This window comes from Seleniivibrio sp. (assembly GCF_021209385.1).
Classification (GTDB): domain Bacteria; phylum Chrysiogenota; class Deferribacteres; order Deferribacterales; family Geovibrionaceae; genus Seleniivibrio.
On the sequence record NZ_JAJOIL010000009.1, the window covers coordinates 1 to 115,343 of the forward strand.

Here is a 115,343-nt window from a genome sequence, read left to right on the forward strand (position 1 = left end):
CCGTGATAAATGATGAAAATCAGCTTTCGGCTGCGATATAAACCGGAAAAAGAAATAACAAGATACAAAAACAAAAAACGCCGCACTTCTCACGAAATACGGCGTTTGTCATCAGTCTGAGGCGACCTTACGGTCGCCTTTTTTATTTCTTTGAAAACATATAGCTTTTAAGCGCCCCCCAGTTCAGATAAATATGAAACAGTGTGATCAATGCCATCAGTATTGAGCCGTATTCATGCGTTCTTTTCAGAACAAGTCCGAAACTGATGGTTCTGACTGCCGCTTCCACTTCGCGGGGTTTTGGACCGCCGTGGGGCATTAAAAAGATAACCAACCCTGTCACGGCAGATAAGGCGAACAGGGCAAAAGTAATAATGGAAATAGTGTTTCTGTATTTTCGCATATTTCCCCTCCACGGGATAATATGCAAACAGGGTGCCATCTTATTTATGCTTATTTAACAGCTATTTAAATTATGGTATATATGCTTATATTTCACACATGAGTGAAATTTTTGCACACTTTTTATTTACGTTTGCCAAGCTCTCTGGATTTTTCAGCGGCGGCTTCCACAGCGTTCATAACTGTTGCCCTCATAGCGCCTTTTTCAAGTTCGTGCAGACCGCAGATAGTTGTTCCGCCGGGTGAAGTAACACCGTCTTTAAGCTCTCCGGGGTGCTTTTTGGTTTCAATGACCATCTTAGCTGCACCCATTACGGTCTGTGCGGCAAGAAGAGTTGCATCGGCACGCATAAGTCCCATTTTTACACCGGCATCGCTGAGTGCCTCAATGAACTGATAAACATATGCGGGGCCGCTGCCTGAAAGTCCTGTAACGGCATCTATTTTTGATTCTTCAACTATTATGCAGCTTCCTACCGCATCCAGCATGGACTTAACAGTGGCAAGATCGTTATCGGTTGCCGCTTTACCGCCGCATATAGCCGCCGCACCGCTGAGAACCAGAGCCGGAGTGTTAGGCATAACGCGCACGATACGGGTATCCTCGCCAAGAAAACTTTCTATATACTCGGTGGTTATCCCCGCTGCGATGGAAACGATGAGCTTATCGCGCACCCTGCCCTTAAGCTGACGAAGGACAACGGATATTATCTGCGGTTTAACAGCGAGAACTATTATATCTGCAAAATCGGCAACTTTTTTGTTGTCTTTGGCTACGCCGTCAATTCCGTATACAGTGCGGATGACCTCCAGTCTGTCAACGCTGGAATCACTGACTGCAAATTCCGTTTTAAGATCTGATGCAAGAAGCCCTTTTATCATAGCCTCCGCCATGTTTCCGGCTCCGATAAAACCTATTTTCAGAGTTTCAGTCATTTTTCGCTCCTGTCTTTCAGCCAAACGGCAATATTTGCAAACATCTCATCTCTATGCTGATTCAGGTGGGATGTCAATATATGAGTTTGCCCGTCTTTATTTGGAAATTCAACATACAATTTATCTTTTGATCCGGCACGCAAGAAAAAGTTCTTCGTCGCTCTTGCACTGACTATCATGTCTCCTGGAAACTGAAAACCAAGAAGAGGTATTCTGAAATCAGCTGTTAACTCGGCAACATATCCTGTGAAACGGTAAAGTTCTGCAACGCCTTTCATCGGCCAGTTGTGGTAAAATATATCCGAATACTGCATGTCAAAACCTATCTTCGGCATAACAGGTATAAATTTACTGATTACTGGCGTCAGAAAAGTCATCGGAGACTTTATTTTTATGCACGGAGCAAGCAGTATGGCTCCGTCAAGCCTGTTCAGATGTGCCGTCATAAGGGATACAAGCCCGCCCATGGATGAGCCGGCGATAAATACCTTTCTGCAGTTTTTCCTGAGTATGAACAATCCGTATTTAACCGAATCGTACCAGTCTTCGTATGTGGTCATATTGAGGTAGTGATAATCCGATGCGTGTCCGGCGAGACGCACGTTATATGTGCTGAATCCCTGACCGGTCAGATATTCTTCCAGCGGCTGCATCTCCAGCGGGCTTGAAGTAAACCCGTGAACAAGAAGAACTCCGATATCCCCTCTCTTCTCAAAACTGGGATAATTGGCTTTCAGGGCAACGTTTTCTGATTCTGCGCGTTTAAAATCCAGATCGTGCAGTTCAATATCTTCGACCTCCGAAAGGTCTTTAAAAGGTTTCAGTTCAATCATCAGTATATACTGCCATCCATATCGCTGTAGAGTCTGTCAAAGAATTCTTTTCTGTTCTGATCATATCTGGGCGCAAAATGGAAAAACCGTACTTTTTCCGCGCCGCTCTCTCTGAAAATCTTCTTTGAAAGGGTCATGGTGAGGTGTTTTTTAATATCTGCGTGTTCGGCATCCTCTTCCAGAAAAACACACTCTATAAGCAGAACGGATGTGTCTTTCGCAAGAGCGACAGCTTTTTCGTAATTCTCTTCGCTGGGTGCAATATCAGTTATAAAAGTGACGGATTTCGGCTTAACATGTTCAATGAACCTGTCTTTAGCCTCTCTTATGGTCATTCTGACCGTACCATCCTTGCTTTCCGCCTCAATTTCACCTTCCAGCTGATCGGCAAGCACCCTTCTTTTCAGTTCTCCTATCCATCTGCCGGATAAAAAACCGTCATCCAGAGCATCTTTTTTGACTGCGACCATCTCCCTTTCCGTAACCCTGTAGCCGACGGACGGCACCCGATGGTCGAAAATATCAAAATCCAGCCGGAAACCGTCACCAAGAATAATATCATCATGCTTAACTGAGCCTTTGACCATTTCAAAGCCGTCAGCGGCAGAGAAAACAGCGGTTTCGTACTCTTTCTTCTCAGAATTAAGCTCTACGACCTCATAGCTGACCGGATAGCTCTTTATCAGGTTCCATGTGTATGCGTCTATCTTTCCGCGAACGTTCTTTATTATGCCCTGCGGACCGAAAACGCGAAAACGTTTGCCGGAAAGAAGTGTTCCGCGGAGGATTCTGTCGAACCCGTAGAAATGGTCTATATGTGTGTGGCTTATGAATATTTCAGATATTGCAAGAACTTCGGAATTTGTCAGTCCGCCGAGCTTACCGCAATCAAAAAGAAAACCTTCCGTCTTGTATACGTTGCGAACAAAAAATGACGTATCCTCGAAAGGCGAATTAACCTGTTTTATATCAAAATTATGCTTCATTAATGATGAATCCAAGTATTTTTACAGCATTATCTTCAGCTCTGCCAGTGGTCTCTATCTCAAAATCTGCGCCAATGTCCTGCGCAGTCTTTTTCTGGCTCTCATATATCTCAATACGCCCGTCGGTGACGCATATTCTGTTCTTGCGTTTTTCCAGTCGGGACATTATCTCATCTTCCGATGCGAAAAACCGTATTTTCAGAAAATCTCCATTATATGAGAGTTTTATTCTGTCCAGATATTCCGTTTTGCTGAAACTGCCGTCGATAACACTCATGCGTCCGAGTTTTCTGCTGGATTCAGCCATCATGCCAAGTTCTTCATAGAGTTTCAGGGAGTTCTCTTTGGAATAGATATCAACACCGAAATCAACGTGAACCTTGCTTTCCGGGTCAATACCGTGCATAACTTTGCGCACTACGTCTGTGTTTATATGCCTGACAGGGAAAATCTCACTGAAAACTTTTGCATTCCTCGTTTTACCGGACGCCATAAGCCCATAAAATATAAAGCTTTTTGTCTCGAACATATTTGCCGCGTAAAGAGCCGCCATGTTCATAAGCTTGGTAACGTCGTCTTTACTCTTTTTATAATGTTCCCAGTTTTCGTCCTTTGAACTGAGCAGGAAACATGTCACTTTTGCGCGGACATATGCTCTGTAGCAGCGATAAAAATTCAGCAGTTTTCTTGAGTCTTCATCATTGTAAACTTTGAAAAAACCTTCAAGAAGTCCGTCTGAAAATTCAGTTTTTCCCATTTGGTCAACTTCCATGCTGAGGAACCCTATTTCCGACATAACGTCATTGAATCTGAATCGCTGGTTGAATTCGATGCAGTCGATAAGACCAAAGTCATCTCCGTCCATATAGATATGCTCAAGGCGCAAATCACCATGTCCGTCAACAACATAACCGTCTTTGAGTCTGCGGTCGAAAAGTTCCTTGTTCTCGTCCAGAAATTTCATGGTCTGCTTTTTTATGAAATCAAACTGGGAGCCGTTTATAAGATTACCTTTGTAACCTTCTGTCTGTGCAAAGTTTTCTTCACAGTTGAAGCGAACAATGTCATAACTGCCGTTAGCTTCCGCCGCATACGGGTCTGTTTTTATATTTTTAAAAAGTTTTGCGATATTCTCGCCTATTTTAACCGCATCTTCGGTACCAACCTCGCCGTTTGCGACTTTTGCGGAAAGAAACGCGTTGTCATTGATACGTTTCATCTTAACACAGTAGTCTATGGTGAGAAGCGAGCTATCATATTTAACAAGGTCGAATGATTTCTCTTTGCGGACTATTTTCAGAACATCCAGATAGATATCTTTACAAAAGCGTTCGTTCAGCTCTTTTTCCAATATACACATGGCTTTGCGCTTCTTTTTAGAGCTGAAATCAAGGAAGCCGAAATCCACCGACTTTTTAACTTTATAAACGTAATCGTCTTTCAGAAACACATAGGAAATGTGAGTTTCCACAATCCTGTCCGGTTTGATAAGCTCTTTCATAACAGTTACTACCGGAGTTTCGGTGATTTCCATCTATTTCCCCCTGTATGATTTCAGTTTTTTTATTTCATCTTTATAATCTTCTTCAACTGGTGTTTCCAGTATGCCCAGAACATCGTTAAATCTATTGTCATTAACAACTTTTTTGAAAAATTCTTCACCGATTTCGCCGTCGGCGATAAGCTCGTGTCTATCCAGTCTGGAACCGAGCGGTTTTTTGCTGTCGTTAAGGTGAAACACCTTTATCTTATCCCCGAAAACACGGAAAAATTCATCAAAAACTTCGTCGTATGCACCGACTATATCATAACCGGCGGCAAAAATGTGGCAAGAATCGAGACAAACGCCTATTTTATCGCCGTGTCTGCATTTTTCTATTATACGCGCGATTTCATCAATTCTGTGACCGAGGCAGGTACCCATTCCGGAAGTGGTCTCAAGCAGTGTCATAACGGAAAATCCGCCCTCATCGTAGGCTCTGTCCAGAAACTCTGCCACGCTTTCGATACCTGCGTCCACGCCTGCATTCATATGTGCCCCCGGGTGTATAACATGAAAAGGCACGGTGAGTCTGTCGCATCTTGAAAGCTCATCTTTAAAAGATATCAGAGATTTGGATGCGGTTTCCGGATTAATGGCGGCAGGGTTTATAAGATATGAGGCATGTGAGCAGACCTTCAGTCCGCTTTCAGCAAGCGCAGCAGAAAAAGCAAGAGCATCGTCATCCGCAAGCGGTTTGCCCTCCCACCTGTTCTTGTTCTTTACAAAAATCTGAAGGCACTCACAGCCGTCTGCAAGTGCCCTTTCAATACTTTTATCTATTGAACCTGTTATTGATTTATGTGCGCCAATAAGCATGTTCTATTTGAGTTCGCCCCTCTGATATTTCAGATAGGTCTCAACTTCATACTTGGAACCGATAACAAGCGGCTCTTTCTGGTGAAGGGCGTCAGGAACAATATCCAGAATATCCTGAACACCGTTTGTTGCTCTTCCTCCAGCATTTTCAATGATATACGCCAGCGGAGCGCACTCGTATAGCAAACGCAGTTTACCGCGTTTATTCTTCTCGTCAGCAGGATAAAGGAAAACTCCGCCTTTAAGCAGGTTTCTGTGGAAATCCGCAACAAGAGAGCCTATGTATCTTGCCGTATATGTTCTTTCGTGGTGATTTTTGATATGTTCGATATAGTTTCTGGTGGGTTCATCCCATTGGTGATAATTAGCTTCGTTAATGCTGTATATCTTTCCACATTCAGGGATTTTCATATTGGGGTGGCTGAGTATATATTCGCCTATGCTGGGATCAAGTGTAAAGCCGTGTACTCCGTTCCCTGCGGAATACACCATCATCGTGGAAGAGCCGTATATCACATATCCTGCGGCGACCATCTTGCGTCCCGGCTGCATAAAGCTTTTACAGCATGGAGTATCTGTTTCGCCGTCCTGTCTTTTATAGATGCCGAATATTGTTCCGATGCTGATGTTGACGTCGATGTTGCTGGAGCCGTCCAGCGGGTCGAATACCGCGAGATATTTACCTTTAGGATATTCTTTCGGAACCTGAATGACCTCATCGTTCTCTTCGGAAGCCATAGCACAAAGTTTCCCGAGGTGATCCATCGCCTCTATCATCTTTCTGTCAGCATAAACATCAAGTTTCTGCTGTTCTTCACCGTGAACGTTGATAGACTGTGCTTTCCCGATGATATTTACTATACCCGCCTTGTTCACCTCGCGACCAATTATCTTAGAGGCAAAAGCGATTGATTCAATAAGCATGGTAAAGTCGCCGGTAGCTTCGGGAAACGCCCTCTGCTCCTCGATAAGGAATCTGTTAAGATTCGTAACACCCTTTTCCATAATACCCTCTTATATTTGCATACCTGTTATTTGTGTTATATGTGAAGCACTTATTAAGTGTAACCATTCGTTCTGAAAATGTAAAGAAAATAACAAGTATTAATTTTTTCTATAGGCAAAACATGCCTATTTATATAATATCCATAATGGTTTTAAGGCTTTTCAGAGGTCTTTCAAACACATGTCCGGCATAAGCACCAAGAGCCGCAAGCACCTGTATCTCCTGTTTCCTGTTGATTGTTAATGCTTTATATAGAGGAGCGTTGCCGAAACATCGGATTATGTATGCCGATTCCCTGTCGCAGAAACTGTCAAGATCGAGCTCTTTGGCACATGTCGGGCAGTACATTCCGTTTGATGCAACAGTAAAAATATCCTCTTCCGAAGAGCAGTTTGCACAGTTTTCTGTATCATACATAAGCCCTGCGCGCCGGAACATAAAATATATTATATAAGGCGTTATCTTTCTGTAGTTTACGTCGTCAATTTTAAGCATCAGATCAAACAAAAGGTCGTCAGGCATATCCACCTGATAAAGCCCGTCCAGTATCTCGAAAACTAGATGCAGTCTAAGGATTATTTCGTGATTATTCAGATACTTATAGAATTCCGTATCCGGCTCGAACGAATAGAATCTGCTGAGGTCACTGTCTTTTCTGCCGATGTCGAGCAGTCCGGGGATAAATGTCATTACCCCGCCCTTTTTCGTATAGGCTTTCGGTACAAAAAGCTTCACTTTGCCGAAATCCCTTGAGAACGCCATGGCTATGGCGGAACTGTCGGAATATTTTACAAGACGGTATATGATGGCGCCGGTTTTCTCTCTGCTCATGCAGATACATTACTCCAAAACGACAGAAAGCAAAGAGCTAATTTACGGTTACAGCCATCTTTTCTTACGAAAAATAAGCACAGGCAGAATAGCTGAAACTATCATGAATACCCAGGAAAGCCCGTAACCGTATCTCAGTCCGAGTTCGGGAAAATGCTTGAAGTTCATGCCGTAAATGCTCGCGACCAGCGTGGGCGGCAGGAAGATAACGTTCACCACTGTAAATATCTTAATAACCTTGTTCTGCTCAATGTTTACGAAACCGAGAACTATGTTCTGGATGTAATCCATACGGTCGAAATTGTACTTAGCGTAATCTATAAGGGAGTTAACGTCTTTGATCATGATGCGGAAATTGTTCTTTATTATTTCCGCCAGTTTATGTGATTTCAGAAGTGCAGAAATTATGCGCTGTTTATCAATGAGGCTGTCTCTGATGTTGGTATTAAGGTTTTCGTAGTGGTAGATATAGTCCAGTATGTCTTCGTTGTCGATATCATTTGCCGACAGTTTCTTACGCAGACCGGATATGTTGCGGGAAAGACCTTCGATGATATCCGCATCAAGGTCAATTCTGGTTTCAAAGATATAGCTTAAGATGTATGAGCCGTCGCGGAAAATGCTGGGGCTTGAAACAAGTTTTTTAACGCACTCGTTAAAGACTTTTAGCTCTCTGTATCTCATTGTTACAAGAAGATTATTCTGCAAGATAAATGTTACAGTCTCGTTATAGACCGCTTCGCCGTCAACTATCAGGAAATAACTGTTGATGGTGATATCCTTATCGGATTCCCAGAAACGGGAGCTTATCTCAATCTCTTCAGTTTCCTGCTTAGAGGGAAATTCTATCTCAAATGACTTCGCTATAGTGTTTATGTCGTCGATGGAAGGGCTTATCATATCAATCCAGAGGACATCGACATCGCTTTCAAGCTCTTCCATATTCTCAAGATATTCGGAAAGTTCAAAAATTTTCAGACGGGAGTTGATGTTAGTATAAATCTTAACCATGGCATTTCTCCTTTCATAGCGCTGATAAACAAAGTTTTTCTGAAACGGTTCAATCCGTTCAGCGCGATCGGGAGTCGGAGGGTTGATCCATCTCTGTGAAATACTGTCTCTGCACGCGCATCTGCGGATGCTTCACAGCGCTTATCCCAATATGTCTGTTCTTGGTTTTCGCAGAGATTCCTGTCATATCAATAAAGCCCCTGTAGTCTCAGATACTCGTCTTTAGTCTGCCATCCTTCAATAACTTTAACATATAATTCCAGATAAATCTTTACACCGAAGAAATTTGACAAAGAAATTCGTGCCGCTGTGCTTATCTCTTTAAGTTCACGACCGCCTTTGCCTATAACTATCCCCTTCTGGGATTCACGGTTAACGATTATTGAAGCTGCAATGTACATCAAATCATCGTTTCTGTCTTCAATTTTTTCTGTCTCAACAATTATTTGATATGGGATCTCATCTTTCAGTCTGCGGAAAACCTGTTCTCTGATAAATTCAGAAACAAGAAGCTTTTCCGGCTGTGTGGTGATTTCGTCGTCGATGAAGAGCGGGTCGCCTTCGGGAAGTTCCTCAATAGTAAGCTCTATGAGCTTGTCCACGTTTGTGCCTTTCAGCGCTGAAACGGGAAGTACATGTTTAAACTCGAGCTTCGGAAAAAATTTATTAGCGATGTCATAGACCTGTTCGCGTTTAAAATTGTCAACCTTGTTGACCACCAGAAACTTGACCGCATCCGTCTTTTCCAGAACTTTGATAAGACTCTCAAGCTCCGGCCCCATAAATTCGTCAGGCTGAATAAGCATATAGATAACCTGTGCGTTATCAAGGCTGTCCTTTGCCTGCTGAACCATCATCTTGTTTATGGAATCTTTCGCGTTGTGGTATCCCGGTGTGTCTATGTAGATGATTTGGGAATCCTCTTTTGTGAGGATTCCCTGTATGTTTGTTCTTGTCGTCTGCGGTTTCGCCGACGTAATGGCTATCTTTTCGCCAAGGATGGCGTTAAGCAGTGTTGATTTGCCCACGTTGGGGCGTCCTACTATTGCTACGAAACCTGTTTTATGCTGTTTGTTCATATTCGGCGGAGTTCTCCTCGTTATCTTCAGGCTCTCTGTGTAGCCTTGTTAACTCCACCTTGTCAAGTCTTCTTTCGTTTTTGTTTAATATTTTAAACGAATAACCGTCGAATTCGTATACTTCGCCGACCTCCGGAATTTTTCCGGCAATGTCGAAAACAAGTCCGCCCAGTGTCTCGTATTCTTCCATATCGTGGGTTTTCTCAAGCTCGAATTTTTCACAGAAGTCGTCGATATCCATACGCACATCAACGATATAGGTGTCATCAGATGTTTGCACAACCTCGTGCTCTTCCGTGTCATATTCGTCCCATATCTCGCCGACAATCTCTTCCAGAATGTCTTCAAGTGTGACAATTCCCGCGACACCGCCGTATTCGTCAATGACCACCGCCATATGATTGCGGCTTTTCTGGAATTCGCCCATCATGGAATCTATCTTTTTGGTCTCCGGCACAAAGAAAGGTTTTCTGATTACCTTTTTCAGGTCAAAGTTAACCCCATCTTCCTTAACGAATTTCAGAAGGTCTTTGACATAAAGGATACCGACAATCCTGTCAATGCTGTCTTCATATACCGGAATCCTCGAAAATTCGGATGCAAGTATCCTGTCCAGATACTCTTCCGCCGGAGCGTTTACGTCAACAGCGACCATATCCGTTCTGGGCACCATGACTTCTTTTACATATATTTCGCTGATATCGAAGATGTTTTGAAGCATTTTTGTTTTGTTGTCTTCAAGCATCCCCTCTTTCCCGCTTTCGGTAATATAAAATTCAAGCTCATCCTCGGTTATCTTGTGCCTGGATTTCTCAACATTTCCGCCGGAGAGTATGATTATCCATCTCACCAGCTTGTTAAGCGCATAAGAAAGAGGATAGAACACAACAAACGGCACTTTCAGCGTTTTGATAATGAAAACGGCATGTTTTTCAGCATTATGTTTGGCGTAGGTTTTGGGTGTTATCTCACCGAAAATGAGAACCAGAAGGGTCATTATGCCGGTTACGAGGGCGATGTTTGAATTACCCGCAACTTTGGCGGTGAAATCAGTCGCCAGAACCGATGCCAGAATGTTGACAATGTTGTTTCCGATAAGGATGGTGTTAAGAACCTTGTTCGGGTGGTCAAGCCACAGTGTAAGCGGCTTATTTTTGGGGTTTTCGTCCATCATTCGGCGCACCCTCATCTCGCTGAGAGACGTCAGGGTAGTTTCGCTTCCTGAAAAGAATGAAGAAAGGACGATACAAAGCACAATAGCAAGCAACTCAAATATTAACGAATCACTCACTTATGGCTCCTTTGAAGCTATAACACGAACTGTCCGAGTCCATTGAAAGGTCTTTTACCTCATTACTGATTAAAATTTCGACCGGAAAAAATCCTATGCCGATTAGCTCTAAATAACATAACGTCGAAACTTTATCAAGCCACTTTCCCTGATTTGACAAGTTTCAGTAATATTTCCTCCTGAAGCGTGAACATCTCCTCCTCTTCATCCTGACCGAGTTCGTGGTCAAAACCCATGAGATGCAGAAGCCCGTGGATGAAAAGAAAGCTGATCTCGCGCTCAAGTGCGATGTCCGCCTCCTGCGCCTGTTTCTTCGCCGTTTCAAGCGAAATGACTATGTCGCCGAGCATACCGCCTTCGCCGTAGGGGTCGTCCGACATGGGGAACGACAGAACGTCTGTGGCATAGTCTTTTTCGCGGTATTCTTTGTTAAGCTCCTGAATCTGGGCGTCACTGCATATCAGAAGTGATATCTCGCACTCTTCAAACTCAACGTCAAGTTCTCCAAAAACGGCTTCTGCCGCCTGATTGAAAAGATCTTCCGCAAGCCCGCTCTCAACTTCGTCGGTTATAAGTATTTCAGCTTTCAATGTACGTCTCCGTGAAATTTATCGTATGCCTGAACTATCTTCTGTACAAGGGTATTGCGCACAACGTCCTTCTCTGTGAACTGTATAAATTTTATTCCGTTGATATCTTTCAATATCTTTCGTGCCTGTATCAGACCGCTGTTTCTGGACGTTGGCAGATCTATCTGGGTGATGTCCCCTGTGACAACCACTTTCGACTGAAAGCCCATCCGCGTCAGAAACATCTTCATCTGCTCTTCCGTAGTGTTCTGCGCCTCGTCAAGTATGATAAAAGCATCGTTAAGCGTCCGCCCGCGCATAAATGCCAGCGGAGCCACCTCAATTATGCCGTCCTCTATGAGCGCGTTCACTCTGCCGTAGTCCATCATGCTGTACATAGCGTCATAAAGCGGGCGCAGATAAGGGTTTATCTTGTCGTTTATGTCGCCTGGAAGGAATCCGAGGTTTTCGCCTGCCTCCACTGCGGGACGCGTCAGTATTATCTTACCGCATTTTTTACGCAGAAAATAATGAACACCCATTGCCATTGCAAGGTATGTCTTGCCGGTTCCTGCGGGACCTATGCCGAATACCATATCGTTGTTGCGGATGGCATTGACATAATCTCTTTGTATTGCGGACTTAAGCGTAACTTTCTTAACACGTCCGGCAACTGGTATGCCGTCCTTCATGATGTCGTAGGCATCCTCTGTATTGTCGGCTATCATACGGATGATATCCGCTGCCTTGGATGTGTCCAGATCGTCTTCTGTGGCTATTTTTATCATCTCTTCCAGCACCTTGACAGCCATACGGACATCCTCCGCCTTGCCCTCGACAGTAAACTGACCGCCGAGAACACTTGTATTAACGGAAAATTCGGAATTTATCATCCTCAGGTGCGTATCCTTATGCCCGAGGATGGAAGGAACGAGAATCTTTGCAACTTCAACGGTCTTTTTTATCATTTTTCACCATTTCCTGCACAAATCTGAGCTGGCTTTCCCTGTCGGTGCATTTTTTATCAATTTTCGCATCTCTGACAGCGGAAAGCAGGTGCGAATATTCGGTTTTCGGTTCAATCTTCATCTCAAGCAGGTCGTTTCCTGTTATGTCCGGCTTCGTATACCTGAAAACAGTGAAAAAATCTTTAACCTGCCGTTCGTAGTCTTCGCCCGCAAGCGCAGCAACCGCTATGGCGCAGGGTGTTTCCAGCTTATCCATACACCGAGCAAACACAGAATCGGGCATCTTTTTGGAGCGCTTGAGCCACGCCACCGTGTCTTTCACCTGTTTGAAACACTCTCCGTGCTGCTGAGTTTTATGCTCGTCCAGACTGAAACGCTTCAACACCTCTTTAACCGCCTGTTTCTCCATATCGCTGAAAAGCACAGCCATTCTGGACATATAGGCTTCCGGCTCCTCGTCGAACTGAAACCCGTACCAGTCAAGGATAGTATCAAGGTCATCGAACATCGCCTCTTTCCGTTCATCCAGCCGCAGAGTGCTGTGGAAAAACTTCAGCAGGTCATATTTGCGCATCATCCGAAGTGCCTTGCGGTAGCTCTTTTCGCTTAAAATATATTTCAGTTCAAGGAACATGCGCTGTCCCTGAACACGCTCGAACAGATCAAGGTTGACTGCATGGCGGAAAAGCCTGTCTGTGTGAGGACCTATCATGAAATCGAATCGTACAGCAAACCGCACGGCACGCAGAGCGCGCGACGGGTCGTCAACAAAGCTCAGCGAATGCAGAACGCGTATCTTTTTATCCTGTAAATCCCTCTGACCGCCGAAAAAGTCCAGCAAAACGCCGAATTCTTTTTTATTGAGTTTAACCGCCATGGCATTTATTGAAAAATCCCTGCGGAAAAGGTCGTTTTTGATGGAAGCATCCTCAACAGTGGGAGCCGACGCGGGAAATGTATAAAATTCCGTGCGGCTGGTGGCAAAATCCACCCGAAAACCGTCGGGAAAGATAACCACAGCCGTCTTGAACTTCGCATGTACGGCAACTCTTGCACCCATTCTGTTCGCAAACTCTTTTGCGAAGTCAGGCGCACTCCCCTCCACAACTATATCTATGTCTTCATTGGTCTTTTTAAGCAGTATATCGCGGACGACACCGCCTACCAGATAGCATTTGAATCCAAGCTCATCAGCCATAGCGCCTATGTCTTTCAGGGTTGCAATTACTCTCTCCGGCAGAACGTTTTCCATCTGCCCCGCAACGCTTTTGCTTCTGCCGTTTTCCCCTTTCATCAGCCTTCCGTCGCTGAATCTGGGCATTTTAGCTATCTCGTCATGGATAAGGCGCAGAAGATCGGTGCGGGTGATAACGCCGAGCAGTTTTCCTTCTTCTTCGACAATGACCATCTTGTTATTGCCGGCAAGCATGGTCTCTTCAACCGTGTAATAAGGCATATTCTGAGGGATTTTCGTAAATTCCACCTGCATGATGGAGCTGACAGGCTCTTTGTTAAGCCCGTGTTTAAGCCCCTGCAAAATATCCCGTCTGGAAACTATGCCCACAGGCACGTTCCCCTGCACAACAGGCATATTGTTCAGGTTGTGCTTCATAAAGATATCTATCGCCGCATCGAAAGTCACATTCGCGGCAAGGGTCTTGACGGGTGAGGTCATTATGTCCCGTGCTTTTTTGACTGGCCTGACAGCCTCTCCAAGCATCATATCCAGCTTTGCAACACACTCGTGGAGCATCTGATCTTTAATAACAGCGCTGGCGGCAGTGTAATGCCCGCCGCCTCCGAACGAAGCGGCTATCTCCGATGCATCAACGTCGTCTGTGCGGCTTCTGCCCACAAGAACTATCCTGTCTCCAGTGCGCACAAGAATGAAAAGAGCATCCAGCGACTCTATATCCATTATCTTATGTGCCAAATGAGAAACATCTTCTATATATTTGTCATTACTTGCATTTGAAATACCAACACGCACTGAGCCAATAGCTCTTATATGCATATTTGTCAGAAGCTCGTTCAGTATAAAAACATGGTCGCGGCTGAGTTCCCGCTTAACATATTCCCCCACCTCGTGCAGGTTCGCACCGAATGACAGGAGCCATGCCGCCGCTTCCATATCCTTCACGGTAGTACTTGTGAAGGTCAGCATCCCAGTATCCTCATAGATACCCGTCATGATGAGCGTCGCCTCTTCCGGTGTAAGAGTTATTCCCTGCGCTCTCATCTTTTCAACTATGACGGCGGAGCAGGAACCTGTTTCCTCAACATACATCTCATCCCCCTCTATGTCCTGCCCGTGGGCGGGGTGATGGTCGTAAACGATAACCTTTTTGGCTTTAGCGATCAGCCCGTCCAGGGGTTCAAGCCTGTTCGCCAGCTTACAGTCGGTTATGACCAGCAGGTCAATGGATTCGATGTTTTCTATGTCTTTCTCCCGCATATGAAATATGGGAAGCGGGGTTTCAAGGGTAGAAACGTATTCGTTCACGGCGGATTCGTATGAAGTTGCCGTAACCACAGCATCAAGCCCGTAAAGCCTGTATGCAGCGTAAGCGCTGGCGATGGCGTCAAAATCCGGATTTTTATGTGTTATGGCTATTTTTTTCATTTTTTGAATCTCGGGTGGCAGTTGAGCAGTACGTTTCTGGACGCATCGTCCGTTACATGGGTGTAACGCTGCGTGGTGGAAAGGTCTGAGTGACCAAGAAAAATCTGTATCGTGCGCAGATCCGCACCGTTCGTCAGCAGATGTGTCGCGAACGAATGGCGCAGTGTGTGCGGTGATATGTTTTTATTTATTCCGGCTTTCCCGGCATATTTCTTAACAAGCATAAATACAAGCTCCCTATCAAGCTGTTTACCGTTTTTGCTGAGAAAAAGCCAGCCCTCATCCCTGTCTTTCACAAAATAATCTTTACGGAAACCGAGATATGCCCGCATTTTCTCCGCAAGAGAGCTGTACATCGGAACGAAACGCTGTTTACCGCCCTTCCCTGTTACACGCATTATCTCGCGGTTCATGTCGAGTTCCGCAACCTTGAGTCCTGTCAGCTCGCTTATACGCATCCCTGTAGAATAAAGCATTTCAAAGATCATTCTGTCGCGGAAACCGAATTTTGAAGAAACGTCAGGCGCTTCTATGAGACTTTCAACTTCGTCAAAATTCAAGAACACAGGCAGTTTTTCCCATTTGGATGGTTTTGAGATAAACCCGCACGGGTTTGTTTTTATTATCCGTTCCTGAATAAGAAAGTCATAGAACGCAGAAATGCCGGATATTCTGCGCAGAACTGTTTCAATGCTGTAACCGCCTTTACGCATCCCTGTCATAAAGGCGACTATCTCCTGAGCGGAACATTCAGCCAGATTTTTCTGAACGGACGAAGCATATATGGAGATGTCTGATTCATATGCGGCAACAGTGTTGTCGGAAAGTCCCTGTTCGTGCTTCATCCATGCTTTGAAATTAAAGATAAGTTTTCCGTTGTCCAAAATATCCCTTTTTGTGCTAACATTAAGCTTACATATATATACACCTTAGTAGTGTGGATTTCAATTTTTTAAGACCGCGCATATAAATTTTCAAAAACGCTTGTTAAATTTTGATTACATTTCAAAACAAACTTCAATACAGACATCATAAAAACTTATAGCATGTATTTGCATTATGATTATAGTATTGAAAACATATTAAATTTTCATCCTATAAATTAAATCAAATATCAGGATAACTGCCAATAAAGGCTTTGTTTAAAGCTTTAAAGTAATCAATAAATTCTATAACAAACACATATTTTATTTTCATACTATTTTCTATTTCAATAACAGAGGGCTGATATAGGAAATATTAATTGATTTTTTCAATTTAAATATAACTGATTTTTGGTTAAATATCATTTAACTTTTTCATGAAAAAAGTTGACCGCCCTATTTTGAGTTGACTTATAGTTTAACATGCCGTATTCTCAAAAAGAATAATAGTATGGAGGACTGTATATGAAGAACAGAAAAGCTATTACAAAAGAAGAAGTCCTTGATTATCATAAGTTTCCTAGATGCGGAAAAATTGAGGTAGTGCCCACTAAGCCTTGTTATACTCAAAGAGACCTTTCACTGGCGTATACTCCCGGGGTTGCTCAGCCCTGTCTTGAAATAGAAGCAAATCCTGAACTGGTCTATGATTACACATCAAAAGGTAACCTTGTGGCAGTTGTTTCAAACGGTACTGCAGTTCTGGGGCTCGGCGACATAGGCGCGGCTGCCGGAAAACCTGTTATGGAGGGAAAAGGCGTTCTCTTCAAAAGGTTTGCAGACGTTGACGTTTTCGACATAGAACTTAATACAAAAAACCCCGACGACGTTATCAAGGCTTGTGAACTGATGGAGCCGACATTCGGCGGGATCAACCTTGAGGACATCAAGGCTCCCGACTGTTTTATATTGAGGAGACGCTGAAAGAGCGCCTCAATATCCCTGTTTTCCATGACGACCAGCACGGAACGGCGATCATCGCAGTTGCCGCACTCATAAACGCACTTGATCTCGTCGGCAAAAAGATTGAAACAGTAAAAATAGTCGTCAACGGCGCAGGTGCTGCCGGCATAGCCATCGGCAAACTGATGGTACTTGTCGGTGCAACACGCGAAAACATAACCATGTGCGACACCAAAGGCATTATATATAATGGACGTACCGAAGGTATGAACAAATATAAAGAGGAGTTCGCTGTCAACACTGACAAAAGAACCCTCGAAGACGCCATGAACGGTGCTGACGTTTTCCTCGGTCTTTCACAGAAAGGCGCAGTTTCACCCAACATGGTGAAAAATATGGCTCGCAACCCCATCATCATGGCTATGGCAAACCCCGATCCCGAGATAACCCCTGAGGAAGTTGCAGAGATACGCGGAGACGCTATAATGGCGACAGGGCGTTCAGATTACCCTAATCAGGTTAACAACGTTCTCGGATTCCCCTTCATATTCAGAGGCGCACTCGACGTCAGAGCCAAAGCTATCAATGAAGAAATGAAAATGGCTGCCGTAAATGCCCTCGCCCAGCTTGCAAGACAGGAAGTACCTGAATCCGTATGCAAGGCTTACGGTGTGGACAGAATTGAATTCGGTCCCGAATACATAATACCGAAACCATTTGACCCCAGAGTTCTGACATGGGTTGCCCCTGCCGTTGCAAAAGCCGCAATCGACTCCGGCGTAGCACAGAAAGAGATCCCGAACTTTGAAAAATATAAAGACTATCTGGAATCAAGACTCTCATTCGCAAAAGAGTTTACCAGACAGATTATAAGCGTCGCCAGACAGAAGCCAAAAAGACTCGTTCTGCCCGAAGGCGAACACGAAAAAGTTCTCCGCGCCGCACAGAAGATGGTGGAGGAAGGCATCGCGAAACCTATCCTTCTCGGCGAAGAGGCGCACATACTCGAACTTGCAGAGAGACACAATATTGACCTTACAGACTGTGAGATCATAAATCCGTCTCTTGCACCCAATCTGGACAAGTATACAAAGCTTCTGCATAACATGCGCCAGAGAAAAGGACTTACTCTCGACGAAGCACACAGACTTCTGGTGCGTATAAGCGATTACTACGCTGCGATGATGGTATATTGCGGCGATGCGGACTGTCTGCTGAACGGATATTCACGCAACTACCCCGACGCCATCAAGCCTCTGCTTGAGATAATGCCCATGCAGGAAGGCTATACAAGCCCGTCAGGTGCATATTTCATGGTGTTCAGAGACCGTGTCGTTCTTTGTGCCGACACAACAGTGAACATAGACCCAGATGCAGACGTTCTTGCACAGATAGCCATGCAGTCTGCCGACACATGTGCCAAATTTGAGATTGAACCCAAAGTTGCAATGATATCATTCACAAACTTCGGTTCTGTGAAGATGCCCAGAACAACAAAAATTGTCGAAGCAATCAAAAAGGTTAAAGACAAATACCCCAAACTCATCATAGATGGCGACATGCAGGCAGACACTGCACTTTACAGACCTATCGCGGAAGAGGCGTTCCCCTTCTCCGATATCAAAGGCGATGCATCAGTGCTTGTTTTCCCCAACCTTGAGGCAGGCAACAGCGCATACAAACTCCTCTGGAGACTTGGCGGGGGTATCGCCATCGGACCGATACTGCAAGGTTTCCAAAGTTCCGTACATGTCCTGCAAAGGGGCAGCGGAGTGAACGAAATCGTCAACCTCGGCGCTATCGCAGTTGTTGACGCCATCGAAAAAGGAAAACAAAAGCATAAATAATATCCTCTTATTAAAGAGGAACCAGCGTTTGCAACACCATTATCCGGCTTAATGCCGTACCTCTCTTATCGTATGGGGCGGATTTTTCCGCCCCGTTTTTTTCCCTTGCCGTCTTCTGCCGAACTCTATATTCTGATTTTTAAATTATCGAATTCAGGGAAACAGATGCAGAACGAACTTTCCAAAGAAAAAAGCCTTTATCTGAAACAGCATGAAAACAACCCTGTCGTTTGGCAGGCATATTCTGAAGAGGTTTTTGAAAAAGCAAAACAGCTCAACATGCCGATATTTTTCAGCATAGGCTATTCCTCCTGCCACTGGTGCCATGTTATGGCGCATGAGTCTTTTGAAAATCAGGTGGCAGCAGAGATACTTAATAAATATTTCATTCCCGTAAAGATAGACCGTGAGGAATTTCCGGGCGTGGACAAACGATATCAGTTTTATCTTCATGCAACAGGAAAACGCGGCGGATGGCCGCTTTCAGTCTTTACACTGCCGGACGGCAGACCCTTTTTCGGAGGAACCTATTTTCCGCCGAAACCCACCCACGGGTTGCCGGCTTTCACAGAGATAGTCGTACAGCTTGGCAAGCTGTACCGCGAAAACCAGAATGAAGCGGAGAAATATGCAAATAACTTTGACGCTTTCATGCAGAAATTCACTTCGTTCGACGGGAAAATGGCTGATCTTGAGGATTTCGATTTCCATACAGCGTCAGAAGATTTTTCAAAGATGTTCGATGCGGAATTCGGCGGATTGGGAAACGATGCAAAATTCCCCAACACGCCTGTGCTTAACGCTATGCTCTACTATTACGATACCGACCTTTATGTTCGCGACTTCATGAACCTCACGGCAGATATGCTCTGCACATCGGGAATATACGACCACGTTAACGGCGGTTTTTACAGATATGCCGTGGACAGGCACTGGACTGTGCCTCACTTTGAAAAAATGCTTTACGACAATGCCCAGAACTCTGTCTTTCTGCTTGAAATGTTTGAGCGCACAGACAATATGCTCTATTTCCGTGTAGCGGAAAAGACAATAGATTTCATTCTCCACGAGTTTAACACGGACTTCGGTCTGATAGCCGCAATGGACGCAGACAGCCTTTCCGATGACGGGAAACTTATAGAGGGTTATTACTACCTCTATTCTGAAAACGCTTTGGAACCTGTCAAAGATATGATTACACTTCACGAAGGCGTTATCAATATCAACGACGCAAACTATGAAAACTATATCAGACTTGAAAAGCATTTCGACCTGCTGAAAGACACCAACACCCGCGAAAAACCGCTTAAAGATACGAAGATAATTCTTTCACAGAACATGCTTTTCTGTAAAGCACTCATAAAAATGTTCGAGGTGTCGGGTAAAGATTTCTACCTTGAGCAGGCAACGGCGCTTATGAACAAGATGCGTCATTTTCATATGGAGGGCGGCAGGCTATTCCGCATCAACTACGCAGGCGAAGTGATGCATCATGTCACCCTTGAGGACTACGCATATACGATAGACGCTCTCCTTGAGTTTCTGCATGTGACAAAAGAGCGCAGCTTTATGGCGGAAGCATCAAAACTGACCCGAACCGCGCTGGAACTGTTCACCAGAGACGGTCTTCTTTATCTTGATACGGATAGAACGGTTGCGGATACTTTTGACGATTCGATGCCAAACCCAATAGGTGTCTTTACTGGGATACTGCTGAATTACGGTGATGCGCTTGGCGCGGAAGACACCGATAAGATACTTGATTACACCGCTGACAGACTTATGAAATACGCAAGCGGTCACCCCACTCTGTTCTCTCAATTCATGAGGTATATAAGCAAATGACAAAAGAAGAAGTTTTAACCATCCTTAAAGAAAAAAGCTCGGAAGAGAACAAGGAGGGTATGGCAAAATTCGGCATAAACACAGCCAACGCATACGGCGTCACTGTTGCCGATCTGCGTGAAATATCTAAAAAGCTGAGAAAAGACCACGACCTTGCTCTGGAACTCTGGGATACGGGCATCCACGAGGCGCGTATTCTTGCGACCATCTTTGCAGATAAAAACAGAATGGACAGCGACCTTCTTGAAAAGTGGGTCATGGACATAAATTCATGGGATCTCTGCGACCAGTTCTGCACAAACCTCGCGTATAAAACCGAAAGCGGAAAGCTGAAAGTTTACGAATGGGCAGTTCAGAACGAAACGTTCGTAAAACGCGCGGGATTTGTACTAATCGCAAACTTTGCATCTAAAGACGAAACACTCACTCAGGCAGAAATAGACAGCTATTGTACGCTCATACTGAACGAGTGCGACGACAGCCGCAACTATGTACGCAAAGCGGTAAGCTGGGCGCTGCGCAATATAGGAAAACGCAATGAGGATTATCGCAAGCACGCGGTCAAGATAGCAAAGGTTATGCGCGACGGCGGATCAAAGACTGCAAAGACCACCGCAACGGAGGTTCTGAACGAACTGAACAGCAAGGAAGTAAAAACTAAATTCAGACCTAAAAAATAACATGCAAATCTGATTTTGCGTGGTAAACTTAATATTGAAGTATACGGAGCATCTTTTGAGTTATAAACATTTTATAAATGATAAATGTGAATACTTCCCCTGCCACGGTTTCGCGGAGCAGAACTGCCTGTTCTGCTATTGTCCGCTCTATTTTTTCCGCGACTGCGGAGGCGATGCGAAATGGAAGGGAAACGTTAAAGACTGCTCCGAATGCACAAAAAATCACGATGAGAACAGTTATCAATTTATTATGGAACGTTTGGGCAAAGCCTTTGGCAATCTGAAAGAAAACGGTGAGATGCTTACACTCGATAGAAAAAACAAATAAGGCTATTTAGATATTTTTTGTATCTTTTGTTGACAAAGCTCTCACACAAGATGTATTGTTTACCTGAGAGGTATACAATTGGATTCATTCATACTGCGTGAAGAAGACTACGCCATCAGGATTATTGTGTTTCTGGCAACCGTCGGCAAACAGGTCAAAACCGACGACATCTGCCGTACTCTCTATCTTTCCCGTCCGATAGTTGTCAAAATAATAAACAAACTCAAAAACTGCGGTTTTATCATAACAAAAACAGGAAAAGACGGCGGTCTGACCATCAGCGACCATACACTGGAAGCCAGCATGTATGACATTCTCGCCTGCATGGGCTTCACCGGAAGGGTGAACTCCTGCAAAACAGACAACGCCACCTGCCAGCTATTCCCCATCTGCAAGATCAACAGACTTTTCAGCAATATCCAGAAAGATATCGAGGATAGGCTGAAACAGGCAAAGATAAAAGAGTTTCTTTTTAACGGTAACGAACTGTTTTCAAAATCCAAATCAATGCAGGAGGTCTGAATGAACAACGAGTTTCATTACGACTACAAGACGGTGCAGGGCTTTGTTCTCTCCGCCATCTTCTGGGGTGTTATTGGTCTTGTGATCGGTCTTCTTATCTCTGCTCAGCTCTGGGATGCTAACCTTAATTTTGGTGAGTATTTCTCATACGGCAGACTTAGAACCCTTCACACCAATGTTCTGGCATACGGGCTCGGAATCGGAGCCGAATTCGGTATATTCTATTATATCGTTATGAGGCTGACAAAGAGACCGCTCGTTCTTCCGAAACTGGCGCGCTTTCACCTTTGGCTTTTCAACGTAGGCATGGTGCTTGCAACGCTTTCACTTTTCATCGGTATGAACCAGTCTCTTGAATATGCCGAGTTTGAATGGCCCATCGACGTTGCGATAGTTATCCTTTGGGTTATTTTCGCAATCAACGTTCTTGGCAACGTATTCACAAGAAAAGAGAAAAACATGTACGTTTCTCTCTGGTATGTAATAGCGACAATCATAACAGTGGCTATTCTGTACATCGTGAACAACCTTGCGATCCCCGCATCGCTGACAAAATCCTATCACATCTTCGCAGGTGTAAACAGTGCGAACGTGGAATGGTGGTACGGACACAACGCAGTGGGTTTCCTTTTCACAACCCCTATACTGGCAATGTTCTACTATTTCCTTCCCAAATCGACAGGGCTGCCTATATACAGCCACAGACTTTCCATCATCTCTTTCTGGTCGCTGATATTCGCATATCTCTGGACAGGAGCGCACCACCTTGTGTACACTCCCCTGCCCGACTGGATTCAGACACTGGGTATCGCCTTCACTCTGTTCCTCATCGCTCCGTCATGGGGTTCTGTTGTGAACGGTTATTTCACAGTGGACAAAGACTGGTCTAAGATGAGAAATAACTACCTGACAAAATTCTTCATTGTCGGTATCACATTCTATGGTCTTCAGACAATTCAGGGTCCCTCTCAGGGTATCAGGGTCATCAGCTCCCTTATCCACTACACAGACTGGGTTCCCGGACACGTTCACATGGGTACAATGGGCTGGGTTACAATGGTAATCTGCGCATCAGTTTACTATATGCTCCCCGCTATGTACAAAACTGAAATATACAGCGAAAAACTTGCAAACATCCACTTCTGGATAGTTCTTGTGGGACAGCTTATGTTCTCCATCACTATGTGGATCACAGGTATCCAGCAAGGCGCTATGTGGAAGATGACAAACTCCGACGGCTCGCTCCAGTACACCTTTATGGAGACGCTGGTGCGCAACTATCCTTACTGGCAGATGAGAACCGTTGCCGGTGTGATATTTGTTGTCGGTATGCTGTTCTTCGTATATAACGTGCTTATGACAATCAAAAAAGGCAACGACCTTGCCAAACAGGCAGCGTAAGGAGGCACACGATGAGCAATCACGAAAACTCACTTTACAGCAAAGCCGTCCTGTTCGCAGTTGTTGCTGCGGTAACAGTACTAATCGGTACAATAGTGACAGTGTTCGTTCCCATGTTCACAGCGGGAATGCACCCAAAAAACGATAACCTTCAGCCTTTCACCGCTCTGCAGCTTGCAGGACGCGATGTTTATCAGGCAGAGGGCTGCGTTAACTGCCACACTCAGACAGTTCGTCCTCTTAAAGCCGACGTTCTGAGATACGGTGAATACTCTAAAGCAGGCGAATTTGCTTATGACAGACCCTTCCTTTGGGGTTCAAAACGTACAGGTCCCGACCTTGCGAGAATCGGCGGCAAATATCCTGACGAGTGGCATATTCAGCACTTTGAGAACCCTCAGGCGTTCTTTCCGATGTCTAACATGCCCAAATATACATGGCTGAAAAACAAGCCTCTTAATGCTTCCGAAACTCTGGCACACATGAAAGCGCTTGGCTTCCCCTACACAGATGAGGATGCCAAAGCTCTTGAATCTTCAACACAGCTTGACGCTCTGGTAGCCTATATGCAGGTTATCGGTACATCAGTTGCAAGAAAAGAAGCTATTGTTGTTGATCCTTCCATGATAGAATCTGCAAATCCCTTTGCAGGCAAACCCGAATCCATAGCAGCAGGTCAGGCTATTTACAAAGCTGAATGTGCCGGCTGCCACGGACAGAACGCAGAAGGCAACATCGGCGCATCCATATCTGACTACGCACAGGGCGAACCCGCTGACACAGACACCTACATAACCGTTGCAAACGGTCTTGAAGGCGCTATGCCCGCTTTTGCAGGACAGCTCAGCAAAGAAAAGATATGGTCTGTTGTTTCTTACATCAACAGCCTTAAATAACAGGGAAGAGGTGCTAATATGAAAGAGGAATTCGATAACCTTGAAGAATTCACAAGGGAAGACACCGAACATGCACTTCCCCTTGGTTGGCTGATACTTTTCATCGGGCTCATCGTTTTCGGCATATACTATGTGTACGCCTACACACCCGCCTTCACAGGCTGGTCGCAGGAAAAAGCGTTTGAAGAGTCCATGCAGGCACAGCCTAAGTAACCTATCAATAACGAGAAAGGGAGCTTAGGCTCCCTTTCCTTTTAAAAAAATGAGATCGCCCGTCGCTTCCGCTCCTCGCGAAGACAGGTTTCGTCTCTGCGGAAAAGTGCAAAAGACTGACGAAGCAATCTCAAAAAACAAGGAGGCTACTATGATTGGGAGCGTTTACTCCTTTCTTTTCTACGGACTGTCGCTGACGGTCATCTTTGCCGTGATAATCTTCTACTACTACTCAAAAAAAAGAAAAGACGCGGTTGAGGAAGCAAAATACAAAATGTTGGAAGATGACGATGATTAATCTGCAAAAATACCGTTGGGCGGTGAGGCTATTCAACACCGCCTTATTCCTTCTTATCCCGTGGCTCGTTGTGGGCGGTCACAGCGCTGTGCGCTTTGACATCCCTTCCATGCGCCTTTTTTTCTTCGGCGCATCCGTTTGGATAGAAAACTTCTTTATTCTGCTTATATTTACTTTTTTTATTACTTTCCTCGGAATACTTATAACCCAGCTTTACGGACGTATCTGGTGCGGGTGGTTCTGCCCACACACGGTGATGATAAATCTCACATGGTTCTTTGACAGGAAAAAACTGAATTTTATCAATAAGGTTCTTAATCATATACTGGTGTTTCTGGTTAGTATCATCGCGAGCGTAACTATCGTATTCTATTTCGTTTCGCCATATGATTTCTTCCGCGATCTGGCGGTCGGAAATCTGAGCAGTGTTACGGCATGGTTCTGCATAGTTCTTACTGTGCTGACATATTTCAGCTTCACGCTGATACGCTATAAGTTCTGTACAACTGTATGCCCCTACTCCAAACTGCAATCCATCATGTTTGACAAGAACACGCTGATAGTGGCATTCGACCCCGCCACAGCCGACAGATGCATCAAATGCAACGCCTGCGTTAAAACCTGCCCCGTGGGACTTGATATCCGCAAAGGTCTGGTTTCCGCCTGCATAAACTGCGGACAATGCATCACCGCCTGCGCTAAGGTTATGAAGAAGAAACAATACCCCAGTCTCGTGCATTACATCTTCGGTTTTGATAAGCAGAAGAACCCGTTCCGCGTGAACGTGCTGATAACAGGTGTTGTAACGCTGATATTCGGCGTTGCCTTCTTATGGATGGCGGCGACAACTAAACCTTTTGAGTTTCAGGTTCTTCCCAACCAGATGTTTATGCCCAGAGAAAAGGACGAGCGTATAATAAACTCATATGAACTCGTGCTTAAGAATATCTCCGACAAAGACATTTCTTTCAGTTTAGACGTGGTCGGCACAGACGGTTATGAACTCCAATATGAAAAACCACTCACCGTCAAACCCACGGAAAGTGTTAAGAGAACTGTATTCCTGTTCATACCTGCTGAAAAACTGGAGAAATTTCCTATATTGTCTCTTAATATGAGGGCAATACCGGATAACGGTGAAATGAAACCCCAAGAGAGCGAATTCAGCTTCCGAAGACCGATAAAGGCTAAGAGACATAAAGATAAAGAAAAAGACCGTGAGGAAAAAGAATGAAAATATCTCTTTTGATTTTTCTTGTAGGCTTTCTGACCATCGCGCCGAGTATTTATATAGGTATTAAATACTTCGACGGCAAGGTTACGGAAAAACCCTATGAAACAGGGCTTGAGTATGACAAGTGCGAAAAGATCATAAAAGATAACGGTCTGGCGCTTGAAAATATTAAAACAGTCAAGAACGGCGACAAAGTTTTGATTGAATTTGCTCTGGCAAACTCATCAGGCGTGGCTGTTACTGACGAAAAATTCGTTGTGGAACGTCCCGCAACAAACGGCGACATGGTGTACATCACCCCTCAGACCGACGGAAAGCTCTATAAAGCGGAGTTTCCCGTTAACGGATACGGAAATTTTGTTCTTGAGGTTCGTGCGAAAGTAGCTGCGGACGAAATTGCCCTCAGGAAGAATTTTTATATCAATCAATAAGCAGGAGGTTTTATTATGAAACTCGGAACAGTAGTAATGATAGTTTCGCTTATCGCAATGATAGGCATCCCCCTCTTTTTCGCGATGAAATTCGCTAACTGATGGGCGCACTTTATATCATGATCCCCATCTCCCTCATTTTGGGAGTGGTTGTCCTTGCCGTTTTTCTTTGGGCGGGCAAAAGCGGGGAGTTTGAAGACATGGAAGGACCGAAATACCGTATGATGGATGATGATGACGACGACAAGTGAGAAGGTTGTTCAATGTTCCCACTGTATGCAGGACGTCAACAGAAACCAGTCAATACAGGAGTGTATCGACGGTCAGGATGTCTTTTTTTGCTGCCACGGCTGTGCGGGTGCCTATAAGATACTCAAAACAGAAGGGCTTGGCAAATTTTACACGAAAAGAGAGGGCGAATGGGAATCAGGAGCCGTGTCGAATGTCAAGGTGTCCGAAGACCTGTTCTTCGACAGCATCAAGGAGACAGACACAGGCTATGAAGTTGACATCGCTCTCAGCGGCATACGCTGTGCCGCATGTATCTGGCTGATAGAGACCTACATATCAAAGGCTGAAGGGGTGGAGTCAGTTCGAGTGAACTACGCCACCCACAAAGCCCGCATAAGATGGACGAAAGGCAGTATAACTCTTGCCGAGATAATCGACAGAATAACTTCAATAGGCTACTGCCCTCTTCCCATAAGCAAATCATCCGTTGAAACCATCTACGAAAACGAAAAGAAAGATTATTTTTACCGATTTTCCATAGCCGCATTCTTCACAATGCAGCTCATGATTTACACCGTTGCCCTGTACGCCGGATATTTTCAGGGCATCAACGCGGGTTTGAAGGACTTTTTTGAATATATTGCGTGGTTCCTCTGCACACCTGTAATGTTCTATTCGGGATTCCCGTTCATCAAAAGCTCTTTACAGGCAATACGCAAAGGTCACACCACCATGGACACCCTCATCTTTCTGGGGTCGTTCACAGCATACGTTTACAGCATTTTTGCACTGTTTCTGGGTAAAGAGATATATTTTGACACCACGGCAAACATCATAACCCTCATTCTGCTTGGGCGCTACATTGAGGCAGGAGCAAAGGTAAGAACCTCAAACGCAGTATCGAAGCTTCTGACATATCAGCCATCACAGGTGCGCCTGATAGAGGATTTCGCTCCGGAAAAGCCGTATGAATCGGTAATGGTGCATGTCAAGCAGGTGCGCGCAGGACAATATCTCGAAGTTTTACCCGGAGATTCAGTACCTGCCGACGGATACATTGTTAAAGGCAGTACGGAGATAAACGAATCAATGCTCACAGGCGAAGCCACCCCTAAGTATAAATCAGAGGGTGAGAAGGTTTTTGCCGGAACTATAAACATCAACGGAAGTATAGTAGTCCGGATTGAGCAGGTGGGTGCAACAACAACCCTTTCAAAGATAGTTCAGGCTGTGGAGGATGCGCAATCATCCAAAGCCCCCATACAGAACGTTGCCGACAAGGTTGTGGCATGGTTTGTCCCGGTGATACTCGCCATCTCAGCTTTAACTTTTTTGTTTTGGTATCTGCACAGCGGCGAAATACTCACTTCTGTCATGACGGCGGTTTCAGTGCTTGTAATAGCCTGTCCATGCGCTCTGGGACTTGCAACGCCACTTGCCATACTTATCGCAACCTCAAAGATAACCAAGCTGGGTGCGGTGGCAAAATCCGGTGATATCATAGAAAGATACAGCAAGGCAAACGTATTCCTGTTCGACAAGACAGGAACAATCACAAAAGGCGAGCTGAAAGTTGAAGAGGTTATAGCCGACGACAAAAAAAACGACTCTGGCTCTGGCGGCATCGCTGGAGAAGAACTCCTCCCACCTTATAGCAAAAGCTATAACGGCTGCATATGAAGACGATTTCCTCCCTGTATCCGATTTCACTGAGGTACCGGGCAAAGGAGTTGTCGGGTTAGTATACGGTCAAAAAGTATCGGTGGGAACGAAAGCTTTCATGGCTGAAAACGGCATCTTTGTACCGGAAACTTCTGACGCAGGACATACAATCGCCTGTGTGGGCATAAACGGCACTTTTTCAGGAATGATAACCCTTTCAGACAGCATCCGTGAAAATGCGTCTGACGTACTTAGCTATATAAACAAAAAAGGAATGAAATCCGTCATTATAACCGGAGACAACAAAGCCGCGGCAGAAAAGCTGATCGGTAAACTCGGTATCAACGGGCTGGAATATGTTTCAGACGTAACTCCTTTTCAGAAAGCGGACATAGTCAGACAATACCAATCAGATAAAAACATATGCGTTATGATTGGGGACGGGATAAATGATGCTCCCGCGCTTACAACTGCCGACGTTGGCGTAGCCATCGGCAACGGAACGGATATCGCTATAGAAAGTTCAGACATTGTGCTTATGCGTGACGAACTGCCCATGCTTACAACTCTGCATGAGACATCGGTCAAGACCCTGAGGATAATCAAAGAAAATCTGTTCTGGGCTTTTTCTTACAATATTGTGATGGTGCCTCTGGCAGTGACAGGAAAGGTGCATCCGGTTTTCAGCGCCGCGCTGATGAGCATCAGCAGTCTGCTGGTGGTCTTCAATTCACTGAGAATCAACAGATAGTCACATCCTGATTCCCGACCATATGAAAAAAGCTCCCATAACAACCATTATCACCAGTGAAAGAGCGTTGAAGAAACCTCTGCGTGCCATTAGAAAATTGCCAAAGACGGAAGCCGCAAGGAGCGCAGCCATTGTGCCTGTGCCGAAAAAAAGCATGGAAAGAAGCCCACGCAAGGCATCCGCAGAGGACGCGGATGCTATGATTACCCCGTAGAGGGGTCCGCAGGGAAGAAAACCCAATATAAGACCTGTCAGATAAGGGGTTTTCGGTTGGAATCTCTTTATCTTGTCCGCAACGTCGACACGACCTATTTTACTCTCAAGTTTATTCATAAAATTATAGCCTGAAAAAGCAAAAACACCGTACAACACCAGAAAGATACCCGCAAATATAGCCGCCGCTTTCTGAATACCCGCCAGATTGCCGACAACCTGTACCATACTGCCAACCAGACCTGCTATCAGTCCCAGAAAACAATAGGTTGTTATCCTGCCGAGGTTATATTTGATGTGCGGAAGAAAAAGTGCTCGGTAGCCTTTTCTCTCTCCGACAAAACGACCTGAAATATATAGAACGAACGGATGACACATCCCCAGACAATGACCGAAACCGACTGAAAAACCGAGGGTAAGGAAACCCAGATAAGAGAGTTCTTCCACATTAATCCTTTATATTGAACAGGAAGACCTTTTCAATCTGTCCGCCTTCATGTCCGAACGCAAGCTTGCCATACCACTCTTTCCCGCCGAAAATACATTTAGGAAGCGTAACTTTGGCGGTGTATCCTGTACTTGCTTTTTGCAGATTAGCTTTATAAAGTCCCATATCCATGGACATATTGAACAGGATATGCCCCTGAGAGATATTTACGGGTTTGCCGTCCTTTTCTATGAAAACTCGGAACACAATCTCCGAAAACGGTCTTGCCGGGCGGGTCATGTCTATTTTGATTTTATATCCGCCCTGCTCTATCGTTACAGGATTGTCAGTGACATCCCTTTTTTTATCGTAGTTAATGACAAATCTTTCCGCCGCAAAGCTGGGAGCTGTAAAGCAGAACACTGCCAGTATGAATGATATTGCTCCTACAGCTATCTTCAAACGATTCATCGGAACACCTCAATTAATAATAACACATCGGTATTAATAATCAAAACCCGATGTTTTTCAATAGTATAATTTGTTCGGAGCGAAAAAAAGGCTCCGAAAGGAGCCTTTGATTTATAAACTGTCTCTCTCGCCTATTATTCCGGCAGACCAGAGCAGATTCGCATATTGCACCCGATAGTCTCGCCATGCCTGTGCAAGCCTGACCTGTGCATTTCTGAGGTTATACTCCGCATCATCAACTTCCAGTTTAGTTTTAACACCGTAAGAATATCCTTTCTCCGCCATGTCCAGAAGCTTCGCCGCCTCGTCAACAGTGCCGCCGGCAGCGTCTATAACTTCCACCGCCTCTTTAACACGGCTTACAGCCTGACGCACATCAAGCGAAACGGAATCCTCCGTCTGCAACTGCTGTATCTTTATCTTCCGCAGGTCGCTCTGAGCCTGAATCACCTTTCCTCTGGTCTCAAGACCGTCGAAAAATGGAAACGACATCTTTATACCTGCGTTCCATGTGGTCAGATTCTTTTCATCATCCCCTTCAAGCCTTATACGGTCGTAGGAACCTTCAAGATCAAGCCTCGGTTTATCACCGGCGCGGCTCACCTGCACCAGTTCCTTGTTGAAATCCACCATCAGCTTTTTGTCCAGTATTTCAGGACGGTTTGCCATTGCAGATTTCAGCACGACCGCATAATCTGCCGTCTCGACACTCTCCGGTTTAAGTTCCCCATCTGCGTCGATATCGTAGTTTATGCCGAGTATATATTTAAGATTATCCTTGGCAATACTAAGGTTGTTGTTATAGGTTATCACGTCAGGCTGTGCGTTTTTCAATGCTACACGGGCAGACAGAACATCGTAATCCGTTGCAGTACCGAGCTTATATTTCTTTTCGGCTTCTGCAAGGTGCCTTTCGCGCTGTTTCACGTTCTCCTGAGCGATATAAAGAAGTCTTCTGGTGAGCAGAATATCTGTAAAAGCCACCGTAACGTCCCTGACAGCCGCCTGTCTGTACATTCTGAGCTGTTCGTCACCTGTGCGGAGTCCGATCTTTGCCGCGCGTATAGCCGCACCGACCTGCCCCCATGTGAAAAGAGCCTGTTTAACAGATACTCCCGCATTATACTGGTTAAACACATCAGAATTGACCGCGGAACCTGTCGAAGCATCTTTTGCCCTGGCAACGCCTCCGTAAAGTGTTGCTGTCGGCAGAGCCGCCGAACGCTCTTCAACATACACACCCTCAAGGTATGTCATGTATTCCTTTGCCTGCTCGACACTCTTGTTCTTTTCCATAGCTATATTAATCGCATCTTTCAGCGTCAGCATTTTCACATCCTGCGCAAACGCCGCCAGAGGCAGCATTATCATTAAAGATAAAAGTATTTTTTTCATGCGTGTCCTCCAAACCCGAAGAACTTTTTAAGCCTGACTGCGAAATCATCCAGCAGTGTGTAGACCACAGGCACGACAACCAGCGTCAGTATAGTAGAGGTTATCAGACCGCCGATAACCGCTCTCGCCATAGGTGCGCGCATTTCGGCACCTGCGCCGATAGCAAGCGCCAGCGGAAGCATACCGAATATCATCGCAAGGGTTGTCATCATAATAGGTCGGAATCTTGTTCGCCCCGCCTGAATGAGTGCCTCCGTACGTTCCATGCCTGCTGCGCGCAGATGTTTGGCATAATCTATAAGCAGGATGGCGTTCTTCGTAACCAGACCCATCAGCATGATAAGACCTATCAGCGACATGATGTTTATGGTGTCGCCTGTGAGGTGCAGCATACCCGCCATACCAAGTATGGAGAGCGGCAGAGAGAACATGATGGCGAAAGGTTCTATGAACGACTCAAACTGCGCGGCAAGAACCAGATAGACCATCAGAACCGCCAGAATGAGGGCTTCCGCCATATACCCGAACGATTCAGCCATATCCTCGCCCTCTCCTGCGAAAGAAAACTCATATCCGGGGTCGGTCTTTATAGTCGGGATAACATCTGCCTTCACAAGGTTAACCGCAGTACCGATGGGCAGATCGTCAAGGTTCGCCATAACGTCCACCTTCCTCTCAAGATCCTGCCTGTTAATTTGAGAAGGTGTTGTATCTACTTCATATGATGCTATGTTTCGCAGTGTCACAAGCGTATTAACGCCATCCTTGCTCTGCACGGCAAGCTTCAGGTTCATGAGCTGTTCAGGATTCTGCCTGTATTTTTCGCCTAATCTCACCCTTATATCCACAGCGTCACCGTCGGATTCCTCGTATGTCGAAGCCACAGTACCTCCAAAAAGAGCACTTACGGTGTTAACGACATCCTGCGAATTAAGTCCGACTGCCGCGGCTTTATCTCTGTCCACTTTGATCCTGTATTCCGGCGTGTCATCTTCAAGAGAGGTGTCGATGTCAACTATCCCTTTTATCTGAGACATCTTATCTTTCATCTCCGCGGAGTATTTTTTCAGCAGGTCAATATCACTGCCCTGAATTGTCACCACCAGAGGTTTATTTGAACTGCCGAGACCGCCAGCCTCTTCTATTGATGTACGAACTCCAGCAACGCCTGTGAAGCGTTTTCTGAAGTCCTGTTCAATCTCTTTCTGACTTCTGTCTCTGTTATCTTTAGACTTAAGTTTCACATACAAAACGCCTTTACGCACAACACCGTTATCGCCGGCGCCTATGGTGCCGTATGTATGATCAACCTCCGGCACATCTTTAACAGCGGCAAGCATGGCATTCAGCCTGTTCTCACTTTCGTATATTGAAGCATCCGGCGCAGTGGTGAAACTGATCTGAAACTCACCTTTGTCCTCTTCGGTCATAAATGCACCTTCCAGCGTGCCGAAAAGGAACAGACCAAGAAAAAATGCCAGTGAAGTAACAACTGAAATTGTAATCCGGTGGTTCAAAGCCCATCTCACGGCACCTTTATAGCTGTCAGCAATCCTGTCAAAGAACAAATTGAATTTATGAACCTGTCTGCCCAGCCATGTACCCTGCGGATTTCCTATGGCAGGGTCATGCCAGCGGGAAGAGAGCATCGGGTCAAGTGTAAACGATACCAGCAGAGAAACGGCAACAGCAAACGCAACTGTCATTCCGAACGAAAAGAAGAATTTACCGACTATGCCCTTCATGAACGCCACCGGAATGAAAACCGCCATGACCGACAGTGTTGTCGCCATAACTGCAAGCCCGATCTCCGCCGTACCTTCCTTCGCCGCCGTCATGTGGTCTTTTCCCATTTCAACGTGCCGCACGATGTTCTCCCGAACAACGATGGCATCGTCGATAAGCATACCGATTGCAAGTGACAGCGCCATCAAAGTCATAACGTTGAGGCTCATCCCCAGTGCGTAGATGGCTATGAATGATGAAATAACCGAAATAGGCAGAGTCAGACCAGTAATAACAGTTGATCGCCATGAGTTTATGAAAAGGAAAACTATCAGCACAGTCAGTATACCGCCGATGATTATCGTATGCTGAACGTCCTCAAGCGAATCGCGAATCTGCTGTGACGCATCGCGCACGATTGTGAGCTTTACGTCTGCCGGCATATCCTTCTCTATTTTCTGAACGCGGTCGAGAACGTCATCCACAACCTGCACCACGTTAGCGCCCGACTGCTTAATTACGTCAAGAGACACGGCAGGATTACCGTTATAAAGGGATGTAGTACGTTTTTCCTCAATACCGTCAACTATATCAGCAACTTCTGAAAGTCTTACTGCTCTCCCGTCTAAAGATGTGACGGTGAGATTGTTCAGCTCGTCAACGTATTCGCTTTTTCCGGATACCCGCACTGAATATTCGCCGCTCTTTTTTGTCATACGCCCAAGAGGAGTGTTCACGTTCTCCTGTTTTATACCGTCCATAACTGATTTTATGGATACGCCCAGGCTTTCGAGTTTAAGCGGGTCAATTACAACATTTACCTCTTTTTCAGAGGAACCGATAAGGTTAACCTTTCCAACGCCCTGAATGGATTCCAGACGTTTTTTGACAACTTTATCAACAACATCCGTAAGCTCTCTGGGAGAAAGAACTTTTGACTCCGCAGCCACGGAAACAATGGGCATATCGTTGAAATCTATCTTCTGAATGACAGGTTCTTCTATGTCATCAGGGAGATCGCTTCTGATAGCGCTTATCTTGGCGCGAACCTCAGGGTTCACCGCGTCTATATCCACCTCAAGCTCAAATTCCACAACCACGGTGGAAACGCCTTCAGATGAATATGAATATATTTTTTTAACGCCAGCAACAGGGTTTACAGCCTCTTCTATCTTTTTGCTGACCTCTGTTTCAACTGTCTGCGCTGATGCACCTTCATATTTCGTAACAACTGATATTACAGGAATATCAACGTTAGGGAACTCCTCAACAGATAGTCTGTTGTATGAAAAAACACCCAGCACCACCAATGTCAGCATTATGACAGTGGCGAATACGGGACGCTTTATTGAAAGATCGGAAAGAAACATCCTCTCACCTATTTCCCTGCGGAGACCTTGTCTCCGTCTTTAACAGTAAAGCCGCCTCTGACGACAACATTATCGCCGTCGTTAAGTCCTGAGGTCACTTCAACCATTCCGTTATGCACATGCCCGATCGAAACATCCTTAAGCACTGCGATACCGTCCTTCACAATGTATACCTTTGCTTTGCGCGCGGCGTTGTCATTGCCGAGAAGAACGGACTGGGGCAGGAGAAACACCATGCTTCTATTTCCGGTAAATATCTTAGCTTTCGCAAAAAAACCGGATTTAAGAAGATTTTCATTGTTTTTAACTTCGATGTTCACCTTTACTGATCTGTCTGCAGTGTCCACCTGCGGATTCACATAAGCCACTTTTCCTTCAAAAACCTTGTCTGGAAAAGCATCCACAGTAAATTCAACGCGGCTTCCAACACCCACACCGGCTATATCCACAGTAGGGATACTCACATTCAGATCATAAATGCTTTCGTCAATTATGCTGAACAGTGTTCCGCTGTTATCACCGCCAGCCATATCGCCGACATTCGCATTGCGTGCAGCAATTGTTCCTGAAATCGGAGCCACTATATCAGACTTGCCAAGACGTATCGCCGCCTGTCTGTAATCTTCCTGAGCCGCAGCTACCTGCGCATGCGCGGATGACACGCGAGCCTTTGCCGCTGCCATCTCCGTGTTCGCGTCATCAAGCTGCTGCTGTGTCGCAAGACCGGACTGTTTTAGGTTCTGCATCCTCACAAGTTCTCTGTCAGCTTTGATGAGATAAGTTTGAGATTCAAGGTACGCAGCTTTTGCATTTTCCGCCGAGGCTTTCGCTCTGGCGGCTGTTGCGGCAAGCTCATCAGAATCTATTCTTGCAAGAAGTTCGCCTTTTTTGACCTTAACCCAATCATTTACATAGACCTCGCGAATCTTTCCCGAAATCTCGGAACGCACGTCCGCACTGTATTTTGCGGTCAGGTTTCCTGTGGATTCAACATAGCTCTCCACTTCCTGAGCGTTAACTACAGATGTTTCGACAGCAATACCGCTGTCACTCTTAACTTCTTCCTGTTTATCCTTCTTCCTTCCTGACAGAGCCACTATCACAATAACGGCAAGCACCGCAATGGCAATATAGATAATCTTCTTTTTCATCCAAAAAACCTCTATTTATTTATTAATACTTTATCAAAAAGTTTATTGATCAGACGACGCAGATCGTCATTGGTCATTTTTACTGAACACTCTATCATCCTGGTATCAAAACAGAAAAACAGAACTGAAAGAAGGATGGTGCAAAAATCGGTAACATCGATTAATTCAAGTTCACCATTTTCAATACCTTTCTGCAGGATGTAAGACAGTTTATCCGCCATACGAATGTGAAATTCCTTAAAATCTACCTGCGGTGCACCCTGAGGAGGTCCGTAAATCATGGCGTGTATCAGCCTTACATACTCCATACGTTTTTCCTGAACATCCATAAGGTCGATGAACATGCTTAATATCATCTCATGTGCAGACACACCGCTCAGAGGATATTTTTCCATGATCGCTTCAAATTCAACAAAAGCATAGTTCATTATTTCAGTGTAAATTCCTGCCTTGTTTTTAAAATAGTAGTAGAGCATCGGCTTTGTGACCTTAGCCTCCTGCACTATCATACTTACGGAAGTTGCAGAATAACCTTTTGATACAAACAACTTCACTGCTGCTTCCAGCAATCTGTGCCTTGCATCGTCTTTTAAATTGTCCATTTTCTCACCTGTTTACCTATCGGTAGGTAAACACCAAATAAGCAGAAAAGTCAAGATTTGCTTGTTGCAGAAAGTATGGAAAAAATGTCAGGCTGTTCGGATGGTGTTGTGACCGCAGCTCTTAGCTTCGGCAAGAGCGGTTTCCGCACGGAATGTCATGCTTGCTTCTGTTTCATAGTTTGCGTGTGGTGAGATACCTGCACAGAGCTTGACGATCTCATTCTCTGTGAGCCTAAGTATCTTTGCGTCTGTATTGACAGCTTCAAGCACCTTCATTGCGATGTGATTTGCCCCTTCGGAAGCGGCACCGATTATAACCATAAATTTGTCGCCGTTCCATCTTGCTACTGTGCTGTCAGTTCCGACAGTCTCTTTGATTATGGATGCAATACGCTCAAGTATCATATCGCCGCAGATGTGACCATATCGGTCATTAATTCCTCTAAAATCATCAATATCGAACAATATAAGTGAAAAGTCTTTAGAGGCTGCAATCTGCATATTAAAAAGACGTATGAACTCCTGCCTGTTGAAACAACCGATGAGCGCATCGCTTCCCGGTTCGGTCTCCAGCTTGCTGTGGTAATAGTTTATAACGGCTATGATAACGCCGAGTATCAGCAGGGTGAGTATAAAACCTATCATCGTGTTCTTTATGAAATTCTGCCATATTGTTTTAAGAGCGGAATTCTGATTCTGAACAACAAGCAGGAACCAGTTAAATTCAGGAATATATCTCGATGTCAGAAGCATATGACCGTTTTCACCGTCATATTCGAAATTGCCGGAAATATATGACACCTGCAATATCTGCGAGGCTATCTCACCTATTCCCGGAGCTTTTTTTATGTTTGACTCGCTGATGACAGTGTTTCTGGCGCTCACCTGAATATTTCCGTCCATATCGACAAGAAAGATGTCTCTGTCGTATCTGACCTGATATTCGGAAAGCAGGTTCTTAATACGTTCCAGCTCAAGCCCGACACCAGTGACACCCAGCAGTTTATGGTCGTAATCGTGTACGCGGTGGTTAATGAATATAGTCATGGTGTTGCGTTCCGCCTGATTGGTATCAACGGTCAGCTCATAGGGTTCGTGTTTCGCGGTAAAATCGTAATACCATTTGTCGCGGGGAACGTCTTTTGATATCTTTTTCAGGATACCGTCGTAATAGTAATAGTTTCCGGTTTGAGCGGAAACAAAGAACGACGCGAAAAAGTCATATTTGTGCTTAATGTGTGTGAGATATTTTTTTATCTGCGCAACGTTCTTTTCGCCGCCTATTGCCCAGTCCTTAACAAAAGTATCGTTTGCCATCAGAGACGAAATGAATACCGGGCGCATGAGGTCGCGCTGTATCTCGGAATAGATGTTGTCACGGGTAAGCGGAAGAGAAGTGTTGATTATGCTGCTGCGCAGTGAATCCTTTGCGGCCTGATAGCTCACAATGTTGGTTATAAAATAACCTGAAAACACTAGTACACTGATGAATATGAACAGGTAAACCCTGCTCACAAGCTTCTTTCCAGCCATTAACTTCTCCGGGGCTTTTTGTAATAATAATTCAAATATGCATGATTAATTATTGTACATTAAAAATATAAAAACAACAGTTAAAGATATAAACAAACTGAAAATAACCTTATACACCTTCAAACATGATCACTCTGTAATCGGCACCGAGGAATCTGTGCGCTCTGGCTTTTTTATATTCTTCGCTGTCATACCACGCCAGAGCATCCTGTCTTGTGGGAAATTCCAGCAGAACGGTTCCGAGGGCTTCAGGACCTTCCAGAGTTTCTATTTCGCCGTACGCCGCGAGCCTCTTCATGTTTCTTCCTGCCGCAGCAGCCGGCACGAGCTTTCCGTATTCCTTTATCTCGTTCTGGTCTTTAACTCTTTCCTTAATAAATATGACGTAATACGGCATAAAAATGTCTCCTATATTTTAAGTTTATCATTTCTAAGGTCAAAATCCTCGTGGGTATACCATTCCCTGCCCTGCTTAACGGCAATGAAGTTGCGCCTCTCAGTCAGTTTTTTGAGATTAAGTATGGAAAGCCCTGTTTTGATGCTGCCCAAAGGTTTCAGAACATAGCCTTTCTCTTTCACAAGCAGACTGCATATGTACATGTCCAGACTGTCGGAAAGCAGTTCCTCAATCATATCGGTCATCTTTTCAGCCGTAATCTCATACAATTTATCAGGGATATTGTGATACGACTGGGGTAATGTCAGAGTGAACCCCATCTGCTCTTTAAATTCTTTTATGGCAGCAAAATACGCGTTAATGTCTTCATCCTCGCCGCGTATGGATATCAGAGGAAGACCGCACGCAATCAGTATATAGTTCGTAAGGATGCGCCCTACACGTCCGTTTCCGTCTTCAAAGGGATGGATAGCTTCAAAATAGCAGTGCTGTTTTGCGACAAAACCGATGAGTTCCTTTATATTTATTCTTTTCGTGCGGTATGCATCCACACGGGAATTGATGTAGTCCAGATACATATCCAGAAGAAGCGGAACATCCACATAATCAGGATATTTCCCGCCGTCGGGAGCGGACATCTCGTCGCGGCGCAGACCTGCGTACTGGTTTTCATCCAGCATCAGTATACCGTTCAGCTTTCTGAAATCTTCAAAAACCAGACTGAAAGTTCCCTTTACCTTATCCGCAAACGCCTGATCATAGTAAACTGTTGCCGCCTTATGATATCTCAGGGCTTTCGCCGCATTGGCGGAATGAGGTGGTTCTTTTTCGGCAAGGACAGCTTCTGCCTCTTTCAAAGACACATAAAAGCCTTCTATCATAACCGAATTGCGCGCTTCTTCTGTAAGTATGCCGCACCATTCAGGCTTATAAACGGCGGGTTTGCTGATTCCGCCCAGATTTTTCAGTATATTTATACGCTTTCCGAGAAGCTCGTATAACATGCCCCACCGCAATATTTTAATGATAAAATAATATACCGTTTATAATTATCTACAATACCAAATTGGCAGCACGCAATCACACACAATTCAAACGCATCTTTAACACAACAATTCCAACACACTCCACAGTGTTTATAAAGTATCATTCTGCATCAAGCGGAGGGTTGCGGTTATGAGACTTCTTTTAATATTATCACTATTTATAGCTTTACTGTCAGCAGGGTGCGGCGGCGGTTCGAGTTCCAAAAGCGGCGACAAGGATTCGAACAACGCGCCGGAGATTTCAGGCACTCCTGTCACGTTTCTTAAAAGCGGAAACGCCTACACATTCACCCCGTCCGCATACGATGCCGACAATGATGAACTCGTTTTCAGCATCTCAAACAAGCCCGATTGGGCAACTTTTGACACTGCAACAGGTACTTTGTCCGGTACACCCACCAAAGGGTTTTACAGAAATATAATCATATCCGTTTCCGACGGTATTGATACAACATCCCTGCAGGCATTTCAGATAGCAGCTCCCGAACTCCTGCTTTTAAAAACCGGACAGACAGGATGCTGGAACGCTTACGGAACATCTGTTTCATGCTCAGGTACAAATCAGGACGGCGATACCCTTTCAGGCGCTGATCCGGACTTCACTGCCAATCTTACTTCAAATACTGTCACCGATAACGTCAACGGTATACTCTGGGCAAACGAAGCATCACCCATAGCACAAAACTATTCAACGGCAAGCTACCTGTGCGAAAACTCCACGTTGGGTTCAAGCCTGTGGAAACTGCCCGACATAACAGAGCTGGAGATGATAGTAAACTACGGAACCGTTTCCGCACCCTACCTTTTCAGCACATTCAACAACTACGCTTCCGACAACTACTGGACATCAAAAACAGAATACGGCAACGTGAGCTACCTTTGGATGATAAGCTTTGCATCCGGACTCCAGACAGTTGATGTCAGCAACGCAAGCCACTATTACAGATGCGTTGACCGCACATCAAGATCGACACAGGGTATTTTCTCCAGAGATTCTTCGAACGGTATAGTATACGATGCCAGAACAGGACTTGAATGGGCTGACAGACCGCTTTCGTCCATGACATGGACAGCGGCTCTGGATTATTGCGGAAGCATGACCTACGGCGGGTACAGCGACTGGAGAACACCGAACATCAGAGAACTTAACTCAATTTCACACAAAGCGGCGGCATCACCTGCTTTCAGCACTGCATTCTCATATCCGGCATCAGCTTATTTCTGGTCTTCAACAACATACGAAGGGGATTACGCGACATCGTGGACGGTCGATTTCAGCACCGGAGCGGCTAAAACGATATCAAAGACTGGAAGCAATTACGTTAAATGTGTAAGGGGCGGAGAATAGAAACGACACCTCCCACCATCAGTTAATAGACCTGTAGGAGAAACAGCCGCAGTAATTATTCTGCGGCTGTTTCGTCAGTTTAACCTTTATACTTTTCAAATGCAGCAATTGCGCAGTGCCCTCCGAAACCGAAAGTGTTACTCATTGCCACGTTCACAGTCTTCTTTCTCGCTTTGCCGAGAGTAAGGTCTATACCTTTATGGATCTCGTCACCTACGTTCTCAGTGTTTATGGTGGGCGGGATTATATCTTCTTTAACAGCCATTACGCATATAAGCGATTCAATGGCGCCTGCGGCACCCAGAAGGTGTCCTGTCATTGATTTTGTGGCACTTACGGAAAGGTGTTTGGGGTCTTCGCCGAAAAGTCTCACAATGGATTTTATCTCACTGTCGTCGCCAACAGGGGTTGATGTTGCGTGCATGTTGATATAGTCAACCTGCTCCGCAGTTATACCTGCGTCCTCAAGTGCGTTCTTCATGGCAAGATATGCTCCGAGACCTTCAGGGTGTGTCGCTGTAAGGTGGTATGCATCAGCGCCGAAACCAGCACCTATCATCTCCGCGTATATCTTGGCACCCCTTGCTTTGGCGTGTTCGTACTCTTCAAGGATAAGTCCTGCGGCGCCCTCGCCCATTACGAATCCGTCTCTGTCTTTGTCAAACGGGCGTGATGCTTTCTGAGGATCGTCGTTTCTTTCTGAAAGAGCTTTCATCGCACTGAACCCGCCAACGGAGGATTCACAGATTGCACCCTCAGCACCGCCGGCAACAATTATATCTGCCATGCCGAGCCTGATGTAGTTGAATGCATCTGCAACTGCGTTAGTGGATGATGCACATGCAGACACAGGACAGAAATTTATACCGTGAAGTCCGAAGCGTATGGATATGTGTCCTGCCGCTATATCGGTGATTATCTTGGGGACAAGGAAAGGTGAAAAGCGCGGTTTGCCTCTGTGTTCGGCATAATCTATCATCTGTTCGTCCATAGTGGGCATGCCTCCAACGCTCGAAGCCCATATGACACCTGCGCGGTTCTTGTCGAACTCTGCCGTATCAAGACCTGCGTCTCTGTATGCCTCGTCTGCGGCGGCTATGCTGTACTGAGCGAACAGATCAAGCCTGCGGGCTTCTTTTGCATCAAAATATTTCAACGGGTCAAAACCTTTGACCTCACACGCAAAGCGTGTTTTGAATCCGGATGCGTCGAACTTTGTTATGGGTCCGGCTCCGCTTACTCCGTTCAAAAGATTTTTCCATGTATCGGCAACGGTATTGCCAAGCGGAGTGAGAGCGCCAAGACCTGTAACAACAACTCTTTTCAGTGTAATGGTTTTCTGTTTCGCCATGTCATTTCCTCTTATTTCTGTTTTTTACTTTATCTGTAAGCAGCTTCACAGCATCCACGCCGTCGCTGCCGAACATATTGCATACGATTTTCTGAGCCTTTTCCCATTGAGGGCGGGCGCTCAGTATAAGTTCTCTTCCGGCTTCGGTTATTTCAACATTTTCTTCATCTGTCTTATTTACCCAGCCGTGTCTCTCCATACGGTCTATATTTCTGCTGACAGTGGATTTATCCATCTGCAAAGACCTCCCCAGTGCGCCTCCGCTGCGGCTTCCGTATGCAAGAAGATGCACCAGAATTGATGCCTGAGTAATTTTCAAACCACTGCTTCTAAGCTCACGGTCATATATTCCAATGACCACTCTGCTTACTATTTTTATCTGTCCTGCAAGACATTGGTTCGCAATGTCCAATGCTATTTTATCCATTCTGTCTCCGTGTTGTATATGCAACATATAAGCCGCTAAACTAAAAGTCAATATTGAAAAGAAAAACCACTTACTATAGGGATGTTATAAGAAAAAAAAGACCGCCGGAAAAATCTGCGGTCTTTTATATTAAGAATTTTGCTAAACGCACTTGAGAACAGGCTTTCCAATAATTTTTTCGTCATTCCTGTCAGTATCTTTCCAGTCGTAAAGCCTGTCCAGCAAGTCTTTGCTGATGTATCGGCACCTGTTCTCGTTTTTGTAATAACCTTCATTTTTCAGATCAAGAAGTATTCTGTTTATAGTAAGCGGTGTTGTATAAACTATCTGCGCTATCTCATAATGAGTTAGTTTGACAGGAAGCTTATACCATCCATCAATGTTATCAACCTCGCACCTGACAACAAGCCCTTTGAATAGACACAAAAGTCTGTCTCTCGGCGTGCGGGCAACAATATTGGCAAATCCTTCAAGATCTGATTCCATATCATACATAAGGTTATGTATCATAGTCTTGTTGAATGAATTGTTTGAAAACATATAATCCCAGACAACATCATGGGGAACTTCAAGAAGAACACTGTCGCGCATCACAGTTGTTGAAACAAAACAATCCCTGTTAGATAAAAAAAACGTGTCACCTATCATGGAATAAGGAAGTATGATGCTGATAGCCTTGTCTTTTGATGTGTTCTGAAGCTGGAAATGCGCGCAGTATTTCTGTACCATTCCGTTTATAAGTAAGCTTAAATAAGGATAAAATTCTTTTCCTACGAATATATTCTCCCCTTTTTTGTAATTCTTCAATTTCCCGAATTTCATGAAGAATTTTTTTACGGGTTCATCGACCTTTGGTCTTATCCAAGGTATCCCGTAGTATCGAAGCCTCATAATATAACCTCCAAAATGCTCTGCCTGAAAACAAATCGTAACTATATATAGCATAATTCAAAATTCATTTTCAGTTTTAGACTGTGTTTGTATATCACCGGATATATATATCCGCCGCGGAAGATGCTCTTATTAATTCATTCTTATATCACATGATACACCAAATCACCGTATCTGATTGTTCGTATACCCAAAAAAGTTAGACTTGTTTATCAGGCAATGGCAAATGCCTGAAAGCTATTTTTTTGAGGAATTATTCCTAAAGGAGTTGTTATGAAAAAATTTTTTTCAGTTCTCGCAGTCCTCATTATTTCCGTATGTAACGTTTTTGCCGCGGAAAAAATCTATAATGTGGATGTATGCGTAGTCGGAGCAGGAGCAGGCGGCACGACAGCGGCTGTTTCCGCACAGGAAGCAGGGCTTAAAACCATCCTGCTTGAAAAAATGCCTTTCACAGGCGGAGCGGGTAATTTCATGGAGGGTTCTTTCGCAGCGGAAAGCTTTATGCAGAAACAGGCAAAGATACCGCTGACAAAAGAACAGGCATTCAACAATATCATGAAATATCACCACTGGAAAAGCAATGCAGAACTTACAAAAGCTTTTGTTGACGAATCATCCAAGACCATACAATGGGTATGGGATCACGGCGTTCACTACAAAGAAGTGAAAAGTGCATTTAAAGACAACCCTCTTAAAACATGGCACATCTATCCCACAGCAGGCGCTTACTTCATCAGACACATGGTGAACACTTTCCTTGACGAAGGAGGCACCCTTCTCCTTGAAACCCCCGGTAAACAGCTTCTTTTTGACAAAAACGGCAAAATATCCGGTGTTCTTGCAGAAAACTACAAAGGAGAAACCATTCAGATCAACGCCAAATACGTCGTACTGGCAACAGGCGGTTATGCTAACAACATTCCTATGATAGTTCAATACGGCGGACCTGAATCTGTACCTACAGGACCTGACGGACGTATGGGTGACGGTATCAAAATGGCTATGAGTGCAGGTGCAGAGCTTGATAACATGGGTCCGCTTGAAGTTAACGGCGCAATGCTCATCTCCCCCGGAGAAGCAATATGCAACGGCAACAATGCTGAACTTCGTGCAATGTTCCGTCAGTCGCTTCTTTACGTTAACTCCAAAGGTGAACGTTTCTTTAATGAACAGGAAACAATTGACTGGCCTATGGCAAGTAACGCTATCGGTCGTCAGGGCAAATACTCATATGTAGTCTTTGATGCAGACACCCTTAAGGAGTTTCAGACAACAGGATATCTTAACCCTTGCGGTAACTGGATCAAACGCGGACAGGCAATGAAACGTTTTGACGAACTCTTCCCTCAAAACGTTGAAAAAGGTTACGCATTTCAGGGAGCAACACTTGAAGAAGTGGCAAAAAAAGCAGGAATGGATCCGGAAACCCTGAAAAAAACTGCCGAAGCAATTACTAAAGATGCCGAAACAGGTTATGACGCTCAATTCGGTAAAGACAAACGCTTTATCCGCGCAGTTGCAAAAGGTCCCTTCTATGTTCTGAAAGGTCAGATACACCACCTTACGACACTTGGCGGTGCAAAAGTCAACGGTCACCTTCAGGTCATCAACAAAGAAGGTAACATTATTCCTGGGCTTTACGCAATCGGACACGATGCCGGTGGTCTCTACGGCGACTCTTATGACCTTACGATCGGTGAAGGTACATCAAGTGCATTTGCCATCAACGGCGGAAGAATGGCAGTTAAAGACATTATCCAAAAATCAAGCAGCAAATAGGCATATCTGGAGGAATCATGAGAACCAATCTTATTGTGTTAACTATAGCAGCTCTGGCGGCATTATGCCTTAATGCTTTTGCGTCAGAAACATACACATATAACCTGAAAAAGCATCACGAAGGTGCCGGACTTTCCTGTGCGGATTGTCACAAGGCGGCACAGCCCACTGTTGCGGCAGAAGCCGAAACATGCACAACATGCCACGCAGATATGCGCAAAAGCGGAAAAACAGTTTCCCTGTTTGAAAAACGCACACAGAGAACAATTGAAATGAACCCACATGCAACTCACGCAGGTCCTATTCGCTGTACACAGTGCCACAGCGAACATAAAGAATCTAAACTGCTCTGCAACACCGGATGTCACCAACACCACACATGGACAGTTCTGGTTCCTTAATCACCTCATTATGACCGGAGATTAAAAACCTCCGGTCATGTTTAAAAACAAAAAGGACGACAAAATGAAAATATCTTCAGTTTTCACAATATTGCTGTCGCTGTTAATGTGTTCAACCACATTTGCCGCTGACAGCATACAGGAAGCTTTTGCTCAGGGATCATTAAAAGCGGAGTTACGAACTTTTTATTTTACACGCGACTTTGACGAATCCGACACCAGAGAGGATTTCGCAACAGGTACTCTTTTCTATTATAAAACCGCTCCGTTACATGGTCTCAGCGCAGGATTGAGCTTCGCGACATCAAATAAAGTAACAGACAACGACGACAATGACGTCTACGGGCTATTGGCAAAAAGCGACAGCGGACAACATAAGAACTATTCCAAATTTCAGGAATACTATCTTCAGGGCGACTGGTTTGATACCAAAATAAAATACGGCGCACAGGAGCTTTACACCCCTTTCGCAAATATACATGACATACGCATGACCCCGAAAACATTCAGAGGTCTGTCCGTAGTCAATAACAGCATCAAAGGTCTCACTCTGTCAGGTTATTATCTGAACGGATACCGAGGCTGGGCAGATGAAGAATTTACTGACATGACAAGCTCGGCAGGCGCAGCAGAAGGAGACGACAGCGGACTTTTCATAGGCGGTATAGGATATGACCTCCCGCTTGAGTACGCAAAGACCAACGCACAGATATGGCAATATCATCTGGACGACGTTGTGAACATGACCTATGCAAAAATGAGCATCTCCAAAAAAATAGGAGACTTTCAATTAAGCTTTAACCCCATGTATCTCCGCCAGAACTCCTCTGGCAGCGAATATGCAGGAGATATTGATTCCGTTCAATACGGCTTTAATACCGGTGTTGCTGCCTATGGCGTAAATCTCACCCTTTATCATGCAAGAACCCGCGACGGAAACGTTTTTGCTCCGTGGGGAGACGAAAAGGTCATCGTTCAGCAGATACTCGCATCTGACAGAAAAGATGAAGACGCGTATGCATATAAGCTGGGTTATAACTTCAAAGCTCTCGGCGTCGAAGGTCTTGACGCTTATATCTTCCAGAGCTTCTATGACACACCGGATTCCGGTTCAAGCGCTTCGTCGGACATTACAGAAACTGACTTCAGTGTTCAATACTCTTTCTCTGAAAAATCATCACTGAAAGGTCTGAGCCTAAGAGCGAGATACGCAATTGTTGACGAAGACACTGCTGAGGATTTTAACGATTTCAGATTCTATTTGAGATATCAGTTTGCATTTGGCGGTAAACAGTAAAACCTCCTTTTACTTTTCTAACCAGAAAGACCGGATACTTTTTAACAGTGTCCGGTCTTAAAAAACTGATCCGGAGCTAATATGAAAAACAGACAGTTATTTCAAAAACTTTTCATTCTGAATTTCACACTTACTCTGGGTTTCGGCATGTTCGATCCTTTCTTTTCAGTATATATAGTCAGTCTCGGCATAAAAGCCTCACTGCTTGGTATCCCTGCTGGCATATATGCACTTTCAAAATTTTTTTTGAGTGTCCCGATGGGGAGACTTTCCGACAGATTTCAACTTAAATATATAGCTGTTTCCGCAGTGGGGCTGTACTGCATTACGGCATTTGGTTATATGAACACGGGAAATATAGCAACTATATGCCTACTAAAACTTGTTCAGGGAGCAGCAGCTTCTATTCTGCGTCCAGTTATACTCGTATACCTTAATGAATTATCTGACAAAGACAGAATAGCATCAGTTAACGGAACATTTGATATATCATTCTATGGAGCCTTAGGTATAGGTCCTTTCATCGGAGGGCTGATAAGAGAGTATGCTGGTTTTCATGGTCTGATATCTACCATGTTGGTACTATACATAACATCTTTTATATTTGTCATAAAACTGCCTGAAAGGTACTGCAAAAAATTAAAAGATGCAGAAAAGAAGAGATCTGCAACCATCACTCCGACTATAGCTGCATTAATGATATTTATCTTCGGCAGAGCCTGTAATATATCAGCTGCATGCATATTCATACCTTTATTCGCAGAAAAGAAATTACAGCTTGGAAGTTTACAGTCTGGCTTGATCATGGGGGCATCAACCATCTCCATGGTATTCTGCCTGAAGCTATTTGGCAGAATGGGTGACAGATCGTCAAGAATATCGCTTATAACTGCCGGCGGAGTGGTCTCCTCTGTTTTTCTTGCTATGATACCTCTCTGTGGCGACTTCATGCAGATTTTTAATCTTTATGCCGCTATAGGTGTTTTCAGCGCAATGTCTCAGCCATCAAGCGTAGCCTTGCTGCTAAACCAAAGCAAAAAATGCGGCATAGGGAATTCCGCAGGTTATTTCAACCTTTCCCTTAATTCGGGTATGACCGCAGGACCAGTCATAGGTGCATTTATTCTGTCTGGTACAGATATCAATACTGTCTTTATTGCGGTTGGCGCGATAGGAATGATAACCTCTGTGGTTTTTATGGTTCTGTCATCTATACAATCTTCAAACTTTGTGGTCTATTTTAAAAAACTCGTCAAATACACTTCGGATTGAAGCCGAAACAAGTTCGCCTAATCCTGCATACTGCAAATTAAAAAAGGGACACAAGCCAAAAGGCTTATGACACTCAGTAGAGACATACGTCACCGTTAACTGTGGCTGCTCCTGAAAAACTTGGCAAACAATTCAACCTGATGATGACAGGATTGAAGCCGAAACAAGTTCGCCTAATCCTGTATCCTGCAAATTAAAAAAGGGACACAAGCCAAAAGGCTTATGTCCCTTTTTTCAAATCGGGATGACAGGATTTGAACCTGCGACCACACCCACCCCAAGGGTGTACGCTACCAGTCTGCGCTACATCCCGTTAGTACCCCGTTTTATCGGGAGTTCAGTTTATACCAAACGCCAATGGGTAAGTCAACAATTTTCTTACATAGATTAAAAAGAAAAAAATCAATCATCTAAGAGTGTTTTGCAGTTCAGACCATGTCGATGTGTTTGATATAAAAACACACAAAATTTCTGAAAGACATATTTGTAAAAACGAAAAAAAACTATAAAAATGATATCTGGACGTTTTTTCACAAAGCACTGTTTATCAAGCCTTTCACGGACATAAAAAAGCACAGATCACACTTTTGATTATACTCTGACATTCACTTAACAAATATTTTACAAGTTCATAGTAAATCTAACCCCAGCAGAATGTGATTATCCAAAATGACAGGAGGATAAAATGAAAAAACTGTTCACGCTTGTGCTCTCTATAATGGCACTCGCAGGTCTCACCGTTACTGCTCACGCAAGAGAGCAAATCAGAATCGTTGGCTCAAGTACAGTGTACCCCTTCTCTTCTTATGTTGCTGAAGAGTTCGGTGCAACCAGCAAATTCCAGACTCCCATCATCGAGTCTACAGGTTCAGGCGGCGGTCATAAACTGTTCGCAGCAGGTTCAGACCTCAACACTCCGGACATCACTAACTCTTCAAGAAGAATGAAAGACAGTGAGTTCAACAAAAACATGGAAGTCGGTAACAAAGAAATCTCTGAAATTGTAATAGGTTTCGACGGTATCGCAATAGCTTTCAACAAAAAGAACCCTCCCATGTCTGTTTCTAAAAAGGATCTTTTCCTTGCAGTAGCAGCTGAAGTTCCCGTTGACGGCAAACTCGTTGCAAACCCCTACAAAACTTGGAGAGACGTTAACGCTTCTCTGCCCAATAAAAAAATAGTTATCTACGGTCCCCCCACCTCTTCAGGTACAAGAGACGCATTTGAAGAAATGGTAATGGGTCACGTTTCCGAAAAGATGGATGAGTACGGCAAAAAAGCTTACACTAAAATCCGTCAGGACGGAGGCTATATCCCCGCCGGTGAAAACGACAACCTTATCGTTCAGAAACTTGCAAAAGATCCCGAAGCTATGGGTATCTTCGGTTACTCTTTCCTTGAAGAGAACACCGACAAACTGCAAGGCGCAACTGTTGACGGTTTCGCTCCCACACCTGCAAACATATCTTCAGGTAAATACCCGATATCCCGCTCACTTTACTTCTATGTAAAACAAAGCCACATCGGCAAAGTACCCGGAATCACTGAATATGTTAACCTTTTCCTCAGCGAAAAAATGATCGGCGACAAAGGCCTTCTGAAAAGAATCGGTCTTATCCCGCTCCCCAAAGCTGAAAGAGATGCTCAAAGAGCTAAATGGGCTAAGAAAACAGCTCTCACTCTTAACGACCTTAAGTAATCACACGGTTCTTTGACAATATACGGTCTGCCGCCGATGGGCGGCAGACCCCTTTAAATACTGTTTGGAGTTTCAGATGCTCAAAGTTCTTTTATACTTTCTCATCGGTGTTCTTCCCCTCTGCTATGCCGCATTCTACATAGGACGTAAAAAAGCCAGAACGGGCGAACTCGAATCAGGAGAAAGATTTCACTCCAGACCCGCACACTACGGCTGGTACAGCGTCATATGGATGGCTGTTCCATCGCTCGCAGTTTCATTCATCTTCACAATACTGGGTTCGTCCAAGATATTTAAAGTCCCTTTTACAATGCACATAACAACAATCCTTCTTGTTGCGGCGCTGGGTCTCTGGTATGCCCAGAAAAAAATCACCCACAACCTAAGAGCAAGGAATTTTATCGAGAAGACAATCAAGGTGATGCTGATAACTGCTTCCCTTGTTTCAATATTAACAACAATAGGCATAGTGTTCTCCATTCTGTTTGAATCAATGAAGTTCTTTTCACAGGTCAACTTCTTCAGTTTTATAACAGGTACGGAATGGGATCCCGACACAGCCTTCCTTGAAGGTGCCGGACGCGACGCATCAAACGCCGCACAGGCACAGTTCGGTTCCGTACCGATATTCGCCGGCACGTTCATGATAACAACGATAGCCCTTCTTGTGGCTGTTCCGGTAGGTCTTTTCTCAGCAATATTCATGAGCGAATATGCTTCCAACAGAATACGCGGATGGGTAAAACCTATTCTTGAAATACTTGCGGGTATACCCACTGTCGTATACGGCTTCTTCGCCGCAATAACAGTAAGCCCGCTTGTTGTAAAACTGGCGGAAAGCGTAGGTTTACAGGCAGACTACACAAACGCACTCAGCCCCGGAATCGTTATGGGTATCATGATAATTCCGTTTGTGTCCTCTCTTTCCGACGACGTCATAAACGCAATTCCGCAAAACATGCGCGAAGGCTCTCTGGCTCTCGGCATGACACGTTCGGAAACCATGAAACACGTTCTTCTTCCGGCGGCAATGCCGGGTATAGTTTCAGCTGTTCTGCTCGCCCTCTCCCGCGCAATAGGCGAAACAATGATTGTTGTCATGGCGGCAGGTCTCCAGCCCAGACTTTCATGGAACCCGCTGGACGGCATGACGACAGTTACGGTGCGTATCGTCGATGCGCTTACAGGCGACCAGTCTTTTGACAGCCTTGAAACCCTTTCGGCATTCGGTCTGGGTTTTGTACTGCTGGTGATCACGCTGATGCTTAACATAGTTTCCAGCATAGTTATCAGAAAGTTCCGCAAACAATACGTATAATCGGGAAATAAGATGGACAAAGAAACAAGACGACTTAAAAGAATAAAGAGAAGATACAGAGGCGAGATCTCGTTCCGTCTGCTGTCGATATCGGCAATAGTTCTGGCGGCATCGTTTCTGGTATTCTTCCTTTCGGATATGGTTCGCACAGGGTACACAGCCTTTGAACAGACAGTTGTTCAGACTGAAATAACATACGATGCAGACACTGTGGAGATACCACAGCTTTCAGTATCTGAAGAGATGAGTGATCTTGTCAGCCGAGGTTTCCTCCGTCTTATCCCTCAGATGGTCGAGGAAAACCCCAAGCTGATGAACACCACTCAGACACAGTGGGTTCTTGCGGAAGCAGAAGTTGATCAATATATAAAGGGCAAGCCTAACAAACTTTCCGAAGAAGAGATTGCACACATTGACAGTCTCAAAAAAGAAGGAAAGGTTAAGCTGGTATTCAACAAATGGTTTTTCACCAACGGCGACTCAAAACTGCCGGAGATGGCGGGTCTTCTGTCAGCCGTAATCGGCACGATATACGTTCTTATTCTCACGATGATGTTCTCTGTACCTATTGGCGTGATGACCGCAATCTATCTTGAGGAATTTGCACCCGACAACTGGTTCACGCGCATCATCGAGGTAAATATCAACAACCTCGCCGCCATTCCTTCGATCATCTTCGGTCTTCTTGGTCTGGCGATATTCATAAACCTGTTCGGAGTACCCCGTTCTTCCGCTCTGGCAGGTGGTCTCACCCTTTCGCTCATGTCTCTTCCTGTTATCATAATAAGTACAAGAGCGGCTCTGTCCTCCGTTCCCGACACCATACGTCAGGCGGCTCAGGGCGTGGGTGCTTCCCCATGGCAGGTGGTATGGCACCACATACTGCCTTTGAGCTTGCCCGGAATCATGACCGGTACTATTATCAGTATGGCGCATGCCATCGGTGAAACGGCTCCCCTGCTGATCGTCGGTATGCTTGCGTATATACCCACAGCCCCAACAGGTGTCACACAGGCAGCAACAGTTCTTCCGGCGCAGATATACACATGGTCCGGCGACTCCCTGCGCGCATATACGGAAAGAACGGCTCTGGGCATCATAGTGCTCCTCTCTGTTCTGCTGCTGCTCAACGCGGTGGCTGTTGTTTTAAGAAATAAATACGAAAGAAAATGGTAATATACACCCACACAGCATCAGGAGTTTAAAGATAATGGAAAACAACATTAAAATGAAGTCTGACAACCTGAACTTCTACTACGGAAATTTCAAAGCATTAAAGGATATAAACCTCACCTTTCCGGAAAGAAAGGTAACTGCTCTGATAGGACCCTCCGGCTGCGGTAAGTCAACATACCTCAGATGCTTTAACAGAATGAACGACCTCATAAAAGGCATAAAAGTCGAAGGCGGAATTTATCTCGACGAGCAGGAGATACACGATACAAAGCTTGATGTTGTGGAACTGCGCAGACGTGTGGGTATGGTCTTCCAGAAGCCGAACCCCTTCCCTAAGACAATTTATGAGAACATCGCATATGCGCCCAGAATACACGGTCTCGTTTCCAAAGGGAGCGAGATGGACGACCTTGTGGAAGATTCGCTTAAAAAAGCGGGACTCTGGGAAGAGGTAAAAGACAGGCTGAAATCTCAGGCAACAGCACTTTCAGGCGGTCAGCAGCAGCGTCTCTGCATAGCCCGCGCACTTGCTATGGAACCGGAAGTTCTTCTCATGGACGAACCCGCATCAGCTCTCGACCCTATCGCCACACAGAAGATAGAAGAACTGATATACGAGCTTAAAGAAAGACTCACAGTCATAATCGTTACCCACAACATGCAGCAGGCGGCAAGGGTTTCCGATTACACAGCGTTCTTCTACATGGGAGAGCTTATTGAAGTGGGCGACACCAGCACCATATTCACCAACCCCACCGTCAAAAAAACAGAGGACTATATAACCGGAAGATTCGGTTGATACCTTTATCTCATATACTACCCTTTCGGGCGGTCTGAAACGACCGCCTTTTTTTGTCATGAATTCGTTAAAATTTTGCAAAGTATTATTAATATTACATAAATTCACAATCTATTGATTGACTGATCATCCCCGGCATCATAAAATTCGGTAAAAACAAAATATTAAATTATTATTGATCAAAAATTTACGGCGGTGAAAATATGACTTTCAATGTCAAAAACATGAGAATAAAGACCAAAACACTGATCTTGTTCTCCATATGTATCCTTTTCAGTATCGTGATAACTGGATATTCTGTCATAAGCACAATTGAAAATCACCTTTTCAAGCAGATAGAAGTTCTTCTGTCTTTTCAGGCAAACTCCATTAAAGAGCGTCTGAAAGGTTTTGACGAGCTTTCGGCAAAACTGGCGGAGTCCAATAAGGGCGACGTGAACATGATACTGGAAAACGAGCTGACATCCATAAACGACACCGCAGAAAGGATATCCAGCGCATACACCATCGCAGGTGAAGATTTTGAGGCTGTTAAATTCCGCATAATGGACATAATTGACAAGAAACGTATCGGTAAATCCGGCTTTGCGTTCGCCATAGACACTGACGGTTTTATGACCGTCATGCCAAACATGAAGATAGAGAATGAAGACACCCTCTTAGGACTTCTGAAAGATAAAAAAGACATAACCGTCCTTAATACAAAAATGGGTGAAAAAATATACACCAGATGCAGTTTCAGCGATAAATATCAATGGCTTCTCTGCGCCTCACTGCCGGAGAAAGAGGCATCATCAGGTTCTATATACATAGACAACTACGCAAAAAAGTCTTTTGAAAACATGGTACTTACTCAAAAGATAGGTAAAACAGGCTACTATTTCGTTGTGGACATGAAGGGCAAAGTTCTCATGCACCCAGACGGAAAAATGAATGGAAAAGACCTCTCAAAAGAGAGCTATATCAAAGAGATGCTGAAAAATAAGCAGGGATCCCTCACATACACGAAGAACGGGCAAAGACAGCTCGTCAGCTATGCATACATCGACCCGCTGAACTGCGTACTGGCAGGCGGCGCACCGGCATCCGAACTTGTGGGCGGAGTAATTGGCGGCATAGTCTTCCGGTTCACCGTTATAGCGATAATCGTCATAATAGCCGCATCAATATTCATGAACATCCTTTTCAAAAGCAATATCGTTAATCCTATCAACAGACTCGGAAGCTTCCTTGAAAAACTTTCATCCGGTGACCTGACATCCAGATATGACATAAACCGCAAGGATGAGGTCGGAGAAATGGGTGAACACGTCAACCACATGGCAGAAAATTTCAGTACCACCCTCAAAGAAGTCAGTCTTGCCGCAGGGGACGTAAGCAGACATTCAAACGACCTTCTGCAATCCAGCAGTCAATTGAGCGACGCCATAAAATCACAATCCGACCGCACGGCAAAGGTTGAACGCGCAGTGCGGGAGATACTTATTTCTTTTGAGAATATATCACAGAACATAGAAAGGGTAAGCTCCGAGGTAATGCAGATAAGGAACAGTGCGGCAGAGGGACAAACGACCCTTGAAGAAACAGTTGAGGGCATCAGCTCCCTTACGGAAACGGTTGTAACCACATCCGAAAACATGAACAGTCTTGGCAACTCATCCATCCATATCACTGAGATATTACAGGTCATCACAGATATCGCCGACCAGACGAATCTTCTGGCACTTAACGCTGCCATAGAGGCAGCGAGAGCCGGTGAACACGGCAGAGGATTCGCAGTTGTTGCCGATGAAGTGCGTAAGCTTGCCGAACGCACCAGAAGCGCCACAGAGGAAATTTCAGGCATGACGGAGAACATCCGCAGGCAGGTTGAAACGTCAGTAAAAGATTTTGAAAAAGGGGCAAAACTGGCACAGAAGGGGGAAGAACTCATCTCAGGTCTGAAACAGGCGCTTGAGGAGATAATCAAAGGTGTTATCAGCGTTTCCGACAGCATACAGTCAATATCCGCCGCAATGGATCAGCAGAACAGATCCAGCCGTGAGATATCGGAAAACTCCGCCACCATAGCATCTTTTTCCAAAACGAACGCGGATATCGCCCAATTAAACTCATCTCAGGCAGATATTCTGAACGGACTTGCCGACAGTCTGGGACAGGCTGTGAAAAAATTCAGGTTGAATAATAACTGACAGGGGTGTAAAGTCCAGTCCTTATGATTACCTTTTTGTAAGGATTTGAGAATGCAGAACAAGTTTAGAGAATATTTTGCTGACGGATCGCTGCTGTTCATATCTCTGATATGGGGCAGCACGTTCATCATAATAAAGCAGAGTGTGGAGCTTTTCGAGCCTATCACTTTCGTAGGCATACGTTTTTCCATTGCTCTTGCAATCATGCTTATCTTCTGCTGGTTCCGCCGCGAACTCTTCTCGTTTGCCCTGCTTAAAGACGGTCTTAAAATAGGCTTCACCCTGTTTCTGGTATTCACATTTCAAACCCTTGCGCTGAAATATGCAAAAGCTACCGAAGTTGGTTTTCTGACAGGTACTTATGTATTATTTGTCCCCATTCTTTCGGCAATATTTCTAAAAAAGCATCCGCATATATTCTCTTGGGTGGGCGTAGTTCTTTCCACAGCAGGTATGCTGATGATAACTCTGACAGACAGCATAAGCCTCTCCACAGGTCAGCTTTTTGCGCTTATAAACGCCTTCTTCATAGGCGTTCAGATAATAATGACGGATAAATATTCCAGAAAGCACGACGCGATGCTCCTTACAACTGTTGAGGTCGGCGTTGTCGCCATCATGTCGCTTCTTTACGCCGCAGCGTTTGAAAATCCCGATATGGGTGGACTGAAACACCCCTTCGTAATGTATTCACTGCTCTTTAACGCCACCATAGCAACGGTCTTCTGCTTTTTCGTACAAATGGCAATGCAGAAGCACACCACCCCCACAAAGGCTGCAATTATGTTTACGATGGAACCTATATCATCGGCTTTTTTCAGCTTTTTCATAGGCGGCGAAGTGCTTATGGCGAAACAGTATATGGGGGCAGCACTCATCGTTCTGGCAATAGTTGCGGCGGAAACCGGCACCCTTCTCCGACTCAAAAAAAAACCTTGATATTTTCATAATCATATACATCTTTTCGGTAAGATGTATGAACAATATGAAAAACTAATCAACAGCATAAATAGTCATATACTGAGAATTTCATTCCTCATATTTGCTTTGGTTACTGTTACGGTCACAATCGTTCTGACCGCGATATCCCTTGGAATTCAGTCATACACACTTGATAGTTTAAAAAAGAACGAGTTGACAGCAGTCAATTTCCAGACTGATACAATAAAACATGCAATAAAAGATGTCTCCGAGGACATTCTGCTGATTTCACAGAATGACGCTCTGAAAAGATATCTCGCCACAGGAAAAAAAGAATATGAGGATGAGTTCGCAGCCGACCTCGTAACCATTTCCAAAATAAGAACCAACTATGATCAGTTAAGATATATCGACGAAAACGGTATGGAGCGCATACGCGTAAACTACCAGTTCGGTGAACCTTACATTGTAGCGAAAAACAGCCTGCAAAATAAAGGAAGCAGATATTATTTCAAAAATACCATGAGCAAAACCGGAAATACCATATACATATCGCCACTCGATCTGAACATCGAGAACGGTATTCTTGAAATACCGATGAAGCCCATGATACGGTTCAGTGTAAAACTCTACTCTGACAGAAAGGAAAAAGGCATATTAATTGCGAACTACAACGCCGGGGAGATTCTAAACAGATTAAAAAGAACCACCAATTACGTTACAGGAGAAATAAACCTGCTGAACAACAACGGCTATTGGCTTTTAAGCAATAATGAGCAGAATCAGTGGGGGTTTATGCTCGATGACAGAGCATCCAGAAAATTCCAGAACGATTTTCCTGAAGAATGGGATGCCATAACATATAAAAAAAACGGACAGATGCAGACAAAAAACGGCGTATTCACTTTTAATACCATATATCTTTTCAAAAACGGCGAGGCTTCAGAAAAAGTTTTGAATAATGAAAAAAAACGTTGAAATCTGGTATATTATACAACGCATACCGCCTGAAAAGATAACAAAATACCAGAATAAGCAAAATATGCTCTTAATATACATATTCGCAGCCACACTTCTGCTGTCATTCATACCTGCATGGGCTGCCGCAGAATACTTCGGAAGAAAAAAACTGAGCAGAATGGCGAAACATCTCCTCAAAAACTATGACCCGGTGACACGGATGCCCGGCAGGGTTCTCTTTTTCAAAGACCTTTCAGAAAAGGTTAATGTTGTTTCAAAAACACATAACACATTGGGGCTTCTGCTCTTTGAACTTACAAATCTGAACGAACTGCTGCAGAAATGCGGAACGGAAACAACCGAACGAGTTCTTATAAACATTGCGGAAGTTCTGGACTACACAACTGATACGAACATATCTGCCTACTCCATAGGAAACGGAAGATTTGCACTGATAGCAGGAGAAATGTCGGGTATGAAGGAACTTGAAAAACTCAAACAGTCGGTCTTCATGAAACTGCATGAAATAAAACCGGAAAATATTAATTCGTTCACGATTAAATTTGCAGTCGGTTCATGTCTCTACCCCGAAGATGCGTATGAGCATTTTGCCATATACAGTTTTGCTGAAAAATCACTGCAAAAATCTGCAAAATAGCCCATATTTTCTATTTTATATTTAGTATTACTATTTTTTAATCGCCGCAGAAACAAATATACATGTTTATTCTTTCAAAAAGAGCTCTGGAAACCTTAATAATCAACTCATATGTGTCTCTGTTTTTTCTCTATCGAACCAACTATTTAACCGTTATATTTTCATCATGCATAATGCATCTATATTATATTTTTATATGCAATAATAATTAATCTGAACTTTTTTGGGTTTTCTCTGTTTTTTTTATTGACTAAAGGAAGTAATCAGAATAATAACAGTCAAAATTCATATGATACCGCAGACCAATGAGAAGCAGTCTGCATCGGGTCAGGGAGCCTTTTTCATGGCAGAGCAAACTACTATTTCCGCGGAGCCTTCCCGATGGACAGCTTTAACGGAAAAAGCTAAGAAAGAAAGCGTTTGGGGCATTGCCTCCAGCTTTGATATTTACAACTGCAACCCGGACACAATAAGGGACGCGGAAGCCATCAAAACATTTGTAAAGGAGCTTTGCGACCTTATCGAAATGAAACGATTCGGTGAGACAGTTGTAGTCCATTTCGGCGAAGATGAAAAAGTCGCCGGATTTTCCATGACACAACTTATAGAAACATCTCTGATATCAGCGCATTTTGCCAACCTGACAAACACAGTCTATCTGGATGTATTCAGCTGCAAACCTTATGATCCCGCTCTGGTTGAAAATTTCTCTATGAAATTCTTCGGCGGAGAACGTTGTAACGTAAACGTCAATCTCAGGTATTAAATTGTTAAACATCAGTATCCATACAGACCCTGCGGAGTGCCGCAGGCTGTGGGAAGCACACATTCCTCAGAAGGTTGTTTTCGATCTCTGGGATGTGAGAAATGCTTTCCACAGAACCTTTGCGCGTGAACTCTGCTTTGTTTCCGCAGAAAGAGACGGCGCATCCGTCGGATTTCTGCCGCTCTGTAAAATACCGGAAACAGGAACGCTGGGCTTCTTTCCCGGCGAAGCATGGCACGGAAAAACATGGCTTGAGCAGAACCGTCTTTTTGCAGACAGCAGAGCAACCCTTGACGCCATGATAGCCTTTGCAGCAGACTGCACAGGGCTGAAATATCATATCCGCTATCTTCTGCCGTCCTGTGAACTGCAAACGGAAATTGAGGACGAAACCGGATACCTGTTCACCCCGTCCCGCTACGGATACAGCATGGACGGATATTATGCTTCATTCACAGGAAGAACGGCTAAAAAGATGAAAAAAGAATCCTCTGTCTATGAAAAATTCATCACAGTGATGTATGACAGACAGGAGGATTTTGAATTGCTGATCAAAATGAACACCGACCGTTTCGGCAGTGACTCCTATTTTTCGGATAAAAAATTCGCAGACGGTTTCAGAAACCTGATATCGTATCTGAATGAAAATAAAATGCTCCGCATCACCACGGTATTGGTGGACGGAGAATATGCTGCCATAGACGCAGGGAGCATCTTCAACAACGTATACACACTGCTTGCAGGCGGAACAAATATAAAATTCCCCGGCATAGCCAAGTTTATAAACACACTGCATATGGGTTATTCATGCAGAATGGGCTTTGATCATGCGGATTTCCTCTGCGGAAATTTTTCATGGAAATCAATGTTCCACCTTGAGCCGCGTCCGCTTTACAAGATATCAAACACGGAAGAATCCGTGTTCGAGGTCTGTCATGCCTGACAACCGCGTTCTGGTGGTGGGTTCAACACCCGATTACAACGAGATAATATATACCAGATACGGCAGTGAGGCACTTTTTCTGACAGACAAGGGACAAAGCGCGGAATGGACAGGTTTCAAACCGCCGAAAAAGGACGAGTGCCTTTATGACCTTTCAGACCATGAAGGCGCTATAGAAACGATCCTGAACCATGCAAAAGAGTATGGCATAGACATAAAGGGTATAACCTGCTTCGACTGCGAAGCCCTGCCCCTGGCTGCAAAGACAGCAGAAAGGCTTTCCCTGCCCTTCCCGCCACTGTCAGCTATAGAAAACGCACGTTCAAAGGCGGGTTCCCACATGCTCTGGCAGAAGAACAATGTACCCTGCCCGAAAACGATAAATCTGTTTTCGCCGAACGACCTTGAAAAAGCGGCGCACACAGCCGTCTTTCCATGCGTCATAAAACCTGCAACCGGAAGCGGAAGCGAACTTGTTTTCCGCGTGGATTCCATAGAGGACACCACCGAAAAATATCTTTATATAAATAACAGGCTGGCGGCTCACGAGAACCGCAGGATGTATCCTGTTTTGGGATGCACGCTCGAACAGTTCATTGAAGGCGACGAATTCAGTTGCGACTGGGTTTTGACCAACGGAGAAGCAGAGATAATACGCATTGCAGAAAAGGTGCGCAGGGACGATCTGTCCTTCGGCACAGCATCGGCATACATTATCCCGCCGTCCAAACCTCTGGACACTGAAAAACTTAAAAAAATTCTGGTCAGCGGCGCCGAAACGCTTGGGTTCTCCGCTATGGTAGCCATGACTGATTTCATAGTGATGAACGGTCAGATTTATCTGATAGAAATGACCCCGCGGTTCGGCGGCGACAGCCTGCCCGATACTGTAATGGCTTCAGCCGGATTCGACACTTTCCGCGCGGCTCTCGATTACGCCGTGACAGGCGAAGTCTGCATCCCTACCCTTTGGCTTCCCGCCGTGTCAGTTCGCATAATCGCGGAAAAGAACGGCATCTTCCGCAAAGCCTCTGTGGCGAAGGACGACAGGATTATCTCCGTGCATATTGAAAGAGAAGCCGGACACAATATAATCCTTCCTCCTGAAAACTATTTCTCGCGACTGATAGGTCACGTCGTCTTTCGTCCGTACGAAGGAACGGACATACACGAACAGATAGAAGATATCCGGTCAAAAATAACAGTGGAATACGCCTGATGTACACATACGAACACGACGAAGCGGTGCGGAAACTCCTGAACAAGCGCACTCCCGTTCTGCCCGACAAAATGATAAAAAAATGCGTCCGCAAAGTACATAAAATGTCGGATATTTTTCATGAAGCGCGGGAAAAATTCGGCTCACCTCTGTATTTTCTGGATATTCCGTCACTTAACGAACGCGCAGAACGTTTTTTGAGCGTTTTTTCAGAAGCTTTCGGTGATTTTTCTCCATTTTTCGCAATGAAAAGCTGTAATCACCCATACATAATTCAAACACTTGCGGGCATGGGCTTCGGCATTGACGTTTCAAGCGGGAGGGAGCTGGAAACAGCGATTTCCTGCGGAGCCGAAAAAATAGTTTTCAGCGGACCCGCAAAGACCATGACAGAGCTTGAACTTGCTGTCAGGCACAGTGACAGAGTAACTATCCTCTGTGACAGCTTTACCGAACTGAATAAACTAACTGTCATAGGTAAACCTATAAGGGTCGGTGTCCGTCTGACCACAGAAAACAACCCTCTGTGGCGCAAATTCGGCATCCAACACGATGAACTTGAGCAGTTCATCAACATGGCTGAAAACAGCTGTGTGACTTTCTGCGGGATACAATTCCACTCCAGCTGGAACCTGAACCCCGACAACCACGTCGAGCTGATAAGAAACCTCGGCAAGACCATACAAAAACTTCCAAAGGATCATAAAAAACGGATTGAATTCATAGACATAGGCGGCGGTTACTGGCCGGAGGAAGGTGAGTGGATACTTGCCGACACGGCAGAGGAGATGAAGCTCAATAAACAGCTTCTGAACCAGCCTTGCGATCCGCTGGATCACAGATATCTTCCGGCAACTGACATAAGTACATACGCCGATGCACTTTCTGCGGCGTTCAACGAACACATCCTCCCATATGCCGGATGCAGAGTGTTTGCTGAACCCGGGCGCTTCGTGGCGCACGGAGCGATACACATGCTTCTCACAGTTGAAGACATCAAACAGCCGGACATAGCCATAACCGACGGCGCAACAAACATGCTGGGCTGGGAGCGCTATGAAATGGATTATTTTCCTGTGATAAATGTTTCGCAGATATCAGAGACAGAATACCCCATGATGGTTCTCGGCTCCCTCTGCACTCCCCACGACGTATGGGGTTACGCATACCACGGCGGCGGAATGTCCATAGGCGATCTGCTGATAATACCCGATCAGGGTGCATACACATACAGCCTGCGCCAGAATTTCATAAAAGAAATACCTGAGAGTGTGGTTTTCTCAGGGATAAATCATGAATTGGTAAATTGCACTTTTCTGACACAATCACAGGATTAGAATCTCCTCAGAAGAAACAAGAGGAGTTCTTATGAAAAAATTTATCTCGATTCTGACTTTAATATCATTTCTCAGCGTATTCACTGCATACGCCGACGTTAACCTTAACGTAAATGTCGATATCCCGCCGAAAAAAGAAACACCGAAAGAAAAACCAGAAAAGGCACACGACATGAATATGAAAAAGGGTGACAGCAAACCCATGCCCCCACATAACAACGACAAAGATATGAAGAAAGACGCTAAAAAAGAAAAACCTGCACAGCCTCCGAAAGACAAAAACATGAAAAAGGACGCCCCCAAGGACAGACAGCCGATGGAAAAAGGTAAGGAACCTAAAAAGAACGATCACGGCGATAAACCCGCCGAACCGCCATTTGAACAAAACAAATAACAACAATAAAAACGCCGCGCTTTATGTGCGGCGTTTTTATTTCAGCATCGCATCCAGAATAGTCTTAGAACTTCCGACTACATATTCTGAACCGAACACGGAAAGATGGTCATCATCGGCATAAAGCGATTTTCCGCCTTCCGTCAGCCTGCACTCGCCATTTCGGCAAAGAACATCCTGAACATTGACCACTTTGACATTAGTTTTCTGTTTCACCTTCTCAAGAACTTTAAATACATTTTCGTTTCGCTGTTGATAATGACTGTAAGGCAGTCCTGAGTTGACAAATGACGTGAGCGCGGGAAAAACGCGTCTGAAATATTCTATCTTTCCCATCTCAGAAGGAACGTCGTAAGGCACTTCCGGCACATCCATAACAAAATATACGTTCTTGCCAGCACGTTCCAGCGAACCGACAGTACGCACGAGGCCCTCTTCAAACACCTTAAGGTTGTTATTCTCTATAACATCTTTGGTTATCCCGTCGTCCAGCCTCATTTCAGAACCGGCATCGTTGCCAAGAGTGGGTTTACCCGAATAAACTTCCCATCTGCCAACAAGAAACACGTTTTTGATGTCATTATCGGCAGCAACTTCTTTATATATAATATCGTTAAACTGGCGGCAGTTGGTGGGAACGTCGTTTATAAGTATCCGCACAAGACGAAGCGGCGGGCATGAAGATTTTCCGGCGAAAACACCTGTAGTGCCATTTTCAGCGGCGAATTTATTCATCCCGTCCGTAAGCGAGAGCGCATGGGAATCACCCCATACGATGAATGTCGGTTTACCTTTTTTGTCCCCCATGCGGCATAGGTTATCAATTTTCGCCTTCATAGGGTCTCTGTAATAGCAGTCAGTGTTTCTGTATGTGCTTCCAGGTGCATCCGTTACAACGCTGACAGATTCAGGCATCCTGAAAGGCATCCCGTCGGTTTTGTATATAACCGTTCCGATAGCGGTAAACAGAAGCATCACAGCGGCGGAAGCTTTAAACAGCTTTGAAGGAACAGGAAACTTTCTTCTGCGTATGGGATGCTCAACAAAATAGTACGAAAGGACAGCAAAAAGAAAAGTCACGGCAATGATGAACCAGTTGCTCATAAAGAACGCATCACCGGTTATGTTGCTATAATAATTTCTGAACGCTATGAAAGTCCAGTGCCACAAATAGAGTGCGTATGAAAGCAGTCCGATAAACACCAGCGGTCTGAAAGACAGTATGCGCCCCATAATGCTTTTTTCACCTGCGTATATCAGAAGCGCCGCACCGGTACACGGCAAAAGTGCGCTGTATCCGGGAAAAGGTGTCGCCGCATTGAACAGTGCCACAGAAAAAGCTATCATGGCTATTCCCGCAACTGAAAGTATGTCGTTAAGCGCCCTGCTCTCCGCGCGTCTGAACACACCGAGAGAAAGCATCGTGCCAAGCATCAGCTCCCATGCACGCGTAGGCAACAGATAGAAAGACATCTCCGGTTTGCGGTATGTCAGAAATATGCTAAGTGCCAGCGAACAAACGAAAACCGCTGCCACAGCAAGTTTTATATTGTGACGTTTTTTGTACAGCCAAAGCAGAAACAGAGGGAAAATTATATAGAACTGTTCCTCGACGCCAAGTGACCATGTATGAAGGAGCGGTTTTGTCTCTGCCGCCGCATCAAAATAGCCGCTCTGTTTCCAGAAAAAGAAATTCGAGCTGAAAAATACGGTTGCCGCCACACTCTTGCCGAAGTTTCTGAAATGTTCCGGAAGAAGCAGGAAACCTGACAGGATAATCGTCACCAGCATCATGAAATAGAGTGCCGGAAATATCCGCTTTATGCGTCGCACATAGAAGTTTGAAACGGTGAACGTGCCTTCCGACATCTCCGCAGAGATTATGCCTGTTATCAGATAGCCGGATATAACAAAAAAGATATCAACGCCGACATAGCCGCCTGAAAACGCGGATATACCTGCGTGGTAAAGGATAACCGGTAAAACCGCAACGGCTCTCAGTCCGTCCACATCTTTTCTGTACTGCAACATCCCACCGCCTGATAGAAATGACTGTGGATTATATTATCAAACAGGGCGAAACACAAGAAAAGGGTTGCACTGCCGGGAATATAGTGTATATACACTATTATGAAAAAAGAAAGCTCAGCATGCAACTGCATAAACATCCGCAGAGCGGCACAGGCAGTAACAGAAATATACGACGGATATCTTGCGGAGAGCGGGCTTAAGATAGGTCAGTTCTCGATGCTTAAGCATATTAATTCCATGTCACCTGTGAACGTAAGCAGGCTGGCGGAAAAGATGCGTCTGGACAGAACCACCCTTGTGCGCGGGCTGAAAGCACTGGAGAATGAAGGATACATCAGCGACGCTTCCGAAAAAGGGACAAGAAGCAGACGCCTGATGCTTACACCCGAAGGCGAAAAAGCTCTGGAAAAGGCAGTTCCGCTCTGGGAACAGGCACAAAGATATTTGGAAGATAATCTTGGAACCGACACTCTGAAAGACTTCACTGCCCTGCTTTCTAAAATTGAATCGCTGACAAATTAATTTTTTGCAATAAACGTGTATACACACGATATCGAGGGTCACATGAGAGAAAAACTTATTCAGCATATCAAAGATTACATTCATAACCACCCGGAAAACGTTCATCCGTCAACAGGGAAAAGATATTACGATGAGCCTGACATATTCATAGCAGACGCATCAGACCCCATATACAACACTTTTAAGGATATTGTTTCGCCTGAACATATGACACCGAAGGGGGTGTTTGAGCTTGCATACGGTGCTAATACCTTTAAAGGCGGTTCTGTTATTGTCACTGTTTCCCCGATAGAAGAAGACATACGCACAAGTAACAGAATATACAAAGATATGGCTTCAAAGGAATGGGCTTTGAGCAGAGGTCACGGCGATGAGATATTTTACAAGAACAGACTCAGCGAGATAGTGAGGCATCTCCATGGTATGGGCTACGGAGCCATTGCGCCATGGCTTTCAGATAAATTCAAAGTTATAAGGACTAATACGCTGACATCCAACTGGTCTGAACGCCACATGGCGTATGCCGCAGGAGCGGGGACTTTCGGGTTGAGCGACGGATTTATTACGGAAAAGGGAACCTGCATACGGATAATATCAATCGTTACAGATATGGTTCTGGAACCCAGCTTCCGAAAGGAACAGAGCCACACGGCAAACTGTCTGTTCATGGCAAAAGGTCTTTGCGGCGTCTGCATAAAAAGATGTCCCGTGGGCGCAATTGATAAAACCGGACACAACAAGATGAAATGCGCCGCTTTTGTTTACGGCGAAGCATCTAAAAAGTTTGCGGCAGAGGTCGGCGGGATAGAAAAAGCGGGGAGCGGATGCGGACTTTGCCAGACGAAAGTTCCGTGTGAATTCCGCAACCCCGTGAATAAGCAGCTTAGAATGAATTCCTGAATACGGTCTTGTCCGCTTCCAGTCTTGAAAAATGGTTCTGACTTGGCTTGCTGTCCTCCGCCGGATAGCCGACGGGAAGAAACGCGACAGGCTCGATACCTTCGGGGAGAGAAAATTTCTGTTTCACCACCTGCGGGTCAAAGAAAGCAACCCACGTTGCACCAAGCCCTATATCCTCTGCGGCAAGCATGATGTGCGTTGTGACAATACTCGCATCAACTTCACCCATGTCTTTTCCGTCAAACTTGCGCTTCCAGCTTACCGACGTGTCATAGCAAACGAGAAAAACAAGTGGTGCATCAAAATGATAAGGTGTGCTGTCTCTGACCTTTTCAAGCATCTCCGCGGAATCTATGACAAGTATCCTCTGCGGCTGAAAATTCGCTGCGGTGGGCGCCGCCCTGCCAGCTTCTGCCAGAAGAGCTATTTTTTCCTCTTCGACTTTTTTCTCCTGAAATTTCCTGACGGAATAACGTTTTTTACTCAGTTCAATAAAGTCCATAATTATCCTCCTGATCTTTTTTCAAAATAAGATAAACATTTAAAAGTTAAAGAATGGAATTTTTTGTAAGGTACTTACAGAACAGGAAGGCTGTTTTACGAATTACCTTGAATTAGATGGCTTAATAGCCTATAGTTTGTCTCTCAAAAATCAATTTAAGGTTTAAAAATGCTCCGTAAAAAAATCAATCACATCATTGGCGCTGCTTTCTCAGAATGCGGCTATGAAGGAAACTTTTCAGAAGTCATCAACTGTAAACTGCCCGAACTCGGCGATTTTTCATCCGTAGGCGCTCTGCCTGCGGCAAAGTTATTCAAAAAACCGCCCAGAGACATCGCGCAGGAAATAGTAAATAAACTCTCCGGAAACCCTCTGTTTGAAAACATCAGAATAGACGGTCCCGGATACATAAATATGAAGGTCACTGGCACATTTCTTACAGACAGCCTGAAAGAGATGCTGAACTCCGAAAACCTCGCATGCACCGACATCAATAAAGAGATGATTATAGTTGACTACGGCGGCGCGAACGTTGCGAAACCGCTCCACGTCGGTCACCTGCGCTCTGCAATCATAGGCGAATGTATCAAACGTGTTGCAAAATTCCGCGGACACGACGTTGTCGGCGACGTACACCTTGGCGACTGGGGACTGCAAATGGGCATGATAATCCATGAGCTTGAACTCAGGCACCCCGAATGGGCATATTTCGACGAAAGCGCGGATACATTCCCCATGGAAGCACCCGTGACAATTGAAGATCTGGAAACAATATATCCAACCGCCAGCAAAAAATCCAAAGAGGACGAGGAATACCTGAACGCATGCCGCAAGGCCACAACAGAGCTTCACAGCGGACGCAAAGGTTACAGAGCACTCTGGAGGCAGGTCGTAGACGTGTCCATTGCAGACCTCAAGTCTGATTATTCCCGCCTGCTGGTCAATTTCGACCTCTGGCTTGGAGAAAGCGACGCTCACCAGTACCTCGATATGCTCATCGACAGGTTCATCAAAGAGGGCTATGCGAAAGAGAGCGACGGCGCACTTATCATAGAGGTTGCGGAAGAAACCGACAACCATAACATCCCGCCAGTAATACTTAGAAAGAGTGACGGCGCGGCACTTTATCACGCAACGGACATAGCCACCATTTACGAGCGTGTTAAAGATTATGACCCAGATACGATCCTTTATGTTGTGGACAAAAGACAGTCCCTCCACTTTGAACAGATATTCCGCTGTGTCAGAAAAACACAGCTGGTGCGTGACGAAGTCGTGCTTAAACATGTTCCTTTCGGCACGATGAACGGCACCGACGGCAAACCCTTCAAAACACGCGAAGGCGGCACACTGAAACTGAAAGAGCTGATAACAACAGTTACGGAGAAAGCACTTTCAAAGCTTGTTGACGGAGGATACGGTGCATCTCTCAGCGATGATGAGAAAAAATATGTAGCAGAGTGCGTAGGTATCGCAGCGCTGAAATTCGGCGACCTGAGCAACACATGCGCCAGAGACTATATATTCGAGCTGGACAGATTCCTTGAGTTTGAAGGAAAGACAGGTCCTTACCTGCTCTATTCGGCAGTACGTGCAAAATCAATACTTGCAAAAGCAGAAGCCGGCGACATAGATGCAACCGATATCAAAGAACCCGTTTCTCAGGAAGAATTCAACCTGATGCTCGCGCTTCAGGCGTTTCCGGAAGCATGCGAAACGTCGTTCCGCAACAGAGAACCAATGGTGCTCTGCGAGTACGGCTACAACATAGCGGCGACTTTCTCGTCAATGTACGCAAAAACGAACATCATAAGGGAAACAGACCCCGAAAGGAAAAAAGCTATGCTGGCGCTTGTCAGAGCATACCTGCAAGTGATAGAGGCTGTGCTCGACCTGCTCGGCATAAAGGCTCCCGAAAGAATGTAGATAACAAAAAAGGGCTTAGAATTTCTTCTAAGCCCTCTCTTTTTATAGGCACGGCAGGGATTGAACCAGCGACCCTCGCCACGTCAAGGCGATGCTCTCCCACTGAGCTACGTGCCTGTCGGAAGTGAGATAATACATACTCACAAAAACTTTTTCAACAACTTTTTTAACCCCAGCTAAGTTTTCCGCCGTTGAATCCTATAACCGCCAGAACGGGTACGTTCAGAAACAGCATAATATTATAAAACATCCCCTCGTCTCCATTGTTAAGCCCCACGAAAAACTCCGTGATGCACATCAGAAGCAGCAGAAAAGAGAACGATATTTTCATCATGAATATTTTATTTTTGGTCAGGTTATAGTTGACCCACCAGCTTACGAACCCGGAAACCATAGTCGGCACGAGAAAAACCGCCGCTGTCGCTATGGCATAAAAACCTGCGGTGGAAAACGACGGATAACCTGTGAAATAATATATGATCTGCATTATAACCGCAAAGTTGATAAGCCCCATAGGAAAATGTATCAGCATAGGGTGCGGATGGAATATGCGGTAAAGCGCCCTTACGGTATCCTTGAAAGTAACTTCCTGAGGATGTTCCTTGGTCTCCTTTATGGTCTCTATTGCGCCCACATGCGCAAAACGTTCCAGAACTTCCGCCCCATGCGGAGCGGTCTTCAGCGCTTCTGAAAGATCCATCCCTGCGAAGTGCTTTCCGGCGTGTTTGCCGTTCTTCCAGAGCTTGCTGTCTGTCACATCATATATTTTTCCTTCATTAGACACATAGCTCTTCCGACCTTCTTTTCCATCAAAATTCTGAAGTTCCTCTTTTTTCACTTTCATCTCCGGAAAAATTTGGTTAATATCTGAATCTAGTATACATGATAAACACTTTCAAGTCTTTACTGGTTGGTGTTTTTTATTGCTAAATTGACAAAAAACGGTAACTACATGATAAAAATAAGAATAACCTTTGTATTAACTATATTTCTAATGTACGCTTGCTCAATAGCTGCTCCCAGTTTCACAGATACGCCAGAAACCATAAACTTAAATCAGATGAACAGAAGACTCAAGGCTATGCAATATACCATTCAGGCGGGTGCATTCGGCGACGTTAATAACGCGAAGCGGCTTGAAGCCAAGCTTGACGCAAACGGTCTGGATTCGTACCACTTCCTTGACAAAGACGGACTTTATAAAGTGCGTTTCGGTAACTTCGCAGGACGTACGGAAGCGGTAGCCACAGCAAAAAAGACTCCAGAGAAACGGCTACATTGACGTTTTCTACGTTGTTGCCCCCGATGAATACGAGGCGGCAAAACCTGAATATCTCGGCGACGTATCCGGTCTTCGCAAGGCAATAGTTGAAACAGCAATGCGCTACATAGGCGTACCTTACGAATGGGGCGGAGTATCCGACGCGGGATTCGACTGCAGCGGTCTCACAATGGCTGTTTACAGACTGAACGGACTTGACCTGCCCAGAGTTTCACACCAGCAGTTTGAAGAGGGAACCTACGTCAGCAAAGACGAACTCCAGCCCGGTGACCTTGTTTTCTTTGACACAAGACGTCTCGGCAGAGTATCACACGTCGGCATATATATCGGCGACGGTAAATTCGTACACGCACCCAGCAGCGGAAAACATGTGCGTGTTGAGCGTCTCGACCTAGACTATTTCGTAAGATCATACAGAGGCGGCAGAAGCTACTTCTAAGCAAGAATTTTCATAAAGAAAGCTATCCAGAGCGGAATTGTAAAAAGACTAACCAGAGTCGTCGTGAATATAGTCTGGGCGGCAGTTTCAACATCGCCGCCGAAATATTTGACGATTACTATGCTAAGCATCCCCGCAGGCATAGACGCCTGAACGGCGGTTATCATCTTAAGCTCGTGAGAGACGGGAAGAATCATCACAGTAAAAACCATAAAGGCAGGAATGACAAACATCCGCAGAATCACAGCGCCCATAGAAACCTTCCATCCGCCCTTTTTCACCAGAGCAGAAGCTGTTTCGGCAAGTGTGGCACCGCTCACGAATATACCTATGGGTATAGCCGCGACAACAATCGGGTGTATTGCTGTCTTAAACCATTGCGGCATTACGGATGCACCGAAGATAAAATTCACTGCTAACGACGCAAAGATAGCTATCAGAGGCGGATTTTTCAGAAGTGCCTTCATGTTCTTAATGGAAAAACCTGTGAGCATCCCTATACCCACAGACCAGTAAGCGGTATCAATTCCTATGTTATGCACCAGAAGAAGTCCCACGGCACTCTTTCCAAGCAGAAACTCCGTGAGCGGAATTGAGATGAAACCGTAATTATAAATTCCAACCGTAAATGCAAAAGAAGCCTTGGAATCTCTACCCTCCACACCGAAATATTTAGCGGTGAGAAGCGACAGGATATATCCGGCAACTATACCGTAAAAAGCAACCAGCGGCGCAGAGATAACGTTTCCGATATCATTCAGAACCTCATTGCCCACAACGTAGTTAACTATCAGTACCGGAACCAGAAAGTTAATATAGACTTTGAGAATTATCTTTTCAGGCTTACCCCTTGTCAGCCCTATGCGGTTTGCCGCACCGCCGAGAAACGCAAACGCCATATACGGCAGAAGCACCGCAAAAATACCGGAATAAGTCATTGTATGTCCCTGTGATAAAAAAAGCTCTCCGTTTGGAGAGCCTTATCAGAATTTTTATTTAACGCAGATGCACTCTATCTCTATCAGAACGTCTTTGGGAAGCCGTGCAACCTCAACAACAGCTCTTGCCGGTCTGTGGTCGCCCATAAAATCCGAATATATCTCGTTGATAATGCCGAAATCATCCATGTTCTTTATAAATATAGTGACTTTAGCAATGCTCTTTTTCCCGAAGCCTGCATCCTCAACAACCGAAAGAAGGCTTTCAACGGATCTTTTCGATTGTTCTTTGATACCGCCTTCGACAACTTTCATCGTTTCCGGATCAAGCGGAATCTGCCCTGAAACGAAAAGCATATTTCCTGTGATTATCGCCTGACTGTAAGGTCCGATGGCGGACGGCGCTCTGTCTGTCTGAAAAGGCATATTCATATTCTAAGCCCCCTTATAACTGTCCATGACATATAATATTTCTGTTCTTCCCTCAAAGGTTCAAAAAACATCTCATGTTCGGTTTCGTTTTTAAAAAGATATCGGTTAAATGTTTCGTTGCCGAAAAGCGACTGAATCTCACTGACAGATGCGTCGGTTATAAGCTCCTCAGTTTTTATGTTCATGAAAAGATTATGCACCGAATTGCTCACAGTCATTGCCCATCTTGTAAGCTTATCCTTTACTGGCATCTGAGCGGCATCGGAAAGCATTGCCAGAACGTCCCTGCCCTGTGAGTCATAAATCTTCGGGTATACAGAAAGCACAAGCCTGCCGCCGACGTTCAGCGAGCCATGGAGCGCGTATACAACATCGTGTATCGGCTGAAACATGAACGTCCCGCCGAGTGAAATATGCGTATCTGCTCTCATGCGGCGCATTGTCTGGGCAACGGACATATCGACCTTAAGAGGCACTATTTCTTCCGGTACACCGGACATATCATATGTCAAAGCATACACGGTATCATATATGTTCTTATCATGGAGATATTTTGCGGTAATGAAATTATTAAATGACGATTCGCATACCTTGCCGCCGGACTTCAGAGACAGCCCGTCGAGGAGTTTATAGTAAATTATCTGTAAATCTTCAGTCTGTCTTCTGTTCAAGTCATTACCTTTTTATTTACATGCTTCTGATTATCGTATATTGTTATAAGTGTTTGCGTGTGGCTAACAATATACTCTCATTTTTTAAATCGACAACTCAAATTTTACGGGGATTCTTCGGATGAATATTAACGACGTACTGGCACTTGTGGCTAATGAAAGGGACGCTGTTGAAAAAGAACTGATCGCCAATCTTGACTCTGATGTCAAGATGGTGAACGAAGTTGCGGCGTATGTTTTCGAGAGCGGAGGCAAAAGACTCCGTCCGGTGTTTCTCATCCTCTCCGCCATGATGTGCGGATATAAAGGACAGCGCACGGCAACTCTGTCGGGTGTCGTTGAGTACATCCACACGGCAACCCTTCTGCATGACGACGTTATCGACGGTGCGAAATACCGCCGGGGAAAAGAGAGTGCAAACCGCATATTCGGAAACGATATAGCGGTTCTCTGCGGTGACTTTCTTTACTCACGCGCATTCATGACTCTGGTTAAAGACGGCGACAGCCGCATCCAGATGCTTCTTGCCGTTGCAGCCAGAACAATGAGCGAAGGCGAGGTTTTCCAGCTTGTAAAAACAGCCGACGTCAAAATTAGATTTGAAGACTATCTCAAAATAATAAACTCCAAAACAGCCGTACTCTTCTCAGCATGCTGCGAAACGGGAGCAATCCTCGGAGCGCAGGACGAAGAGCATCAGGCTGCCATGAAAGACTACGGAACAAAACTCGGTATAGCTTTCCAAATGGCGGACGACATACTCGACTATCTGGGTGACCCTGAAAAAACAGGTAAAAAACCAGGCACCGACCTTAACGAAGGCAAGATCACCCTACCCGTTCTCAAACTTCTGGAAGCTGCCACAGAAGCAGAACAGAAACGTATCCGCGAAATAATAGTGGATGAAAAGGCAACAGACGAAAACCTGAATTATATGCTCGGACTTATGAAGCAATACGACGTTAAAAAGCGCTCTGAGGTTGTTGTTGACGAATACATAGAGGCCGCAAAAGCAAATCTGGAAATCTTTCCCGCATCGCCCTACCGCGACGCACTGTATTTCCTTGCGAACTATATGGTTGCCAGAGAGAAATAGCCATGGACGCAAAATTTTGGCGTGCTGAAAAAAATCAGTGTGTCAGATGCGTCCTTTGTCCCCATTCCTGTCTGATAGAGCCTGAAGGACACGGCAAATGTCTCATAAGAAAGAACATCGGCGGAGTACTTATCGCCTCTGCATACGGAAAAATCTCCTCCGGCGCCGTTGACCCCATCGAGAAAAAACCTCTCTATCACTTTTATCCGGGTTCAAATATTCTTTCCGTCGGTTTCAACGGATGCAACATGTCTTGTCTGTTCTGTCAGAACTGGCAGATAAGCACGCAGGAAACAGCAGTGCAGGACACATCACCGGCAGAACTTGTTCACTCAGCGCGCAAAGTTTTCAGCATCGGCATTGCATACACGTACAACGAACCGCTCACAAATTTTGAATTCGTTCTGGACTGCGCAAAAGAGTTCAGAGAATCCGGACTCAAAAACGTCATAGTCTCAAACGGCATGATAAACCCCGAACCGCTGAACGAGCTGATACCCTATATTGATGCCGCAAACATTGACCTTAAAGGATTCACAGAGGACTATTACAAAGAACACGGCGGGAACCTGAACACTGTGAAGCATACGATAGAGGCACTTTTTAAAGGCGGTGTGCATGTTGAGCTTACCAATCTTCTGATCCCTCAGAAAAACGGAAACGAAACAGATTTCGCGAATATGTGCAGGTTCATATCAGGATTGAGCAGGGATATTCCTTTGCATATATCAGGATATTTCCCGCAGCACAAATATGACTTTCCGCCTACACCAAACAATGCATTGACCGATTTTGCAAAAAAGGCTAAAAACTATCTTAACTACATATATATAGGCAACAGAGCCGGATGCGGATTCACCGATACGACATGTCCCGAATGTGGACAGCTTCTCATAAAACGCAGCGGCTTCAAAACCCAGTGCCTCACGGATGAAAATAAATGCCCAAACTGCTCGCAAGGATTTTATGCTGTTTTCTGATAGTCGCTCTTTACGGATGCAAAGAATCCTATAAGACCGAGCAATTCTATGCGATGGGTACGTTCGTTTCCATAACGGTTCCGGAAGATGACGCCGACGTTATTGTCGATGCACGAAGCAAGATAACAGCCCTTGAGGCGGCAGTTAAAGTTGATACCGAAAAATTCAACAAAAACCCCAGATATAAACCAAGACTAGCCATATCCGAACTCATCAGCAGAGGTAAAGCATACGAGCTTATCACCGACGGCAGATTCAGCATATATTCGGCAACTGTATCAAAGCTGTACGGGTTTCCGGAAGGAGCATACAGAGTACCGGAACAGGCGGAAATTGACACGGCACTTGACAACATCAGCCGCGGAACTAACGTAACTATGGATCTTGGGGCTTATGCGAAAGGATGGATAGTTGACGAGGCGATAAACGAAATAAAGGATGCCGGAGTTAAGACAGCTATGGTTAACGCAGGGGGCGACCTTTTCGCACTGGGCAAACGTCCCGACAGAGACTGGCGCGTTGCCATACAGGATCCGAAAAACAACAGAGACTATATTTCCATAATAAACCTTGAGAACATGGCAGTTGCCACCAGCGGTGACTATGAAAGATTTTTCAAAGCACAGGACGGCAGAACCATATTCCATATATTTGACGCTACCACAGGGCAAAACCCTGAATATTACCACAGCGTAAGCGTTATAGCCTCCACAACGGAGGAAGCGGATGGGCTTTCCACCGCCTTTTTCCTTATCAATCCGGCTGAGGTTCGGGCGAAATGCAAAAAACTCAACACCCCTGTGCTTCTTTACACAGTGAACGGCAACATTATGAAGCTCTGCGGATGGGAAAAATTTGAAAAAAAGTAAATTTGATATCCTCATAATCGCAGTTCTTACAGCCGCATCTCTCTTTTTCATGCTGGACGTGCAGTCGGGTGAAAAACGTCTTTATCTTATTGACAAAAATACGAAAGAAGAAATTAAACTGGAAGACAGGGATATTTCACTGGATAACGGACACGTTATCATACAGGTAACGTCAGAAGGTGCCAGATTTCTGGAATCCGACTGTCCGAACAGGATATGCATCAAACAGGGATGGGTGAAAAACTGCGGCGACACAGCCGTATGCGTACCGAAACACCTTGCGCTTGTTATGGAGTGCAAAGAGCAGGATTATGACGCCATCTCCCAATAACCACAGCAGACTTGCCATGACAGGGCTTTTCGCGGCGTTCACGGTTGCACTGGGCGTACTGGAATCTTTTATAGCCCTGCCTGTTCCGGGTGTGCGGATCGGACTTTCAAACGTCGGAATAATGCTCTGTCTCTATCTGATAGACTTTCCGGCGGCAATGTACGTCGCCGTTACAAAATCAATTCTGGTTCCGCTTCTCACAGGAAACCTGATAGTTAAGATGTCAATCGCCCTGCCCTCAACACTGGCGGCAACGGCTATAATGGGGTTTGCGGTTCTGCTCATGCGCAAATTCACCACTCCCCTTTCCATAGGCGCTCTGGGAGCAGTTGCGCACATATGCACCCAGTTCTTTGTGGTAAAAAATCTTTACATAAAGGCGGATGCGATCTATAACCTATTACCTTATTTTTGCTTTTTCTCCGTGCTGACAGGTGTTCTGACAGGATACATCACGCGGATAATAATAAACAACATTCGAGAGGATCAAAGGTGCATCTCATGTTTCAAAAAATAATTCTCGCCAGCGGTTCACCCAGAAGAAGAGAGCTTATGACAAGGCTCGGTATCAATTTTCAATACGTTACTTCCACAGCAAAAGAAGATATGAGCCCCGAAATACCGGTAAGTGAGCTCACGATAAAAAACGCGGCAATGAAGGGATACGACGTTGCAAACATATACGACGAAGCATTCATCATCGCGGCGGACACCATCGTTTCATGCGAAGGGCGCATCTTCGGCAAGCCAAAATGCGAAGACGACATATACGACGCACTGCGTTTTCTCCGCGGTAAAAAACATCAGGTGACCACAGGGGTCGCCATCATAAACAAACGCGCAGGGGTCTGCGAAAGATTTCACCGCACCACGGACGTTTATTTTAAAAATTACAGCGATTCCTTCATCAAATGGTACATCGCAACAGAAGAACCCATGGATAAAGCGGGTTCTTATGCTGTTCAGGGCAAGGGATGTCTCATGGTTGAAAAGGTTGACGGCTGTTATGACAATGTTGTGGGACTGCCCGTATCGGAGCTTTTTGAAAGGCTCATCAAGTTCGGTGTCAGACCCGGAGGACTTAATGCCTATTAATCTGGTTCATGAAACACTTGAAACAAATGCCGCAGAAAGGGGCGGCAAAAAGTATCTTACGTTCGGCAAAGACAAATTCAGCTACAGAGAGATAAACTCAAAGGCACAGAAATTCGCAAACCTGCTCCACACGCGAGGCTTCCGCAAGGGAGACCGCATTTGCCTTATGCTTGAGAACAGCCCCGAATTCTTTATCAGCTTTTTCGGCATCCTGAAAGCGGGATGCGTTTGTATTCCTATCAACACATTTTTCATCCGCGAAGAAGTGGCTTATATCATCAACGATTCAGAATCAAAACTCTTTATAACCTCCGCTGATTTTGCAGAGGTTGCGGACGGCATATCACAGAAATGTCCATCACTTAAAACGGTGATGACCTACGAAGACACAAAATTCATGTCTGAAAACATCTATAAGTTATTAAACAAGATGACCGACACAAAAATGACTATTCAGATCACTGAAAACGATCTTGCAGTTTTCGTATATTCATCAGGTACAACCGGACACCCCAAAGGTGCCATGCTTACGCATAAGAACATGGTAGCAAACGCATATGCCTGCCTTGAACGCTTTCATGTCACATACAACGACGTTTTTCTTCTGTTTCTGCCCTCTTTCCATTCATACGCACTTATGACATGTGTACTTCTCCCGACATACGTCGGTTCGTCAATAATTATACTCGGCAGTGTGAACGACCTTAAAAAGAAATCGTTCCGCAACATTCTGCTGTTCCAGCGCCCGACCTTCTTCCTCGGCGTTCCGCAGGTATACACTGCGCTCATCAGAGCAAAAATGCCAGCATGGTTCATAAAATTTTTCTATCCCATAAAGCTACACGTCAGCGGCGGCGCGCCTCTGCCCGAAGAAACACTGGTCAAATTCAGAGAAAAGTTCAAACACCCCATAATAGAAGGCTACGGACTTTCGGAAGCGTCACCCGTGGTGAGTGCAAACAGACTGGACTTTCAGAAACCCATGTCTGTTGGTCCTGCTTTGAAAGGTGTAGAGGTTAAAGTAGTAAACGAAAACGAAGTGGAGCTTCCTGTCGGCGAGGTAGGTGAACTTATAGTTAAAGGTCCCAACATCATGAAAGGATACTGGAACATGCCCGGTCTGACCGACATGACACTTCGTAACGGATGGCTTTTCACAGGCGACCTTGCAAAGCTGGACGAGGACGGATTCATCTATATAGTTGACCGCAAAAAAGACCTTATAATCGTAAAGGGAATCAACGTTTATCCCCGCGAAATAGAAGAACACCTGCATAAACACCCCAGTGTGGACGCAGCGGCAGTGATAGGACTTCCCGACCAGAAAAGCGGTGAGATACCCGTTGCATATATAAAACCCAAAGCAGGCATGAGCATCTCTGAAAAAGAGATAAAAGGATATCTCCGCCAGTATCTTGCGCACTTCAAAATACCCAAGCAGGTACAGGAATGTCAAGATATGCCCATGACCGCCACAGGTAAAGTTCTTAAAAGGGAGCTGAAAAGAAGAGTTCTCGGAGTATGAAATATTATGATGTTCTGCTCCCCGTTCCGGCGGGGGGCATATACACCTATACCTGTGAAGCCGAGCTTTCGGCGGGACAAAGGGTGAAAGTTCCGCTGGGAAAAAGAGAGCTTTACGGGATCGTCACAGGTGAGAACATCACTCCTCTTGATAACATAAACTACAGAGACATAACACTAATACCTGACGACACTCCGGTTTTCGGCGAATCATATCTTAAATTTCTGCGTCTTATGGCTGAATATTACTGCACGGAATTGGGTACCGTTCTGAACGGTGTACTGTCCGCCGCAGTGCTGGAATCTAACCGCACCGATCCTGAAATAAAGACCTTTACACGAAAAGATATCACTCTCAATCAGCACCAGATACCCGTTTATGAATCCATTCTGCCTGAACTCGGCAAAGGGTTTTCGGTTCATCTCGTACACGGGGTAACTGGCAGCGGCAAAACCGAAATATTCATAGAACTCGCCAAAGAGGTCATTTCGCAGGGAAAAAAGGTGATGTACCTTGTCCCTGAAATATCGCTCACTCCCCAGATGGAGGAACGGCTTTCAAAGCGCATCGGTTTCGATGTTATGTCCTATCACAGCAAAAAAACACCAAAGAAGCGGACGGACACCTTCTGGGCATTCGCTAAAGGCGGGCTTCAGATGGTGCTTGGCGCAAGAAGCGCTCTTTTTCTGCCATCCGACAATATAGGGCTTATCATCGTGGACGAGGAGCATGAGTCAAGCTATAAGCAGGAGGAGATGCCTCCCTATCAGCTACGGGATATGGCTGTTCTTTACGGTAAGATACTGGACATCCCCGTTATTCTCGCAAGCGCGACGCCATCCGTTGAAAGCTGGCAGAATGCCGTAAGCGGGAAATACCGCCTGCACAGCATCCCATGCAGACCCGACAGCGACATGCCCGAAATTGAAATTGTGGACATGAAAAAAGTTGAGCCCATTGCAGGAATAATCTCTGAAAGGCTCTATACGGAGCTTTACAAAACAATCGAGAAAGGCGAACAGGCAATCCTCCTAATCAACCGCAAGGGCTATTCCCATACTCTCTACTGTTACTCGTGCGGTGAAATGCTCACCTGTTCAAACTGTTCTGTTGCCCTCACCTATTACAAGTCCAAGGGACTTTGCAAATGCAATTACTGCTCACAGGAAGTGCGCAGACCCAAATGCCCGAAATGCGGAAGCGACGACATAAAAGAATATGGTGCAGGTACCGAGAAGGTAGCGGAAGCTCTTGAAGAACTCTTTGAAAAGAAGATTCTGCGTCTGGACACAGAGAATGCATCGACATATAAACAGCTTTCAAAAATGCTGAAAGACTTTGAAACGGGCGAGTATTCCATCATGGCTGGAACCCAGCTTGTGGCGAAAGGACTGGATTTCGGCAACGTAACCCTTGCTGGTGTCATAAACATTGACAACATGTTCGGTCTGCCGGATTTCAGAGCGAAGGAACGGGCATATCAGCTTCTGGTGCAGGTATCGGGACGCGCAGGGCGTGCCGCCAAAAAAGGCAAAGTCATAATACAGACATACGCACCGGAAACGGATGTTTTCACACACCTTAACTGCACCGACACGGGCTTTTACGAACAGGAACTTATACGTCGTAAACTATTCAACTACCCGCCGTTTGCAAAAATGTGCCGTGTCACCCTCTCCCACACAAAAGAGGAAACCGTGAAAGAAGCCGCAATGTATATCTACGGCGTCCTGAGAAGTGCTGCCAGAGATGCAGAAGTTTTCTATCCGGCACAGGCTCCGGTTTATAAAATCTCAAACCGCTACAGATACGGAATGGTAATTAAAACCAAAACCAACACTGAAATGTCCAGACTTATCAACATAGCCTCCAAAACCTTAAAGGAGAATATGAAGACAACCCTCCGTATAAAGTTTGACCGCGACCCTCAATTTTTTATGTAAAGTATTCTCTTAACAAACTTAATTTGCAATTTACATCAAATAACCGTATTTTAATCAGACTGCTTCGCCCCTTCTGGGTTCGCAGAGACGGGTAAGAATAAACGTCTTCGCGAGAAGCACAGCGACGACGCGATCTCATAATAATGGGGTGACATATGACTGATTTTCTCACACAGATGGCGGAAAAAGCTGACGACGGAATAATGTTTGCAGATGCCGATGGTTTGATTCGTTACTGGAACGAAGGCTGTGAAAAGATCTTCGGCTTTACGAGCGAAGAGGCGCTGGGCGGCAGTCTGGATATCATAATCCCCGAAAAACACAGAGAAAGACACTGGAAAGGATGGGCAAAGGTTCTTGAGACAGGGGAAACCGCATATCACGGCAAAATGCTGAAAGTCCCCGCCATAAAGAAGAATGGGGAAAAGCTATTAATTGAATTTTCCATCCAGATAGTAGAAGAAAACGGAGTGAACGCAGGATTCACAGCTATTATCAGGGACGTTACTTCCCGCTCCTGATGTTTTTGAAGAAAGCTTTCATCATGGCGGATATCTCGTCTGCGAAAAGTCCGCCTGCATAGTTGACCTTGTGGTTCAGCTTTTCTATGTCGAACGTATTTGTCAGCGACACCACACCGCCGAATTTCGGCTCTGTGGCTCCAAAGAATACATTCCTCACGCGGGCATGAATTATGGCTCCTGCGCACATGAGGCAGGGTTCAAGCGTGACGTAAAGGGAACACTCGTCAAGCCGCCAGTCACCTATTACCTTCGATGCATCTTCGATGGCGACTATCTCCGCATGTTTCAGTGCAGACTTGCCTGAGTTTTTGCGATTGTAACCGCGCCCTATGACCTCGCCGTTGCAAACCACCACAGCGCCTATGGGGACTTCGCCCTCCGCCTCGGCAAGCTTCGCCTGCTCAATCGCCATCAGCATGAATTTTTCATCATCGGCGGAGAAACTCATATATTATCCTGCATCATACGGATATAGCCTGTGAAAACAACCGATGCCGTCTCCGCCTTGAGTATCTGTTCTATTGGTTTCACAGCCTTAAATCCTTTTGCGGTGAGCATTGCGACCTCTTCGTCTGTGAAGCCGCCTTCAGGTCCCACAACAATGCACATATCCTTTGACACAGGCGGCATTCCTACGGTTTCCGCGCGCTCATAGAAGACAATGTTTTCAGTACCGTCAGGGGTTATATCAGCAATGTTTATACTGTCGCTTATAACAGGGAGCTGTTCGTTCTCCGACTGCAAAACAGCCTTAACAGCTATGTCCGTGAACCTGCCGCGTGTCTTGTCTTTCAGTTCGTTCAGACTGCGCGCGCTCACAACGGGAATTATCTGAGTGGCGCCCAGTTCACTGTATTTCTCAACGGCGAAATCCATGTATTCGCGTTTCAGAAGACATTGGTATACTTTGAGTTTATAGTCATGCCCCTTCGCTTCCCGCACAGTATCGGCGCGCACGGAAGCGGAGCGTTTGCCAAGCTCCGTTATGGTACATTCCGCAAAATGTTCCGGTGTCAGAACGCCGAGAGCGTCGCCCTCTTTCGCGCGGACAACGTTTTTCAGATAATGGAATATATCGCCCTCAAGGGTGAAGGTGCCTGTTATCCTTCCTTCAAAAAATATTCGTTTCAATCCATGCACCTCTCGCTGACAAACTCAAAATCTCCGGCATCGTCAATGATCATGGCACTGAGCGCATAACCGTAAACACAGCCGGTATCAAGATTAACAGAGACCAGCTCACCCGCCTTGGTTCTGTTTACATAAGGCGTTCTGGGATTGTGCTGAGGGTCAATTTTTTTCACAGGGGTATGACCGTGAACCATTGTATACCCGAAATGTTTCTGAGTGCTTCTGTCGGTATCCCGCGACCAGATGTAAAGATAGTCCTTACGGTTGCTGTATTCTGTAACCCTGCCGACCTTTCCGTTTGAGGGTCCCAATCCAGCATGGGAGAACATGAAGTTATTTCGCGGGTAGTCATAGCCGAAATACATCTCCGCACAGGTAAAAAAGTCTCGGTAGGGTTCAAGATAAGGCATAAAATCCACGTTCTTAATAGTTCCGAGAGTAAGCTTTGAATCCAGCACCTTTTTGCTGAAAGAGGATATTGTCAGCTTCCCGCCCGTTCCGAACCATGCGTTCGGCGCGTATATGGCTGAGAAGCCGGCATAGTCCAGCATCATATCCTCATGGTTTCCCATAAGCATACGGAAACGTCCCTGCCTTTGCAGCTCCATGAACATCAGCGTGACCTCAAGGCTGTGAAAACCTCTGTCAACTATATCACCGAGGGATATGTAATTCACATCGGAATAGCGCGCCTCTACACGGTCAATGAGCCTGTCCAGAGTGCGCACACAGCCGTGGATGTCGCCGATTACCGCTGTATACGGCATCTAAGCTGTACCCCGCACCATTCCGCCTCTGTCTCTGTGCGGACTATTTCGTAATCCTTTATATCAAGTTCTTTCATAAATTCTTCATATTCTTCCGAAAGAATTCCTGAATAAACTATGTATTCAGGTTTTATCTCAAGGACGCTGGGATGTATCATATTGAGAACGCTTGTGATTATGTTTGCAACCACGACGTCTGTCTTAACACCGAGACTCTCTATTCCGCCTGTCCATGCCTGAACGTTTGACGCTCTGTTCCGCTCAATGTTTTCAAGGGTGTTGCCGAGGGCTTCGGGGTCTATATCAAATGCATAGACAGCTTTTGCACCCTTTTTTGATGCGGCGATTGCGAGTATCCCGCTTCCGCATCCGGCGTCAGCAACGGTCTTTCCGCTGACAACGTCTTCAATCAGTCTTGCCGCACAGCGGGTCGTCGGGTGCGTACCCGTGCCGAAAGCCATTGCGGGGTTGATAATGATAGTCTCATTGTCAGGTTCTGCATCCAGATCGAACACATATTTCAGAGTGTCGGTCAGGTTGCCCGGCTTAATGAACTCTTTCCATTTGGTGTCCCATCCGGTTTCGTCCACTTCAACCTTCTGATACCATTCATCTTTAATAATATCTTCAAGCCCTTCGCCGTAATAGACCACAAAGCAGATGTCCTGACCTTTGAAGTCTTCCTCTATGGGATATATACCCATATCTTCCAGTGTTGTAACGGATTCTTCCGATAATTGTTTAAATCTGTATTCGTACATAGAAAACCTTATATCATATCTTGAAAAAAGATAAAGCATGTGAGATTAAATTTATATGAAAATATCAAAAAAGATATCGTTAAAATACGAAATTTCGGTCAGAAGTGCAAAAGACTACATACATGAGGGACTTGTCACCCTGAATAGTGTGGTTATCCGCAAAGATACCGATACGCCAGACGATGATTTTCAGCTTGATATGCCAAAAAAACCTGAAACAGACCCGAAACCCTATATTCTTAAAGACTGCGGCGACGTGGTTTTTTTCGATAAACCAGCTTTCATGCACTCCGAACGGCACAGGATAGGCGACAGAACAACCATGCAGGATATTGCTGAAAGCTACGACAGTTCGCTGACCCTCGTTTCCCGCCTCGACCACATGACAGACGGGGTTATATCAGCAGTCCGAAGCGGCGCTACGATAAAAACCCAAAGCAAGCTCTATCTTGCATACGTCTGCGGGGAGATGAGCGAAACCGTCATCATGGATAACATCATTGACGCGGATAAGCGTAAAAAAGTTAAAGTCACAGAAGAGCTTGGAGGCAACAGAACAGTTTTCACACCTGTTCAGTATTCAAATGGTTTAACTCTGGTTCAGGCGGAGATTGAAAAGGCTTCTCGGCACCAGCTAAGGGCATATCTTGCATATCTGAAACACCCTATTCTCGGCGATACCCTTTATGGCGGCGACGAACACACGCGCATAATGCTCCATTGCAAAAGCACATCCATCAACGGATTCAGCGCGGAATCCCGTCTGACACAGGATTTTATTCACAATATCAAAAAATAGCCAATTTAAATTGTCTTCACGAAAATTTGATGATAATCTAAACTTATGAAAAAGTTTTATTTATTATGCAGTTTTCTTTTGCTGTTGTTCTATTTTCAAACGGACGCCATTGCTGCGGATAAAGAATTTGTTTTCTGCGGCGGACCTTCCGGCGGTACCTTTATGTATTTTGCCAACGGAATTTCAAAGCTGGCTGAAAAATATGATATGAAAGTCACTGCTATCCCCACGAAAGGCTCTGTGGACAATATCCGCATGCTGCAAAACAATCAGGCGAATTTTGCCATTGCCTATGCGTCCGATGCAAATCTTGCCCGTCAGGGTCTTCTGAAGGGCGATAACACCACATATGATAAAGTATTAGGTGCCGGAGTGCTTTACAGTGGAAAAATACACATCATAATAAAGAGGGACTCAGGAATAAGAACCCTCTCCGATCTTAAGGGTAAAAGAATAGCAGTCGGCGAAGCAGGCACAGGTGCGGCATCAAGCGCTGAAAGAATACTTTCGCATATGGGAATATGGGAAAACATTTCAAGATACTACATAGGATATCGCAAAGCGGAAAGCGCATTTAAATCCGGTATGGTTGATACAGTCTGGGTGTTTGCGGGAATTCCCAACAGTTCCGTGTCTGAAATGCTGCTGGATAACAAAGCGACGCTCCTTGATCTGCGAAATGACATGGAAGACATTCTGTCAGTCAGCAGTAATTACAGATCGGTAAAAATACCAAAAGGAACATACAACGACTCACCCGCCGTTGACACTGTTGAAGCGGACGCCGTCCTTCTCACAAATCGTTTCACATCGGAAAAAGATGTCAGCAGAATGATGGAAATGATCTATAACCCTTCCTCAGTGCGCTATATGAGTACCCAGCATCCGGCAGCAATCGAGATACACCTTGACCCGAATATGAACAGAATGATGGTTCCCCCTCATCCAGGCGCTATACGGTTCTGGCGTGAAAAGCGGTTAACACACTGATTTTCTTAATGTCATAGTTGACAATTTTTGTCTCATTATATATTATTATGCTATGGAAAAAATGTATAATGTTGAAGACATACTCAGAAACAACGGTTTAAGGGCTACCGCGCAAAGACTTCTCATTTGCGGAGAGATACTTGACGCCGGACATATCGACATAGACACCCTTTACGCACGCCTTAAGAAAAAAATTGTATCATTGTCTCTTGCTACAGTTTACAAAAATATACATGCACTAATGGAGGCAGGAATTGTCTCTGAACTCGGTCTGGAAGGCAAAAAAACCATGTATGAGCTTAAGCTCAGACCACATATTCACCACATCTGCGAAACGTGCGGAAAGGTTGAAGATCTGTATATTGAAACTGACGAAATCGAAGATAAAATAGCCTCCCTGACAGGAAGAGAACTCGCCGGATGCAAGATAACCGTCTTCGGCAAATGCTCCGACTGCAGCTGATATCTTTTTTATCCGTTTTTATATCTTATTCTCACTATTTTTAAATACTGCCCATTGATTTCTAATTTGTTTTCGTCTATTATTCTGCATCATTTATGGTGGGTAATATGAGCAAGAATACCTGCATGCAAACTATCGTCCAGATTAGAAAGCTTTCACGCTTTCTGGACAAATATTCCAAGCACCTCGACAAACAGTATCATGTTACGCTTCCCCAGATGCTGTGCCTTTACGAGATCACCAGCAAAAGCTCTATGAACCTGACGGAGCTGACAAAATCTGTCAACCTTAACAACAGCGCCCTCACGGGTATAGTTGACAGACTTGAGAGCAAGGGGTTTGTTAAGCGCGTTAAAAAAGACGCAGACAGAAGAACCATTTATCTGGAAGCCACTGAAGAGGGTATTAGCTACACCGGTCAGCTCATGAAACAGATGGAAGAAGATTGCTTTTTTGACAAGAATAAGCTGACTCCCGCGGATCTCCAGAATATCCTGAACACACTGGATATAATAATCAATTCTCTGGATCCGGACATTAAAAAGATCGAGCTGGAATAGCGAAAAAAAGGTCATCCGAGGATGACCTTTTTTGTATTCTAAAGGTTTATTGTCAGATTATTATCTGTCGGCGCACTGTCCTGTGCAAAGTCATACAATGCTCCTCCAAGCTGAACGGTCGCCGCATCACTGCTCGCCAGCATAGCCTGAACAACCGTCTGGGAAGCCGTGCTTAAAGAAGCGAAGGTTTCGTCTCCTTTATAGTGGGCAACGTGTATCTCCGCACCTACAGATGCATACTCAGCAGGCAGTCCGTATGCCGGTCCAAGTGTTGCGTAAAGCTCAATCATCCCCTGTTCGGTAAATTCTTTTTTATATGTATCAAAATCGGTCTTTGAAGGTATGGAGTGTATCTCATTGCTGGTGATATTGAAAGTTTTTGCAGGTATGTCCAGATTTATTATCCTGTAAGGGCTGGGAGCCGTAACGCCCGAACCTGTTTCAACATCGTAAAGTACGCTGTTTGAGAAGGAATACTTAACAACATCCTGCGCATGGAAGTGACCTGTGAAAACAATGTTCATGCCTGCATTTGCCAGAGCCGCACCGACAGTTGTGTATTCATCAAGCACATATTCAGAAAAAAGCAGAGGTTCTGCCGCGAAATGCGCTATTATGCCATGGTGCATCATGCCTATCACAAGATAGTTGTTTGCTTTAGCGATAGCAAGCTTGTCCATAATCCAGCTGAGAGTTTCGGCAGATATCTCACCGGAAGTTTCCGGATAGGTTGCATTGTCGTCATATTTGCAGGAGTCAATGGCGAAAAGCCAAACATTGTCTGCGGGTTCAGCTATATAGCTGAGTGAATTGGAATCTTTGAAAATTGCCTTTGAAAAGCCGCTGTTTTTATGTATGCTTGCAAACTCTTCAGGAGTAACTGTAGCAACCTTAGTGGTTGTGCTTCCGCTGAACGAAACGGCATGGGGGTTATTTATGTCGTGGTTTCCGGGGACAACATAAGTGTCTATCCCTGCATCGTTGAGCTTTGCCAGAAGCGAAGCTATCTTTTCATGGCTGACCTTCTCACCGTCTTTTGTAAGGTCGCCGGAAACAAGAACGAAATCGAGATCGTCAACTTTCAGAAGCTCATCTACCATGGCTTCCATTATTTCAGTGCTTTCGGCGAGCATCTTTCTATCGTTTGAAAGATATTCCTCGAAAGCGGCGCCTGTGGTACCGAGAGATGTGTCGTAAACGTGCGGATCGGAAAGAACGGCGAATTTTGCCGTTGTCTGGGTATCTGAATCGTCCGAACATCCTGTCGTAACGCCAAGGGAAAGAGCCGTACCCACCACGGCTGTTGTGCGGAGAAAATTTCTTCTTGAAATAAAATACATAAAGAGACCTCCGAATAATATTCTTCAAAGGTCTCTATAATCTATTAACTACACAGGTCTATCATACTATTGTCCAATTTTGAACAAATATGATTATGCTGTTTAACGAAACTGCTCTATGTATTTGCAGAACTCACTGAAATCTTTCTGTCGCTTCACAACTTCAGTACCGATAACAAATCCTCCGGTGGCATTGAGCGCACGCTCGGCATCCTCTTTGGTGCGGATTCCGAAGCCTGTGACAACGGGTTTGCTTGTCAGTTTTTTCGCAATGTCGGCTTTGTTGTTAACAGCACCCTTTTTATCGGAACCTGTAACGCCCATAATGCTGATGTAATATACAAAAGGAGCTTTCGTATCTTTCACTGCTTCTATATCTTCATCTCTGGAAACAGGTGTTACAAAAGGGATTATCGGGATAGAAAGCCCTTTATCGGTCATCCAGCTATGCATACGGGTCGGCAGGTCGGGGATGATAACGCCGCTTAAAATATCGCCGAAATCGTCTGAAAACTTCTTCTCGCCGTAGCCGTGGATTATGTTTGCGTATGTCATGACGGTGGCTTTGATTGACGGGGATTTCTGCTTCATCTCGCGAACGTCGCTCATGATGGCTTCAATGTCCACGCCGTTCATCACAGCCTCGTGTATGGCAGATGCGATAACGGGACCGTCCGCAACCGGTTCGCTGAAAGGAATACCGACCTCTATGAACTCAAAACCAGCCGCCGCAACGGCATTCAGGCATTTTTTGAACTGCTCCCTATCAGGGTAGCCGCCTACGATATAAAAACCTCTCATATAAGCCCCCTTTCAAGAATAGCCGCCATGTCCTTGTCGCCTCTTCCAGAAAGATTCACAAGAACTTTTTTGCCTTTGAACTGTTCTTTATTTTCGATTACATACGCAAGCGCATGGCTTGATTCCAGCGCAGGTATTATGCCCTCTTTGCGGGTAAGCATTTTGAAAGCGTTAAGCGCTTCATCGTCGCGCACATAGCCGTATTTCACCCTTCCGCTGTCGTTCAGCGCCGCGTGTGCAGGTCCTATACCGGGATAGTCAAGTCCAGCGGAGATGGAGTGAACATCAGCCACCTGAAACTGGGGTGTCTGCACCAGATAGGAAAAAGCGCCGTGGAGTATTCCTGGCTTGCCCATGCCTATTGTTCTGGCATGTTCGCCGTCTTTGTCGGACACACCGCCCGCCTCTACGCCGAATATCTCAATTTTCTGGTTGTCCAGAAATCCCTGAAAAATACCTATGGCGTTACTTCCGCCTCCGACACAGGCAACCACGCAGTCGGGGTCAAATCCAAGTTCTTTACATTGAGCGTTCGCCTCTATACCTATGACGGACTGAAAATATGCAACCATTTCAGGGAAAGGATAAGGACCTACGATACTGCCGATAATGTAATGTGTGGTTTCAACGCTTGCCACCCATTCACGCAATGCGGCGTTTGTCGCATCTTTCAGAGTGCGCTGCCCATCCTGAACACGAACCACTTCCGCGCCGAGAAGCTCCATCCGCTTAACGTTCGGTTCCTGTCTGCGCGCGTCCACCTCACCCATAAAAACAGTACATTCCATACCGAACAGAGCCGCCGCAGTTGCCGAGGCAACACCGTGCTGACCTGCTCCTGTTTCTGCTATAACCCTGTTCTTGCCCATATATTTCGTAACAAGAGCCTGACCAAGCGTATTGTTCACCTTGTGCGCACCTGTGTGCATCAGGTCTTCACGTTTAAGATAAAGCTCACATCCGAGTTCTCTTGAAAGGTTTTCAGCTTTATAAACGGGAGTAGGTCTTCCCGCATACGAACGAAGGAGCGTATCCAACTCTGCTTTGAACTTATCGTCTTTTTTAAGTTTGTTGTACCAGAACTCCAGCTCGTCCAGAGCAGGAATCAGGGTCTCAGGTACGAACTGTCCGCCGTACTCCCCAAAAAACATCTTTTTATCCATTGTATGCCTCATTAGCATTTTTTATAAACTCTGCTATCTTACTGATATCTTTAACGCCGTCAGTCTCAACCCCGCTGGACACGTCCACGCCGAACGGTCTGTAACGGCGTATCACGTCACCGACGTTCTTCGGTGTAAGCCCTCCGGCAAGAATGAGCCTGTGGCGGAACCCTGAAATCCATTCGGGATACTCGCAGGTTTCGCCCCTGCCGCTGCTCTTGTCGAACAGGAAATAACGGAACGTACCGGTGGGTATCTCATGTCCGCTGAGAATATGATTCACAGCAACATTCGCATCATGCGCCTGAATGAAATCCGTTTCATAACTTTCGCACTCTGCCAGAGTAAACCCGACAGCACAGGTCTGCACCCTGCCCTGCACAACCGCCGCGATGGAATTTGCCGCTTCGGGCGTAATGTATCTTTTGCTTTTTTCGTGCGCAACAAAACCTATCATGTCAGCGCCAAGCTCAATACATTTTTCCGCTGTGGCAAGGTCTTTGATACCGCATATTTTTATCACGCTTTAAGTCCCGCAGCCATATCGGAAAATACTGCCTGCGGATCGGGCGATGACATAAGCCCGGAACCCACAAGAAAGGCATCCGCTCCAGCCGCACGCATTTTGCGGATATCATCCACGCACTTCATGCCGCTTTCAGCCACTTTGAAGTGTTTTTTATCAAGACGGGAGATTATACCCGCCGCCTTGTCCATATCTATCTCAAGCGTCTTCAGATTGCGCGCGTTCACGCCGACAATGTCGGGGTTTGCGCCTGAAACGATGTCGTATTCCTCTTCCTCGTGTATCTCCGTCAGGACAGCCAGCCCCTTTGATTTTGCATAAAGATAGAGCCTCTCGTAATCCTCTTTTGAAAGTGCTGACGCCATCAGAAGAACAGCGTCCGCACCGAAAACGTATGCGGCGTATATCTGCTTCTCGTCAATGATGAAATCCTTGCAGAGAACAGGCAGATCAATGCTGTTTGCAACGTCCCGCAGATACTCAAAACTGCCCTTAAAAAACTCTTTATCTGTCAGCACGCTCACCGCGCCTGCACCCATCAATTCATAGCGTTTTGCGGTCTCAACAGGGTCTGCATCGACGTTTATATCACCAAGCGTAGGCGACGCTTTTTTGACTTCACAGATAAATGGTTTCACCGTAAGGCTCGCCCTGAAATCCAGGAATTTCTTTTTGCGCGGAAAGAACGGAACAGTAAAGTGCTTCATCTCGTTTCGTTTATTTTCCAGTATCTTTTCAAGCACTGACATCTTATATGCTCCTCAGACTTGCAAGCTTTTCAAGCACGACACCTGACTTTATTGTCTCAAGTGCCAGTCTGTAGCCATCGCGAATGCTCTCCGTCTTTCCGAAGACAGTGAGTGCCAGACCCGCGTTCAGAGCTATCAGTTTTGAAAAATCGCCGCCGTCTGCGGATATCGCCTTATTAAAGAAGAAACCTGCATCCTCATTGGTTTTCACGACAGGCATCTGGAAAGGTGTGAAAAATTCAGCAGGATTGATGTAATGCTTGATTATCCTGCCGCCGGAAACCTCATGAACCTCTGTGGGGGCGAAAGAGGATATCTCGTCGTATCCGTCCAGAGACGAATACACAGCCACCCTGTCACGCCCCAGCATCAGAAGGCTTTCGGCAAGGATCGCCAGCTTGTCGCGCATAGCCATGCCCACTATCTGCCCGCCGACATTGGCGGGGTTTGCAAGCGGTCCCAGAAAGTTGAATATCGTGGGAACGCGCAGTTTTTTGCGTACGGCGCCTGCATATTTAAGCGCAGGGTGGTACATAGGGGCAAAAAGGAATGCGAAATTATGTTTATTGAAATAGCTCTGCATCTCCGCTTTTTCGCTGTTAACGGGAACACCCGACATCTCAAATATATCCGCAGAGCCAACAACTCCGCTCACTGCGCGGTTTCCGTGTTTTACCACAGGATAGCCCATGGCAGCCAGCAGAACCGCTACCGCAGAGGAAACATTCATGGTCGATTTACCGCTTCCGCCTGTTCCGCATGTGTCGTAAACCTGCATATCTGTATCAAAAACTATCTTTTTTTCGTTCATGGCGCGGGCGGCTCCGGCTATCTCGTCCACCGTTTCGCCGCGCAGACGCATGGAGATGAGTATTCCGGCTATCTCCGCCTCTTCAAGTTTGCCGTCCATCATATCAATGAACGCGCTGTATGTTTCTTCAAAGGAAAGGCTTACGCCCATACAGGATTTTTTTACAAGTTCCGCACTCATTTTGACACCCCGCATATATTCATAAAGTTTTTAGCCATAACGTCACCATAGGCGCTTAGAACTGATTCGGGGTGAAACTGCACCCCGTAAAGTTTGTTCCCTTCGTCCTCCATGCCCATGCACTCGCCGTCGGAAACGGCTGTCGCAGTCATAACGCTTTCAGGAGCCGCTACAGCCAGCGAGTGATAGCGAACGGCTGTAAATCCGTCGGGAATACCTGCAAACAGTCTTGACTCTCCGGTCTTTTTCATAATGTCTGTTTTGCCGTGCATGATAGTCTTCGCACTTCGTATTTCATATCCCATGTGGTACCCCATAGCCTGCATCCCCAGACAAACACCCATCATGGGTATCTTACCAGTGTACATCTCAAGGTATTTCAATGTAGTGCCTGAGTTCGCAGGGTTTGAAGGTCCGGGGGAAAGGATGATACCCTTATAGCCGTCCGCCGCTTTAAACTCTGTGTTTTTTATAACGTCGACCTCTGCGCCTGCCAGTCTGAAAAGCGCGTACAGGTTGTATGTGAACGAATCGTAGTTATCAACCAACAGAAACATCTCTTCCCTCCGCTGCCGCTATTGTTTTGTATGCGGCGAATAGTGCGCCAAGTTTGTTCTCGACCTCTTTGAACTCTGTTTCAGGAACGGAATCGTAAACTATTCCGCCGCCTGCGCGAAGCACTGTCTCTTTCGGAGTGACAAACGCACTGCGTATGGTTATGCATGTGTCCATGTTGCCGCTGTATCCGAAATAGCCCACGCATCCGGCATAGAAACCGCGCTCGGATTTTTCATACTGCTCGATAAGCTCCATCGCTCTCACTTTCGGAGCGCCTGAAACTGTTCCTGCAGGAAAGCATCTCATGAAAAGTTCGAGAGGGTTGGCGGAATCTTCAAGCTGTCCCTCAACCTCGCTTACAATGTGAATGACGTGGCTGTACACTTCCGGAATAAATTCCTGAACAACTTTAACGCTTTCAGGTTTACAGCAGGTATAAAGATCATTGCGGGCAAGATCCAGAAGCATAAGGTGTTCCGAACACTCTTTTTTGTCAGCAAGGAGTGCTTTCTTTGCCGCTTCCACGTCTTCCATTATGGGGCTTGTGCCTGCGATGGGTTTCAGAGTAGCTTTTCTGCCAGCCACCTTAAGGTGTATCTCAGGAGATGAACCAAGTAAAACCTCTTTACCAAATTTCAGAAAAAACATATATGGAGAAGGATTAATGTTACGGAGAGCCCTGTAAAGACTAAGTGGATTTAAACGCCCCTGAATGCGGTATGCATTACTGAAAACAATCTGTATGGCTTCGCCATCCTTTATCTCTTTTTTCACCTGCTCAACACAGCGCATATACTCATCTTTTTCCATGTCCTTAACTATTTCGCAGTTGAGGTCTGAATCGAAGTTGTCAAAGTTAAAACGGTTCAGGTCGCCGCTCATCTTCTGTGTGCGTTTCATAGCCTTGTCGTATGCCTCTTCGCCGCCTTCGGTTTTAACGCTGACAGCAGCATAGAGTTTTGAGAGGTGGTTGTCGAACACAAAGAACTCGTCAACTTCCATGAAACCGAGCAGTTTGTTATCTTTTGAGCATTTAACGGGCTTTTTCAGGATATTCATGTAGTTTATGGATTCGTAAGCGAAGAATCCCGCAAAACCGCCTGCAAAATCACCGAATTTGCCGTCATTAAAGCCTTTTTCAGCATAAAACTGCTGTGCCATGTAATCCATGGGGTTCATTGAAAACGTTTTCTTTTTTCCGCCTGATTTTTCCGTGACAGTGTCGTTTTGAAATGTGATAACTCTTTTGGGGTTGTTTCCGAAAAATGAGAAACGGGAGAATGTCTTGTCCAGATTCGCACTCTCCAGAAGGAACACGTTCTCTTCGTTGGTAAAGTTGCGCAGGAGCGAAATTGGTGTGAAGGTGTCACCCATGATCTCCCGATATACAGTGACTCTGCCGTAATCCTTTGCCAGTTTCATAAATGTTTCCCTGTCTGGGTAAACGGGCTGTCTGAGGTTCATTTTATCTCCTTATGTGTTACTTACAAATTAATGAGACTGCCGCGTCAGCCTTCGGCTTCCTCGCAGAGACGTCTTCGCGAGGAGCGTCAGCGACGCGGCGATCTATTTTTTTTATAATCTTGTCATTATCCTTGTTGTTTAAATTCAAAAAAAAAAGGCCGTGGTCTTTTCAGAACACGGCCCTGTAAGGCAACAAAAAAGCCGTGCGGTTTTCACCGCACGGCTGTTATACACAATCTCATGGCGAAAACCTTCTTATATAACAGAAGAACGCCACCACCAATTTTTAACGTTTGTTTTAGCTACAAAAATATTCATGAACGTATAATGCATAATCTTTATCCCTTAGTCAAGATATTTTTTAAGCCAAAGTGTTCCGCATCCGCCTTTTTCCTGCCTGCGGAATGAGTTGGCACGACGAACATTCAGCCCTTTTTCCCGAAGAAAATTAAAAATCTCTTCGCGGCGTTCGTTGCTTACAGGACTGAAAGGGCTGTTCTGCACTTTATTCAAAGTGAGCAGATGCACTGATGATTCAGGAAATCTTTGTGCGTTTTCCGCAAAAAGCCCGATTTCTTCATCGCTGTCGTTTATCCCCTCTACAGGCAGATAATTCAGACCAATCTTTTTCTTAGACCTGACGGACATGTGTTTCCACGCTTCCGATATTGCTGCATAAATCTCGCTCAAAGCGGGAGCCTTCGGCACAAGTTTTTTGTGCGCTTCTTCCGAGCCTCCGTGCAGAGATATCATCACACCGTTATGAGGAAGGGACAGAAGCTTGGCCAGAAGCTCAGGATGACTTGCCGTTGTAGTCACCGATACCGGCAGAGGCGACATGCGGATAAACCGCTCTACTTCTTCATAGTTATCCAGCGGTTCGCCTATTCCTGAAACGGTAATACGTTTCGCTTTCGGTTCCGTCTGCGCCTGTTCAAGCATCTCCTCAGCCGTAAGCCCGCGAACAAGTCCTTTCCTGCCAGATGCGCAGAAAGGACACGCCATCCGGCAGCCTGCCTGAGAAGAGATGCAGAGCGTACCATATGGGTACATGACAGTCTCCACCGTCAGCCCGTCTTGAAGGGTGACAGCGGTGAGCCTGTTCATACGCCCAGCTTGTCCGAGATTTCGGACAGAGCCGAAATAACAAAGGCAATATGTTCGTCCTGATCAACACCCATCTCCGCTATTCCAAGGGAGATGTCATCGCGGTTGACCGCGCGGGCGAAAGCCTTGTCTTTCAGTTTTTTCTTAACGCTCTTAACTTCCACGTTAGCAATGGATTTGTCCGGTCTTACATACGCGCAGGCAAGCAGAAAACCGCAGAGTTCGTCCACTGCAAAAAGTGTCTTCGCCATGGGGGTCACTCTGGCTACGCCCGTGAACGTACCGTGTCCCATTATGGCTTCAAGTATATCTTCCGGGTATCCCATTCCGCGGAGAATCTCCACACCTTTATACGGGTGTTCCTCCAGAGTGGGGTATTTTTCATAATCGAAATCGTGAAGAAGACCTGTAACTCCCCAGCGCTCGGCATCCTCGCCAAATTTGTCGGCATATTTGCGCATAGCCTGTTCAACGCTCAGGGCATGTTTGATGAGTGAATCAGATTTAGTATATTCTGTCAGAATGCTGTATGCATCATCCCTGTTGACCTGCATAGGTGCCTCCGTTCTGTTTTTCTGACATAATAATAGATTGGTTTGTGTTTGGGTAGATGCCATTTAAACTTATTTTTAATTTAACGACATCTTTGAATCGGTTTTTAGATTAAAAACGGTACGGGGTCTGCCTTCCCCGCACCGCCTAATCTTATTTGACGTATATTGCAAAAGGAGTATTTAAAATTACGATAGGAGCTATTGGAATTATGTCAAGACCTTTTTTATCCGATTATTTATCAGCATCATCATAACTGTGCATAATGTCCAGAAATACCTCTTTCAGCTTATCGAAAGCGTCCACAAGCTGCGGATCGAACATTATTCCGCCGTTTTCCTGAATAAACCGTCTGGCGTCGTCATATTCCCATTTCTGTTTATAGGGTCTCTTTGAAAGCAGTGCATCAAAGACGTCGCTGACAGCGACTATGCGCCCGCATATCGGTATATTGTCACCTGAAAGCCTGTTCGGATATCCCCTTCCGTCCCATCGTTCATGATGTGAGAGTGCTATATCTGCGCCGAATTTAAGATATTTCCCCTCTGAATCGGCAAGTATTTTATATCCTATCGTTGTGTGTTCTTTCATCACAGAAAATTCCTGCTCGTCCAGTTTTCCGGGTTTAAGGAGTATGCTGTCCGGTATCCCCAGTTTTCCTATATCGTGCAGGGGCGCAGAAAAAAAGAGCGCGTCTGTGAACTCGCTGTCCATGCCAATATGCTCGGAAAGAGCTTTGCTGTAATGTGCAACACGTTTGATATGGTTTCCGGTTTCCGTGTCCTTATATTCGCTGGCACGACCTATGATGGTCAGTGTTTCAAACTCGCGCATCCTTATTTTAAGAGTTGCCGTTTCAACTTCCCGCTGCAAAAGAGCGGCACGGTCTTTCAGCAGGAGCTGGTTTTTTCTGAGCGAAAGAAGATTCTTGACACGAACCTGAAACTCGTACAGCTTGAGAGGTTTATAAAGGAAATCCGACGCTCCCGCATTAAGAGCGGAAAGCTTGATACTGTCATCGTCGTCCACCGCAGTTATCATTACTATCGGTACATCGGGTTCAGTTTCGCGTACACGTTTGATAAGCGCGATACCGTCCATCTCCGGCATCATATAGTCCGTAAAAATAAGGTCAGGATGAGAAATTTTAATATAATCAAGCGCATGTGAAGGGTCTGTAAAACTTCTGATTTCAAGGTTCATGCTTTCCAGCATGGATTCTATAAGCATAAGGTTTAATTTATTGTCGTCTATGGAAACTATTTTGCCTTTAAGTCCCATGTTCTCTCCGCCGGATCGTCTCATTTTTTATGAAAATCAAAATATCGGTTATCTCTTTTATCAGCTCTTTTACGTAAACCGTATCATTCTTTTTAACAAATTCGTCGGCATTTTTCAATTTTTCGGATAAAAAACTCAGCCGCATGTTTCCTGCTGCACTTCGGACAGAATGCAGCAAGTCTCTGGAATTCCGGACGTTTCCGGCAGCAAGTTCCTCCACAGCTTTTTTAAGGTCAGCTTCGGAATCCTCGCAAAATTCTCTCAGAAGCGACGCAAGCACATCAGGAGCAAGTCCTATCTGAGCCTGAAGTTCCCCGAACGAAAATCCTGCAAAACCACCGACCGGTTCAGGGTTCTCTTCCTGCATTTTTTCAAACTCTATAACAAAAGAGAAACAGCTTCCGTGTCCCTCTTCACTCGAAACCTGTATCTCCGACCCGAATTTTTCAGAATATTTTTCGCTATGCTAAGTCCCAGACCTGCTCCGCCGAATCTGCGGGTTGAGGTGCCATCCCCCTGTTCAAAGGAATCGAATATCACCGGGAGTTTTTCAGGCGATATGCCTACACCGTTATCCTTCACCTCGAACTCAACACTGACAGTGCTGTTCGTCTCCGCTTTCTTACGGATATTCAATTCAATCTGTCCGTCTGCCTGCGTAAATTTCACGGCATTTGAAAGAAGGTTAGAGACAGCCTGTCCCACACGGAAGGAATCGCCTTTCAGTTTTTTAGGTATATTTGCATCAACACAGCTTAAAAAAGCGATATTTTTATTTTCAGCTGATTTCCTATGTACTCTGTTAACGGTGTCCGCCAGTACGTCAATATTCACCGTCTGGCTGTCAATGGATGATCCATCACTGTCTATATCAGCCAGCTCCATTATCCCGTTAAAGATGTCAAGCAGTGTCTCGGCACTCGAGCGGACAGTGGAAAGATAATTTTTCTGTTTGTCATCCAGTTCCGTGGTTTTAAGTACGTCGCTGAAACCGATGATACTGTTCAGCGGAGTGCGTATCTCGTGGCTTATATTTGCAATGAAACGTGATTTAGCAATATTTGCATCCTCTGCGCGTTTTCTCGCCTGCAAAAGTTCAGTGATGTCCTCTTTTATAGCCACAAAACTTATTATCTCACCCGTAACATTTTTAATAGGCGCAATTACGGCGGATTCTATATATTTTTCACCGTTCTTCTTTTTATTCGTAAAGATTCCCTGCCATATTTTGCCCGACGTTATGGTCTGCCAGAGTTCCGTAAAAAGCTGCGGATTGGAATCGTCCCATTTAAGGATACTCGGTTTTTTACCTAAAACCTCCGTCTCACTGTAGCCTGTTACTTTTTCAAACATGGGGTTGGCGTACTCCACAACTCCGTCTCTGTCGGTTATAAGGATACTTACCGGACTTTGCTCCATCACCAGCGCAAGTTTACCGATCTCGCTCTCCGCCGCTTTTCTGGCGGTTATATCCCTTATATTAAGGATTATTCCGTTTATGACCGGATTATCACACATATCTATGGCAACGATCTCAGACGTTATAGTCTCTCCTCCGCGCTTTATAAGCTTAAACTCGCCCGAAAGAGGCTCTGTCCCGCCGGAAATGACCTTTTGTATCCATGCGGAAAATTCCTGCCTGTCCGTCAGAAAGACTATATCCTCAAAAAATTTACCCTTTATATGTTCACTGCTGAACCCTATTACAATATCCATTGACGGACTGGCGTATTTTATTCTGCCGTTGCCGTCCATAACTATGATTATGTCCGTTATGTTTTCGATAAGCTGTCTGAAACGACGTTCGCTGTCTTCAAGCATGGTTTCGGCACTATGCCGAAGCTTGGATTCCTCGCTGGCTATACGGGAGTAATCAGCCACCTGCTCTTCAAGAGAACTCTGCTGCAGAATAAGAAATCTTTCGGTTTTTTTCCAATCGGAAATATCTACTGACATCTCGATCATCTGCACAACATTTCCGTTATGGTCAAAAATCGGATATGCTCGTATCTCATAATATCTGTCTGTTCCGTCTGGTTGTTTATGCAGATGCTCCACGACAAATGATGCGCGTTTCTCTTTCACCATTTGGAGAGGGCATGGATGCTCTGTCCCGCTGCACGGCAGGAGCATCTGATGCGTCACAGCATGGCAGGTCATGTTTATGATGTTCCCGCCGTCCGAAGCGAACCTGTTTGCATAAACTATCTCATAAGTATCAGCATCTATGACATAAAATGCGCAATCCATAGCATCCAGTATTTTGCTTAAATATTCATATTTATCCTTATAACTGCTCTCGCTGGCAATAATGTCGTCCAGTCTGCTGAAAAGTTCGGTGGTTCTTGATTTAAGCCTCGTGTCAAAATTAAGGAACAGGTCGTCATATTCCTTTTTCGCCTTAGATGCCTCAGAAAGCACGTTCCATATGATATACGCAAGCCAGACGCCGAAAAAGAAAAGAAGCAAACCGAAAATCACTGAAATATAAAAGTTGATGGCATCAAACTTTTTCCCTTGTGAAACAATATAGTCACTAAGCAGTTTTATTTCTGAAAGCGAGCTGATATAAGCATCGTTTGATATCATTTGAAAACTGGTAAAGAAATTGTCAACCTCTTTGGTTCTGACCCTTATCTCCTGATCGGAAGAGAGCGCAAGCATGAAATCAGATGTTTTGTCTGCCGACACACGGTTTATAAGGTGACTGCGGTAGCTTCTCACTATAAGCCTCAGCTCTTCAAGCTTCGCACGCATATCTATTATCTGCATGTTGTAAGGTTTATTATCTGTCTTTTTATAGCTGTAGTCGAAAGTATATTTATCAAATTCAGACGAACTTACAGGCAGTTTTTCCACAAGCAGTCCGCCGTTGTCCAGAATACGCAGTTCATCGCTGAGGTTGTTTATATCATCAAAAATCCGCGATTCGTATTTACTCATATCGCTGAATTTTTCTGATTCAATGTAAAGGTGCAGATAATTGCTTACTTCGCTGATCCGTATTCTGATGAATCTGTATATATCCGCTTTGTTTTTATAATTATCCATGCAGGATTTCAGATACATCATTCTGGAACGCTCATAGCGGTGTACGGCAAAAAGAGCTGAAAAACCCGTCAGCAAAAATAAAAGAAAAACCGCAAAGAGCAGAAAATAACGTTTAGGTTTGTAGAGATTTATCATGACGTTTATTTCTCAATACCGTATTTTAAAAACACTTGTCTGCCCTTCTCTGATGCAGCAAATTCTAAAAAGTTTTTTGCACAATCCTGTTCCTGTGAAAAAGTTATAAGCCCCGCTTTAACTTTTACTTCTCTGAAATAAGGTGAATCTATCTCTACTGTCTGGGTTCCTTCGGACTGAGGATTATATTTTAGTGATATCCAGTCAACCGCTATATCGGCATTATTATCAGCAACCGCCTTGAGGAGCTGTTTTGAATCGGATGCCAGACTGGTAACGTTTTCAAAAACGTTTTTCAGTACGCCCGCTTTTTGTAGAGCACGATGGGTTTCTTCTCCTGCACCGCTGGTCAGAGCGGAGCCTATGATTCCACGAATTCTGTCGTTAGTCAGCCAGTCGAGCTTTCCGTCAATTTTGAGAGGATTGCCGTAGGCGACGAAATATGCCAGCCTGTCGCTGCCAAGCTCGTAAGTTTCTGAAACCATCCCCTGTGTCTTAAGAATGTCCACATAGTCGCCAACGGTTGCGAATATAACATCGCCTTTTTTATTCACCTGAATGGCTCTCATCTGGTGCGCACTGCCTCCGGTAAGAATATCAACAGCACATTCGCCGTTTTTCTCATATTCAGAGGCAAGTTCTATGACAGGATTTGAAAGAGCAGCGGAAGAATAAACAAGAATGTATCGTTTGTTATTTCCGGAAGAGAATGGAGGTTTTTCGGGATTACACCCACAGGCAGACAGAAAAACAGCAAAAATAACAATAAGCCGAATAAATTTCATTCTGTCCCCGTTTATAATTATTTATAAAGTTTACACTAAAATGAAACCTTAAGAAAGTTTATTTGAAATATGGAGTATAAACATTAACTATATATTTAGCTTGCACATATCATTAAACAGCGGTACCCTTTCAAAGAATACCATTTAAGGGTGATTTATGAGAAATACACTTATAGTTATTGCACTGATGCTCAGCTTTTTTGCTTTCGCAGGCGACATGGCAGACGAATTTGAACGGAACGCCACAGGTACCCCTGAACTGCTCCAAAAAGGCGCACAGAAGCATTGGTGCCCTGTTTGCGGAATGAACCTCCCTATGTATTACAAAACTAATTTCGCTGTTAAGCTCAAAAACGGCGAGGCGAAACAATACTGCTCAATCCGTTGTTTTGCCGACGACTACGGCAATATTTCAGAGAACATCAAAGAAATTCTTGTGATAGACGCAGCAAAAGAAAAGTTTACCAATGCTAAAAAAGCACATTATGTAATGGGCAGTCAGGCACCGGGAACAATGACAGCAGTCAGCAAATACGGCTTCGCATCTCTTGCTGACGCTCAGGCGTTCCAGAAAAAATACGGCGGCGAAATAGTTAACTATGACACCGTACTCAAGGCAACTCTCGATTCCATGCAGACAGATAAAAACATGTCCGCTGAAAAGAAAGCGAAAATGGTCTACCCGATGGGTGAAAAGATATATAAATCAGTCTGTAAGCCTGTTGACCCTTCCGCATTTGAACAGATCAACGCTATGAAGGCGTACATCAAAGACAACGCGGTCTGCGGAGAACTGAAAGAGGGACAATTGCAGGCTGTATCCCTTTATCTCTGGGAAGTTCAGAGAAAATCCGCGGAAGGTTATTCAACTATCTCCGTTCCGGAAGGAGCAAAATGTCCGGTCTGCGGTATGTTCGTTGCGAAATATCCGAAATGGGCGGCACAGATAACCTATAAAGATGCGAAAGGTGTCCAAAACTCTGTTTATTTCGATGGCGTAAAAGACCTTATGAAGTTTTACCAGAAACCTGAAAAATGGGGAAAATACAAACACATCAACATTACACAGGTATTTGTCAGCGACTATTACAGCCTTAAAGCCATCGACGGCAAGACGGCATTCTATGTTATCGGTTCTGACCTTTACGGTCCCATGGGCAGCGAACTGATTCCTTTTGAATCTGAGCAGAACGCAAAAACGTTCATGACTGATCATAATGGAAAATCAATTGTCCGGTTTTCAGAGATAAAATCCTCAATGCTGAAATGACGACAAGAAGCGTTAAATTTTTGATATTTATCTTTATATTTACAGCGGTAACGGCGGCGCAGTTATTTTACTTCGCCGCTTTCCGCATTCCTTCCGCAGAAGACAAGATCGCACGCTACGGTTTCGCTCGTTTAACAGGTATTTCTGAACCCGCCATATACTGCGAGTATACGAGAAAAACAGCGCCTGAAAATCTTTTCGGGTTTGATACTGATCTCAGATCGGCAGTGTACGGCAGATGAAAGCGGGACTTTTAGAATTCGCACTCTGCTCTATGGCAGGCAGACGATCAAAATTTATATTTGTCTATATCATACTATCATTGCTGATGATCCTGTGTTTTTCAGTATTTTTCGTCACAGCTTCATTGCGTGCCGAAAGTTCATACACAGCGGATGCCCTGCCGGACATCTCGGTTACCATGAATAAAGGCGGACGGAACGAACTGATAAGCACATCGAGGATTGAAGACATAATCCTTCTTCCCGGGGTAAAATACGCAGAACCGGCATATTTCGGGCTTTACAGATTCGACTACCTGAAAGCAAATCTGACCGTTGTAGGCATAGATCCTTTTGCGGAACAGTATTCGGAAGCTTTTGAAAATGCAGTCGAACAGAATAAAAATATCCTTTCACATGACCGATGGATGATAACCGGACAAAAACTCGCAGAAACAATAGATGCCATTTACAATAAGAAGGCGTTCAGTTTCAGTCAGCCCGACGGTAACTATATCGAACTGCCTATCGTCGGCACCTTCGCCCCCCAGTCTCAGATGATGTCCGCATCCGCAGTGCTGACCGATGTCCAGTCAGCAAAAGAAATACTCGGGATACCCGACGGCAAAGCCGTGCAGATATCCGTTTATACAGGCAATCCGGAAGAAACGGACACTATCGCCCAAAAAATTGCCGCTATGTTTCCTGATACAAAGGTTGAAACAAAAGAGATAAAGCAAACAGCAGTTTCAAACCTGTTCGACTTCAGCTCGGGTATCTTTATGCTTGTGTTTGCGGTAAGTCTTTTCACGTTTTTCATTATAGTCTTTGACAGAGCATCGGGGCTTAACATGGAGGAACGCAAAGAGATAGCAGTACTGAAAGCTGTTGGCTACACTCCTTCAGACATTATCACAGTGCGCTTTTATGAAACTCTTATTACAGCTGTATCAGCGTTCATCACTGCCCTGCCCGTAGCAATGTTCTATGTATACGGACTTCAGGCACCGTTTCTTAAATCAATCTTCATAGGCTTTTCATACATCCGTCCGGAGTTCATCCTTCCGTTCGTTTTTCCTGCAAAAGAGATAGCACTCACTTTCATGGTTACAGTCCCTGTATATGCGGCGTCGATTATCATACCCGCATGGAAAGCGTCAATAACGGATGCGCAGGAGAGCCTGAGATGATAAAATTCACAGCCGTAACAAAAAAATATAAAGACATAACCCCTCTGGATAATTTCAGCATGGAAATATCCGCAGGGGAAACGGTGATTCTCAGCGGACGAAGCGGAAGCGGAAAGACAACTGTTCTTTCGCTCACGGCGGCGCTGACAAGACCGACATCAGGCAGCATAGAGGTTAACGGAAGGCAGACTGCCAAACTTCCGGAAGAATTTGCGGCACTTTTCCGCAGGGAATCAGTCGGGATGATATTCCAGAATTATAACCTGCTGCCGAATCTGTCCGCCATAGATAACATCACAATACCTCTTCTGCCTACAAAAATAACTATGAAACAACAGAATGAACGAGCCTGCGTTCTCATGGAAAAACTCGGCATAGCGGACAAAGCGAAAACCGCCGTAAACAGGCTGTCCGGCGGCGAACAACAGAGGGTCGCCATAGCCAGAGCGCTGATTAACAACCCGCCTGTAATACTTGCGGATGAACCTACATCCAGTCTGGATGCAAAGCTGACCGACACTCTGCTTGAAATATTCGCCGCTATGAAGGCTGAGGGCAAAACTCTGCTGATTGCCACCCACGACAGGGCTGTGGCAGAAAGCGGTATCGCAGACAGAATAATAGGAATAGAGAAATGAGCTTTCTGATACCGGATATCTTTGTTCAGCTCGTTCTTTATTCTGTAATGATATTTTTCCTTTGCATCAGTCTATTTGTAGGCATCAGAGTCATTCTGCACTGGGATATTTCAGACACCTCGGAAACTCAGTACGTTTTGGAAAAACACACCTATCTGGTTTCCGTACTTATGAAATACATATTCGCCGTAAATATTCCTGCGTTTATTATCTTCATATATGCCAACGATAAGCTTTCGGCATATCTCACCGGTGCAATGTGCGCAGCAGGAGTTTTGAACGCCACAATCTATGGAAAATATCTGATGGGCTTGAAAATTATCAATCTGTACCTGTCGGCGGCATGGCTTACGGTCAACAGCTTTGATCTGAAAAATGAAGCCCTGCCCTTCACATACACTAAATTCAGCATAATCCCGCTGTTCTTTGCAACTTTTATAGCGGAAGCCGTCCTTTTTGTCCTGCATTTCGCTTCAATTGACCCCACTGTTCCGGTTAGCTGCTGTAACGTCATCTTTGCCGACAACACTTCCATATTCAGAACTTTCATATCAGACAACGCTATATATCTGTTTGCCGGTTCATTCGCGCTGACTGTTTTAAACTATAGCCGCCCTGTTATTTACGGCGCGGCAAATATTCTATTAGCAGTATCAGGAATCGCTGTGCTGATTTACAAGGTCTCGCCATATGTTTATGAACTGCCGACCCACCAATGCCCCTTCTGCATATTGCAAAGCGGATACGGATACGTCGGTTATGCATTTTATATAACACTCTTCACAGGTACTGCACTTGGAATTTCAGCGGGATTCCAAAAACTGATAAGTGGAATTGCTCCTAAAAAAATGTTCTTCTACAGCATGCTGTTCAATATCGCATATCTTCTTTTATGCGCATGGTTTCCGTTAAGCTATTTTTTCAGAAACAAAACCTGGCTTTAACCACCGACCTCTATTGACACTTCCAACAGCCGGCACAATCTTAACTATATAATTAATTTCAAACGAGGGAACACATGAAAAATGTAGTGTATGTAGTATTCCACAGTTTTTACGGACACATCTGGCAGATGGCAAAAGCGGTGGCAGAGGGAGCAGCAGCTGTTGACAACACAGAAGTGAAACTTTTCAGAGTTTCTGAAACGGTGGATGAAGAATCACTGAAAAAAGCAGGCGCATACGAAGCCCAAAAGGCATTTGCAGACGTTCCTATTATCGAACCGGCACAGCTTGGCGATGCAGACGCAGTTATTTTCGGCACACCGACAAGGTTCGGCAACATGAGCAGCCAGATGCGCTCTTTTCTTGACAGAACCGGCGGTTTGTGGGCAAAAGGCGGACTCATCGGAAAGGTAGGCAGCGTTTTCACGTCCACAGGCACACAGCACGGCGGACAGGAGACAACGATAACCAGCTTCCACACTACCCTTCTTCACCACGGTATGGTCATTGTGGGGGTTCCTTTCAGCCACAGCGGGCTTTCAATTGTGTCTGAGGTATCAGGTGGAACACCTTACGGAGCTTCAACGATAGCAGGAGGAGACGGAAGCAGAATGCCTTCGGCTAATGAGCTTGCTGTTGCCAGATTTCAGGGTGAGCATGTTGCAAAGATATCCGCTAAGCTTAAAATAACAAAAAAAAGGCGGGTTTTCCGCCTTTTTTTATATTAAGCCCGTGTTATAGGCAAACTGAACAAGTGATGCTGAATTTGCGATATTCAGCTTCTGGAGCATTTTATTACGATGTGTGTCAACAGTGTTCTTGCTTATGCAAAGCTGTTCGGCTATCTCTTTACTCGTTTTTCCAAGAGCGATAAGCCTCAAAACTTCACACTCCCTGTTGGTAAGAATCCCGCTGTAATTGTCGGGTATCAAACCGTTAAGACCTGCCAGAATTTTATCAATACCGCGTTTGATCAAATCTGACTCATCTTCAGCATAAACAAAATGACATATCCCTAAAATGGAATTGTAGTAATTGATATGCTTGTTTTCCCGAGTTGTATGTAGAATAATTCTTTCTGATGAATAGGTTGTAACCAATGAGTCAAGAAGATCATTTCCATAATTTCTGGAATAAATATCTGCAATCACGAAATCCGGTTTTTTGGTTTTCAGGCTTTCATGAAGTTCATGCGGATCCGCAACAGTATACACCTCTTTGACAGACCTCATTTCCTGAAGCATTTTTGCCATCGATTCGCGTATCAGCGTTCCTCGACTGTATATGAGAACACAAGCCATTATTACTGCACCTTATAATTAAACACAGCGAAACTTTACTTCTATTAAACCTAATTGTAAATACTGTGATTTATGTATTTTACTGATTACAATAGCCTTTCAAGAAAACTATGATAAAAATAGAAATATCACAAATTCACAAAAAAGAAATTATTAGATATTTCTTAATTATTTACATGCCAACTTTTTAAACTTAAAGATATTGTAACACAGCATATTCAATGCGAAGTTTGTTAAGCTAACATAAAACCATTTTAACACATACACGCAACGTAACGCAAAGATTAATTCTTAATAAAAAATTCTTATCTTTTGTGCATTAATAACACAAACTATTCAGCTTAAAAAAATTAAAATCTTCCTTCATTCCTGATAATAGCGAGAAGCTCCGCATAAGTACCGACAGGTGCGCATAAAATAAAACGTTCATAAAGATCCATAACGCCTGAGCTGTCCATACCGCTCACCTTACATCCTGCTTCAGACGCTACAACAGCACCTCCGGCAATATCCCATGGGCTAAGGTTAAACTCATAATACCCGTCGAAAACGCCTTTTGCAGTATAACAAAGATCCAAAGCGGCAGAACCTGCCCGCCTGATCCCCTGAGTGTTTTTTAAAACCCGCTCTAAAATATCCAATATAATACTTTCTTTTCCTTCTGCAATACTATATGGAAAACCTGTCGCCACGAGACAGTCAATTGCCCTATCTTTTACAGAGGCACTGATCCTTTTACCGTTAAGAAATGCTCCGCAGCCTTTTTCAGCGGTGAACATTTCGTTTAATATAGGATTATATACGACACCGTACAAACCATCATTTTCGTTATATACGCCAACAGATATGCAGCAGAACGGAAAACCGTGTACAAAATTGGTTGTGCCGTCTATGGGGTCAATATATACCGCCTTTTTTCTCTGCGCCCGCTCCTTATGTGTCTCTTCCGCAACGAAATCGTATTCTCCCGACATGAACGACAGCTCGTTCAGAAGGATATTTTCCACTTCGACATCATACTGTGTAACAAGGTCTATTTTACCCTTAAGCGCAACCTGTTTCGTGCTGTTGAACCCCTGCAACAGATGTTCACCCGCTTTTAAAACAGCTTTTTCAATCTTTGAAAGCATTTGATTTTCTCTCAATTATTTTATATATTCATTCTGCTTATCGCAGCCATCGGGAGAAATTATACATGACTAATACTGAAAAGTACATAGACTTGAATTCCATAAGCTTCGACATATCTGTGAAACAGTGTTTTGAAAACCTCCGACCCCACCCTAAATTCTCGTCATGTACTTTTGAAAATTACATCCCGGATGAAAACTATCCGTCGCAGTCGCAGATAAAATCTCTGCTCTGCAATACGCTGGACAACATGAAAAATTACTCCCCTGCAAAAAAGGTGCAGGGAAAATCTCTGTTCGGATTTCTCAAGAACAAAAAACCTTCAAACAGCACGGAAAAACCGAATAACATATACATAGACGGAAGCTACGGCATAGGCAAAACGCATCTTTTAAGCTCATGCTACAATATCTGCGAGCGAGGAACAAAAGCATTTTTGAGCTTCGGTGAAATGAATTATTACTTTCACTATCTGGGTGTTGAAAAGTGTATTGAACACTTTTCAGGTCTGAGTCTCCTGCTTATTGACGAATTTGAGCTGGATGACCCCGCCATGACTCATATAATGGCAAAATTCTTCCGCGAAATAAATGAAAACACTCTGATCATAACAACTTCAAACACTCTTCCAAACGAACTTGGCAAACTGCGCTTTCAAACGGATAATTTTGCTAAACAGCTTGGGGAGATAGCAGAGAGCTTTGAAACAATCATTGTTGAAGGCGAAGATTACCGAAAACGTAATAAAACATGGATGAAAAACGTTTCAGAGGACAGTTTCCTTGATGCTTTTGCCATGTATACTCCGGAAACAAAGGCAAAATCAAAAATAAGCTTTGAGAATCTGATAAAACTTTTGGAATCTACCCACCCTTTCCGCTATTTCGTTATTCCGGAAAAAGTAGAGGCTGTATTCATCGACGGTCTGACACCTTTTTCCAATCTGAACAACGCACTCAGATTCAACCAGCTTATAGACCATTGCTACTATTACAATACAAAGCTGTTCATACGCAGTGCGCACCAGCTTTCCGACATTTTTCCGCCGGAACTGATAGAATCAAGCTTTCAGAAAAAATTGCTGAGATGTCTTTCAAGACTGGATGAACTGGCAGTATTCTTTAAAAGTTAAGCGTTCTTAATAGCGTCAGTCAATTGTTCAATTTTCAGATGAGCGTTCAGTACAAGCGCTGTTCTGCTGTCCAGAGTAACAGCGGCGTGCGGAATTTTTGAATTGAAAGCGATTGAGTCGCCTTCTTTCAGTTCAAGGTCTTCGTTGCCGACTTTCATTCTGATGCCGCCCTGAACAACGTACATGTATTCATAGCCTTCATGGCTGAACATTTTCTCGTCCATCTTCTCAGGTTTAATGGTAACCAGAAGCCAGTCCATATAGTCAAATGACTTTATTTTGGCGAGTTCCTCGTACATATAGCCGTGCTTAACACCTTCCCTGTAAATGAATTTCTTCTCGTCGTTGCGAACAACGAAGAAGTCGCTCTGATTAATCTCTTCTTCAAAGAAGTATGTCATTTTAACATTCAGCACTTTAGCTATTTTTCCGAGAGTGTTGATAGGAGGCATAACGATATTGTTTTCTATCTGAGAGATAAGAGCCTTTGAAAAACCGGTGAAATTAGCTACATCCTGAAGGGTTAAACCTCTCTCATTACGAATTTTTCTGACTCTTTCACCGATTTTGATCTCAATATCTTCCATTTTTCCCCCGATCTGACACTTAAGTTAAGTATTACTGAATAATGTTTGATTGTCAATGGCAATTAAAGATCGACGACGGTTACAGCCTGACCGCCCTCTTCGTTTGATGCGGTTTTGTATGCTCTGACCCTCGGGTCGCTGCGAAGGAACTCCTGAATACCGCTTCTTAGCTGTCCTGTGCCTCTTCCGTGAACGACATAAAGCCTGTTCAGACCGCCAAGAACGGATTCGTCAAGAGTTTTATCAAGTATATCAAGAGCTTCCTCAACACGTTTACCTACGAGAAGAAGCTCATGTTTCGCGGACGGAGAAACGCTCTTGGAAACAAGAACATCCTTTACCCTGTCTTTGTTATCCATCTTTTTACCGATAAGTTCTTTCAGTTTGATGGATATTTTCAACCCGCCGATGTCCATACGCGCTGAATCGCCCTCGAGTGATAAAACCTTTCCGGACTTGTCATATTTCTCAAGCCAGACGACATCGCCGACTTTAACACCTTCAACTGGTTTTATCTCTTTTTTGACTTTTCCGAGCTTGGTTTCAGCTTTTTTGATGTCTTCTTCGACAGTTTCTTTCACTTTATGCGGCTTTTCAGCATATTTTTTCGCTCTATGGTAAAGCCTCAGCGCCTCTTCGAGCAGTTCGGATTCTTTTTTTGCAAGCTTTTCATTGAGTTCCTGCTCGCGAAGGTCGATGAATTCCTCTTTTTCTTTAAGCTGAGCCTGCAAAAGCTCAAGGTCTTTTGTTTTTCCTGCTATCTCCGCCTGCATACGGCTTATCTCTTCAACTGAGACCTCCGCATCGCTCTTGTGCTGTTCGATAATAGCTGTTGCCGTTTCTATAACGTCAACAGGAAACTTCAGACGCTTTGCTATGACAAGTGGGTCAGACTTGCCGGAAACGCCCTTCAAAAGCCTGTATCTCGGCGAAAAATCCGTATAGTCAAAGTCCACCGCATAGATAACGGAGTTATCTTCCGTCAGTGCGTGGGTCTTAAGCTCTGTGAAGTGGGTGGTAACAACCGCTTTTGCCTTTTTAGCCGCCAGTTTGCGACATACGGCGACGGCAAGTGCCGCGCCCTCTCTGGGTTCGGTTCCGGTTCCTGCCTCATCCAGAAGTACAAGGCTCTGGCTGTCGGCTGTTTTAAGAATATCTCTTATGTTGACCATATGCGCGGAAAAGGTTGAAAGATCCATCACAAGGGACTGATTGTCGCCTATATCTGCAAGTATATGGTTAAAATTTACGATTTCGGCGTATTTTCCGAACAGCGGCAATCCGCATTTGCCAAGAATATGGTTAAGACCGATGGATTTTAATGCCGCAGTCTTACCGCCTGTGTTGGGTCCGGTGATAACAGCGGTAACTTCATTGCCCTTCATCTCAAAATCCAGCGGAACGGATTCTTTCCCTTTTTCCAGAAAGATTATCGGGTGATGAACGTCCCTGAACACAACGGCATTGGAAAATTCAGGAAAAACAAAATCTTTATTTTTATAGAATTTAGCTGTTTCAAGGTGAAAAACTACCTCTGTGTATGCCGCAATGGTGGTCTGTATGCGCGGATATGCCTCGAATATACTGTCGGCTATCTCTTTAAGCAGTCTGACCGTCTCTTCGCGCTCCTGTGCCAGACACTCCTGTATCGCGTTGTTTAGCCCAACGGTTGATGAAGGCTCAACAAAGAACGTCTGTCCGCTCGCTGAGCGGTCGTGGACGATACCCTGTATATATTGCTTGAAATTGGTCTTGCAAGGGATAGTGAAACGCCCGCTTCGCTCAGTGATAACCTGTTCCTGAACGAATTTTGACGCCGCCCCCATGGCGAATACGCCGGCGAGTTCCCGCTGAACCTGTTTACGCAGAGATTTCAGCTCACTGCGAACCTCGGAAAGTCTGTGGGAAGCACTGTCTTTGACCTCGCCCATATCGTTCACTGTTTCGTCGATACGATCTGTAATCTCTGAAAGAGTGGATATTTCGCCCAGATAAAGTTTGAGATGTTCTGCTTTACGGTCTATCAGCCCTCTTTTGATATCCCTGACTCCGCGGAAAAATCCTGCGAATATCAGCAGTTCGTCAGGCTCCAGGAAAAGAAGCGGATCGTTCAGCTTAGGCATAACGGCGAGAAACTCGTCGTCTTTCGGTATGTATACGTCAGAGACCGCGACAACATGATCCAGAGCCTCGTTAAGCTCTGCTTTATACCGCTCTATCTTGTCAAGTGCGTAATAGGGTTTCAGGGCGTTCAGTCTGCTCTTTGCCAGAGCAGAACTGAACCCCTTTTCCATGTATTGTTTGAAAAGTCCGAATTCTAAAGTGTCTAAATGAATCATCAGTTTTTCTGAAAATCTTCCTCAAGAACCTTCGCCTCTTTTCTGGGCGCAGGTTTGGCGTTTTCACCTTTTTTGCCGGCATCATCTGTTTTTGCTTTTGCTGTTTCCTGAGCAGGTTCTTCCGCCTGCTCCACAGCCGCCTTCGACTTTGCATCCTCTATCGCCTGCTGAACTGATTCGGCAGACGGAATGTCAAAAGGGTTGTGTTTCTTTGCCTCCGGAATCCTGTTCATAAATTCATAGACGTTCGGAGCGAACGCCGCAAGTTTACGGGAGACAGAACCCTCTTTCATACTGGCGAGGATACTGCTGTCGGGTGACAGGGTTGTCATGAGGAAGCTTAAAAACACGCTGAGTATAGCCGCCGCCTTAAGCCCGCCGAAGATAGCTCCCACGCCCTGATTCATCCAGCCGAGTTTGACCTCTTTGAAAAGTCTGGACAGTATGGTGCCGATAAATATCATCACTCCGTATGCAACGAAGAATGCAGTTATGTAGCCCAGTGCCTGAGTTGTTCTCTCGGACATGCCGAAAACTTTCAGCTGCTGTGCAAACACAGGCGAATAAAGATATGCCGTCAGAAAGCCCGCTATGAGGGCTATCATGCCGAATATCTCCATCACGATACCCTTGATGTAGCCTTTGAAGGCTACGATACCGATTATTACAAGGACAATTACATCAATTATTCCCATCAAATGCATCCTTAACAAGCTGGTTGACTATTTTTCCGTCAGCCTTGCCCGCAGTTTTTGCCATAACGGTCTGCATAACCTTTCCGAAATTCTTTTTATCGGATGTGTCAACACCCTCGCATGCCGCCTTAACAACGGCTTTGATTTCGTCTTCGCTCATCTGTTCGGGCATATATCCGGCGAGGAATTTTGCCTCTGCAAGTTCTTTATCAGCAAGGTCTTCTCTTCCGGCAGCCTTATACTGGTCTGCGGCATCCCTGCGTTTTTTCATGGCAGAAGCGATAACCTTCTGAACTCCGGCATCGTCAAGCTCTGCTTTCGCGTCTATCTCAGTGTTCTTTATCTCCGCACGGAGCATACGCACAGTATCCAGAGCAAGCTGATTTTTCTCCTTCATGAACGTTTTCATATCTTCCGTGATTCTTTCTTTCAGTGACATCATTGATTCTCCTTACCAACCAGCCGCGCAAGGATATAAAGCCCGTCCGACAGCCTGTTGATATATTTTATAACAGCGGCATCTACATTAGCACATGCGGAAAGACTTATCAATCGTCTTTCAAAACGACGGCAAACCGTGCGGCATATGTCCGCCTTAGCCGCCCTTATATTTTCGGACGGAATGATAAAACCTTTAAGATTAAGCTGTTTTTCACCATTGCGTATGAACTCTTCAAGAAACTCAAGCTCACCGTCAGCTATCATGAACTTTTCGCCTGACGTGTCGGCGCAGTGGGAGTTTACGGTGAAAATGTTCTTTTGTATCCGCTCTATCATCTGCGCATAATTCGGCACGATGAATTTCAGCTCACCGAGATTACTGACAAGTTCGTCGCCTGTCCCGAGGGATTCGATGCGGATATCGTCCTTGTTCACCCGCTCGCCGCTGAAAAGCGATGTCTGGCCTTTGTCGCCGCCTTTCGTTGTAACGCTCATTACAGGCTGAGTTCCTCCGCTATCTTTATCATTGTTGCGTCCAGTTCGCGTTTTTTGGTCAGCACTTCCTCAAGTGGAGTGAAAACTATCTCCCGTCCGCCAAGACCTGCCATGACCCCTGTTCTGCCTTCGATAAGCCCTTTGACGGCAGCAGAACCGAGGCGCGTTGCCAGTGTTCTGTCGAAAACGGACGGTGCGCCGCCGCGCTGCAGGTGTCCGAGAACAGTTATCCGCGTGTCAAACCCGCCGATAAGCTGAAACGCCTTGCCGATGTCATATGCACTTCCGGCACCCTCTGCAACTATTACGATGCTTCTGGATTTACCTTCGATATATCTGACCTTTATCTTGTTGATAATATTTTCAATGTTGTATGCAACCTCTGGAATTACAACCGCCTCCGCGCCTGTTGCTATCGCAGACATCAGGGCGAGGTATCCGCAGTTTCTCCCCATTACCTCTATAAGAAATGTCCTGTCATGGGAGCTTGCAGTCTCATTTATCATGTCAACCGCACGGCAGATAGTGTTCAACGCGGTATCAACACCTATGGAGATGCTTGTTCCGTATATGTCATTGTCTATAGAACCGGGCAGACCTATGACTTTTACGCCGTATTTCTCGCTAAGAACACGCGCTCCTGTGAGCGACCCGTCGCCGCCTATTACCACAAGCCCTTCGATGCCGTGTATCTGGAGCTGCTGAACAGCCGCCTGCTGCCCTTCGGGAGTTTTGAACTCAAGACATCTTGCGCTTTTAAGAAACGTGCCGCCCCTTGAAATCATGTTTGCAACGTCTTTGCTTTCAAGCAGTTTTATCTTACCATCTATCAGTCCCTTGTACCCCTGTTCTATACCGAAAACCTCAATACCGTTTGCAATACCCGTTCGCACAACGCTTCTGATAGCGGCATTCATGCCCGGGCAGTCGCCCCCGCTGGTCATAACTCCTATTCTGTTCATATGTATTCTCCTATTTTGTTTTCATGGTATATGTTCCGTCCCATTCAGCCGGCGGGGCATCTTCGATGTATTCTCTGCACCGCTCGGTGAAAACGGATGATGTAGGATCGCCTGCTGTCTCAAGCTCTGCGAAGACAGCCAAAGCGCCCTCAAAGTTCCTCGCGAAATACATATCCAGCCCCTGATGGAATTTTTCTGCCAACTCCCTGTTTTCGGGAGTATTCTCCATCACCTCGTATATTTCGACAGGTTCCTTTTTGCCTTTCACACGAACCTTGTCCAGCTTGCGCGACAGATACTGCTGTTTGCAGTGGGCAAGGGTATATTCGCTGACCACGATACGCGTTTTATAAGCCTTACAGAGACCTTCCAGTCTCGAAGCAAGGTTAACGCTGTCGCCTATGGCGGTATATTCAAAACGCACGGTGGAACCCATGTTTCCGCATACGGCGGGACCGGAATTCACACCTACGCCCACGTCTATGTTCGGAAGTCCGGCTTCCGTAAATCGTCCGTTTATCTCATGCAGTGTACGGATAAGCTCCAGTGCCGTCTTGACAGCCATATCCGCGTGATCAGGAAGGTCGAGCGGAGTGTTGAACAGCGCCATCATGGCATCGCCTATGTATTTATCCAGCATACCCTTGTTGCGCAGGACAACTTTGGTCATCGGGTCATGTATCTTGTTCAGCATGGATGTCAGCTCCGATGCCGTAAGCTTTTCGGAAAGAGTTGTAAAACCTCTGATGTCGGAAAACATTATAGTGATGAAACGTTCCTCGCCGCCCAGTTTCAGCTTGTCCGGATCCTTCTGTATCTCCTCAACAAGTTCCGGTGAAACATACGAGGCGAATGCCTTTTTAACCTCTTTTGCTTTACGCTCGACAGTGAAAAAAGCAAAGGACTCCAGCGTCATTATCATAAGCGCGGAAGGCGCCATGGTATAGAATTCGTGCTGCCAGTGATTGCCGAAAATGAACATCGCGTATGATGCCGCAAGGGTCGCCGCAAGCGAACCGATATAAAGTATGATCCTGTAATGCTGTTTGCGCAGATAGCTTATCATGAAGATAACAAGCATCAGTAGGGCAACAGAGGAATAGTCATATATGTGGGAAGTTGTCAGAAATTCGTTGTTAAGCAGGTTGCTCAGCGCGACATAGTGCAGCGAGACCCCCGGAGTGACCGCATCTATAGGGGTGGGACGCATATCGTAGATACCGACCTCCGTAACACCGACTATAACCATCTTGTCCTTGAAAAATGAGGGCGGTACCTCGCCGTTTATGACTTTATAAGCGGAAATATACTGTACATCGTCATAATAGTTCAGACGGAAGTATGAATCGTCTTTTATATTAACCTTATCTATCTTAAAGCTTTTAACGCCCTTTTCGTTCAGGACAAGGTCAGCGTCTTTGTTCAGTCCGTAACGCATCATCTGAACTGCAAGTGGCGGGAAAATGTAACCTTTGTG

Annotated in this window: 115 protein-coding genes, 2 tRNA genes and 2 pseudogenes (1 of these 119 running past the window's edge); 57 read left to right on the plus strand and 62 right to left on the minus strand. The window is 45.1% G+C overall.

The window, feature by feature from the left end; all coding sequences use genetic code 11:
- Positions 1 to 142: 142 nt before the first annotated feature.
- From LRY47_RS02550 to xerA, 15 genes are all read right to left on the minus strand, one after another.
- A complete protein-coding gene (locus LRY47_RS02550; RefSeq protein WP_295222306.1) occupies positions 143 to 403 on the minus strand; it encodes a DUF4405 domain-containing protein in 261 nt (86 codons plus the stop codon).
- Positions 404 to 525: 122 nt separating this feature from the next.
- Complete coding sequence (proC, locus tag LRY47_RS02555; RefSeq protein ID WP_295222308.1) at positions 526 to 1,338, minus strand: pyrroline-5-carboxylate reductase; 813 nt, start codon at positions 1,336 to 1,338, stop codon at positions 526 to 528.
- Positions 1,335 to 2,171, minus strand: coding sequence for an alpha/beta fold hydrolase (locus LRY47_RS02560; protein WP_295222309.1), 837 nt, complete (start codon positions 2,169 to 2,171; stop codon positions 1,335 to 1,337). The genes proC and LRY47_RS02560 overlap by 4 nt, the downstream gene beginning before the upstream one ends.
- A complete protein-coding gene (locus tag LRY47_RS02565) occupies positions 2,171 to 3,157 on the minus strand; it encodes a ribonuclease Z (protein ID WP_295222311.1) in 987 nt (328 codons plus the stop codon). Before LRY47_RS02565 ends, LRY47_RS02560 begins: the two co-directional genes overlap by 1 nt.
- Positions 3,147 to 4,691, minus strand: a complete 1,545-nt coding sequence (locus LRY47_RS02570) for a gluconate kinase (protein WP_295222313.1) — start codon at positions 4,689 to 4,691, stop codon at positions 3,147 to 3,149. Before LRY47_RS02570 ends, LRY47_RS02565 begins: the two co-directional genes overlap by 11 nt.
- Positions 4,692 to 5,516, minus strand: a complete 825-nt coding sequence (locus tag LRY47_RS02575; RefSeq protein ID WP_295222314.1) for a deoxyribonuclease IV — start codon at positions 5,514 to 5,516, stop codon at positions 4,692 to 4,694. It lies immediately after the preceding gene.
- Positions 5,517 to 5,519: 3 nt separating this feature from the next.
- The gene (fbp, locus tag LRY47_RS02580; protein ID WP_295222316.1) at positions 5,520 to 6,521 is read right to left on the minus strand and encodes a class 1 fructose-bisphosphatase; all 1,002 of its coding nucleotides are present in this window, start codon (positions 6,519 to 6,521) and stop codon (positions 5,520 to 5,522) included.
- Between the two features lie 130 nt (positions 6,522 to 6,651).
- A complete protein-coding gene (locus LRY47_RS02585) occupies positions 6,652 to 7,353 on the minus strand; it encodes a recombination protein O N-terminal domain-containing protein (protein WP_295222317.1) in 702 nt (233 codons plus the stop codon).
- Positions 7,354 to 7,401: 48 nt separating this feature from the next.
- On the minus strand, positions 7,402 to 8,364 hold the full coding sequence (gene corA / locus LRY47_RS02590; protein ID WP_295222319.1) for a magnesium/cobalt transporter CorA: 963 nt from the start codon (positions 8,362 to 8,364) through the stop codon (positions 7,402 to 7,404).
- A gap of 188 nt (positions 8,365 to 8,552) precedes the next feature.
- The gene (gene era, locus LRY47_RS02595; RefSeq protein ID WP_295222322.1) at positions 8,553 to 9,443 is read right to left on the minus strand and encodes a GTPase Era; all 891 of its coding nucleotides are present in this window, start codon (positions 9,441 to 9,443) and stop codon (positions 8,553 to 8,555) included.
- Positions 9,427 to 10,734, minus strand: a complete 1,308-nt coding sequence (locus tag LRY47_RS02600) for a hemolysin family protein (RefSeq protein ID WP_295222324.1) — start codon at positions 10,732 to 10,734, stop codon at positions 9,427 to 9,429. Before LRY47_RS02600 ends, era begins: the two co-directional genes overlap by 17 nt.
- Before the next feature lie 134 nt (positions 10,735 to 10,868).
- Positions 10,869 to 11,324 (minus strand): rRNA maturation RNase YbeY, encoded by a 456-nt coding sequence (gene ybeY / locus LRY47_RS02605; protein WP_295222326.1) that lies wholly within the window; start codon positions 11,322 to 11,324, stop codon positions 10,869 to 10,871.
- Positions 11,321 to 12,271: a PhoH family protein gene (locus LRY47_RS02610; RefSeq protein WP_295222328.1), complete on the minus strand. Its 951-nt coding sequence runs from the start codon at positions 12,269 to 12,271 to the stop codon at positions 11,321 to 11,323. The genes ybeY and LRY47_RS02610 overlap by 4 nt, the downstream gene beginning before the upstream one ends.
- The gene (locus LRY47_RS02615) at positions 12,252 to 14,894 is read right to left on the minus strand and encodes a CBS domain-containing protein (protein ID WP_295222329.1); all 2,643 of its coding nucleotides are present in this window, start codon (positions 14,892 to 14,894) and stop codon (positions 12,252 to 12,254) included. Before LRY47_RS02615 ends, LRY47_RS02610 begins: the two co-directional genes overlap by 20 nt.
- Positions 14,891 to 15,778: a site-specific tyrosine recombinase/integron integrase gene (gene xerA / locus LRY47_RS02620; protein ID WP_295222330.1), complete on the minus strand. Its 888-nt coding sequence runs from the start codon at positions 15,776 to 15,778 to the stop codon at positions 14,891 to 14,893. The genes LRY47_RS02615 and xerA overlap by 4 nt, the downstream gene beginning before the upstream one ends.
- Positions 15,779 to 16,282: 504 nt before the next feature.
- Between xerA and LRY47_RS02630 the strand changes: the two are divergent.
- The 14 genes and pseudogenes from LRY47_RS02630 to LRY47_RS02695 all read left to right on the plus strand — a co-directional run bounded on the left by LRY47_RS02630 (position 16,283) and on the right by LRY47_RS02695 (position 29,059).
- Positions 16,283 to 18,567, plus strand: a pseudogene (locus LRY47_RS02630) (NADP-dependent malic enzyme).
- Between the two features lie 165 nt (positions 18,568 to 18,732).
- Positions 18,733 to 20,412, plus strand: a complete 1,680-nt coding sequence (locus tag LRY47_RS02635) for a DUF255 domain-containing protein (RefSeq protein WP_295222333.1) — start codon at positions 18,733 to 18,735, stop codon at positions 20,410 to 20,412.
- Entirely contained in the window at positions 20,409 to 21,092 is a 684-nt protein-coding gene (locus LRY47_RS02640; protein ID WP_295222334.1) for a DNA alkylation repair protein, read from the plus strand. Before LRY47_RS02635 ends, LRY47_RS02640 begins: the two co-directional genes overlap by 4 nt.
- 55 nt (positions 21,093 to 21,147) lie before the next feature.
- On the plus strand, positions 21,148 to 21,420 hold the full coding sequence (locus LRY47_RS02645; protein ID WP_295222335.1) for a cysteine-rich small domain-containing protein: 273 nt from the start codon (positions 21,148 to 21,150) through the stop codon (positions 21,418 to 21,420).
- Between the two features lie 78 nt (positions 21,421 to 21,498).
- Positions 21,499 to 21,942 (plus strand): Rrf2 family transcriptional regulator, encoded by a 444-nt coding sequence (locus LRY47_RS02650; protein WP_295222336.1) that lies wholly within the window; start codon positions 21,499 to 21,501, stop codon positions 21,940 to 21,942.
- Positions 21,943 to 23,343, plus strand: a complete 1,401-nt coding sequence (locus LRY47_RS02655; RefSeq protein WP_295222338.1) for a cbb3-type cytochrome c oxidase subunit I — start codon at positions 21,943 to 21,945, stop codon at positions 23,341 to 23,343. It abuts the gene before it with no gap.
- Between the two features lie 11 nt (positions 23,344 to 23,354).
- Positions 23,355 to 24,239, plus strand: coding sequence for a cbb3-type cytochrome c oxidase subunit II (locus LRY47_RS02660; protein ID WP_295222339.1), 885 nt, complete (start codon positions 23,355 to 23,357; stop codon positions 24,237 to 24,239).
- Positions 24,240 to 24,257: 18 nt separating this feature from the next.
- A complete protein-coding gene (locus LRY47_RS02665; protein ID WP_295222341.1) occupies positions 24,258 to 24,452 on the plus strand; it encodes a cbb3-type cytochrome c oxidase N-terminal domain-containing protein in 195 nt (64 codons plus the stop codon).
- A gap of 151 nt (positions 24,453 to 24,603) precedes the next feature.
- Positions 24,604 to 24,750 carry a CcoQ/FixQ family Cbb3-type cytochrome c oxidase assembly chaperone gene (locus LRY47_RS02670; protein WP_295222343.1) on the plus strand — a complete coding sequence of 49 codons (147 nt, stop codon included), beginning with the start codon at positions 24,604 to 24,606 and terminating at the stop codon, positions 24,748 to 24,750.
- Positions 24,743 to 25,984 (plus strand): 4Fe-4S binding protein, encoded by a 1,242-nt coding sequence (locus tag LRY47_RS02675; RefSeq protein ID WP_295222345.1) that lies wholly within the window; start codon positions 24,743 to 24,745, stop codon positions 25,982 to 25,984. Before LRY47_RS02670 ends, LRY47_RS02675 begins: the two co-directional genes overlap by 8 nt.
- The gene (locus LRY47_RS02680; RefSeq protein ID WP_295222347.1) at positions 25,981 to 26,415 is read left to right on the plus strand and encodes a FixH family protein; all 435 of its coding nucleotides are present in this window, start codon (positions 25,981 to 25,983) and stop codon (positions 26,413 to 26,415) included. The genes LRY47_RS02675 and LRY47_RS02680 overlap by 4 nt, the downstream gene beginning before the upstream one ends.
- A gap of 101 nt (positions 26,416 to 26,516) precedes the next feature.
- The gene (gene ccoS, locus LRY47_RS02685; protein WP_295222349.1) at positions 26,517 to 26,666 is read left to right on the plus strand and encodes a cbb3-type cytochrome oxidase assembly protein CcoS; all 150 of its coding nucleotides are present in this window, start codon (positions 26,517 to 26,519) and stop codon (positions 26,664 to 26,666) included.
- The gene (locus tag LRY47_RS02690) at positions 26,650 to 28,326 is read left to right on the plus strand and encodes a heavy metal translocating P-type ATPase (RefSeq protein WP_295222351.1); all 1,677 of its coding nucleotides are present in this window, start codon (positions 26,650 to 26,652) and stop codon (positions 28,324 to 28,326) included. Before ccoS ends, LRY47_RS02690 begins: the two co-directional genes overlap by 17 nt.
- Positions 28,310 to 29,059 (plus strand): HAD-IC family P-type ATPase, encoded by a 750-nt coding sequence (locus tag LRY47_RS02695; protein WP_366043148.1) that lies wholly within the window; start codon positions 28,310 to 28,312, stop codon positions 29,057 to 29,059. Before LRY47_RS02690 ends, LRY47_RS02695 begins: the two co-directional genes overlap by 17 nt.
- On the opposite strand, the gene LRY47_RS02700 is transcribed toward LRY47_RS02695, so the two are convergent.
- From LRY47_RS02700 to LRY47_RS02740, 9 genes are all read right to left on the minus strand, one after another.
- Entirely contained in the window at positions 29,060 to 29,719 is a 660-nt protein-coding gene (locus tag LRY47_RS02700; RefSeq protein ID WP_295222352.1) for a sulfite exporter TauE/SafE family protein, read from the minus strand. It abuts the gene before it with no gap.
- 1 nt (position 29,720) lies between these two features.
- Positions 29,721 to 30,170 (minus strand): hypothetical protein, encoded by a 450-nt coding sequence (locus LRY47_RS02705; RefSeq protein ID WP_295222354.1) that lies wholly within the window; start codon positions 30,168 to 30,170, stop codon positions 29,721 to 29,723.
- Positions 30,171 to 30,281: 111 nt separating this feature from the next.
- Positions 30,282 to 31,565 carry a TolC family protein gene (locus LRY47_RS02710; protein WP_295222356.1) on the minus strand — a complete coding sequence of 428 codons (1,284 nt, stop codon included), beginning with the start codon at positions 31,563 to 31,565 and terminating at the stop codon, positions 30,282 to 30,284.
- Positions 31,562 to 34,660, minus strand: a complete 3,099-nt coding sequence (locus LRY47_RS02715) for an efflux RND transporter permease subunit (protein WP_295222358.1) — start codon at positions 34,658 to 34,660, stop codon at positions 31,562 to 31,564. The genes LRY47_RS02710 and LRY47_RS02715 overlap by 4 nt, the downstream gene beginning before the upstream one ends.
- 8 nt (positions 34,661 to 34,668) lie before the next feature.
- On the minus strand, positions 34,669 to 35,811 hold the full coding sequence (locus LRY47_RS02720; protein ID WP_295222359.1) for an efflux RND transporter periplasmic adaptor subunit: 1,143 nt from the start codon (positions 35,809 to 35,811) through the stop codon (positions 34,669 to 34,671).
- An 11-nt stretch (positions 35,812 to 35,822) separates the two neighbouring features.
- A complete protein-coding gene (locus LRY47_RS02725) occupies positions 35,823 to 36,413 on the minus strand; it encodes a TetR/AcrR family transcriptional regulator (RefSeq protein ID WP_295222361.1) in 591 nt (196 codons plus the stop codon).
- A gap of 87 nt (positions 36,414 to 36,500) precedes the next feature.
- A complete protein-coding gene (locus LRY47_RS02730) occupies positions 36,501 to 37,946 on the minus strand; it encodes a diguanylate cyclase (protein ID WP_295222363.1) in 1,446 nt (481 codons plus the stop codon).
- Between the two features lie 109 nt (positions 37,947 to 38,055).
- Positions 38,056 to 38,343: a DUF1330 domain-containing protein gene (locus tag LRY47_RS02735; RefSeq protein WP_295222364.1), complete on the minus strand. Its 288-nt coding sequence runs from the start codon at positions 38,341 to 38,343 to the stop codon at positions 38,056 to 38,058.
- Between the two features lie 11 nt (positions 38,344 to 38,354).
- Positions 38,355 to 39,347, minus strand: coding sequence for a Fic family protein (locus LRY47_RS02740; RefSeq protein WP_295222365.1), 993 nt, complete (start codon positions 39,345 to 39,347; stop codon positions 38,355 to 38,357).
- Positions 39,348 to 39,519: 172 nt separating this feature from the next.
- On the opposite strand from LRY47_RS02740, the gene LRY47_RS02745 reads away from it, so the two are divergent.
- Complete coding sequence (locus LRY47_RS02745; RefSeq protein WP_295222366.1) at positions 39,520 to 40,737, plus strand: DUF1566 domain-containing protein; 1,218 nt, start codon at positions 39,520 to 39,522, stop codon at positions 40,735 to 40,737.
- Between the two features lie 79 nt (positions 40,738 to 40,816).
- Here the strand turns inward: LRY47_RS02745 and fabF are convergent, their stop codons facing one another.
- The 3 genes from fabF to LRY47_RS02760 all read right to left on the minus strand — a co-directional run bounded on the left by fabF (position 40,817) and on the right by LRY47_RS02760 (position 43,406).
- Positions 40,817 to 42,070 (minus strand): beta-ketoacyl-ACP synthase II, encoded by a 1,254-nt coding sequence (gene fabF, locus LRY47_RS02750; protein WP_366043150.1) that lies wholly within the window; start codon positions 42,068 to 42,070, stop codon positions 40,817 to 40,819.
- Between the two features lie 19 nt (positions 42,071 to 42,089).
- A complete protein-coding gene (locus LRY47_RS02755; RefSeq protein WP_295222370.1) occupies positions 42,090 to 42,515 on the minus strand; it encodes a MarR family winged helix-turn-helix transcriptional regulator in 426 nt (141 codons plus the stop codon).
- A gap of 141 nt (positions 42,516 to 42,656) precedes the next feature.
- Positions 42,657 to 43,406 carry a Crp/Fnr family transcriptional regulator gene (locus LRY47_RS02760; protein WP_295222372.1) on the minus strand — a complete coding sequence of 250 codons (750 nt, stop codon included), beginning with the start codon at positions 43,404 to 43,406 and terminating at the stop codon, positions 42,657 to 42,659.
- 273 nt (positions 43,407 to 43,679) lie between these two features.
- On the opposite strand from LRY47_RS02760, the gene LRY47_RS02765 reads away from it, so the two are divergent.
- The 4 genes from LRY47_RS02765 (at position 43,680) to LRY47_RS02780 (ending at position 48,158) form a co-directional block, all read left to right on the plus strand.
- Positions 43,680 to 45,188 carry an FAD-dependent oxidoreductase gene (locus LRY47_RS02765; protein WP_295222374.1) on the plus strand — a complete coding sequence of 503 codons (1,509 nt, stop codon included), beginning with the start codon at positions 43,680 to 43,682 and terminating at the stop codon, positions 45,186 to 45,188.
- Positions 45,189 to 45,205: 17 nt separating this feature from the next.
- Positions 45,206 to 45,589 carry a cytochrome c3 family protein gene (locus LRY47_RS02770; protein WP_295222376.1) on the plus strand — a complete coding sequence of 128 codons (384 nt, stop codon included), beginning with the start codon at positions 45,206 to 45,208 and terminating at the stop codon, positions 45,587 to 45,589.
- Between the two features lie 64 nt (positions 45,590 to 45,653).
- Positions 45,654 to 46,886 carry an OprD family outer membrane porin gene (locus LRY47_RS02775; RefSeq protein ID WP_295222377.1) on the plus strand — a complete coding sequence of 411 codons (1,233 nt, stop codon included), beginning with the start codon at positions 45,654 to 45,656 and terminating at the stop codon, positions 46,884 to 46,886.
- Positions 46,887 to 46,967: 81 nt separating this feature from the next.
- Positions 46,968 to 48,158 (plus strand): MFS transporter, encoded by a 1,191-nt coding sequence (locus tag LRY47_RS02780; protein ID WP_295222378.1) that lies wholly within the window; start codon positions 46,968 to 46,970, stop codon positions 48,156 to 48,158.
- 239 nt (positions 48,159 to 48,397) lie between these two features.
- Here the strand turns inward: LRY47_RS02780 and LRY47_RS02785 are convergent.
- Positions 48,398 to 48,471: transfer RNA gene (locus tag LRY47_RS02785), tRNA-Pro, on the minus strand.
- A 372-nt stretch (positions 48,472 to 48,843) separates the two neighbouring features.
- On the opposite strand from LRY47_RS02785, the gene LRY47_RS02790 reads away from it, so the two are divergent.
- From LRY47_RS02790 to LRY47_RS02850, 13 genes and pseudogenes are all read left to right on the plus strand, one after another.
- A complete protein-coding gene (locus LRY47_RS02790) occupies positions 48,844 to 49,857 on the plus strand; it encodes a PstS family phosphate ABC transporter substrate-binding protein (RefSeq protein WP_295222379.1) in 1,014 nt (337 codons plus the stop codon).
- Positions 49,858 to 49,933: 76 nt separating this feature from the next.
- Complete coding sequence (gene pstC, locus LRY47_RS02795; RefSeq protein WP_295222381.1) at positions 49,934 to 51,175, plus strand: phosphate ABC transporter permease subunit PstC; 1,242 nt, start codon at positions 49,934 to 49,936, stop codon at positions 51,173 to 51,175.
- Positions 51,176 to 51,187: 12 nt separating this feature from the next.
- Positions 51,188 to 52,351: a phosphate ABC transporter permease PstA gene (gene pstA, locus LRY47_RS02800; protein ID WP_295222383.1), complete on the plus strand. Its 1,164-nt coding sequence runs from the start codon at positions 51,188 to 51,190 to the stop codon at positions 52,349 to 52,351.
- Between the two features lie 34 nt (positions 52,352 to 52,385).
- A complete protein-coding gene (gene pstB, locus LRY47_RS02805) occupies positions 52,386 to 53,150 on the plus strand; it encodes a phosphate ABC transporter ATP-binding protein PstB (RefSeq protein ID WP_295222385.1) in 765 nt (254 codons plus the stop codon).
- Positions 53,151 to 53,353: 203 nt separating this feature from the next.
- Positions 53,354 to 55,342 (plus strand): methyl-accepting chemotaxis protein, encoded by a 1,989-nt coding sequence (locus LRY47_RS02810; protein WP_295222386.1) that lies wholly within the window; start codon positions 53,354 to 53,356, stop codon positions 55,340 to 55,342.
- 51 nt (positions 55,343 to 55,393) lie between these two features.
- Positions 55,394 to 56,281 (plus strand): DMT family transporter, encoded by an 888-nt coding sequence (locus LRY47_RS02815; RefSeq protein ID WP_295222388.1) that lies wholly within the window; start codon positions 55,394 to 55,396, stop codon positions 56,279 to 56,281.
- Between the two features lie 108 nt (positions 56,282 to 56,389).
- Entirely contained in the window at positions 56,390 to 57,241 is an 852-nt protein-coding gene (locus tag LRY47_RS02820; RefSeq protein WP_295222390.1) for a cache domain-containing protein, read from the plus strand.
- A gap of 64 nt (positions 57,242 to 57,305) precedes the next feature.
- Positions 57,306 to 57,881 carry a diguanylate cyclase gene (locus LRY47_RS02825; RefSeq protein ID WP_295222391.1) on the plus strand — a complete coding sequence of 192 codons (576 nt, stop codon included), beginning with the start codon at positions 57,306 to 57,308 and terminating at the stop codon, positions 57,879 to 57,881.
- A 421-nt stretch (positions 57,882 to 58,302) separates the two neighbouring features.
- A pseudogene (locus LRY47_RS02830) lies at positions 58,303 to 58,647 on the plus strand (S-adenosylmethionine decarboxylase); the annotation flags it as partial.
- Between the two features lies 1 nt (position 58,648).
- Positions 58,649 to 59,590, plus strand: a complete 942-nt coding sequence (locus LRY47_RS02835; protein ID WP_295222395.1) for a GNAT family N-acetyltransferase — start codon at positions 58,649 to 58,651, stop codon at positions 59,588 to 59,590.
- Positions 59,583 to 60,809 (plus strand): ATP-grasp domain-containing protein, encoded by a 1,227-nt coding sequence (locus LRY47_RS02840; protein ID WP_295222396.1) that lies wholly within the window; start codon positions 59,583 to 59,585, stop codon positions 60,807 to 60,809. The genes LRY47_RS02835 and LRY47_RS02840 overlap by 8 nt, the downstream gene beginning before the upstream one ends.
- Complete coding sequence (locus tag LRY47_RS02845; RefSeq protein WP_295222397.1) at positions 60,809 to 62,146, plus strand: hypothetical protein; 1,338 nt, start codon at positions 60,809 to 60,811, stop codon at positions 62,144 to 62,146. The genes LRY47_RS02840 and LRY47_RS02845 overlap by 1 nt, the downstream gene beginning before the upstream one ends.
- 31 nt (positions 62,147 to 62,177) lie before the next feature.
- Positions 62,178 to 62,540, plus strand: a complete 363-nt coding sequence (locus tag LRY47_RS02850; RefSeq protein ID WP_295222399.1) for a hypothetical protein — start codon at positions 62,178 to 62,180, stop codon at positions 62,538 to 62,540.
- A 36-nt stretch (positions 62,541 to 62,576) separates the two neighbouring features.
- Here LRY47_RS02850 and LRY47_RS02855 read toward each other — a convergent pair whose 3' ends face one another.
- Entirely contained in the window at positions 62,577 to 64,568 is a 1,992-nt protein-coding gene (locus LRY47_RS02855) for an acyltransferase family protein (RefSeq protein WP_295222400.1), read from the minus strand.
- Between the two features lie 102 nt (positions 64,569 to 64,670).
- On the opposite strand from LRY47_RS02855, the gene LRY47_RS02860 reads away from it, so the two are divergent.
- Together LRY47_RS02860 and LRY47_RS02865 are read left to right on the plus strand one after the other, a co-directional pair.
- Positions 64,671 to 65,093, plus strand: a complete 423-nt coding sequence (locus LRY47_RS02860) for a MarR family winged helix-turn-helix transcriptional regulator (RefSeq protein ID WP_295222402.1) — start codon at positions 64,671 to 64,673, stop codon at positions 65,091 to 65,093.
- A gap of 42 nt (positions 65,094 to 65,135) precedes the next feature.
- Entirely contained in the window at positions 65,136 to 65,993 is an 858-nt protein-coding gene (locus tag LRY47_RS02865; protein WP_295222403.1) for a hypothetical protein, read from the plus strand.
- Here the strand turns inward: LRY47_RS02865 and LRY47_RS02870 are convergent.
- The gene (locus LRY47_RS02870; RefSeq protein ID WP_295222404.1) at positions 65,977 to 66,495 is read right to left on the minus strand and encodes a nitroreductase family protein; all 519 of its coding nucleotides are present in this window, start codon (positions 66,493 to 66,495) and stop codon (positions 65,977 to 65,979) included. The genes LRY47_RS02865 and LRY47_RS02870 overlap by 17 nt on opposite strands.
- A 168-nt stretch (positions 66,496 to 66,663) precedes the next feature.
- On the opposite strand from LRY47_RS02870, the gene argS reads away from it, so the two are divergent.
- Entirely contained in the window at positions 66,664 to 68,421 is a 1,758-nt protein-coding gene (argS, locus tag LRY47_RS02875) for an arginine--tRNA ligase (protein ID WP_295222406.1), read from the plus strand.
- Positions 68,422 to 68,466: 45 nt separating this feature from the next.
- Here argS and LRY47_RS02880 read toward each other — a convergent pair.
- Both LRY47_RS02880 and LRY47_RS02885 read right to left on the minus strand, forming a co-directional pair.
- Positions 68,467 to 68,538: transfer RNA gene (locus tag LRY47_RS02880), tRNA-Val, on the minus strand.
- Positions 68,539 to 68,587: 49 nt separating this feature from the next.
- A complete protein-coding gene (locus LRY47_RS02885; protein ID WP_295222408.1) occupies positions 68,588 to 69,259 on the minus strand; it encodes a DUF2231 domain-containing protein in 672 nt (223 codons plus the stop codon).
- 222 nt (positions 69,260 to 69,481) lie between these two features.
- On the opposite strand from LRY47_RS02885, the gene LRY47_RS02890 reads away from it, so the two are divergent.
- Positions 69,482 to 69,703 (plus strand): SPOR domain-containing protein, encoded by a 222-nt coding sequence (locus LRY47_RS02890; protein ID WP_295222410.1) that lies wholly within the window; start codon positions 69,482 to 69,484, stop codon positions 69,701 to 69,703.
- Positions 69,704 to 69,800: 97 nt separating this feature from the next.
- The gene (locus LRY47_RS02895) at positions 69,801 to 70,142 is read left to right on the plus strand and encodes a C40 family peptidase (protein ID WP_295222412.1); all 342 of its coding nucleotides are present in this window, start codon (positions 69,801 to 69,803) and stop codon (positions 70,140 to 70,142) included.
- Here the strand turns inward: LRY47_RS02895 and LRY47_RS02900 are convergent.
- From LRY47_RS02900 to LRY47_RS02910, 3 genes are read right to left on the minus strand one after another with little or no spacing between them, the layout of a single operon-like run.
- Complete coding sequence (locus LRY47_RS02900; RefSeq protein WP_295222414.1) at positions 70,139 to 71,080, minus strand: AEC family transporter; 942 nt, start codon at positions 71,078 to 71,080, stop codon at positions 70,139 to 70,141. The two genes, LRY47_RS02895 and LRY47_RS02900, sit on opposite strands and share 4 nt — an antisense overlap.
- Before the next feature lie 54 nt (positions 71,081 to 71,134).
- Complete coding sequence (locus tag LRY47_RS02905; RefSeq protein WP_366043152.1) at positions 71,135 to 71,506, minus strand: RidA family protein; 372 nt, start codon at positions 71,504 to 71,506, stop codon at positions 71,135 to 71,137.
- Between the two features lie 2 nt (positions 71,507 to 71,508).
- A complete protein-coding gene (locus tag LRY47_RS02910; RefSeq protein ID WP_295222417.1) occupies positions 71,509 to 72,183 on the minus strand; it encodes a hypothetical protein in 675 nt (224 codons plus the stop codon).
- Positions 72,184 to 72,304: 121 nt separating this feature from the next.
- Between LRY47_RS02910 and LRY47_RS02915 the strand changes: the two genes are divergently transcribed.
- The 9 genes from LRY47_RS02915 (at position 72,305) to LRY47_RS02955 (ending at position 80,543) form a co-directional block, all read left to right on the plus strand.
- Positions 72,305 to 73,279: a polyprenyl synthetase family protein gene (locus LRY47_RS02915; protein WP_295222419.1), complete on the plus strand. Its 975-nt coding sequence runs from the start codon at positions 72,305 to 72,307 to the stop codon at positions 73,277 to 73,279.
- A 2-nt stretch (positions 73,280 to 73,281) separates the two neighbouring features.
- Positions 73,282 to 74,259 carry an AmmeMemoRadiSam system radical SAM enzyme gene (amrS, locus tag LRY47_RS02920; protein ID WP_295222420.1) on the plus strand — a complete coding sequence of 326 codons (978 nt, stop codon included), beginning with the start codon at positions 73,282 to 73,284 and terminating at the stop codon, positions 74,257 to 74,259.
- Positions 74,220 to 75,128: an FAD:protein FMN transferase gene (locus tag LRY47_RS02925; RefSeq protein WP_295222421.1), complete on the plus strand. Its 909-nt coding sequence runs from the start codon at positions 74,220 to 74,222 to the stop codon at positions 75,126 to 75,128. The genes amrS and LRY47_RS02925 overlap by 40 nt, the downstream gene beginning before the upstream one ends.
- Positions 75,115 to 75,459: a NusG domain II-containing protein gene (locus tag LRY47_RS02930; protein ID WP_295222422.1), complete on the plus strand. Its 345-nt coding sequence runs from the start codon at positions 75,115 to 75,117 to the stop codon at positions 75,457 to 75,459. The genes LRY47_RS02925 and LRY47_RS02930 overlap by 14 nt, the downstream gene beginning before the upstream one ends.
- Entirely contained in the window at positions 75,440 to 75,976 is a 537-nt protein-coding gene (locus LRY47_RS02935) for a Gx transporter family protein (RefSeq protein ID WP_295222424.1), read from the plus strand. The genes LRY47_RS02930 and LRY47_RS02935 overlap by 20 nt, the downstream gene beginning before the upstream one ends.
- Positions 75,961 to 76,554, plus strand: coding sequence for a Maf family protein (locus LRY47_RS02940; protein WP_295222426.1), 594 nt, complete (start codon positions 75,961 to 75,963; stop codon positions 76,552 to 76,554). Before LRY47_RS02935 ends, LRY47_RS02940 begins: the two co-directional genes overlap by 16 nt.
- Positions 76,544 to 78,079 carry a long-chain-fatty-acid--CoA ligase gene (locus tag LRY47_RS02945; protein ID WP_295222428.1) on the plus strand — a complete coding sequence of 512 codons (1,536 nt, stop codon included), beginning with the start codon at positions 76,544 to 76,546 and terminating at the stop codon, positions 78,077 to 78,079. The genes LRY47_RS02940 and LRY47_RS02945 overlap by 11 nt, the downstream gene beginning before the upstream one ends.
- A complete protein-coding gene (gene priA, locus LRY47_RS02950; RefSeq protein WP_295222430.1) occupies positions 78,076 to 80,022 on the plus strand; it encodes a primosomal protein N' in 1,947 nt (648 codons plus the stop codon). Before LRY47_RS02945 ends, priA begins: the two co-directional genes overlap by 4 nt.
- Positions 80,023 to 80,177: 155 nt before the next feature.
- Positions 80,178 to 80,543 carry a PAS domain S-box protein gene (locus LRY47_RS02955; protein ID WP_295222432.1) on the plus strand — a complete coding sequence of 122 codons (366 nt, stop codon included), beginning with the start codon at positions 80,178 to 80,180 and terminating at the stop codon, positions 80,541 to 80,543.
- Here LRY47_RS02955 and LRY47_RS02960 read toward each other — a convergent pair.
- The 4 genes from LRY47_RS02960 to LRY47_RS02975 are packed head-to-tail and all read right to left on the minus strand — an operon-like array spanning position 80,527 to position 83,205.
- The gene (locus LRY47_RS02960; RefSeq protein ID WP_295222433.1) at positions 80,527 to 80,994 is read right to left on the minus strand and encodes a nucleoside deaminase; all 468 of its coding nucleotides are present in this window, start codon (positions 80,992 to 80,994) and stop codon (positions 80,527 to 80,529) included. The two genes, LRY47_RS02955 and LRY47_RS02960, sit on opposite strands and share 17 nt — an antisense overlap.
- Entirely contained in the window at positions 80,991 to 81,677 is a 687-nt protein-coding gene (locus LRY47_RS02965) for an RsmE family RNA methyltransferase (RefSeq protein ID WP_295222435.1), read from the minus strand. The genes LRY47_RS02960 and LRY47_RS02965 overlap by 4 nt, the downstream gene beginning before the upstream one ends.
- Entirely contained in the window at positions 81,674 to 82,444 is a 771-nt protein-coding gene (locus LRY47_RS02970) for a metallophosphoesterase family protein (RefSeq protein ID WP_295222437.1), read from the minus strand. Before LRY47_RS02970 ends, LRY47_RS02965 begins: the two co-directional genes overlap by 4 nt.
- On the minus strand, positions 82,426 to 83,205 hold the full coding sequence (locus LRY47_RS02975) for a 50S ribosomal protein L11 methyltransferase (RefSeq protein ID WP_295222439.1): 780 nt from the start codon (positions 83,203 to 83,205) through the stop codon (positions 82,426 to 82,428). Before LRY47_RS02975 ends, LRY47_RS02970 begins: the two co-directional genes overlap by 19 nt.
- 55 nt (positions 83,206 to 83,260) lie before the next feature.
- Between LRY47_RS02975 and LRY47_RS02980 the strand changes: the two genes are divergently transcribed.
- From LRY47_RS02980 to LRY47_RS02995, 4 genes are all read left to right on the plus strand, one after another.
- Positions 83,261 to 84,004 (plus strand): RNA pseudouridine synthase, encoded by a 744-nt coding sequence (locus LRY47_RS02980; protein ID WP_295222441.1) that lies wholly within the window; start codon positions 83,261 to 83,263, stop codon positions 84,002 to 84,004.
- A gap of 45 nt (positions 84,005 to 84,049) precedes the next feature.
- On the plus strand, positions 84,050 to 84,994 hold the full coding sequence (locus LRY47_RS02985) for a TAXI family TRAP transporter solute-binding subunit (RefSeq protein WP_295222442.1): 945 nt from the start codon (positions 84,050 to 84,052) through the stop codon (positions 84,992 to 84,994).
- Positions 84,995 to 85,046: 52 nt separating this feature from the next.
- Positions 85,047 to 85,457, plus strand: coding sequence for a Fur family transcriptional regulator (locus LRY47_RS02990; RefSeq protein ID WP_295222444.1), 411 nt, complete (start codon positions 85,047 to 85,049; stop codon positions 85,455 to 85,457).
- A gap of 107 nt (positions 85,458 to 85,564) precedes the next feature.
- Positions 85,565 to 86,017 carry a MarR family transcriptional regulator gene (locus LRY47_RS02995; RefSeq protein ID WP_295222446.1) on the plus strand — a complete coding sequence of 151 codons (453 nt, stop codon included), beginning with the start codon at positions 85,565 to 85,567 and terminating at the stop codon, positions 86,015 to 86,017.
- Positions 86,018 to 86,055: 38 nt separating this feature from the next.
- On the opposite strand, the gene LRY47_RS03000 is transcribed toward LRY47_RS02995, so the two are convergent.
- The 14 genes from LRY47_RS03000 to LRY47_RS03065 all read right to left on the minus strand — a co-directional run bounded on the left by LRY47_RS03000 (position 86,056) and on the right by LRY47_RS03065 (position 100,520).
- On the minus strand, positions 86,056 to 87,357 hold the full coding sequence (locus LRY47_RS03000; protein WP_295222448.1) for a metallophosphoesterase: 1,302 nt from the start codon (positions 87,355 to 87,357) through the stop codon (positions 86,056 to 86,058).
- A 102-nt stretch (positions 87,358 to 87,459) separates the two neighbouring features.
- On the minus strand, positions 87,460 to 88,158 hold the full coding sequence (trpA, locus tag LRY47_RS03005; protein WP_295222450.1) for a tryptophan synthase subunit alpha: 699 nt from the start codon (positions 88,156 to 88,158) through the stop codon (positions 87,460 to 87,462).
- The gene (gene trpB, locus LRY47_RS03010) at positions 88,155 to 89,321 is read right to left on the minus strand and encodes a tryptophan synthase subunit beta (protein ID WP_295222452.1); all 1,167 of its coding nucleotides are present in this window, start codon (positions 89,319 to 89,321) and stop codon (positions 88,155 to 88,157) included. Before trpB ends, trpA begins: the two co-directional genes overlap by 4 nt.
- Positions 89,314 to 89,844, minus strand: a complete 531-nt coding sequence (locus LRY47_RS03015) for a hypothetical protein (RefSeq protein ID WP_295222455.1) — start codon at positions 89,842 to 89,844, stop codon at positions 89,314 to 89,316. The genes trpB and LRY47_RS03015 overlap by 8 nt, the downstream gene beginning before the upstream one ends.
- Complete coding sequence (locus LRY47_RS03020; RefSeq protein WP_295222456.1) at positions 89,841 to 90,596, minus strand: indole-3-glycerol phosphate synthase TrpC; 756 nt, start codon at positions 90,594 to 90,596, stop codon at positions 89,841 to 89,843. The genes LRY47_RS03015 and LRY47_RS03020 overlap by 4 nt, the downstream gene beginning before the upstream one ends.
- Before the next feature lies 1 nt (position 90,597).
- A complete protein-coding gene (gene trpD, locus LRY47_RS03025; protein WP_295222457.1) occupies positions 90,598 to 91,587 on the minus strand; it encodes an anthranilate phosphoribosyltransferase in 990 nt (329 codons plus the stop codon).
- Positions 91,584 to 92,144, minus strand: coding sequence for an aminodeoxychorismate/anthranilate synthase component II (locus LRY47_RS03030; RefSeq protein WP_295222458.1), 561 nt, complete (start codon positions 92,142 to 92,144; stop codon positions 91,584 to 91,586). Before LRY47_RS03030 ends, trpD begins: the two co-directional genes overlap by 4 nt.
- A complete protein-coding gene (locus LRY47_RS03035) occupies positions 92,128 to 93,609 on the minus strand; it encodes an anthranilate synthase component I family protein (RefSeq protein ID WP_295222459.1) in 1,482 nt (493 codons plus the stop codon). Before LRY47_RS03035 ends, LRY47_RS03030 begins: the two co-directional genes overlap by 17 nt.
- 345 nt (positions 93,610 to 93,954) lie before the next feature.
- Positions 93,955 to 94,716 (minus strand): radical SAM protein, encoded by a 762-nt coding sequence (locus LRY47_RS03040; RefSeq protein WP_295222461.1) that lies wholly within the window; start codon positions 94,714 to 94,716, stop codon positions 93,955 to 93,957.
- Positions 94,713 to 95,270 carry an HD domain-containing protein gene (locus LRY47_RS03045; protein ID WP_295222464.1) on the minus strand — a complete coding sequence of 186 codons (558 nt, stop codon included), beginning with the start codon at positions 95,268 to 95,270 and terminating at the stop codon, positions 94,713 to 94,715. Before LRY47_RS03045 ends, LRY47_RS03040 begins: the two co-directional genes overlap by 4 nt.
- Positions 95,271 to 95,502: 232 nt before the next feature.
- Positions 95,503 to 96,573: an HD domain-containing phosphohydrolase gene (locus LRY47_RS03050; RefSeq protein WP_295222466.1), complete on the minus strand. Its 1,071-nt coding sequence runs from the start codon at positions 96,571 to 96,573 to the stop codon at positions 95,503 to 95,505.
- Positions 96,539 to 96,916 (minus strand): Hpt domain-containing protein, encoded by a 378-nt coding sequence (locus tag LRY47_RS03055; RefSeq protein ID WP_295222467.1) that lies wholly within the window; start codon positions 96,914 to 96,916, stop codon positions 96,539 to 96,541. The genes LRY47_RS03050 and LRY47_RS03055 overlap by 35 nt, the downstream gene beginning before the upstream one ends.
- A gap of 11 nt (positions 96,917 to 96,927) precedes the next feature.
- The gene (locus LRY47_RS03060) at positions 96,928 to 99,735 is read right to left on the minus strand and encodes a PAS domain S-box protein (RefSeq protein WP_295222469.1); all 2,808 of its coding nucleotides are present in this window, start codon (positions 99,733 to 99,735) and stop codon (positions 96,928 to 96,930) included.
- Positions 99,736 to 99,740: 5 nt separating this feature from the next.
- Positions 99,741 to 100,520 (minus strand): substrate-binding domain-containing protein, encoded by a 780-nt coding sequence (locus LRY47_RS03065; RefSeq protein ID WP_295222470.1) that lies wholly within the window; start codon positions 100,518 to 100,520, stop codon positions 99,741 to 99,743.
- A gap of 157 nt (positions 100,521 to 100,677) precedes the next feature.
- Between LRY47_RS03065 and LRY47_RS03070 the strand changes: the two genes are divergently transcribed.
- The 6 genes from LRY47_RS03070 to wrbA all read left to right on the plus strand — a co-directional run bounded on the left by LRY47_RS03070 (position 100,678) and on the right by wrbA (position 105,511).
- The gene (locus LRY47_RS03070; protein WP_295222472.1) at positions 100,678 to 101,790 is read left to right on the plus strand and encodes a nitrous oxide reductase accessory protein NosL; all 1,113 of its coding nucleotides are present in this window, start codon (positions 100,678 to 100,680) and stop codon (positions 101,788 to 101,790) included.
- A gap of 20 nt (positions 101,791 to 101,810) precedes the next feature.
- Entirely contained in the window at positions 101,811 to 102,032 is a 222-nt protein-coding gene (locus tag LRY47_RS03075) for a hypothetical protein (RefSeq protein WP_295222473.1), read from the plus strand.
- Positions 102,033 to 102,118: 86 nt separating this feature from the next.
- On the plus strand, positions 102,119 to 103,201 hold the full coding sequence (locus tag LRY47_RS03080; RefSeq protein WP_295222475.1) for an FtsX-like permease family protein: 1,083 nt from the start codon (positions 102,119 to 102,121) through the stop codon (positions 103,199 to 103,201).
- Positions 103,198 to 103,839: an ABC transporter ATP-binding protein gene (locus LRY47_RS03085; RefSeq protein ID WP_295222477.1), complete on the plus strand. Its 642-nt coding sequence runs from the start codon at positions 103,198 to 103,200 to the stop codon at positions 103,837 to 103,839. The genes LRY47_RS03080 and LRY47_RS03085 overlap by 4 nt, the downstream gene beginning before the upstream one ends.
- Entirely contained in the window at positions 103,836 to 104,783 is a 948-nt protein-coding gene (locus tag LRY47_RS03090) for a hypothetical protein (protein ID WP_295222478.1), read from the plus strand. Before LRY47_RS03085 ends, LRY47_RS03090 begins: the two co-directional genes overlap by 4 nt.
- 74 nt (positions 104,784 to 104,857) lie before the next feature.
- Positions 104,858 to 105,511 (plus strand): NAD(P)H:quinone oxidoreductase, encoded by a 654-nt coding sequence (gene wrbA / locus LRY47_RS03095; RefSeq protein WP_295222480.1) that lies wholly within the window; start codon positions 104,858 to 104,860, stop codon positions 105,509 to 105,511.
- Here wrbA and LRY47_RS03100 read toward each other — a convergent pair.
- Positions 105,503 to 106,036 carry a response regulator transcription factor gene (locus LRY47_RS03100; protein ID WP_295222482.1) on the minus strand — a complete coding sequence of 178 codons (534 nt, stop codon included), beginning with the start codon at positions 106,034 to 106,036 and terminating at the stop codon, positions 105,503 to 105,505. The two genes, wrbA and LRY47_RS03100, sit on opposite strands and share 9 nt — an antisense overlap.
- A 398-nt stretch (positions 106,037 to 106,434) precedes the next feature.
- Positions 106,435 to 107,214 (minus strand): inositol monophosphatase family protein, encoded by a 780-nt coding sequence (locus tag LRY47_RS03105; RefSeq protein WP_295222484.1) that lies wholly within the window; start codon positions 107,212 to 107,214, stop codon positions 106,435 to 106,437.
- Positions 107,215 to 107,279: 65 nt separating this feature from the next.
- Here LRY47_RS03105 and zapE point away from each other — a divergent pair, with 65 nt between their 5' ends.
- The gene (gene zapE / locus LRY47_RS03110; protein WP_295222485.1) at positions 107,280 to 108,347 is read left to right on the plus strand and encodes a cell division protein ZapE; all 1,068 of its coding nucleotides are present in this window, start codon (positions 107,280 to 107,282) and stop codon (positions 108,345 to 108,347) included.
- On the opposite strand, the gene LRY47_RS03115 is transcribed toward zapE, so the two are convergent.
- From LRY47_RS03115 to LRY47_RS03145, 7 genes are all read right to left on the minus strand, one after another.
- Complete coding sequence (locus tag LRY47_RS03115; protein ID WP_295222487.1) at positions 108,344 to 108,934, minus strand: helix-turn-helix domain-containing protein; 591 nt, start codon at positions 108,932 to 108,934, stop codon at positions 108,344 to 108,346. The genes zapE and LRY47_RS03115 overlap by 4 nt on opposite strands.
- Before the next feature lie 62 nt (positions 108,935 to 108,996).
- Positions 108,997 to 111,273: a Smr/MutS family protein gene (locus LRY47_RS03120; RefSeq protein WP_295222489.1), complete on the minus strand. Its 2,277-nt coding sequence runs from the start codon at positions 111,271 to 111,273 to the stop codon at positions 108,997 to 108,999.
- Complete coding sequence (locus tag LRY47_RS03125; protein WP_295222490.1) at positions 111,273 to 111,968, minus strand: CvpA family protein; 696 nt, start codon at positions 111,966 to 111,968, stop codon at positions 111,273 to 111,275. The genes LRY47_RS03120 and LRY47_RS03125 overlap by 1 nt, the downstream gene beginning before the upstream one ends.
- Positions 111,955 to 112,407, minus strand: a complete 453-nt coding sequence (locus tag LRY47_RS03130) for a GatB/YqeY domain-containing protein (protein WP_295222492.1) — start codon at positions 112,405 to 112,407, stop codon at positions 111,955 to 111,957. The genes LRY47_RS03125 and LRY47_RS03130 overlap by 14 nt, the downstream gene beginning before the upstream one ends.
- Entirely contained in the window at positions 112,407 to 112,904 is a 498-nt protein-coding gene (locus tag LRY47_RS03135; protein ID WP_295222494.1) for a cob(I)yrinic acid a,c-diamide adenosyltransferase, read from the minus strand. The genes LRY47_RS03130 and LRY47_RS03135 overlap by 1 nt, the downstream gene beginning before the upstream one ends.
- Complete coding sequence (pfkA, locus tag LRY47_RS03140; RefSeq protein ID WP_295222496.1) at positions 112,904 to 113,866, minus strand: 6-phosphofructokinase; 963 nt, start codon at positions 113,864 to 113,866, stop codon at positions 112,904 to 112,906. The genes LRY47_RS03135 and pfkA overlap by 1 nt, the downstream gene beginning before the upstream one ends.
- Positions 113,867 to 113,876: 10 nt before the next feature.
- On the minus strand, positions 113,877 to 115,343 hold the 3' portion of the coding sequence (locus LRY47_RS03145; RefSeq protein WP_295222498.1) for an adenylate/guanylate cyclase domain-containing protein. It continues 618 nt past the right edge of the window; the window shows 1,467 of its 2,085 coding nt (coding positions 619-2,085); its start codon lies off the right edge, out of view; it ends in the stop codon at positions 113,877 to 113,879.

Coding starts and splice junctions, on each gene's coding strand:
- LRY47_RS02760 (WP_295222372.1), bottom strand. CDS start 43,406: ATGAGGCTTCGATACTACGGGATACCTTGGATAAGACCAAAGGTCGAT.
- LRY47_RS02895 (WP_295222412.1), top strand. CDS start 69,801: ATGCGCTACATAGGCGTACCTTACGAATGGGGCGGAGTATCCGACGCG.
- LRY47_RS03090 (WP_295222478.1), top strand. CDS start 103,836: ATGAGCTTTCTGATACCGGATATCTTTGTTCAGCTCGTTCTTTATTCT.
- LRY47_RS02705 (WP_295222354.1), bottom strand. CDS start 30,170: ATGAATCGTTTGAAGATAGCTGTAGGAGCAATATCATTCATACTGGCA.
- LRY47_RS03060 (WP_295222469.1), bottom strand. CDS start 99,735: ATGATAAATCTCTACAAACCTAAACGTTATTTTCTGCTCTTTGCGGTT.
- LRY47_RS02770 (WP_295222376.1), top strand. CDS start 45,206: ATGAGAACCAATCTTATTGTGTTAACTATAGCAGCTCTGGCGGCATTA.
- LRY47_RS03100 (WP_295222482.1), bottom strand. CDS start 106,036: ATGGCAAAAATGCTTCAGGAAATGAGGTCTGTCAAAGAGGTGTATACT.
- trpD (WP_295222457.1), bottom strand. CDS start 91,587: ATGAGTGCGGAACTTGTAAAAAAATCCTGTATGGGCGTAAGCCTTTCC.
- fbp (WP_295222316.1), bottom strand. CDS start 6,521: ATGGAAAAGGGTGTTACGAATCTTAACAGATTCCTTATCGAGGAGCAG.
- LRY47_RS02850 (WP_295222399.1), top strand. CDS start 62,178: ATGAAAAAATTTATCTCGATTCTGACTTTAATATCATTTCTCAGCGTA.
- LRY47_RS02890 (WP_295222410.1), top strand. CDS start 69,482: ATGAACAGAAGACTCAAGGCTATGCAATATACCATTCAGGCGGGTGCA.
- LRY47_RS02635 (WP_295222333.1), top strand. CDS start 18,733: ATGCAGAACGAACTTTCCAAAGAAAAAAGCCTTTATCTGAAACAGCAT.
- LRY47_RS03000 (WP_295222448.1), bottom strand. CDS start 87,357: ATGTATTTTATTTCAAGAAGAAATTTTCTCCGCACAACAGCCGTGGTG.
- LRY47_RS02665 (WP_295222341.1), top strand. CDS start 24,258: ATGAAAGAGGAATTCGATAACCTTGAAGAATTCACAAGGGAAGACACC.
- LRY47_RS03045 (WP_295222464.1), bottom strand. CDS start 95,270: ATGCAGGTCAACAGGGATGATGCATACAGCATTCTGACAGAATATACT.
- LRY47_RS02980 (WP_295222441.1), top strand. CDS start 83,261: ATGAAAATATCAAAAAAGATATCGTTAAAATACGAAATTTCGGTCAGA.
- LRY47_RS02735 (WP_295222364.1), bottom strand. CDS start 38,343: ATGCCGTATTACGTCATATTTATTAAGGAAAGAGTTAAAGACCAGAAC.
- LRY47_RS02725 (WP_295222361.1), bottom strand. CDS start 36,413: ATGGACAATTTAAAAGACGATGCAAGGCACAGATTGCTGGAAGCAGCA.
- LRY47_RS02775 (WP_295222377.1), top strand. CDS start 45,654: ATGAAAATATCTTCAGTTTTCACAATATTGCTGTCGCTGTTAATGTGT.
- LRY47_RS02720 (WP_295222359.1), bottom strand. CDS start 35,811: ATGAAAAAGAAGATTATCTATATTGCCATTGCGGTGCTTGCCGTTATT.
- LRY47_RS03035 (WP_295222459.1), bottom strand. CDS start 93,609: ATGAACCTCAGACAGCCCGTTTACCCAGACAGGGAAACATTTATGAAA.
- proC (WP_295222308.1), bottom strand. CDS start 1,338: ATGACTGAAACTCTGAAAATAGGTTTTATCGGAGCCGGAAACATGGCG.
- LRY47_RS02550 (WP_295222306.1), bottom strand. CDS start 403: ATGCGAAAATACAGAAACACTATTTCCATTATTACTTTTGCCCTGTTC.
- LRY47_RS02680 (WP_295222347.1), top strand. CDS start 25,981: ATGAAAATATCTCTTTTGATTTTTCTTGTAGGCTTTCTGACCATCGCG.
- amrS (WP_295222420.1), top strand. CDS start 73,282: ATGGACGCAAAATTTTGGCGTGCTGAAAAAAATCAGTGTGTCAGATGC.
- LRY47_RS02870 (WP_295222404.1), bottom strand. CDS start 66,495: ATGGACTTTATTGAACTGAGTAAAAAACGTTATTCCGTCAGGAAATTT.
- LRY47_RS02900 (WP_295222414.1), bottom strand. CDS start 71,080: ATGACTTATTCCGGTATTTTTGCGGTGCTTCTGCCGTATATGGCGTTT.
- LRY47_RS03120 (WP_295222489.1), bottom strand. CDS start 111,273: ATGATTCATTTAGACACTTTAGAATTCGGACTTTTCAAACAATACATG.
- LRY47_RS02845 (WP_295222397.1), top strand. CDS start 60,809: ATGTACACATACGAACACGACGAAGCGGTGCGGAAACTCCTGAACAAG.
- LRY47_RS02575 (WP_295222314.1), bottom strand. CDS start 5,516: ATGCTTATTGGCGCACATAAATCAATAACAGGTTCAATAGATAAAAGT.
- LRY47_RS03135 (WP_295222494.1), bottom strand. CDS start 112,904: ATGAGCGTTACAACGAAAGGCGGCGACAAAGGCCAGACATCGCTTTTC.
- pstB (WP_295222385.1), top strand. CDS start 52,386: ATGGAAAACAACATTAAAATGAAGTCTGACAACCTGAACTTCTACTAC.
- LRY47_RS03070 (WP_295222472.1), top strand. CDS start 100,678: ATGAGAAATACACTTATAGTTATTGCACTGATGCTCAGCTTTTTTGCT.
- corA (WP_295222319.1), bottom strand. CDS start 8,364: ATGGTTAAGATTTATACTAACATCAACTCCCGTCTGAAAATTTTTGAA.
- LRY47_RS02560 (WP_295222309.1), bottom strand. CDS start 2,171: ATGATTGAACTGAAACCTTTTAAAGACCTTTCGGAGGTCGAAGATATT.
- LRY47_RS02585 (WP_295222317.1), bottom strand. CDS start 7,353: ATGAGCAGAGAGAAAACCGGCGCCATCATATACCGTCTTGTAAAATAT.
- LRY47_RS03055 (WP_295222467.1), bottom strand. CDS start 96,916: ATGCAGGAAGAGAACCCTGAACCGGTCGGTGGTTTTGCAGGATTTTCG.
- LRY47_RS02960 (WP_295222433.1), bottom strand. CDS start 80,994: ATGAGTTTCTCCGCCGATGATGAAAAATTCATGCTGATGGCGATTGAG.
- LRY47_RS02955 (WP_295222432.1), top strand. CDS start 80,178: ATGACTGATTTTCTCACACAGATGGCGGAAAAAGCTGACGACGGAATA.
- trpB (WP_295222452.1), bottom strand. CDS start 89,321: ATGGATAAAAAGATGTTTTTTGGGGAGTACGGCGGACAGTTCGTACCT.
- LRY47_RS02940 (WP_295222426.1), top strand. CDS start 75,961: ATGTTTCAAAAAATAATTCTCGCCAGCGGTTCACCCAGAAGAAGAGAG.
- LRY47_RS02985 (WP_295222442.1), top strand. CDS start 84,050: ATGAAAAAGTTTTATTTATTATGCAGTTTTCTTTTGCTGTTGTTCTAT.
- LRY47_RS02935 (WP_295222424.1), top strand. CDS start 75,440: ATGACGCCATCTCCCAATAACCACAGCAGACTTGCCATGACAGGGCTT.
- LRY47_RS02765 (WP_295222374.1), top strand. CDS start 43,680: ATGAAAAAATTTTTTTCAGTTCTCGCAGTCCTCATTATTTCCGTATGT.
- LRY47_RS02990 (WP_295222444.1), top strand. CDS start 85,047: ATGGAAAAAATGTATAATGTTGAAGACATACTCAGAAACAACGGTTTA.
- LRY47_RS03085 (WP_295222477.1), top strand. CDS start 103,198: ATGATAAAATTCACAGCCGTAACAAAAAAATATAAAGACATAACCCCT.
- LRY47_RS03065 (WP_295222470.1), bottom strand. CDS start 100,520: ATGAAATTTATTCGGCTTATTGTTATTTTTGCTGTTTTTCTGTCTGCC.
- LRY47_RS03050 (WP_295222466.1), bottom strand. CDS start 96,573: ATGAGACGATCCGGCGGAGAGAACATGGGACTTAAAGGCAAAATAGTT.
- era (WP_295222322.1), bottom strand. CDS start 9,443: ATGAACAAACAGCATAAAACAGGTTTCGTAGCAATAGTAGGACGCCCC.
- pstC (WP_295222381.1), top strand. CDS start 49,934: ATGCTCAAAGTTCTTTTATACTTTCTCATCGGTGTTCTTCCCCTCTGC.
- LRY47_RS02970 (WP_295222437.1), bottom strand. CDS start 82,444: ATGCCGTATACAGCGGTAATCGGCGACATCCACGGCTGTGTGCGCACT.
- LRY47_RS02640 (WP_295222334.1), top strand. CDS start 20,409: ATGACAAAAGAAGAAGTTTTAACCATCCTTAAAGAAAAAAGCTCGGAA.
- LRY47_RS02730 (WP_295222363.1), bottom strand. CDS start 37,946: ATGGCTGGAAAGAAGCTTGTGAGCAGGGTTTACCTGTTCATATTCATC.
- LRY47_RS02925 (WP_295222421.1), top strand. CDS start 74,220: ATGCCCAAACTGCTCGCAAGGATTTTATGCTGTTTTCTGATAGTCGCT.
- LRY47_RS02610 (WP_295222328.1), bottom strand. CDS start 12,271: ATGATAAAAAAGACCGTTGAAGTTGCAAAGATTCTCGTTCCTTCCATC.
- pstA (WP_295222383.1), top strand. CDS start 51,188: ATGGACAAAGAAACAAGACGACTTAAAAGAATAAAGAGAAGATACAGA.
- LRY47_RS03105 (WP_295222484.1), bottom strand. CDS start 107,214: ATGCTTTCAAAGATTGAAAAAGCTGTTTTAAAAGCGGGTGAACATCTG.
- LRY47_RS02755 (WP_295222370.1), bottom strand. CDS start 42,515: ATGGATAAAATAGCATTGGACATTGCGAACCAATGTCTTGCAGGACAG.
- zapE (WP_295222485.1), top strand. CDS start 107,280: ATGACTAATACTGAAAAGTACATAGACTTGAATTCCATAAGCTTCGAC.
- LRY47_RS02740 (WP_295222365.1), bottom strand. CDS start 39,347: ATGTTATACGAGCTTCTCGGAAAGCGTATAAATATACTGAAAAATCTG.
- argS (WP_295222406.1), top strand. CDS start 66,664: ATGCTCCGTAAAAAAATCAATCACATCATTGGCGCTGCTTTCTCAGAA.
- LRY47_RS03115 (WP_295222487.1), bottom strand. CDS start 108,934: ATGGAAGATATTGAGATCAAAATCGGTGAAAGAGTCAGAAAAATTCGT.
- LRY47_RS02915 (WP_295222419.1), top strand. CDS start 72,305: ATGAATATTAACGACGTACTGGCACTTGTGGCTAATGAAAGGGACGCT.
- LRY47_RS02570 (WP_295222313.1), bottom strand. CDS start 4,691: ATGGAAATCACCGAAACTCCGGTAGTAACTGTTATGAAAGAGCTTATC.
- wrbA (WP_295222480.1), top strand. CDS start 104,858: ATGAAAAATGTAGTGTATGTAGTATTCCACAGTTTTTACGGACACATC.
- LRY47_RS02615 (WP_295222329.1), bottom strand. CDS start 14,894: ATGAAAAAAATAGCCATAACACATAAAAATCCGGATTTTGACGCCATC.
- LRY47_RS02715 (WP_295222358.1), bottom strand. CDS start 34,660: ATGTTTCTTTCCGATCTTTCAATAAAGCGTCCCGTATTCGCCACTGTC.
- LRY47_RS02905 (WP_366043152.1), bottom strand. CDS start 71,506: ATGCCTTTTCAGACAGACAGAGCGCCGTCCGCCATCGGACCTTACAGT.
- LRY47_RS03125 (WP_295222490.1), bottom strand. CDS start 111,968: ATGGGAATAATTGATGTAATTGTCCTTGTAATAATCGGTATCGTAGCC.
- LRY47_RS02825 (WP_295222391.1), top strand. CDS start 57,306: ATGCTCTTAATATACATATTCGCAGCCACACTTCTGCTGTCATTCATA.
- ccoS (WP_295222349.1), top strand. CDS start 26,517: ATGGGCGCACTTTATATCATGATCCCCATCTCCCTCATTTTGGGAGTG.
- LRY47_RS02865 (WP_295222403.1), top strand. CDS start 65,136: ATGAGAGAAAAACTTATTCAGCATATCAAAGATTACATTCATAACCAC.
- LRY47_RS02815 (WP_295222388.1), top strand. CDS start 55,394: ATGCAGAACAAGTTTAGAGAATATTTTGCTGACGGATCGCTGCTGTTC.
- LRY47_RS02670 (WP_295222343.1), top strand. CDS start 24,604: ATGATTGGGAGCGTTTACTCCTTTCTTTTCTACGGACTGTCGCTGACG.
- LRY47_RS02565 (WP_295222311.1), bottom strand. CDS start 3,157: ATGAAGCATAATTTTGATATAAAACAGGTTAATTCGCCTTTCGAGGAT.
- LRY47_RS02745 (WP_295222366.1), top strand. CDS start 39,520: ATGAGACTTCTTTTAATATTATCACTATTTATAGCTTTACTGTCAGCA.
- LRY47_RS02710 (WP_295222356.1), bottom strand. CDS start 31,565: ATGAAAAAAATACTTTTATCTTTAATGATAATGCTGCCTCTGGCGGCG.
- LRY47_RS02995 (WP_295222446.1), top strand. CDS start 85,565: ATGAGCAAGAATACCTGCATGCAAACTATCGTCCAGATTAGAAAGCTT.
- priA (WP_295222430.1), top strand. CDS start 78,076: ATGAAATATTATGATGTTCTGCTCCCCGTTCCGGCGGGGGGCATATAC.
- LRY47_RS02660 (WP_295222339.1), top strand. CDS start 23,355: ATGAGCAATCACGAAAACTCACTTTACAGCAAAGCCGTCCTGTTCGCA.
- LRY47_RS02790 (WP_295222379.1), top strand. CDS start 48,844: ATGAAAAAACTGTTCACGCTTGTGCTCTCTATAATGGCACTCGCAGGT.
- LRY47_RS02840 (WP_295222396.1), top strand. CDS start 59,583: ATGCCTGACAACCGCGTTCTGGTGGTGGGTTCAACACCCGATTACAAC.
- LRY47_RS03020 (WP_295222456.1), bottom strand. CDS start 90,596: ATGTCAGTGCTTGAAAAGATACTGGAAAATAAACGAAACGAGATGAAG.
- pfkA (WP_295222496.1), bottom strand. CDS start 113,866: ATGAACAGAATAGGAGTTATGACCAGCGGGGGCGACTGCCCGGGCATG.
- LRY47_RS03130 (WP_295222492.1), bottom strand. CDS start 112,407: ATGTCACTGAAAGAAAGAATCACGGAAGATATGAAAACGTTCATGAAG.
- LRY47_RS02945 (WP_295222428.1), top strand. CDS start 76,544: ATGCCTATTAATCTGGTTCATGAAACACTTGAAACAAATGCCGCAGAA.
- LRY47_RS02655 (WP_295222338.1), top strand. CDS start 21,943: ATGAACAACGAGTTTCATTACGACTACAAGACGGTGCAGGGCTTTGTT.
- LRY47_RS02675 (WP_295222345.1), top strand. CDS start 24,743: ATGATTAATCTGCAAAAATACCGTTGGGCGGTGAGGCTATTCAACACC.
- trpA (WP_295222450.1), bottom strand. CDS start 88,158: ATGAGAGGTTTTTATATCGTAGGCGGCTACCCTGATAGGGAGCAGTTC.
- LRY47_RS02975 (WP_295222439.1), bottom strand. CDS start 83,205: ATGTACGAATACAGATTTAAACAATTATCGGAAGAATCCGTTACAACA.
- LRY47_RS03040 (WP_295222461.1), bottom strand. CDS start 94,716: ATGAACAGGCTCACCGCTGTCACCCTTCAAGACGGGCTGACGGTGGAG.
- LRY47_RS03030 (WP_295222458.1), bottom strand. CDS start 92,144: ATGTTTCTGTTGGTTGATAACTACGATTCGTTCACATACAACCTGTAC.
- LRY47_RS03080 (WP_295222475.1), top strand. CDS start 102,119: ATGATCCTGTGTTTTTCAGTATTTTTCGTCACAGCTTCATTGCGTGCC.
- LRY47_RS02860 (WP_295222402.1), top strand. CDS start 64,671: ATGAAAAAAGAAAGCTCAGCATGCAACTGCATAAACATCCGCAGAGCG.
- LRY47_RS02810 (WP_295222386.1), top strand. CDS start 53,354: ATGACTTTCAATGTCAAAAACATGAGAATAAAGACCAAAACACTGATC.
- LRY47_RS02690 (WP_295222351.1), top strand. CDS start 26,650: ATGACGACGACAAGTGAGAAGGTTGTTCAATGTTCCCACTGTATGCAG.
- LRY47_RS02780 (WP_295222378.1), top strand. CDS start 46,968: ATGAAAAACAGACAGTTATTTCAAAAACTTTTCATTCTGAATTTCACA.